This window comes from Escherichia sp. TC-EC600-tetX4, from assembly GCF_019356055.1.
Classification (GTDB): Bacteria; Pseudomonadota; Gammaproteobacteria; order Enterobacterales; family Enterobacteriaceae.
Map to the genome: position 1 here is coordinate 4488948 of NZ_CP079924.1, position 111240 is coordinate 4600187.

General features: G+C 51.5%; 93 protein-coding genes, 7 tRNA genes, 3 rRNA genes and 4 pseudogenes (1 of these 107 cut by a window edge). 45 read left to right on the forward strand and 62 right to left on the reverse strand.

The genetic code is table 11. From position 1 onward, the window contains the following. A protein-coding gene (cyaA, locus tag KXD89_RS21720; RefSeq protein ID WP_000281668.1) for a class I adenylate cyclase crosses the window boundary here: on the reverse strand, window positions 1-2481 show its 5' portion. Its footprint begins 66 nt before the window's first position; only the first 2481 of its 2547 coding nucleotides appear in the window; it begins with the start codon at window positions 2479-2481; its stop codon lies off the left edge, out of view. A gap of 386 nt (window positions 2482-2867) precedes the next feature. Here cyaA and hemC point away from each other — a divergent pair, with 386 nt between their 5' ends. The 5 genes from hemC (at window position 2868) to aslA (ending at window position 9282) form a co-directional block, all read left to right on the forward strand. Further along, window positions 2868-3809, forward strand: coding sequence for a hydroxymethylbilane synthase (hemC, locus tag KXD89_RS21725; RefSeq protein WP_001338644.1), 942 nt, complete (start codon window positions 2868-2870; stop codon window positions 3807-3809). Next, on the forward strand, window positions 3806-4546 hold the full coding sequence (hemD, locus tag KXD89_RS21730; protein WP_000026046.1) for a uroporphyrinogen-III synthase: 741 nt from the start codon (window positions 3806-3808) through the stop codon (window positions 4544-4546). The genes hemC and hemD overlap by 4 nt, the downstream gene beginning before the upstream one ends. Window positions 4547-4567: 21 nt before the next feature. Next, a complete protein-coding gene (gene hemX, locus KXD89_RS21735) occupies window positions 4568-5749 on the forward strand; it encodes a uroporphyrinogen-III C-methyltransferase (RefSeq protein WP_000138997.1) in 1182 nt (393 codons plus the stop codon). A gap of 2 nt (window positions 5750-5751) precedes the next feature. Further along, a complete protein-coding gene (gene hemY, locus KXD89_RS21740; protein ID WP_000921791.1) occupies window positions 5752-6948 on the forward strand; it encodes a protoheme IX biogenesis protein HemY in 1197 nt (398 codons plus the stop codon). A 678-nt stretch (window positions 6949-7626) separates the two neighbouring features. Continuing rightward, window positions 7627-9282: an arylsulfatase AslA gene (gene aslA, locus KXD89_RS21745; RefSeq protein ID WP_000395863.1), complete on the forward strand. Its 1656-nt coding sequence runs from the start codon at window positions 7627-7629 to the stop codon at window positions 9280-9282. 158 nt (window positions 9283-9440) lie between these two features. Here aslA and KXD89_RS21750 read toward each other — a convergent pair whose 3' ends face one another. The 21 genes from KXD89_RS21750 to trxA all read right to left on the reverse strand — a co-directional run bounded on the left by KXD89_RS21750 (window position 9441) and on the right by trxA (window position 27873). Beyond that, window positions 9441-10676 carry an anaerobic sulfatase maturase gene (locus KXD89_RS21750; RefSeq protein ID WP_000941517.1) on the reverse strand — a complete coding sequence of 412 codons (1236 nt, stop codon included), beginning with the start codon at window positions 10674-10676 and terminating at the stop codon, window positions 9441-9443. A gap of 146 nt (window positions 10677-10822) precedes the next feature. Beyond that, window positions 10823-10899 (reverse strand) — tRNA-Pro (locus KXD89_RS21755). 42 nt (window positions 10900-10941) lie between these two features. Then, a tRNA-Leu gene (locus KXD89_RS21760) sits at window positions 10942-11028 on the reverse strand. Between the two features lie 20 nt (window positions 11029-11048). Further along, a tRNA-His gene (locus KXD89_RS21765) sits at window positions 11049-11124 on the reverse strand. Between the two features lie 58 nt (window positions 11125-11182). Next, window positions 11183-11259 (reverse strand) — tRNA-Arg (locus KXD89_RS21770). 102 nt (window positions 11260-11361) lie between these two features. After that, on the reverse strand, window positions 11362-12747 hold the full coding sequence (locus KXD89_RS21775) for an amino acid permease (protein WP_000774731.1): 1386 nt from the start codon (window positions 12745-12747) through the stop codon (window positions 11362-11364). 190 nt (window positions 12748-12937) lie between these two features. Beyond that, on the reverse strand, window positions 12938-13678 hold the full coding sequence (gene wecG, locus KXD89_RS21780) for a lipopolysaccharide N-acetylmannosaminouronosyltransferase (protein ID WP_001064040.1): 741 nt from the start codon (window positions 13676-13678) through the stop codon (window positions 12938-12940). A 2-nt stretch (window positions 13679-13680) separates the two neighbouring features. Beyond that, on the reverse strand, window positions 13681-15033 hold the full coding sequence (wzyE, locus tag KXD89_RS21785; protein WP_000055129.1) for an ECA oligosaccharide polymerase: 1353 nt from the start codon (window positions 15031-15033) through the stop codon (window positions 13681-13683). Further along, window positions 15030-16109, reverse strand: coding sequence for a TDP-N-acetylfucosamine:lipid II N-acetylfucosaminyltransferase (gene rffT / locus KXD89_RS21790; protein ID WP_000217234.1), 1080 nt, complete (start codon window positions 16107-16109; stop codon window positions 15030-15032). The genes wzyE and rffT overlap by 4 nt, the downstream gene beginning before the upstream one ends. Further along, window positions 16106-17356: a lipid III flippase WzxE gene (gene wzxE, locus KXD89_RS21795; protein WP_072647350.1), complete on the reverse strand. Its 1251-nt coding sequence runs from the start codon at window positions 17354-17356 to the stop codon at window positions 16106-16108. Before wzxE ends, rffT begins: the two co-directional genes overlap by 4 nt. A 1-nt stretch (window position 17357) precedes the next feature. Further along, window positions 17358-18488 carry a dTDP-4-amino-4,6-dideoxygalactose transaminase gene (rffA, locus tag KXD89_RS21800; protein WP_000612043.1) on the reverse strand — a complete coding sequence of 377 codons (1131 nt, stop codon included), beginning with the start codon at window positions 18486-18488 and terminating at the stop codon, window positions 17358-17360. Window positions 18489-18492: 4 nt separating this feature from the next. Beyond that, on the reverse strand, window positions 18493-19167 hold the full coding sequence (gene rffC / locus KXD89_RS21805) for a dTDP-4-amino-4,6-dideoxy-D-galactose acyltransferase (protein ID WP_001145183.1): 675 nt from the start codon (window positions 19165-19167) through the stop codon (window positions 18493-18495). Then, window positions 19145-20026: a glucose-1-phosphate thymidylyltransferase RfbA gene (rfbA, locus tag KXD89_RS21810; protein WP_000676056.1), complete on the reverse strand. Its 882-nt coding sequence runs from the start codon at window positions 20024-20026 to the stop codon at window positions 19145-19147. The genes rffC and rfbA overlap by 23 nt, the downstream gene beginning before the upstream one ends. An 18-nt stretch (window positions 20027-20044) precedes the next feature. After that, window positions 20045-21112: a dTDP-glucose 4,6-dehydratase gene (rffG, locus tag KXD89_RS21815; RefSeq protein WP_001226601.1), complete on the reverse strand. Its 1068-nt coding sequence runs from the start codon at window positions 21110-21112 to the stop codon at window positions 20045-20047. Further along, the gene (gene wecC, locus KXD89_RS21820) at window positions 21112-22374 is read right to left on the reverse strand and encodes a UDP-N-acetyl-D-mannosamine dehydrogenase (protein ID WP_000006621.1); all 1263 of its coding nucleotides are present in this window, start codon (window positions 22372-22374) and stop codon (window positions 21112-21114) included. Before wecC ends, rffG begins: the two co-directional genes overlap by 1 nt. Continuing rightward, complete coding sequence (gene wecB / locus KXD89_RS21825; protein ID WP_001340422.1) at window positions 22371-23501, reverse strand: non-hydrolyzing UDP-N-acetylglucosamine 2-epimerase; 1131 nt, start codon at window positions 23499-23501, stop codon at window positions 22371-22373. The genes wecC and wecB overlap by 4 nt, the downstream gene beginning before the upstream one ends. Before the next feature lie 55 nt (window positions 23502-23556). Beyond that, entirely contained in the window at window positions 23557-24603 is a 1047-nt protein-coding gene (wzzE, locus tag KXD89_RS21830; RefSeq protein WP_001295256.1) for an ECA polysaccharide chain length modulation protein, read from the reverse strand. Window positions 24604-24614: 11 nt separating this feature from the next. Beyond that, on the reverse strand, window positions 24615-25718 hold the full coding sequence (gene wecA, locus KXD89_RS21835; protein ID WP_001050960.1) for a UDP-N-acetylglucosamine--undecaprenyl-phosphate N-acetylglucosaminephosphotransferase: 1104 nt from the start codon (window positions 25716-25718) through the stop codon (window positions 24615-24617). 239 nt (window positions 25719-25957) lie between these two features. Further along, entirely contained in the window at window positions 25958-27217 is a 1260-nt protein-coding gene (gene rho, locus KXD89_RS21840) for a transcription termination factor Rho (protein ID WP_001054527.1), read from the reverse strand. An 84-nt stretch (window positions 27218-27301) separates the two neighbouring features. Beyond that, a complete protein-coding gene (gene rhoL, locus KXD89_RS21845; RefSeq protein ID WP_001295255.1) occupies window positions 27302-27403 on the reverse strand; it encodes a rho operon leader peptide RhoL in 102 nt (33 codons plus the stop codon). A gap of 140 nt (window positions 27404-27543) precedes the next feature. Beyond that, a complete protein-coding gene (gene trxA / locus KXD89_RS21850; protein WP_001280776.1) occupies window positions 27544-27873 on the reverse strand; it encodes a thioredoxin TrxA in 330 nt (109 codons plus the stop codon). 130 nt (window positions 27874-28003) lie between these two features. Between trxA and rhlB the strand changes: the two are divergent. From rhlB to gppA, 4 genes and pseudogenes are all read left to right on the forward strand, one after another. Then, a pseudogene (rhlB, locus tag KXD89_RS21855) lies at window positions 28004-29071 on the forward strand (ATP-dependent RNA helicase RhlB); the annotation flags it as partial. Between the two features lie 90 nt (window positions 29072-29161). Beyond that, window positions 29162-30390, forward strand: a protein-coding gene (locus KXD89_RS21860; RefSeq protein ID WP_088895425.1) for an IS3-like element IS2 family transposase whose coding sequence is annotated in 2 segments (ribosomal slippage) — window positions 29162-29477 and window positions 29477-30390 — 1230 coding nt in all. Because the reading frame shifts where the segments join, the coding sequence is not laid out codon by codon here. Continuing rightward, window positions 30378-30605, forward strand: a pseudogene (locus KXD89_RS21865) (ATP-dependent RNA helicase RhlB); the annotation flags it as partial. The gene KXD89_RS21860 and the pseudogene KXD89_RS21865, both read left to right, overlap by 13 nt. Before the next feature lie 135 nt (window positions 30606-30740). Beyond that, window positions 30741-32225 carry a guanosine-5'-triphosphate,3'-diphosphate diphosphatase gene (gene gppA / locus KXD89_RS21870; RefSeq protein ID WP_001295254.1) on the forward strand — a complete coding sequence of 495 codons (1485 nt, stop codon included), beginning with the start codon at window positions 30741-30743 and terminating at the stop codon, window positions 32223-32225. Between the two features lie 46 nt (window positions 32226-32271). Here gppA and rep read toward each other — a convergent pair whose 3' ends face one another. Continuing rightward, the gene (gene rep, locus KXD89_RS21875) at window positions 32272-34293 is read right to left on the reverse strand and encodes a DNA helicase Rep (protein WP_001238899.1); all 2022 of its coding nucleotides are present in this window, start codon (window positions 34291-34293) and stop codon (window positions 32272-32274) included. A 216-nt stretch (window positions 34294-34509) separates the two neighbouring features. On the opposite strand from rep, the pseudogene KXD89_RS21880 reads away from it, so the two are divergent. Then, window positions 34510-34958: pseudogene (locus tag KXD89_RS21880) on the forward strand (type II toxin-antitoxin system PemK/MazF family toxin). A gap of 198 nt (window positions 34959-35156) precedes the next feature. Next, complete coding sequence (ppiC, locus tag KXD89_RS21885; protein ID WP_001140251.1) at window positions 35157-35438, forward strand: peptidylprolyl isomerase PpiC; 282 nt, start codon at window positions 35157-35159, stop codon at window positions 35436-35438. Window positions 35439-35524: 86 nt separating this feature from the next. Here ppiC and ilvC read toward each other — a convergent pair whose 3' ends face one another. After that, window positions 35525-37000, reverse strand: coding sequence for a ketol-acid reductoisomerase (ilvC, locus tag KXD89_RS21890; RefSeq protein WP_000024939.1), 1476 nt, complete (start codon window positions 36998-37000; stop codon window positions 35525-35527). Window positions 37001-37149: 149 nt separating this feature from the next. On the opposite strand from ilvC, the gene ilvY reads away from it, so the two are divergent. Next, window positions 37150-38043: an HTH-type transcriptional activator IlvY gene (gene ilvY, locus KXD89_RS21895; RefSeq protein ID WP_000365791.1), complete on the forward strand. Its 894-nt coding sequence runs from the start codon at window positions 37150-37152 to the stop codon at window positions 38041-38043. Window positions 38044-38094: 51 nt separating this feature from the next. Here the strand turns inward: ilvY and ilvA are convergent, their stop codons facing one another. The 7 genes and pseudogenes from ilvA to ilvL form a co-directional block, all read right to left on the reverse strand. Further along, window positions 38095-39639, reverse strand: coding sequence for a threonine ammonia-lyase, biosynthetic (ilvA, locus tag KXD89_RS21900; RefSeq protein ID WP_000785596.1), 1545 nt, complete (start codon window positions 39637-39639; stop codon window positions 38095-38097). Window positions 39640-39641: 2 nt separating this feature from the next. Further along, entirely contained in the window at window positions 39642-41492 is a 1851-nt protein-coding gene (gene ilvD / locus KXD89_RS21905; RefSeq protein ID WP_001127399.1) for a dihydroxy-acid dehydratase, read from the reverse strand. Between the two features lie 64 nt (window positions 41493-41556). Then, window positions 41557-42486, reverse strand: a complete 930-nt coding sequence (gene ilvE, locus KXD89_RS21910; RefSeq protein ID WP_000208520.1) for a branched-chain-amino-acid transaminase — start codon at window positions 42484-42486, stop codon at window positions 41557-41559. 19 nt (window positions 42487-42505) lie between these two features. After that, window positions 42506-42769 carry an acetolactate synthase 2 small subunit gene (gene ilvM / locus KXD89_RS21915; RefSeq protein ID WP_000983255.1) on the reverse strand — a complete coding sequence of 88 codons (264 nt, stop codon included), beginning with the start codon at window positions 42767-42769 and terminating at the stop codon, window positions 42506-42508. Then, window positions 42766-44410, reverse strand: a pseudogene (gene ilvG / locus KXD89_RS21920) (acetolactate synthase 2 catalytic subunit). Before ilvG ends, ilvM begins: the two are co-directional and overlap by 4 nt. 2 nt (window positions 44411-44412) lie before the next feature. Next, on the reverse strand, window positions 44413-44463 hold the full coding sequence (gene ilvX, locus KXD89_RS21925) for a peptide IlvX (protein WP_001387183.1): 51 nt from the start codon (window positions 44461-44463) through the stop codon (window positions 44413-44415). Window positions 44464-44549: 86 nt separating this feature from the next. Then, the gene (gene ilvL / locus KXD89_RS21930; RefSeq protein WP_001311244.1) at window positions 44550-44648 is read right to left on the reverse strand and encodes an ilv operon leader peptide; all 99 of its coding nucleotides are present in this window, start codon (window positions 44646-44648) and stop codon (window positions 44550-44552) included. Window positions 44649-45000: 352 nt separating this feature from the next. On the opposite strand from ilvL, the gene KXD89_RS21935 reads away from it, so the two are divergent. Then, the gene (locus tag KXD89_RS21935; protein ID WP_000058964.1) at window positions 45001-46521 is read left to right on the forward strand and encodes a YifB family Mg chelatase-like AAA ATPase; all 1521 of its coding nucleotides are present in this window, start codon (window positions 45001-45003) and stop codon (window positions 46519-46521) included. Window positions 46522-46545: 24 nt separating this feature from the next. On the opposite strand, the gene maoP is transcribed toward KXD89_RS21935, so the two are convergent. Then, the gene (gene maoP / locus KXD89_RS21940; RefSeq protein ID WP_000841001.1) at window positions 46546-46884 is read right to left on the reverse strand and encodes a macrodomain Ori organization protein MaoP; all 339 of its coding nucleotides are present in this window, start codon (window positions 46882-46884) and stop codon (window positions 46546-46548) included. A gap of 118 nt (window positions 46885-47002) precedes the next feature. On the opposite strand from maoP, the gene hdfR reads away from it, so the two are divergent. Then, complete coding sequence (gene hdfR, locus KXD89_RS21945) at window positions 47003-47842, forward strand: HTH-type transcriptional regulator HdfR (protein WP_000379245.1); 840 nt, start codon at window positions 47003-47005, stop codon at window positions 47840-47842. Window positions 47843-47937: 95 nt separating this feature from the next. On the opposite strand, the gene KXD89_RS21950 is transcribed toward hdfR, so the two are convergent. The 6 genes from KXD89_RS21950 to KXD89_RS21975 form a co-directional block, all read right to left on the reverse strand. After that, window positions 47938-48013 (reverse strand) — tRNA-Trp (locus tag KXD89_RS21950). A gap of 8 nt (window positions 48014-48021) precedes the next feature. Beyond that, a tRNA-Asp gene (locus KXD89_RS21955) sits at window positions 48022-48098 on the reverse strand. Window positions 48099-48152: 54 nt separating this feature from the next. Next, window positions 48153-48268, reverse strand: a 5S ribosomal RNA gene (gene rrf, locus KXD89_RS21960). 94 nt (window positions 48269-48362) lie between these two features. Continuing rightward, window positions 48363-51266: ribosomal RNA gene (locus KXD89_RS21965) — 23S ribosomal RNA — on the reverse strand. Between the two features lie 193 nt (window positions 51267-51459). Beyond that, a tRNA-Glu gene (locus KXD89_RS21970) sits at window positions 51460-51535 on the reverse strand. An 85-nt stretch (window positions 51536-51620) separates the two neighbouring features. Beyond that, window positions 51621-53162, reverse strand: a 16S ribosomal RNA gene (locus KXD89_RS21975). Together the 16S, 23S and 5S rRNA genes with 3 tRNA genes alongside form the textbook arrangement of a ribosomal RNA operon. Before the next feature lie 480 nt (window positions 53163-53642). Here KXD89_RS21975 and KXD89_RS21980 point away from each other — a divergent pair. Continuing rightward, window positions 53643-54335, forward strand: coding sequence for a FadR/GntR family transcriptional regulator (locus KXD89_RS21980; protein ID WP_001131164.1), 693 nt, complete (start codon window positions 53643-53645; stop codon window positions 54333-54335). Window positions 54336-54357: 22 nt separating this feature from the next. Next, window positions 54358-55785 carry a multidrug transporter subunit MdtD gene (gene mdtD / locus KXD89_RS21985; protein WP_072647307.1) on the forward strand — a complete coding sequence of 476 codons (1428 nt, stop codon included), beginning with the start codon at window positions 54358-54360 and terminating at the stop codon, window positions 55783-55785. On the opposite strand, the gene rbsR is transcribed toward mdtD, so the two are convergent. From rbsR to kup, 7 genes are all read right to left on the reverse strand, one after another. Next, a complete protein-coding gene (gene rbsR / locus KXD89_RS21990) occupies window positions 55751-56743 on the reverse strand; it encodes a ribose operon transcriptional repressor RbsR (protein WP_000224470.1) in 993 nt (330 codons plus the stop codon). The genes mdtD and rbsR overlap by 35 nt on opposite strands. 3 nt (window positions 56744-56746) lie before the next feature. Next, the gene (rbsK, locus tag KXD89_RS21995) at window positions 56747-57676 is read right to left on the reverse strand and encodes a ribokinase (RefSeq protein WP_001300603.1); all 930 of its coding nucleotides are present in this window, start codon (window positions 57674-57676) and stop codon (window positions 56747-56749) included. A gap of 125 nt (window positions 57677-57801) precedes the next feature. Continuing rightward, window positions 57802-58692, reverse strand: a complete 891-nt coding sequence (rbsB, locus tag KXD89_RS22000) for a ribose ABC transporter substrate-binding protein RbsB (RefSeq protein WP_001056271.1) — start codon at window positions 58690-58692, stop codon at window positions 57802-57804. A 24-nt stretch (window positions 58693-58716) separates the two neighbouring features. Further along, window positions 58717-59682, reverse strand: coding sequence for a ribose ABC transporter permease (gene rbsC, locus KXD89_RS22005; RefSeq protein ID WP_000211858.1), 966 nt, complete (start codon window positions 59680-59682; stop codon window positions 58717-58719). Between the two features lie 4 nt (window positions 59683-59686). Further along, window positions 59687-61192, reverse strand: a complete 1506-nt coding sequence (gene rbsA, locus KXD89_RS22010) for a ribose ABC transporter ATP-binding protein RbsA (protein ID WP_000387770.1) — start codon at window positions 61190-61192, stop codon at window positions 59687-59689. A gap of 7 nt (window positions 61193-61199) precedes the next feature. Continuing rightward, on the reverse strand, window positions 61200-61619 hold the full coding sequence (rbsD, locus tag KXD89_RS22015; RefSeq protein ID WP_001301979.1) for a D-ribose pyranase: 420 nt from the start codon (window positions 61617-61619) through the stop codon (window positions 61200-61202). 166 nt (window positions 61620-61785) lie between these two features. Beyond that, the gene (gene kup, locus KXD89_RS22020; protein WP_072647306.1) at window positions 61786-63654 is read right to left on the reverse strand and encodes a low affinity potassium transporter Kup; all 1869 of its coding nucleotides are present in this window, start codon (window positions 63652-63654) and stop codon (window positions 61786-61788) included. Window positions 63655-63876: 222 nt separating this feature from the next. Between kup and ravA the strand changes: the two genes are divergently transcribed. Beyond that, on the forward strand, window positions 63877-65373 hold the full coding sequence (gene ravA, locus KXD89_RS22025) for an ATPase RavA (RefSeq protein WP_001299914.1): 1497 nt from the start codon (window positions 63877-63879) through the stop codon (window positions 65371-65373). Next, window positions 65367-66818, forward strand: coding sequence for an ATPase RavA stimulator ViaA (gene viaA / locus KXD89_RS22030; protein ID WP_000956642.1), 1452 nt, complete (start codon window positions 65367-65369; stop codon window positions 66816-66818). The genes ravA and viaA overlap by 7 nt, the downstream gene beginning before the upstream one ends. 4 nt (window positions 66819-66822) lie before the next feature. On the opposite strand, the gene asnA is transcribed toward viaA, so the two are convergent. Next, window positions 66823-67815, reverse strand: a complete 993-nt coding sequence (gene asnA / locus KXD89_RS22035) for an aspartate--ammonia ligase (protein WP_000845104.1) — start codon at window positions 67813-67815, stop codon at window positions 66823-66825. Between the two features lie 151 nt (window positions 67816-67966). On the opposite strand from asnA, the gene asnC reads away from it, so the two are divergent. The 26 genes from asnC (at window position 67967) to KXD89_RS22165 (ending at window position 96299) form a co-directional block, all read left to right on the forward strand. Then, a complete protein-coding gene (gene asnC, locus KXD89_RS22040; RefSeq protein WP_000432970.1) occupies window positions 67967-68425 on the forward strand; it encodes a transcriptional regulator AsnC in 459 nt (152 codons plus the stop codon). A gap of 89 nt (window positions 68426-68514) precedes the next feature. Next, window positions 68515-68958, forward strand: coding sequence for an FMN-binding protein MioC (gene mioC, locus KXD89_RS22045; protein WP_000763724.1), 444 nt, complete (start codon window positions 68515-68517; stop codon window positions 68956-68958). 378 nt (window positions 68959-69336) lie between these two features. After that, the gene (gene mnmG / locus KXD89_RS22050; RefSeq protein WP_000499788.1) at window positions 69337-71226 is read left to right on the forward strand and encodes a tRNA uridine-5-carboxymethylaminomethyl(34) synthesis enzyme MnmG; all 1890 of its coding nucleotides are present in this window, start codon (window positions 69337-69339) and stop codon (window positions 71224-71226) included. A 63-nt stretch (window positions 71227-71289) separates the two neighbouring features. After that, a complete protein-coding gene (gene rsmG / locus KXD89_RS22055) occupies window positions 71290-71913 on the forward strand; it encodes a 16S rRNA (guanine(527)-N(7))-methyltransferase RsmG (RefSeq protein ID WP_000932839.1) in 624 nt (207 codons plus the stop codon). Between the two features lie 616 nt (window positions 71914-72529). After that, entirely contained in the window at window positions 72530-72910 is a 381-nt protein-coding gene (gene atpI / locus KXD89_RS22060; protein ID WP_000116695.1) for a F0F1 ATP synthase subunit I, read from the forward strand. A gap of 8 nt (window positions 72911-72918) precedes the next feature. Then, the gene (gene atpB / locus KXD89_RS22065; protein ID WP_000135625.1) at window positions 72919-73734 is read left to right on the forward strand and encodes a F0F1 ATP synthase subunit A; all 816 of its coding nucleotides are present in this window, start codon (window positions 72919-72921) and stop codon (window positions 73732-73734) included. Window positions 73735-73780: 46 nt separating this feature from the next. Continuing rightward, complete coding sequence (atpE, locus tag KXD89_RS22070) at window positions 73781-74020, forward strand: F0F1 ATP synthase subunit C (protein ID WP_000429386.1); 240 nt, start codon at window positions 73781-73783, stop codon at window positions 74018-74020. A gap of 61 nt (window positions 74021-74081) precedes the next feature. Further along, window positions 74082-74552, forward strand: coding sequence for a F0F1 ATP synthase subunit B (gene atpF / locus KXD89_RS22075; RefSeq protein WP_001052219.1), 471 nt, complete (start codon window positions 74082-74084; stop codon window positions 74550-74552). Window positions 74553-74566: 14 nt separating this feature from the next. Then, window positions 74567-75100 (forward strand): F0F1 ATP synthase subunit delta, encoded by a 534-nt coding sequence (gene atpH, locus KXD89_RS22080; protein ID WP_001288587.1) that lies wholly within the window; start codon window positions 74567-74569, stop codon window positions 75098-75100. 12 nt (window positions 75101-75112) lie between these two features. Continuing rightward, the gene (gene atpA, locus KXD89_RS22085; protein ID WP_001176745.1) at window positions 75113-76654 is read left to right on the forward strand and encodes a F0F1 ATP synthase subunit alpha; all 1542 of its coding nucleotides are present in this window, start codon (window positions 75113-75115) and stop codon (window positions 76652-76654) included. Window positions 76655-76704: 50 nt separating this feature from the next. Beyond that, window positions 76705-77568 (forward strand): F0F1 ATP synthase subunit gamma, encoded by an 864-nt coding sequence (gene atpG / locus KXD89_RS22090; protein WP_000896498.1) that lies wholly within the window; start codon window positions 76705-76707, stop codon window positions 77566-77568. A gap of 26 nt (window positions 77569-77594) precedes the next feature. Continuing rightward, window positions 77595-78977 carry a F0F1 ATP synthase subunit beta gene (gene atpD, locus KXD89_RS22095; RefSeq protein WP_000190506.1) on the forward strand — a complete coding sequence of 461 codons (1383 nt, stop codon included), beginning with the start codon at window positions 77595-77597 and terminating at the stop codon, window positions 78975-78977. Between the two features lie 20 nt (window positions 78978-78997). Beyond that, on the forward strand, window positions 78998-79417 hold the full coding sequence (locus KXD89_RS22100) for a F0F1 ATP synthase subunit epsilon (RefSeq protein ID WP_001251965.1): 420 nt from the start codon (window positions 78998-79000) through the stop codon (window positions 79415-79417). Between the two features lie 352 nt (window positions 79418-79769). Then, the gene (gene glmU, locus KXD89_RS22105; RefSeq protein ID WP_000933736.1) at window positions 79770-81140 is read left to right on the forward strand and encodes a bifunctional UDP-N-acetylglucosamine diphosphorylase/glucosamine-1-phosphate N-acetyltransferase GlmU; all 1371 of its coding nucleotides are present in this window, start codon (window positions 79770-79772) and stop codon (window positions 81138-81140) included. Window positions 81141-81301: 161 nt separating this feature from the next. Then, window positions 81302-83131 (forward strand): glutamine--fructose-6-phosphate transaminase (isomerizing), encoded by a 1830-nt coding sequence (glmS, locus tag KXD89_RS22110; protein ID WP_000334099.1) that lies wholly within the window; start codon window positions 81302-81304, stop codon window positions 83129-83131. Between the two features lie 313 nt (window positions 83132-83444). After that, on the forward strand, window positions 83445-84485 hold the full coding sequence (pstS, locus tag KXD89_RS22115) for a phosphate ABC transporter substrate-binding protein PstS (RefSeq protein ID WP_000867146.1): 1041 nt from the start codon (window positions 83445-83447) through the stop codon (window positions 84483-84485). Window positions 84486-84571: 86 nt separating this feature from the next. Beyond that, complete coding sequence (gene pstC / locus KXD89_RS22120) at window positions 84572-85531, forward strand: phosphate ABC transporter permease PstC (RefSeq protein ID WP_000741620.1); 960 nt, start codon at window positions 84572-84574, stop codon at window positions 85529-85531. Next, window positions 85531-86421 (forward strand): phosphate ABC transporter permease PstA, encoded by an 891-nt coding sequence (gene pstA / locus KXD89_RS22125; protein ID WP_001251998.1) that lies wholly within the window; start codon window positions 85531-85533, stop codon window positions 86419-86421. The genes pstC and pstA overlap by 1 nt, the downstream gene beginning before the upstream one ends. Before the next feature lie 182 nt (window positions 86422-86603). Continuing rightward, window positions 86604-87377: a phosphate ABC transporter ATP-binding protein PstB gene (pstB, locus tag KXD89_RS22130; RefSeq protein ID WP_000063125.1), complete on the forward strand. Its 774-nt coding sequence runs from the start codon at window positions 86604-86606 to the stop codon at window positions 87375-87377. Window positions 87378-87391: 14 nt separating this feature from the next. Further along, window positions 87392-88117 (forward strand): phosphate signaling complex protein PhoU, encoded by a 726-nt coding sequence (phoU, locus tag KXD89_RS22135; RefSeq protein WP_000377786.1) that lies wholly within the window; start codon window positions 87392-87394, stop codon window positions 88115-88117. A gap of 285 nt (window positions 88118-88402) precedes the next feature. Further along, window positions 88403-89239 (forward strand): transcriptional antiterminator BglG, encoded by an 837-nt coding sequence (bglG, locus tag KXD89_RS22140; protein WP_001295251.1) that lies wholly within the window; start codon window positions 88403-88405, stop codon window positions 89237-89239. A gap of 133 nt (window positions 89240-89372) precedes the next feature. Beyond that, on the forward strand, window positions 89373-91250 hold the full coding sequence (gene bglF, locus KXD89_RS22145; protein WP_000137296.1) for a PTS beta-glucoside transporter subunit IIABC: 1878 nt from the start codon (window positions 89373-89375) through the stop codon (window positions 91248-91250). A gap of 18 nt (window positions 91251-91268) precedes the next feature. Beyond that, a complete protein-coding gene (gene bglB, locus KXD89_RS22150) occupies window positions 91269-92681 on the forward strand; it encodes a 6-phospho-beta-glucosidase BglB (RefSeq protein ID WP_000643228.1) in 1413 nt (470 codons plus the stop codon). Window positions 92682-92749: 68 nt separating this feature from the next. Beyond that, window positions 92750-94366: a carbohydrate-specific porin BglH gene (gene bglH / locus KXD89_RS22155; protein ID WP_000489881.1), complete on the forward strand. Its 1617-nt coding sequence runs from the start codon at window positions 92750-92752 to the stop codon at window positions 94364-94366. Between the two features lie 26 nt (window positions 94367-94392). Further along, window positions 94393-95562, forward strand: coding sequence for an esterase (locus KXD89_RS22160; RefSeq protein WP_001336377.1), 1170 nt, complete (start codon window positions 94393-94395; stop codon window positions 95560-95562). 14 nt (window positions 95563-95576) lie between these two features. Further along, window positions 95577-96299 (forward strand): glucosamine-6-phosphate deaminase, encoded by a 723-nt coding sequence (locus tag KXD89_RS22165; RefSeq protein WP_000766900.1) that lies wholly within the window; start codon window positions 95577-95579, stop codon window positions 96297-96299. 61 nt (window positions 96300-96360) lie between these two features. On the opposite strand, the gene cbrC is transcribed toward KXD89_RS22165, so the two are convergent. From cbrC to yieH, 3 genes are all read right to left on the reverse strand, one after another. Beyond that, window positions 96361-96948 (reverse strand): PF03691 family colicin E2 tolerance protein CbrC, encoded by a 588-nt coding sequence (cbrC, locus tag KXD89_RS22170; RefSeq protein WP_000193072.1) that lies wholly within the window; start codon window positions 96946-96948, stop codon window positions 96361-96363. Window positions 96949-96996: 48 nt separating this feature from the next. After that, on the reverse strand, window positions 96997-97464 hold the full coding sequence (locus KXD89_RS22175; protein ID WP_000116777.1) for a protein CbrB: 468 nt from the start codon (window positions 97462-97464) through the stop codon (window positions 96997-96999). Between the two features lie 66 nt (window positions 97465-97530). Then, entirely contained in the window at window positions 97531-98196 is a 666-nt protein-coding gene (yieH, locus tag KXD89_RS22180; RefSeq protein WP_000086486.1) for a 6-phosphogluconate phosphatase, read from the reverse strand. Window positions 98197-98360: 164 nt separating this feature from the next. Here yieH and adeP point away from each other — a divergent pair, with 164 nt between their 5' ends. Then, window positions 98361-99698 (forward strand): adenine permease AdeP, encoded by a 1338-nt coding sequence (gene adeP, locus KXD89_RS22185; RefSeq protein ID WP_000019348.1) that lies wholly within the window; start codon window positions 98361-98363, stop codon window positions 99696-99698. A gap of 53 nt (window positions 99699-99751) precedes the next feature. Here adeP and yieF read toward each other — a convergent pair whose 3' ends face one another. The 13 genes from yieF to KXD89_RS22250 form a co-directional block, all read right to left on the reverse strand. Then, the gene (gene yieF / locus KXD89_RS22190; RefSeq protein ID WP_001291268.1) at window positions 99752-100318 is read right to left on the reverse strand and encodes a class I chromate reductase YieF; all 567 of its coding nucleotides are present in this window, start codon (window positions 100316-100318) and stop codon (window positions 99752-99754) included. 21 nt (window positions 100319-100339) lie between these two features. After that, window positions 100340-101089 (reverse strand): 4'-phosphopantetheinyl transferase superfamily protein, encoded by a 750-nt coding sequence (locus tag KXD89_RS22195; protein WP_001296581.1) that lies wholly within the window; start codon window positions 101087-101089, stop codon window positions 100340-100342. Between the two features lie 156 nt (window positions 101090-101245). Further along, the gene (gene yidZ / locus KXD89_RS22200; RefSeq protein WP_001311238.1) at window positions 101246-102205 is read right to left on the reverse strand and encodes an HTH-type transcriptional regulator YidZ; all 960 of its coding nucleotides are present in this window, start codon (window positions 102203-102205) and stop codon (window positions 101246-101248) included. Next, entirely contained in the window at window positions 102180-103355 is a 1176-nt protein-coding gene (gene mdtL / locus KXD89_RS22205; protein WP_000085982.1) for a multidrug efflux MFS transporter MdtL, read from the reverse strand. The genes yidZ and mdtL overlap by 26 nt, the downstream gene beginning before the upstream one ends. A gap of 131 nt (window positions 103356-103486) precedes the next feature. Then, complete coding sequence (gene tnaB, locus KXD89_RS22210) at window positions 103487-104734, reverse strand: low affinity tryptophan permease TnaB (RefSeq protein ID WP_000131925.1); 1248 nt, start codon at window positions 104732-104734, stop codon at window positions 103487-103489. Between the two features lie 90 nt (window positions 104735-104824). Beyond that, a complete protein-coding gene (gene tnaA / locus KXD89_RS22215) occupies window positions 104825-106240 on the reverse strand; it encodes a tryptophanase (RefSeq protein ID WP_001295247.1) in 1416 nt (471 codons plus the stop codon). A gap of 220 nt (window positions 106241-106460) precedes the next feature. Continuing rightward, window positions 106461-106535: a tryptophanase leader peptide gene (gene tnaC / locus KXD89_RS22220; RefSeq protein WP_001364348.1), complete on the reverse strand. Its 75-nt coding sequence runs from the start codon at window positions 106533-106535 to the stop codon at window positions 106461-106463. Between the two features lie 242 nt (window positions 106536-106777). After that, on the reverse strand, window positions 106778-108142 hold the full coding sequence (mnmE, locus tag KXD89_RS22225) for a tRNA uridine-5-carboxymethylaminomethyl(34) synthesis GTPase MnmE (RefSeq protein WP_001282346.1): 1365 nt from the start codon (window positions 108140-108142) through the stop codon (window positions 106778-106780). A gap of 105 nt (window positions 108143-108247) precedes the next feature. After that, complete coding sequence (gene yidC, locus KXD89_RS22230) at window positions 108248-109894, reverse strand: membrane protein insertase YidC (RefSeq protein WP_000378250.1); 1647 nt, start codon at window positions 109892-109894, stop codon at window positions 108248-108250. A 2-nt stretch (window positions 109895-109896) separates the two neighbouring features. Continuing rightward, window positions 109897-110154 carry a membrane protein insertion efficiency factor YidD gene (gene yidD, locus KXD89_RS22235; RefSeq protein WP_001307474.1) on the reverse strand — a complete coding sequence of 86 codons (258 nt, stop codon included), beginning with the start codon at window positions 110152-110154 and terminating at the stop codon, window positions 109897-109899. Next, window positions 110118-110477, reverse strand: coding sequence for a ribonuclease P protein component (gene rnpA / locus KXD89_RS22240; RefSeq protein WP_000239730.1), 360 nt, complete (start codon window positions 110475-110477; stop codon window positions 110118-110120). Before rnpA ends, yidD begins: the two co-directional genes overlap by 37 nt. 16 nt (window positions 110478-110493) lie before the next feature. Then, entirely contained in the window at window positions 110494-110634 is a 141-nt protein-coding gene (gene rpmH, locus KXD89_RS22245) for a 50S ribosomal protein L34 (protein WP_000831330.1), read from the reverse strand. A gap of 229 nt (window positions 110635-110863) precedes the next feature. Continuing rightward, the gene (locus tag KXD89_RS22250) at window positions 110864-110944 is read right to left on the reverse strand and encodes a protein YsdD (protein ID WP_120795392.1); all 81 of its coding nucleotides are present in this window, start codon (window positions 110942-110944) and stop codon (window positions 110864-110866) included. Between the last annotated feature and the right edge of the window lie 296 nt (window positions 110945-111240).

The window sequence follows — 111240 nt, forward strand, 5'->3', positions numbered from 1 at the left end:
AGATTTTGTGCGGAACGGAATCACCTGTTCACGACCATCAACCTTCACAATCTGATAGAACTGCGGCAGGTTGAAGTTGATGAAGCTTGAGCCGTAGGTAAAACGGTCATGCGATGACGAGTAGAAGCGACTGACGTCACGTACCAGCTCCTCTTTGCTGCCTTCGCAGTGGTGATATACCTCAACCCGGTTGCTTTCGTCGAGAATGTAGATATTAAAGCCATTCTCGTCTTGCGTTTCTTCGAAAAAGAACTGGATGATCCCTTCGCTGGCAAAGCCGTCCACCACCGCCGGTAATTTGACGTGATTGGTTTCAACCTGCACTGACAGGCCGTGCAGTTTGTTATGCGAAATCGCGCCATAAAACTCGATGGCGTTTTCCAGTTTCTGTACCGATACATTCAGGCGTTCGAAGAACAACCCCCAGGTTTGACCAGAAACGCGCAGCGCCTTGAAACGCCCGGTTTCCTGGCGGGTGCTGGAAAGACGCAATTCAATACACTCAGAAACCAGTTGCTGCACGCGAGTACGAATTAAGCCGCGCAGATGCTGGCTATAACAGAAGACTTCCACGCTATCTGGCGGTGCGGCGTCCTGATGCATTTTGCCGAGAATAGTTTTCAGGGCTTCGATCATCGATTGCTCGCCGTTGAAGTGCAGCGTACGCACTTCGTTCCACGAGTTGCGGTACAGCAGGTCAACGCTACCTACCAGGCAATTTTGATTCTCGCCAAAGCTGAAGACATCCAGCTTACGGAAATCGAAATGCACCACCTGATTGCGGAACGCCGCTGTCGGGTCATATTCCAGGTTAACGATAATCGCCAGATGGCGGATCTCACACGGGCTGTAGAGCGCCTTCGGTGTCGGTGCAGGTAAGCGCAGCGGGAAATGGTGCGACACGTCGGCGACCATCTCCTGCAACTTAGGCAAATCGACAATGCCGTTACCTTTAATATACAAACGGGTGCGCGAGGTCAGCAGGCCGTTAAACCATGCCCACGCCACCAGTTTATTCAGGTAACGGTTATATTCCAGCGGCTGATGGCTGATGATCGACTCAATATTTGGCGCGCGGTTATACAGATACCAACCTGAACGGTTAGCCCGGCCCGGCGGCACATAAATAAAGGTCAGATTCGGTTCCGAGAGATCGGGTGAAATCTGCGGGTTTACCAGCGTCACTTTACCTGGTAATGCTTCAAACGCGGCATACAGCTTACGCGTCAGCACGCCGATATCCTGCGGACTGGCGGAGACGCTAAGGTTATTGCGACGCGCAAAGCGGATCAGATTACGGTAGCTCTGCATCATCGCGTCGAGCAACTCGTTGTGCGCCTCACGCACCTGATCAATCTTCCAGTTAGCGCGGTTATCGAGCATTGCCAGACGAGCTTCGTCCCAACCCCACTCGCTCACTAACTGGCTCAACACTGCGCGACGCCAGCCTACGCAGGCGCGTTCACGGCTGAGCTTTTCGCACACTTTTAAATAGAAGCAGCGACGTACTAAATCCAGACGGGTAAAATCTTCAATCGCCGTCAGGTATTCAGTAACACGCTCCAGCATCATGCAGTATGGATCGAGACCAAACGATACAATCTCGCCGTCGTGCAAACGCTGTTTGATATCTTTCGCCAGCAGACGTGGGTTCGGGTATTCCCAGGAATAGGCTTCCAGCAGCAGTGTTTTCAGTACCGCTTTGTATGGGGAATCGATACTCTTGTAGAGCTGCCAAAGGCTGGCACCAAAGTACTCTTCAGCAGAAAGCGAGCTTAAGCCACCGAGATCCAGCCATTCATTTGGCGTCAGCACGCCCTGCGCGTAAAGCGTCATCACATAGTCGTCGTAATGCTCTTCTTCGTCGCACGGCACCATATTCCACAGAATACGCTTACCGGCGAGACGCACGGCGGTACGATAAAATTCGTCAAGCAGCAGTATATGCTGGGTGGAGCCACAATCTTCGCCCCCCAGGCTGCCGCTTTCATTATGACGGAAGCGGTTTTCATCAATCAGGAAGAAGCTGACTTCCACACCCAGCGAGGCGGCCCAGTTTTCCAGCAGGCTACATTTACGTTGTAGCAATTGGCGCTCTTCGCTATCGAGCCAGGATTGATGACAGACCCAGATATCCAGGTCAGAGGAACAACTTTGCCCTACGGACGAGGTGCTGCCCATGGTGTATACACCAGTAATTGGAAGCTCACCTTTCGGCGGATCCTGTACTGACATTCCACGATACAGTTCAAGCTCGTTCAGGTAGTGGCGTTGAGTTTCATCAGGCGTGTAAAGGCAAATGCCTTTGGGAACGTTACCATCAAGGTAACCCGGCATTAGCGGATGGTGATAGTGCAACAATGTCGGCAGTAGACTGTAGACCTGTTGGAATGCAGGCCCCATAGCAGCAAGCGCGCGATCCACACGCAATTGATTTATGGCATCCAGTCTCTGTTTCAGAGTCTCAATATAGAGGTACAAGACGTATCGCCTGATTTGCTACCCGTCATGACTGTGATTCCGCCAACATCAACGGTAACACGCGGCATTCGGGATATTTCGTATGTCAAAGGTAACCGTTACCACTTTTCGCGCCTGGTTTTTTTAGTTTCACGACGAAAAAATGGTCTAAAACGTGATCAATTTAACACCTTGCTGATTGACCGTAAAGAAAGATGCGCTACATACAAGTGTAGCACCGTTTATTCTCTGTAAATTCCTTATTACAACGGCGTGAAACGCCTGTCAGGATCCACTGCCAGACCTCATTTTACGGTTTGCGCAGGCGTCTACGTTTCACCACAACACTGACATCACTCTGGCAAGGATGTTAGGATGGACCACGGATGATAATGACGGTAACAAGCATGTTAGACAATGTTTTAAGAATTGCCACACGCCAAAGCCCACTTGCACTCTGGCAGGCACACTATGTCAAAGACAAGTTGATGGCGAGCCATCCGGGCCTGGTCGTTGAACTGGTACCGATGGTGACGCGCGGCGATGTGATTCTTGATACGCCGCTGGCGAAAGTAGGCGGAAAAGGCTTATTTGTAAAAGAGCTGGAAGTCGCGCTCCTCGAAAATCGCGCCGATATCGCCGTACACTCAATGAAAGATGTGCCGGTTGAATTCCCGCAAGGTCTGGGACTGGTCACTATTTGTGAGCGTGAAGATCCTCGCGATGCCTTTGTGTCCAATAACTATGACAGTCTGGATGCGTTACCGGCAGGCAGTATCGTCGGGACGTCCAGTTTACGTCGCCAGTGCCAACTGGCTGAACGCCGTCCGGATCTGATTATCCGCTCCCTGCGCGGCAACGTCGGCACTCGCCTGAGCAAACTGGATAACGGCGAATACGATGCCATCATTCTTGCCGTAGCCGGACTAAAACGTTTAGGTCTGGAGTCACGTATTCGCGCCGCGTTGCCACCCGAGATTTCTCTTCCGGCGGTAGGACAAGGTGCGGTGGGTATTGAATGCCGCCTTGATGATTCACGCACTCGCGAGCTGCTTGCCGCGCTGAATCACCACGAAACTGCACTGCGCGTTACCGCAGAACGCGCCATGAATACCCGTCTCGAAGGCGGATGTCAGGTGCCAATTGGTAGCTACGCCGAGCTTATTGATGGCGAAATCTGGCTGCGTGCGCTGGTCGGCGCGCCGGACGGTTCGCAGATTATTCGCGGTGAACGCCGCGGTGCGCCGCAAGATGCCGAACAAATGGGGATTTCGCTGGCAGAAGAGCTACTGAATAACGGCGCGCGCGAGATCCTCGCTGAAGTCTATAACGGAGACGCCCCGGCATGAGTATCCTTGTCACCCGCCCGTCTCCCGCTGGAGAAGAGTTAGTGAGCCGTCTGCGCACACTGGGGCAGGTGGCCTGGCATTTTCCGCTGATTGAGTTTTCTCCGGGTCAACAATTACCGCAACTTGCTGATCAACTGGCAGCGCTGGGGGAGAGCGATCTGTTGTTTGCCCTCTCGCAACACGCGGTTGCTTTTGCCCAATCACAGCTGCATCAGCAAGATCGTAAATGGCCCCGACTACCTGATTATTTCGCCATTGGACGCACCACCGCACTGGCACTACATACCGTAAGTGGACAGAAGATTCTCTACCCGCAGGATCGGGAAATCAGCGAAGTCTTGCTACAATTACCTGAATTACAAAATATTGCGGGCAAACGTGCGCTGATATTACGTGGCAATGGTGGTCGTGAGCTAATTGGGGATACCCTGACGGCGCGCGGTGCTGAGGTCACTTTTTGTGAATGTTATCAACGATGCGCAATCCATTACGATGGTGCAGAAGAAGCGATGCGCTGGCAAGCCCGCGAGGTGACGATGGTCGTTGTTACCAGCGGTGAAATGTTGCAGCAACTCTGGTCGCTGATCCCACAATGGTATCGTGAGCACTGGTTACTACACTGTCGACTATTGGTCGTCAGTGAGCGTTTGGCGAAACTCGCCCGGGAACTGGGCTGGCAAGACATTAAGGTCGCCGATAACGCTGACAACGATGCGCTTTTACGGGCATTACAATAACTCTCATAACAGGAAGCCATAATGACGGAACAAGAAAAAACCTCCGCCGTGGTTGAAGAGACCAGGGAGGCCGTGGACACCACGTCACAACCTGTCGCAACAGAAAAAAAGAGTAAGAACAATACCGCATTGATTCTCAGCGCGGTGGCTATCGCTATTGCTCTGGCGGCGGGCATCGGTTTGTATGGCTGGGGTAAACAACAGGCCGTCAATCAGACCGCCACCAGCGATGCCCTGGCTAACCAACTGACGGCATTGCAAAAAGCCCAGGAGAGCCAAAAAGCCGAGCTGGAAGGCATTATTAAGCAACAAGCTGCACAACTTAAGCAGGCGAATCGTCAGCAAGAAACGCTGGCAAAACAGTTGGATGAAGTCCAACAAAAGGTCGCCACCATTTCCGGCAGCGATGCTAAAACCTGGCTGCTGGCTCAGGCCGATTTTCTGGTGAAACTCGCCGGACGGAAGCTGTGGAGCGATCAGGACGTCACGACCGCTGCAGCGTTGCTGAAAAGTGCAGACGCCAGCCTGGCGGATATGAATGACCCGAGTCTGATTACCGTTCGTCGGGCAATTACCGATGATATCGCCAGCCTTTCTGCAGTATCGCAGGTGGATTATGACGGCATCATCCTTAAGCTTAATCAGCTTTCAAATCAGGTAGATAACCTGCGTCTGGCCGATAATGACAGCGATGGTTCGCCGATGGATTCAGACGGTGAAGAGCTTTCCAGTTCCATCAGCGAATGGCGTATCAATCTGCAAAAAAGCTGGCAGAACTTTATGGACAACTTCATTACGATTCGCCGTCGTGATGACACCGCCGTACCGCTGTTAGCGCCAAATCAGGATATCTATCTGCGCGAAAATATTCGCTCTCGCCTGCTGGTCGCAGCACAAGCTGTACCGCGTCACCAGGAAGAGACTTATCGCCAGGCGCTGGAGAACGTCTCCACCTGGGTACGTGCTTACTACGATACTGATGATGCCACCACCAAAGCGTTCCTCGACGAGGTGGACCAGTTAAGCCAGCAAAATATCTCGATGGATCTTCCGGAAACCCTGCAAAGCCAGGCGATGCTGGAAAAACTGATGCAGACTCGCGTGCGTAACCTGCTGGCACAACCGGCAGCGGGGACAACGGAAGCTAAACCTGCACCTGCACCGCAAGCTGATACTCCGGCAGCCGCGCCGCAAGGAGAATAACCATGCTAAAAGTGTTATTGCTCTTTGTGTTGCTGATTGCGGGGATCGTGGTTGGCCCGATGATTGCCGGCCATCAGGGTTATGTGCTGATCCAGACCGACAACTACAATATCGAAACCAGCGTCACGGGCCTGGCGATCATATTGATTCTGGCGATGGTAGTGCTGTTTGCCATTGAGTGGCTACTGCGGCGGATCTTCCGCACTGGCGCGCACACCCGTGGGTGGTTTGTCGGACGTAAGCGTCGCCGTGCACGTAAGCAGACCGAACAGGCGCTGCTGAAACTGGCGGAAGGCGATTATCAGCAAGTTGAAAAGCTGATGGCGAAAAATGCCGATCACGCGGAACAACCGGTGGTGAACTATCTACTGGCTGCCGAAGCCGCGCAACAACGTGGTGATGAAGCACGCGCCAACCAACATCTGGAACGCGCAGCGGAGCTGGCCGGCAACGACACCATTCCGGTAGAAATCACCCGCGTACGTCTGCAACTGGCCCGTAATGAAAACCATGCTGCACGCCACGGCGTGGATAAGCTGCTGGAAGTTACGCCACGCCATCCGGAAGTATTACGTCTGGCGGAACAGGCGTATATCCGCACAGGTGCATGGAGTTCGCTGCTGGATATTATCCCATCAATGGCGAAAGCCCATGTTGGTGATGAAGAACATCGTGCAATGCTGGAACAACAGGCATGGATTGGCCTGATGGATCAGGCGCGTGCCGATAACGGTAGCGAAGGTTTGCGTAACTGGTGGAAAAACCAAAGCCGGAAAACGCGTCATCAGGTAGCGTTGCAGGTGGCAATGGCGGAACATCTTATTGAATGTGACGATCATGATACTGCCCAGCAAATTATCATCGATGGCCTGAAACGCCAGTACGACGATCGCCTACTGCTGCCGATTCCTCGACTGAAAACAAACAATCCGGAACAGCTGGAAAAAGTGCTGCGCCAGCAAATCAAAAACGTCGGCGATCGCCCGCTGTTGTGGAGCACACTGGGCCAGTCACTGATGAAGCACGGAGAATGGCAGGAAGCATCGCTCGCCTTCCGCGCAGCGCTGAAACAACGTCCGGACGCCTACGATTACGCATGGCTTGCCGACGCGCTGGACAGACTGCACAAGCCGGAAGAAGCTGCAGCTATGCGTCGCGACGGTTTGATGTTAACGTTGCAGAATAACCCGCCACAGTAGTTCCTTCTCACCCGGAGGCAAGCACCTCCGGGGCCTTCCTGATACATAAAAAAACGCCTGCTCTTATTACGGAGCAGGCGTTAAAACAGGTCTGTATGACAACAAGTGGGTGCTTCACTCAACGTTGTGTCCATGGTGTCTGATGAGGCATAAGCGACATCTGTCAGTGGACGATAAGCACCGTAAACGGCTCTGCGTCATTCCGGAGTTTATGAGGCACTAAGGCGAACATAAGAGATGGAATGAGCATCTACTCGTTTATTATGCCACAGAGAATCGGGAAATAACATCCCTTAACACTTGTTATGAGATAATTCTGTAATCCTCTTTGCTTCCTGAGTAATAACTTCCTGAGTGAATATTTAACCTGAGCTTGATCCTACACATACTTATTATGAATGATAAAATTCATTCAATTAATAACACATATATTAATTGCCGTTAAAACTAAAAACAGCATCAATAATCAACGCGATATAATAAACCTGCCTTACATATCAACTGCGCCAGAGGTAGGATTGAAAACGCTCTCCTGATTTTCCAATTCATTTTCTGGATAAATAAATAATTTATTTTTGTCACTATTATTTATGTAATCATCCTGTCAGGGAGAGGGATCTCAATTATCAATGCTTAATTACGTCATCATTTTGATGACATGAAACCGGAGCATTTTGCATGGAATTTTCGTTTTCACCCAAACGTCTTGTTGTTGCTGTCGCCGCCGCTCTTCCTCTCATGGCCAGCGCAGCAGATACCCCGTCAACTGCCACCGCACGCAAAGGCTTTGCCGGATACGATCACCCAAACCAGTATCTGGTTAAACCGGCGACCACTATTGCCGACAATATGATGCCAGTAATGCAGCATCCGGCGCAGGATAAAGAAACCCAGCAGAAGCTGGCAGAACTTGAGAAAAAAACCGGTAAGAAACCGAATGTGGTTGTTTTCTTGCTGGACGATGTGGGCTGGATGGACGTCGGTTTTAACGGTGGCGGCGTGGCGGTGGGTAACCCTACACCAGATATCGACGCCGTTGCCAGCCAGGGGCTGATTTTAACTTCGGCGTATTCTCAACCAAGCTCTTCCCCAACCCGCGCCACCATTCTCACCGGACAATACTCCATCCACCACGGCATTCTGATGCCGCCAATGTACGGGCAACCGGGCGGGCTGCAAGGGTTAACCACGCTGCCGCAGTTGCTGCACGATCAGGGCTACGTCACTCAGGCCATCGGAAAATGGCATATGGGGGAAAACAAAGAGTCGCAGCCGCAGAACGTTGGCTTTGATGATTTCCGTGGCTTTAACTCGGTGTCTGATATGTACACCGAATGGCGCGACGTTCACGTCAATCCGGAAGTGGCCCTGAGTCCGGACCGTTCTGAATACATCAAGCAATTACCGTTCAGCAAAGATGACGTTCATGCGGTGCGCGGCGGCGAACAACAGGCCATTGCCGACATTACGCCGAAATATATGGAAGATCTGGATCAACGCTGGATGGACTATGGCGTTAAGTTCCTCGACAAGATGGCGAAGAGCGATAAACCATTCTTCCTCTACTACGGCACTCGTGGCTGCCACTTCGATAACTACCCAAATGCGAAATATGCGGGTAGCTCTCCGGCACGCACCTCGTATGGCGACTGCATGGTGGAGATGAACGATGTGTTCGCTAATCTGTATAAAACACTGGAGAAAAACGGTCAGCTTGATAACACGCTGATCGTCTTTACCTCCGATAACGGACCGGAAGCCGAAGTACCGCCGCACGGACGCACCCCGTTCCGTGGTGCGAAAGGTTCGACCTGGGAAGGCGGCGTTCGCGTACCGACTTTCGTTTACTGGAAAGGGATGATCCAACCGCGTAAATCTGACGGTATTGTCGATCTGGCAGATCTCTTCCCTACCGCGCTGGATCTGGCAGGGCATCCTGGAGCGAAAGTGGCGAATTTAGTGCCGAAAACCACCTTTATCGATGGTGTGGACCAGACATCCTTCTTCCTGGGAACAAATGGTCAGTCTAACCGTAAGGCCGAGCACTACTTCCTCAACGGTAAACTCGCTGCTGTGCGTATGGATGAGTTCAAGTATCACGTCCTGATTCAGCAACCTTACGCTTATACCCAGAGCGGATATCAGGGTGGATTCACCGGCACAGTAATGCAAACGGCGGGATCGTCGGTGTTTAACCTCTACACCGATCCGCAGGAAAGCGACTCCATCGGCGTGCGCCATATTCCGATGGGTGTACCGCTACAGACCGAAATGCACGCGTATATGGAGATCCTGAAAAAATATCCACCACGCGCGCAGATTAAATCTGACTAAGCCGGCGCTATCGCTGAGATCTGCCTTTGCCGGATGCGATGCTGACGCATCTTATCCAGCCTACAGAACGCTGCAATTTATTGAATTTGCACGATCATGTAGGCCGGATAAGGCGTTTACGCCGCATCCGGCAATCAACCGCAGGCGGCCGCCGATTTCTACTTACTCACCACCAGCAAATGCGCATGCATAATGTCGCTGGCCGGGCGACCGTGCGCCAGCAAATCAGCCATTGCTTTAAGATATGGCGGTAGATGGCGGAAATAACGCTGATACCCGGCACACAAATAATTCAGTCCCGGTTTGCCGCTGGCATCGAGCATGAAGCGGTGTTTCGGGCAGCCTCCCCAGCACGCTTTTAACACGTTACAACTGCGACACTGCGCCGGTAACTGCTTAAATTTATCTTCACCAAACGCCTGCTGTTGCGGGGAATCGATCATTTCTGCAATTGTTTGCTGGTGCATATTCCCCAGCCGATATTGCGGATAAACATAGTGATCACAGGCGTAAACGTCGCCGTTGTGCTCAACAATCACCGAGCGCCCACAGGTTGGCTGATGATGGCAAACCGCACCCGGCGCACCGACAAAATTGGCAAACGCCCATTCGATATTCATCACGAAAATCTTGCCGACGTCGCGTTTGATCCAGTGGTCGAATATCGCCACCAGAAACTCACCGAACTCCTCGGGGCGCACCGACCATTCCGTTAGCTCACCCTGAATATCACCAGGCGCATGTAACTTAAGTCCATCGCGGGCAGTTGTTTCATCAGCCAGGCGCTCGACCACCGGAATAAACTGGATGAATTCGACTCCCGCATCGCACAAAAAATCATATACCTGCAACGGTTGCTGCGCGCTGGTGCGATTAACGCAGACCAGCACGTTATAGTCGACATGATGTTTTTGCAGGAGCGTCAGGGCACGCATCACCAGCTTATGCGTGGGTCTGCCACCTTTAGTCACGCGATATTGATTGTGGATCTCAGGCGGGCCATCCAGCGATAAACCAACAAGAAAATGATGCTCCGCGAGAAACGCGCACCATTCGTCATCCAGCAGCACGCCGTTAGTCTGGAAGCTGTTACTTATCTTCCTGCCAGCACCATATTTCGCCTGTAGCGCTACGGCACGGCGGTAAAACGCCAGCCCGAGTAGCGTTGGTTCGCCGCCCTGCCAGGTAAAAGCCACTTCGTTTTGCGGTTCGCTGGCAGCGATATAGTGACGGACATACGCTTCCAGCGTGTCATCGTCCATATGCGTGACTGGCTTTTCGCGGTAAAGGGATTGTTTTTCGAGATAAAAACAGTAGTCACAGTTCAGATTACAATCGGAACCGCTCGGTTTCGCCATCACATGAAAAGCACGCGTTGGAACCTGTTGCAGCATGGTCGCTCCTTGCCTGAAGTCATCCTTCAATACGTTAAGGGCGAAATCATACCGTGGGGCAATGAGTTATTACGGGCGTTTATTGCGAAGGGAGGGTGACGAAATGCACAGAAAACAAAAAACCCCGCCGAAGCGGGGTTCAAAATTGGTCGGCGAGAGAGGATTCGAACCTCCGACCCACTGGTCCCAAACCAGTTGCGCTACCAAGCTGCGCTACTCGCCGAAATACTGCTTTTTGAATTTTTAGTTCAATTCTTTAAAGTCGTGGTGCGAGGGGGGGGACTTGAACCCCCACGTCCGTAAGGACACTAACACCTGAAGCTAGCGCGTCTACCAATTCCGCCACCTTCGCATTGTCACAACTTCTAATAATGGGGTGGCTAATGGGATTCGAACCCACGACAACTGGAATCACAATCCAGGGCTCTACCAACTGAGCTATAGCCACCACTACAAATCTTGTTACGCGGTATTACTACCACCGCAGCTCAAGCGCCGGGACTAAATGGCGCGCCCGACAGGATTCGAACCTGAGACCTCTGCCTCCGGAGGGCAGCGCTCTATCCAGCTGAGCTACGGGCGCTTAGCGCCGTTGCGGGGGTGGATAATACGGACTTCCCACCCCTCTGTCTAGTCCCTTTTTAAATAAATTGCGCGTTTGGTTACGGTTTGTGCGTTTTGCTGCTTATTCCTCCAGTTTATGCGCTTTCCCGTGGCGATTAAGGCCAAAAACTTTATAAATCGCCGTCACCGCCAGCATAAAGATGATGCCAACAAACAGCGACATACGCGTATCTTCATTAAAGTACATGCCGATCAAAACGCAAATCAGGAATGCCATTGTTACGTAATTGGCCCACGGGAACAGGATTGAGCGGAACGGATGGCTGGCAATCGCCGCTTTATGTGCACGCCGAAAACGCAGCTGGCTTATCAATATCACAAACCATGGCACCATCCCCGGAAGCACGCTGGCACTGTAGACGTAGACAAACACACGCTGCGGATTGGGAATGATGTAGTTCAGGCATGAGCCAATTAGCAGAATAGCAATAGATACTGCCACACCCGCAACCGGTACGCCGTGACGGGAAACTTTCGCCATTGCCGCCGGTAACTGACGGTTTTTCGCCAGTGCGTAGAGCATACGTCCGCAACTGTACATGCCGCTGTTACAGCCAGAGAGCGCAGCCGTCAGCACCACAAAGTTGATAATGCCCGCCGCTGCGGTAATACCGATTTTGGCAAAAGTCAGTACGAACGGGCTGCCGTTGCTGCCTATTTCATTCCACGGGAAGATGGTGACGATAACGAAAATCGCGCCTACGTAGAAAATCAGGATCCGCCACAGCACCTTGCCTACGGCACTGCGCAGCGTCACCTGCGGATTCTTCGCTTCACCGGCAGTAATGCCAATCAGCTCCACGCCCTGGTAGGACGCCACCACAATACACAGAGCGGTCAGGAACCCTTTCCAGCCACCCGCAAAGAAACCGCCATGCTCTGTGAGATTGCTAAAACCAATCGACTGCCCGCCATTGCCAAAGCCAAAGAAAATCACGCCCAGGCCAATGACAATCATCACGATAATCGTGGTGACTTTGATCATCGCGAACCAGAACTCGATTTCGCCGTACAACCGCACCGCCGCCAGATTCGCCAACGCCACCAGCGCCACTGCGATCAATGCGGGTATCCACTGCGCCATCTCCGGGAACCAGAACTGGACATAAACGCCAATGGCGGTGATTTCAGAGATCCCCACCGCCATCCACATAAACCAGTAAGACCAGGCGGTGAGATAGCCAAAGAACGGGCTCATATAACGATGCGCATAAACGGCGAACGAACCGGTAACCGGTTCGAGGAACAACATTTCGCCCATTGAACGCATGATGAAAAAGACGAACAGCCCGGCGATGATATAGGCCAACAATACGGATGGCCCGGCCCATTTCAGGGTACTGGCGGCCCCCATAAACAGGCCGACGCCAATGGTGCCCCCCAGGGCGATGAGTTCGATATGTCGAGCTTCCAGCCCACGCTGTAGCTCTGGTTTGTTATCTGCCATAAATCCTCGTGTTGTGTTTGCATGCTTTCCGGTGTTACCGGTTATCGTTATGGGTACATCGAGTGTTGCAAATGTTTTCGTAATTCAGGAGAAATGGCAAATAAAGCATTAAAAATTTGAATGCTTTGTGTAATAAAAAAGCAGACAGGCGACGGAGTGACCACTCCGTCGCTTTACAAAGAGAGGAAAATCATAGGTTGCCGGTGTAGTGCCAGCGTAAATAACGCAGCAAACGAAGCTGACGCTTAATGCGGCTCGGCTGCGAAAGCAGGCGGTAGAGCCACTCCAGCCCCAGCGTTTGCCAGATTTTCGGTGCGCGTTTTACGTGACCGGTGAAAACATCGTAAGTCCCGCCAACGCCCATATACAGCGCATCTGGATGTACCAGACGGCAGTCGCGCATGATGATCTCCTGCTTTGGCGATCCCATCGCAACGGTGACGATTTGCGCACCGCTGGCATGAATGCGTTCAAACAGCGCCTGACGCTGCTCGGGTTTAAAATAACCATCCTGACTGCCAACGATATTCACATTCCACTGGTTGCGCAGTTTAGCTTCAGTTTGCGCCAGCACTTCAGGTTTACCGCCCACAAGAAATACCGGCGTCCCTTCTTTGCCTGCGCGCGCCATCAGCTCTTCCCAGAGATCGGCACCGGCAACGCGGGAAACCTGCGCCTGCGGGTACTTTTTACGTACTGAACGTACAACGCTGATGCCATCCGCATATTTAAATTCGGCAGCGTTAATTAACTCCCTGACCTCGGCGTTATCTTCAATAGTCAGCATTTTTTCAGCATTAATGGCAACCAGCGTTCCCTGCTTAAGCTGCCCGTCAGCAAACAGATAATCGAGGGCGTGCTGCATATCACGCCAACCAATCAACTGTAAGCCACGCAGCGTATAGGTTGGTGCCGTGGTGTTGTTATTCATTGTTATCCTTCAACCTGCGTCCGGAGCGATGATTTTGTACGTTTATGAATGAGTCCGGCGCTTTCAAAAAGCCAGTACAACAGTTTTGCGATCATCAGACATGCGCCGAAGACCACGATAAAAAAGACCACGCGTGAGACAAACGAATCCAGCCCTTCACGCGCCAGCACGATCATATTGAAGATCGCCCCAAAGCAGAAACTGTGCAATATCGCAGCTTTATAGCGATTAGGCTCGCGGTTGCCCAGCTCATACAGCCAGTCGAACCATTTGATGATCAGACCAACCACGATCGCCCCGAGCGGGATGAACAACGCGCCGCCCATCACCACCAGTGAGCCTATAAGCGTAGGCGAGATCGCCAGTCCGGAGTGGTTATTCAGCACTTCCCAGGTAAAGTAGTTGGCTGAGTTCAGCACCATACTCGGGCGACCCGGCCACAGCCAGGAAGGGATAAAGACATAGAAATCGCGGACAATTGGAGCCAGGCCCTGGAAGTCGATGTTGTCGTAGTTCTGCAACAGCAACGCCAGATTCTCCCACGGCGAGAAGGTGTCGCGAGTGAGATAGAGAAACGTATAGAACGCTTCATCGCCGCTCACATTCATTCCATAGCGTTTTAGTGCCAGCCAGAACATGCCAACAATCCCCAGCACGCCCGCCGCCGCCAGCATCCACAACGAAATCCAGCCGCGAATAATGCCAATAAACAGGAAGATAGCGAATGCGATGATGATATTGGCGCGAGTGCCGCCGACAATCATATAAGTCAGCAAGCCAAAGGCGACCGTGCTGACGAGGAAAAACAGCCACGCTTTGCTGTCCTGGCGCAGAAAGTAGACCACCAGCATCGCCGGGATGAAAAAGTAAAAGAAGCGTTTTAACGCCACGCCGGAGACTTCACTGGAAAAGATCTGACTGTAGGAGTTAAGCCGGAACAGCAAAAAGCCGTTGTGCATGAAGAAGATGCCGACGCTTACCAGCGCGATACCCATCAGGATCACCCACGTAAGATTGGTCTCCACGCGGTTCATGGTAAACAGCGGACGGCGCGGTACATCAGCAACGCGTTTGCGTAGGCGGGTTTTGTAGGTGACATAGTAAACCGCGTAGAAGCAGCCCGCAGAAAGCAACGCCTGCAACAAGATTTCTGGCGGCGCGACACCAACATCAAAGCGAAATACCAGCACGCTGGTCAGCGGGAAGCCGAAGAAAAAGGTGAGCAAAAACAGCAATGAAAAGAAGACATTGAAGTTAAAGCGCACACGGCGAAACTCAAACCAGGTCAGCGTGGCAATAAACAGCGTGCAGAGCAGCCAGACAACAAACAGGCCACTGAATTGCAGCAGACTCATGCGACCTCCCTGGCGGCAATCGCCAACGCCCGCTGCCAGCCTTGTAGATAGTTAGGGCTAAAGAAGGCAATGGTGTTTTTATCCACCGACGCCAACTGGCGCTGCGCTTCACGCACAATATCCTCGTTGAGATCGTCGGTAGTAAACAGCACCGGCAAATGTTGTTCCGTCATATCCTGCCAGAACGGATTTTCCCGGTTAAGCACACAAGGAATGCCCGCCTGAATCAGTAAGCACAGCGTACCAATGCCCTGCTGGCGGGCAAAAATAAAGTAACCAAGATCGCACTGACGAAGTAGCGCCAGATAGGCGTCAAATTCCAGTTTTTCGCTCAGAATTTGTAGATTTTCTTCGCTGAATAACTCCAGCCCCGCCTGACGAACTTCCTCAATGTACGCTTCGTTATTAGGCGGATATCCCATCGGCACCACCACTTTTACCGTATCGCCAAATTGCTGATGAACGGCGCGCAAGGCAGCAATATGCTCATTGCTGCGGTCGCCGGAGTTCCCCACCAGAATGGTCATTTTCCCTTCACGTTGCCGATCGTTCGCCATCGTATTGAGCGAAGGGTCCATCCGCGTCGGGAAGAACAGCAGTTCGCCCCGCACCTTTGGGTGCGTTTTGGCAAAAAAGCTCAAATCGCCGCGGGTGGCAAATACACAGCCGACTCGCTTTTGCGCCAGGCGACGTAGTGGGTAAAAAAGCTTATATCTCAAGCCACTGGAAAGCTCATACAGGTCTGCCCCCCAGATATGCCAGAAAAACTGGCTGGGCTTAATGCCACCACTCAGCAGAGCCAGCCACAGTGTGGGATTGAACTGACCGTGGAAGAAAAAACGCTGCTGACGGTTAGCTTTTGCTTTCGCGATGACCGCTTCCGCCAGCGATTTTTTCCCAGGGAAAAATTGCACAGAAAGCGCCGGACAGCTATCACTTAAGCCGTCGTCCTTGCCAACAACCATAAACTCGCGCGCGTGCTCGCTCGTCGCGGCCAGCGCGTCATTGAAAAACCGCAAAACGGTTCGGTTATGGTGAGGGATATCCGATCCCAGTACGTGAATCAGTACAGTCATGCCCGCCTACGCCAGAGTAAAAACACGCCACAACAAAGAGAAAAATAGACGATATAAGTTGCCATATATGCCTGCGCCGCGCCCAGTGCACCATGCGCAGGGATTAGCCAGTGGGCAAATACCATCAATAAAGTGAACTGGCTGACTTCCGCCAGAATATAAAACCGCAGTGACGCTTTGGCGATCACCAGATAACCAAAGACATAAGCGCCCACTTTTAACACATCACCCACTAACTGCCAGGCAAAGAGATCGCGCATAGCGGTAAATTTATTCGACAACAGCAGCCAGATAGCAAAATCACGCAGCAGCCAGACGGTAAAACTCGCCGCCGCCACTGCCGATAAGACGAATTTCAGCGATTTAACCACTTCCCGGGTGATATCGCGCTTTTCCGTTAGCCGCGACAACGTGGGCAGCAAATATACGCTGAACGATGCCGTAATAAATTGCAGGTAGGCATCGGAAATACTGCTCACCCCTTGCCAGATCCCCACCTCATCCCAGCTATACTGCGCCGCCAGCAGTTTACGCATCATGATGTAAGCAACAGGCAAGGTCACCGACGTAATCAACGCCATGAGCGTAAATTTGCTCAACTGCCCTGCCAGACCGTTATCCCAGCTGGGTTTCAGATAGCTTAACGGGATGACACCACGTTTGATCAACATGATGGCGGCAGGAATTACCACCAGCGCGGGAATCAGCGCCAGACCCAGCAACGCCCCTTCATAACCGCCCAAACGGTAACTGACGTAGTACGCGAGAACGCCAATCAAGCTGCCGACAATCAGCGATAACGCATTACCTGCGGCATCGCGAAAGCCTTTCATCAGCGCCAGTAACAGGTTGCCCCAGGCGATCCCCATTTGCACCAGCGCCACTAAACGCACCAGCCCCTGATAGTCGGTATTACCAAACAATCCCTGGCTGATTGGCGCAGCTGCCAGCACAAAAACCAGCGCCATCAGCGTAGAGAAACCAAGTACCATCGCTGATGAAGTGCCGACCACGCGGCGCAGCTGTTGCGGATTATCATGGTACTGGGCAACGTATTTGGTTACACCGTTAAAGATGCCAGCCCCGGCAAGCACGCCGAGCACGGTAATCAACTGGCGGAAATTTGCCGCCAGCCCAAGCCCCGCCGGACCAAATGACACCGCCAGCAACTTACCGACCAGTAACCCGGCACCAATCTTGACCAGTGTACTGGCCGCCGTCCACAAGGACGCTTTTGCCAACGACATATCAGGAAAAGTAGTTCAACAAAGTCGCAATTACCGTACGCTGATTGACGGGCGACAGGTTGTAGAACAGCGGCAGGCGCAGCAGGCGCTCGCTCTCTTTGGTGGTGTAGCGATCTTCACCGTGGAACTCACCAAAGTGTTCCCCCGCAGGGCAACCGTGCAGCGGAATGTAATGAAACACCGCCATGATTTCCGCTTCTTTCAGAAAGTTAATCAACGCGCTCCGGTCATCAATATCCCGCAGTTTAATGTAGAACATATGCGCGTTCTGCACGCAGCCATCGGGAATCGACGGCAGCTCGATACGCCCGGCTTTCGCCAGAGGCGCTAACGCATCGTAGTAGTTTTGCCACAGCGCCAGACGTTGCTGGTTGATACGATCCGCTGCTTCCAGTTGCGCCCACAGGTATGCAGCTTGCAGATCGGACATCAAATAGCTGGAGCCAATATCGCGCCAGGTATATTTATCGACCTGACCACGGAAGAACTGGCTGCGGTTAGTGCCCTTTTCACGGATGATCTCGGCTCGTTCGATTAACGCTTTATCGTTAATCAGCGTCGCGCCGCCTTCACCGCCCGCCGTGTAGTTTTTGGTTTCATGGAAGCTAAAGCAGCCAATATGACCAATGGTTCCCAGTGCACGCCCTTTGTAAGTGGACATCACGCCCTGAGCGGCATCTTCTACCACAAACAAATTATGCTTTTTCGCCAACGCCATAATGGTGTCCATTTCGCAGGCCACACCCGCGTAATGGACCGGCACGATAACGCGCGTTTTGTCGGTGATCGCCGCTTCAATCAGCGTTTCGTCGATGTTCATGGTGTCCGGGCGAACATCCACAAAAACGATTTTTGCGCCACGCAGCACAAAGGCATTGGCGGTGGAGACAAAGGTGTAGCTCGGCATGATCACTTCATCGCCAGGCTGGATATCGAGCAGCAGCGCCGCCATCTCCAGCGAAGCGGTGCAGGACGGCGTCAGTAACACTTTGGCGCTGCCAAAACGTTGCTCCAGCCACTGCTGGCAGCGACGGGTAAAACCGCCATCGCCACACAGTTTGCCGCTACCCATTGCCGACTGCATATAGTCGAGTTCGGTTCCCACCACCGGCGGTGCGTTAAATGGAATCATGTGATCACCTGTATAACCAGTACGCGGTGCTTTCTACATTCGCACCACTTTGTATGTATCGTTTAAGCGCGGCGGTGTTGCCCATTTGGGTCGCCACCCGCAAAGTTGTTTTACCGCGAGCATACGCCCAGTTTAGCGCCGTTTGCATCAGCTCAGCACCTGCACCGCGTCCAGCCAGCAGGCCAATTCGCGCATCTGTCGCATTGAGTTCCCGTAAAGAGACATAGCCGCGAATATCGCCGGACGCCGCACGTAAAATCAGACATTGATGATCAAAGGTGCCGCGCACGGCATTTTCAATCCACTGTGCATAAAAGCGACTGCTGGCGTCAGGCGCATACCACGGCGCACGAAAACGGCTTTGCGCAAATGCGGCGCTGGCTAACTGACGTAATGCGGGAATATCGGTCTCTTGTGCCACTACAGCACCGCTATCACTGGCATTGTTCACTGGTAGCGCCAAATCAACTTCACCTTCTACCAGGGAGAATCCCAGCTGTTGCAGGGCATCCAGTTCACCCGTATTTGATGCCGCAATTTTGGCCTGCACCCGTGACCACGGCGCTAACGCGTCTGGCGTCAGGAGCGGTGCTTCAGACGTAATGCGCACGATGGCGCTGTTAACACCAAAGAAGGCGTTTTCCCAGGTTAGTGGCTCAATACTGGCGCGGACGGGCACGAAGTAACTCCAGCAGATATTGGCCGTAGCCAGTTTTCGCTAATGAACTGGCAGCACGCTTCACACCCTCGTCATCGAGCCAGCCGTTACGCCAGGCAATCTCTTCCAGGCAGGCAATCTTAAAGCCCTGGCGTTTTTCCACCGTCTGTACAAAGGTGCTGGCTTCAATCAGGCTGTCGTGAGTGCCGGTATCCAGCCAGGCAAATCCGCGCCCGAGCAGTTCAACGGTCAGGTTGCCCGCCTCGAGGTACATCTGGTTGATGGAGGTAATCTCCAGTTCACCACGCTCCGACGGCTTCACCTGCTTTGCGTACTCCACGACTTTACTGTCGTAGAAATAAAGCCCGGTCACCGCCCAGTTTGACTTCGGCTGTTTTGGCTTTTCTTCCAGCGAGATAGCGCGGAAATTGTCGTCAAACTCCACCACGCCAAAGCGTTCCGGGTCCATCACCTGATAGCCAAAAACCGTCGCCCCTTCGGTGCGCGCCGCAACATGACGCAGCTTCGGACTGAAGCCCTGACCGAAGAAGATGTTATCGCCCAGCACCAGACAAGAAGGTTCACCATTAAGGAAGGTTTCACCGATGATAAAGGCCTGCGCCAGACCGTCCGGGCTGGGCTGTTCGGCATATTCCAGCTGGATACCGAACTCACTACCATCGCCCAGCAGGCGCTGGAAATAACCTTTATCTTCCGGCGTAGTGATGATGAGAATTTCGCGGATACCGGCCAGCATCAGCACCGACAGCGGATAGTAAATCATTGGCTTATCGTAAATCGGCAACAGTTGCTTCGATACGCCGCGCGTAATCGGATGCAATCGGGTGCCGGAACCGCCCGCCAGGATAATACCTTTCATGTTTGCCTCCGCTGAAAATTAGCCTTTCAGACCTAAACGCTCGCCCTGATAGCTGCCGTCCTGCACCTGCTTCCACCAGCTTTCATTAGCCAGATACCACTGAACCGTTTTACGCATTCCACTTTCAAAGGTTTCCTGCGGCAGCCAGCCAAGTTCACGGGCAATTTTCGAAGCATCAATGGCATAACGCAGATCATGCCCCGGACGGTCAGCGACAAAGGTGATCAGGTCACGATAGTGCGCCACGCCGTGCGGCTTGTTCGGAGCCAGTTCTTCCAGCAGCTCGCAAATGGTTTCCACAACATCGAGATTCTTACGCTCGTTGTGACCACCAATATTATAGGTTTCACCGACTTTCCCGGTGGTCGCCACGCAATACAGCGCGCGGGCGTGATCTTCCACATACAGCCAGTCACGGATTTGCTGCCCGTTGCCATATACCGGCAGCGATTTACCCGCCAGCGCGTTGAGGATCATCAGCGGGATCAGTTTTTCCGGAAAGTGGTAAGGGCCGTAGTTATTCGAGCAGTTGGTGATAAGCGTCGGCAGACCATAGGTCCGCAGCCAGGCGCGCACCAGATGGTCGCTGCTGGCTTTTGACGCGGAATAAGGGCTGCTCGGCGCATACGGCGTGGTTTCGGTGAAGAAATCATCCGTCGAGTGCAGGTCACCATATACTTCGTCAGTGGAGATATGATGAAAACGGAACGCTGATTTTTTATCTTCCGTCAGCGCATTCCAGTAAGCCCGCGCCGCTTCAAGCAATGTATAAGTCCCGACAATGTTGGTTTCAATAAACGCTGCCGGGCCGTCAATAGAACGGTCAACATGGCTTTCGGCTGCCAGATGCATGACACAGTCTGGCTGATGCTCAGTGAATACGCGTGCCAGTTCTGCCCGATCGCAGATATCAACTTTCTCAAAGGCAAAGCGCTCGCTTTGCGCGACCGGTGCCAGCGACATCAGGTTTCCGGCGTAGGTCAGCTTATCGACCACTACCACCGCGTCGCTCGTTTCGTTGATGATATAACGCACCAGCGCCGAGCCAATAAACCCGGCACCACCTGTTATCAGAATTTTTCTCATCAGCGCCAGACTCCTTTGGCATCGACGACATACTGCTGATGGACATTGTCGCCATTGATAACTTTGAACTGACTATGATCGACCAGCATCACCAGCACGTCTGCCGTTGCCAGCGCCTCGTCAAGCTGCGCCAGAGTACAAAGCCCGGTCAGTTTTTTCGGCAACTGGTGGATGTTAGGCTCAACAACCAGAGTTTCGCCGCTATGCCACTGGGCGATCAGTTCAGCGATTTCCATCGCCGGGCTTTCGCGCAGGTCATCAATATTCGGTTTAAACGCCAGACCAAAGCAGGCGATTTTCAGTTCACTGGCGCGTTTATCGGTAGCCGCCAGGCAATCAGCCACCGCCGCTTTCACCTGATCGATAACCCAGAACGGTTTGTGATCGTTCACTTCGCGCGCGGTACGGATAAGCCGCGCCTGCTGGGGGTTCTGTGCCACGATAAACCACGGATCAACAGCAATGCAGTGACCGCCCACGCCAGGGCCAGGCTGAAGAATATTAACGCGAGGGTGACGATTCGCCAGGCGAATCAGTTCCCAGACGTTAATCCCCTGATCGGCACAAATCAGCGACAATTCATTAGCAAAAGCGATATTCACATCGCGGAAGCTGTTTTCGGTGAGCTTACACATTTCCGCCGTCCGCGAGTTAGTGACGACACACTCACCTTCGAGGAAAATTTTGTACAGTTCGCTGGCGCGGGCCGAACAAACCGGCGTCATACCACCAATCACGCGATCGTTTTTAATCAGCTCGACCATTACCTGTCCTGGTAACACGCGTTCCGGGCAGTAAGCAATGTTGACGTCCGCCTGCTCGCCCACCTGCTGCGGGAAAGTGAGATCCGGACGCATCTCTGCTAACCATTCTGCCATCTTCTCGGTTGACCCCACCGGCGAGGTGGATTCAAGGATCACCAGCGCGCCTTTTTTCAGCACTGGCGCAATGGAGCGAGCAGCCGATTCAACGTAGGTCATATCTGGCTCATGATCGCCCTTAAACGGCGTGGGTACAGCAATCAGCCAGGCATCCGCTTCAACTGGCGTCGTGCTCGCTCGTAAAAAACCGCCTTCTACGGCAGTTTTTACTACACTCGCCAAATCAGGTTCGACGATATGGATTTCGCCACGATTGATGGTATCAACCGCATGTTGGTTGATATCGACACCAATTACCTGTTTTTGCCGTGAGGCAAACGCTGCTGCCGTTGGCAGCCCGATATAACCCAGTCCGATAACAGAAATGGTCGCAAAACTCATAGTGATATCCGATTATTTTTTAACGCTTCCAGAATGCGAGAGCATGCCTGACCATCACCATACGGGTTATGGGCGCGGCTCATAGCTTGATATTCGTTTTCGTCTTTTAAAAGACGCGTCACTTCCTCGACAATTCGCTGCTTATCCGTGCCTACCAGACGCACCGTACCCGCCGTCACCGCTTCCGGACGCTCAGTGGTATCGCGCATCACCAGCACAGGTTTCCCCAGCGAAGGCGCTTCTTCCTGAATGCCGCCTGAGTCGGTCAAAATCAGCCAGGCGTGGTTCATCAGCCAGACAAACGGTAAATACTCCTGGGGATCGATCAGAATGACATTTTTCACATGCCCCAGAATGCGATTGACCGGTTCTCTGACGTTCGGGTTGAGATGCACCGGATAGACAATCTGGATGTCCTGGTGCGTGGTGGCGATGTCTGCCAGCGCGTGGCAGATTTCTTCAAAGCCACGACCGAAACTCTCACGCCTGTGACCGGTCACCAGAATCATCTTTTTATCGGGGTCGATAAACGGGTAATTTGCCGCCAGTTCTGAACGCAGCTTGTCGCTGCTCATCACCTGGTCACGCACCCATAACAGTGCATCAATGACTGTATTACCGGTAATGAAGATTCGGCTATCCGCAACGTTTTCACGCAGCAAGTTTTGCCGGGAAGTTTCGGTTGGAGAGAAGTGATACATCGCCAGATGCCCGGTCAATGTACGGTTAGCCTCTTCCGGCCACGGCGAATAGAGATCGCCCGTGCGCAGACCAGCCTCAACGTGACCAACAGGAATACGCTGATAAAACGCCGCCAGGCTGGTTGCCAGCGTCGTCGTCGTATCGCCGTGAACCAGCACGACGTCTGGTTTGAACTCGGCAAGAATAGGTTTTAGCCCTTCCAGAATCCGACAGGTTATCTCTGTCAGGCCCTGTCCTGGCTGCATTATGTTGAGATCGTAGTCAGGTACAATGGAAAAGAGTTTCAGCACCTGATCGAGCATCTCCCGATGCTGCGCAGTGACGCAAACTTTAGCCTCAAAAAAAGGATCTTTTGCCAACGCATGCACCAACGGCGCCATCTTGATGGCTTCCGGGCGCGTACCAAATACAGTCAGTACTTTCACATCGATTCTCTTCGAATAAGCGGCGAGCGCCTTTGCGCTCACCGCAGCAGTGTTGCTATTTCGAGCAACGGCGGGTTAATGCGACACCAGCCCCGATCAGCCCCCCGACAATGCCCCACATAATCATCAGGAAGGCACGACGTGGGCTATCGCGTTTTACCGGTTCTTCCGGCGTACGCAAATAGCGATAGGTCTGAAAACGCGGATCCAGGGTTGGACCAACATTCAGGGTGTTTAACATGGCCCGATTCTGATCATAGTCGAGATCAAAGGCCGGACCGACGGCCTGTAAATTTTCCAGTCGAGCCTGAAGCATTGGACGCCCAAGCAGGAACATTTCTGAATCAGGTAATTCCTCGGCAGGTACATCTGTCGCACTGCGCGAAATATTATGCTGCTCAGCAATTTTCAGCGCCTGCTCAATGCTGTTCATCCGGCGGTCGTAGATGGCTTTCGCCACCTCTTCCTGACGCTTCACCTGAGCTTTCATCTGGATGGTACGCGCCGCCCATGCGCCTTTCAGCTCATCATTCAGATGGCTGGCTGCACGCTGGCTGGCAAAAGCAACATACTGACGTAACAGGTTATTAGCGTCAGGCGCGGTTTCGGCAATAAGCTTCACGCTGTCATTGACCGCGCGGGTAAAGTCTCCGGGGATAAACTGGATGTTGTTAATCATTTCATCCAGCAACGCCGCATCGGCTTTGCTGTTGCCCACCATCCGCTGTTTGTAATAGTCGGTTTGCAGCCAGAACTCTCTGCGGGTATCCCACGAGGCCAGTTGCATAACAAACTCTTTATAGGCTTCGTCCATGACCGATGGTTGGTCGGCAGAAGCCATGTTTGAACGGACATCCAGGTTACGCAAAAATTGCTGCTGCGAGTAATATCCCCCCAGCATATTCACCGTTGGACGATCGGTAATCGCCGTCGAGCTCCACTCCTGACGAGCAAAAAACGTATACGCCAGCGCGATTAACGCAAACGCCAGCCCCATGCCAATAATCCATAGCTTCCCAGCCCACAAGGTACGAAACAACCCACGAATATCCAGTTCATTTTCAGCGTCTTCGGCCGGTTTCCCAGGCATTGGTTGTGTCATCACATCCTCATTTATTTGGTTAAATTGGGGCTGCCACCACGATTTCTACGCAGTCTGCGTTTTACGCGCTTAATAAAGCGAGCAACTTTCCAGGCACGCTTAATGCAATATCCATAGAGGAAGAATGCTAGCAAAAAGAGCACCAGCATGACCCACTCCGGGACAAAATGAGAATATTCTGCCAGCACGCCAATGGAAGCGAGCAGTGCTGCGGCAAGGGTAATCAGCACAAACGCCTGACGGGAAGTAAACCCGGCACGCATGATCAAATGGTGAATATGCTGACGGTCAGGAGAGAATGGGCTCATGCCTTTACGCAGGCGACGGTACATAATCGCCACCATATCCATTAGCGGAATGGCGATTATCCACAAAGCGGTAACCGGGCTGATGGGATGGGTTTTGCCCTGGGTCGTTTCGAGCAGGATCCAGATAACGGTAAAACCAATCAGCGTACTGCCCGCATCACCCATAAAGACTTTGTAGCGGCGACCCAGGATACCAAGGTTAAGCATGATGTATGGCAGGATGGCGGCGATCATCGCAAAGCACCAGATTGCGAGGCTGGTTTGCCCGTCGAACCACAAAATCATACCGATTGCTGCAAACGAGACGCAGGACAACCCGCCCAGCAAGCCATCAATGCCATCAACCATGTTGAACGCATTAATGGCCGCCCAGACGGCAAATAGCGTCAGGAAGTAACCAAACGGTCCGAGCACCATCTCCCAGGAGCCAAAGATATAACCCAGGCTACTGAGATAAAGCTTGCCGAACACCATCATAACAATGCCAACAGCGGCCTGTATGGTGGCACGGATTTTTACGCTGATATCAAAACGGTCATCCAGCGCGCCAATGAAAACAAGCACACCGGCACAAGCGAGATAGAGAGATGCATGCGGAATATAGTAATCGACAATTCCGAACGTGAAGCAAATCCCTGCGTAAACCGAAATCCCCCCAACGAGAGGTATCAATCCCTGGTGACGTTTGCGGAAGTTTGGTTTATCCACTAAACCGACTTTTTTTGCCACCTTACGGGCAAAAAACAGAAACAGTGTCGTGAATAAAAAAATACTGATGAGATCAGTACTCACTGTCAGTAAATTCACAATGCATGCTCTCAGAGAAAATTATTAGCAGAAGTATAACCACGAAGACCTTTATTCAGAAGGGAAAGTCCGTTCCAAACCCACCAGTCCTGTGCAAAAATTAACCATTTGATATGCAAATTGCATAACATGCCAGCAAATTCCAGGAATTTTCCTAACATCGCCAGCGCGGCATTAAGATTACAGATATAAAAGCAAAACGCCACGTAAACACGTGGCGTTTTTGGCATAAGACAAATTTATGAGCGTTTCATCATTTCGAAGAAATCGTCATTGGTCTTGGTCATTGCCAGTTTATTAATGAGGAATTCCATTGCATCGATTTCGCCCATCGGGTGAATGATTTTGCGCAGGATCCACATTTTCTGCAGTTCTTCCTGAGTCGTGAGCAGCTCTTCTTTACGGGTACCAGAACGGTTGTAGTCGATAGCCGGGAAGACGCGTTTTTCAGCGATCTTACGAGAGAGGTGCAGTTCCATGTTGCCTGTACCTTTAAACTCTTCGTAGATAACTTCGTCCATTTTAGAACCGGTATCGATAAGCGCCGTCGCGATAATGGTCAGGCTGCCGCCCTCTTCCACGTTACGCGCCGCACCAAAGAAGCGTTTCGGACGATGCAGGGCGTTGGCATCCACACCACCGGTCAACACTTTACCTGACGCCGGAACAACGGTGTTGTAAGCGCGCGCCAGACGAGTGATGGAGTCGAGCAGAATGATAACGTCTTTCTTGTGCTCAACCAGGCGTTTGGCCTTCTCGATCACCATTTCCGCAACCTGAACGTGGCGAGATGCGGGTTCGTCAAAGGTAGAAGCAACAACTTCACCTTTTACCAGACGCTGCATCTCGGTTACTTCTTCCGGACGTTCGTCGATCAGCAGAACCATCAGCACACAATCCGGGTGGTTGTAAGCAATGCTCTGAGCAATGTTCTGCAGCAGCATGGTTTTACCGGCTTTCGGCGGTGCCACAATCAGACCACGCTGACCACGACCGATAGGTGATGCCAGATCCAGTACGCGAGCAGTTAAATCTTCAGTAGAACCGTTACCACGTTCCATACGCAGACGAGAGTTTGCGTGCAGCGGGGTTAAGTTCTCAAAGAGGATTTTGTTGCGGGCGTTTTCAGGTTTGTCGAAGTTAACTTCGTTAACTTTCAGCAGCGCAAAATAGCGTTCACCTTCTTTCGGCGGGCGAATCTTACCAGAGATGGTATCACCAGTGCGGAGGTTGAAACGGCGGATTTGGCTAGGGGAAACGTAGATGTCATCAGGACCGGCGAGGTAGGAGCTGTCTGCGGAACGGAGGAAACCAAATCCATCCTGCAATATCTCCAGTACGCCATCACCAAAGATATCTTCGCCACTCTTTGCGTGCTGCTTCAGGATGGCAAAAATAATGTCCTGCTTACGCATACGAGCCAGGTTTTCCAGCCCCATATTTTCGCCGAGAGTGATCAGCTCAGAAACCGGCGTATTCTTTAATTCGGTAAGATTCATAGTGGTGTGAGTTCTTAAACTTGGGGTAAATCTCGAACTTAATGTTGTGAATGGTATGGCAGGATCATCCATGCCTGTTTACGGTCATCGACTCATGTCTTTTCGCTGCCTGGTCACAGGAGAGTACGCAGAACTGAAACGACAAGACGGATTGAGTGACGAGCCAGAAATCTGTTCACTTCGCATTTAAGATAAAACGGGAAGCGTTGGAAATTACAAGATTCAAACTTAATAAGGTATGTTTAATACGAAGTCAACACTAAGTTAGCATGACTCACGCCGGGCGTCCAGTTTTTAGCGACGGGGCACCCGAACATGAAATTCCCTTACGCCAGGTTAGCGTCGAGGAACTCTTTCAACTGACCTTTAGACAGTGCACCCACTTTGGTTGCCGCCACTTCACCGTTTTTGAACAGCAGCAGAGTCGGGATACCACGGATGCCATATTTCGGCGCAGTGCCAGGGTTTTGATCGATGTTCAGTTTTGCAACGGTCAGTTTGCCCTGATATTCGTCAGCGATTTCATCCAGAATCGGGGCGATCATTTTGCACGGACCGCACCACTCTGCCCAGAAATCGACGAGGATCGCCCCGTCCGCTTTGAGTACATCCGTGTCAAAACTGTCGTCAGTCAGGTGAATAATTTTATCGCTCATATATAACTCCACAGGAATAAGCCTGGCGTGTTGGTTTCGTTGTTGGTGTAACATTAACCAACTAAAGGTTGACTTTATTTCACCGGATACGCTTTCGTAAAGCAATAGTAAGCTGATATTCTACCACACTATGAGCAAAACACATTTAACAGAACAGAAGTTTTCCGACTTCGCCCTGCATCCGAAGGTTGTAGAAGCCCTTGAAAAAAAAGGGTTTCATAACTGTACGCCCATTCAGGCACTGGCCCTTCCGCTGACGCTGGCGGGTCGTGACGTAGCCGGGCAGGCGCAAACCGGTACCGGGAAAACGATGGCGTTTCTTACGTCAACGTTTCATTATCTTCTCTCTCATCCTGCGATTGCCGATCGCAAGGTGAATCAGCCGCGTGCCTTAATTATGGCACCGACGCGTGAACTTGCCGTGCAGATCCATGCCGACGCAGAACCGCTGGCGGAAGCTACTGGCCTGAAGCTGGGTCTGGCTTACGGTGGTGATGGCTACGACAAACAGCTGAAAGTGCTGGAAAGCGGCGTTGACATTCTGATTGGCACCACGGGGCGTTTAATTGACTACGCCAAGCAGAACCACATTAACCTCGGTGCCATTCAGGTGGTGGTACTGGACGAAGCCGATCGCATGTACGATCTGGGCTTTATTAAAGATATCCGCTGGCTGTTCCGCCGTATGCCGCCTGCAAACCAGCGCCTCAACATGCTGTTCTCCGCCACGCTTTCGTACCGGGTACGTGAACTGGCGTTCGAGCAGATGAACAATGCCGAATATATTGAAGTGGAACCGGAACAGAAAACGGGCCACCGTATTAAAGAAGAGCTTTTCTACCCTTCTAACGAAGAAAAAATGCGTTTGCTGCAAACGCTGATCGAAGAAGAGTGGCCAGACAGAGCGATTATTTTCGCCAACACCAAACACCGTTGTGAAGAGATCTGGGGCCACCTGGCAGCAGATGGTCATCGTGTCGGTTTATTGACAGGCGATGTCGCGCAGAAAAAACGTCTGCGTATTCTTGATGAATTTACCCGTGGCGATCTGGATATTCTGGTTGCCACCGACGTTGCCGCGCGTGGTTTGCATATTCCGGCAGTGACGCACGTCTTTAACTACGATTTACCCGATGACTGTGAAGATTACGTTCACCGTATTGGTCGTACAGGTCGCGCAGGCGCAAGCGGTCACTCTAGACTGGCCCCCTGAATCTCCAGACAACCAATATCACTTAAATAAGTGATAGTCTTAATACTAGTTTTTAGACTAGTCATTGGAGAACAGATGATTGATGTCTTAGGGCCGGAGAAACGCAGACGGCGTACCACACAGGAAAAGATCGCAATTGTTCAGCAGAGCTTTGAACCGGGGATGACGGTCTCCCTCGTTGCCCGGCAACATGGTGTAGCAGCCAGCCAGTTATTTCTCTGGCGTAAGCAATACCAGGAAGGAAGTCTTACTGCTGTCGCCGCCGGAGAACAGGTTGTTCCTGCCTCTGAACTTGCTGCCGCCATGAAGCAGATTAAAGAACTCCAGCGCCTGCTCGGCAAGAAAACGATGGAAAATGAACTCCTCAAAGAAGCCGTTGAATATGGACGGGCAAAAAAGTGGATAGCGCACGCGCCCTTATTGCCCGGGGATGGGGAGTAAGCTTAGTCAGCCGTTGTCTCCGGGTGTCGCGTGCGCAGTTGCACGTCATTCTCAGACGAACCGATGACTGGATGGATGGCCGCCGCAGTCGTCACACTGATGATACGGATGTGCTTCTCCGTATACACCATGTTATCGGAGAGCTGCCAACGTATGGTTATCGTCGGGTATGGGCGCTGCTTCGCAGACAGGCAGAACTTGATGGTATGCCTGCGATCAATGCCAAACGTGTTTACCGGATCATGCGCCAGAATGCGCTGTTGCTTGAGCGAAAACCTGCTGTACCGCCATCGAAACGGGCACATACAGGCAGAGTGGCCGTGAAAGAAAGCAATCAGCGATGGTGCTCTGACGGGTTCGAGTTCTGCTGTGATAACGGAGAGAGACTGCGTGTCACGTTCGCGCTGGACTGCTGTGATCGTGAGGCACTGCACTGGGCGGTCACTACCGGCGGCTTCAACAGTGAAACAGTACAGGACGTCATGCTGGGAGCGGTGGAACGCCGCTTCGGCAACGATCTTCCGTCGTCTCCAGTGGAGTGGCTGACGGATAATGGTTCATGCTACCGGGCTAATGAAACACGCCAGTTCGCCCGGATGTTGGGACTTGAACCGAAGAACACGGCGGTGCGGAGTCCGGAGAGTAACGGAATAGCAGAGAGCTTCGTGAAAACGATAAAGCGTGACTACATCAGTATCATGCCCAAACCAGACGGGTTAACGGCAGCAAAGAACCTTGCAGAGGCGTTCGAGCATTATAACGAATGGCATCCGCATAGTGCGCTGGGTTATCGCTCGCCACGGGAATATCTGCGGCAGCGGGCTTGTAATGGGTTAAGTGATAACAGATGTCTGGAAATATAGGGGCAAATCCACACTCTATCAGCCTGGCGTGTGAAGAGTATGCATTGAATTTGCCTGCTATTGAGACCTATATTGGTCACTCAATTCCGGTAAGCAAATACAATCCGGACGCATTGATGACCGATCTGCCAAAACCGCTGCGCCTCACGCGCCCGCGCACAGGCAATGGTCCGCGTCGTACTGGCGCTCCGCGTAATCGTCGTCGTTCAGGTTAAATAAAAAATGTCATACTCAAAATCATTCAAACTGTATCAAGATGGCAAGAGAATGAATCCCGATGAGCTTACTGTAGTAAGTGATTCAGGTGAAAGAATGCAGCCAACACAGAGACAGATTGAAGGATGAAGAGTATGGGTTCCACCTCGTCGCTGTATGCAGCCATTGATCTCGGTTCGAATAGTTTTCATATGCTGGTTGTGCGCGAGGTGGCTGGAAGCATCCAGACGCTGACGCGAATAAAACGCAAAGTGCGTCTGGCTGCTGGCCTGAATAGCGAAAATGCCCTCTCCAATGAAGCAATGGAGCGCGGTTGGCAATGTTTGCGCCTGTTTGCTGAACGTCTGCAAGATATTCCTCCCTCGCAAATTCGCGTTGTCGCTACGGCGACGTTACGCCTTGCCGTCAATGCGGGTGATTTTATTGCCAAAGCGCAGGAAATTCTCGGTTGTCCGGTACAGGTGATCAGCGGTGAAGAGGAAGCACGTCTGATTTATCAGGGCGTTGCTCACACCACTGGTGGTGCCGATCAGCGCCTGGTGGTGGATATAGGCGGAGCCAGTACTGAACTGGTAACCGGCACGGGTGCACAAACCACCTCGTTGTTCAGCCTGTCGATGGGCTGCGTCACCTGGCTGGAACGCTATTTTGCCGATCGTAATCTGGGGCAGGAAAATTTTGATGCTGCAGAAAAAGCGGCACGCGAAGTGTTACGTCCGGTTGCCGATGAATTACGGTATCACGGCTGGAAAGTGTGCGTTGGTGCTTCCGGCACCGTGCAGGCGTTACAGGAAATCATGATGGCACAGGGGATGGATGAACGCATTACCCTGGAAAAGTTGCAGCAATTGAAACAGCGAGCCATTCATTGCGGTCGGCTGGAGGAACTGGAGATTGACGGGCTGACGCTGGAACGTGCGTTAGTGTTCCCGAGTGGTCTGGCGATCCTGATCGCCATTTTTACCGAACTGAATATTCAGTGTATGACCCTGGCGGGCGGTGCGCTGCGTGAAGGCCTGGTCTACGGCATGTTGCATCTGGCCGTCGAGCAGGATATTCGCAGCCGTACGCTGCGTAATATTCAACGCCGCTTTATGATCGATATTGATCAGGCACAGCGCGTAGCCAAAGTTGCGGCTAACTTCTTCGATCAGGTGGAAAACGAATGGCATCTTGAAGCAATAAGCCGCGATTTGCTCATCAGCGCCTGTCAGCTTCATGAAATCGGCCTGAGCGTTGACTTCAAACAAGCGCCGCAACACGCTGCTTATCTGGTGCGTAATCTGGATCTTCCCGGTTTTACCCCCGCACAGAAAAAATTGCTGGCGACGCTACTGCTCAACCAGACTAATCCGGTCGATCTCTCATCGCTGCATCAGCAAAATGCCGTACCGCCGCGCGTCGCAGAACAACTCTGCCGTTTACTACGCCTGGCCATCATTTTTGCCAGCCGTCGCCGTGACGATCTCGTGCCAGAGATGACATTACAGGCTAACCATGAACTGTTGACCTTGACGCTTCCGCAAGGTTGGCTAACCCAACATCCGCTGGGTAAAGAGATTATTGCTCAGGAAAGCCAGTGGCAGAGCTATGTCCACTGGCCGCTGGAAGTGCATTAATGAGTAAGTGCCGGATGCGATGCTGACGCATCTTTTCCGGCCTTGATTATTTCCCTCGTTTTGCCGCCATCATCGCTTTCAGATTCGCCAGATGGCTTTGCCCTTTCTGCATCCGTTCTTCGGCGCTGACCACTTTGCGCTCCTGTTCCCAAATCAGATCATCCTGCGGCAGCTCCAGCAAAAAGCGGCTCGGCTCCGGGCGCACCAGTTCGCCGTACTGACGGCGTTCTTTACACAGCGTAAAGGTCAATTCCTTCTGGGCGCGGGTAATGCCGACATAGGCCAGCCGCCGCTCCTCATCGATATTATCTTCATCGATGCTGCTCTGGTGCGGCAAAAACCCTTCTTCCATACCGACCATGTAGACATAAGGAAACTCCAGCCCTTTCGACGCGTGGAGAGTCATCAGTTGCACCTGATCCAGCTCTTCTTCACTCTCACCACGCTCCATCATGTCGCGCAAAGTAAAGCGCGTCACCACCTGGGTGAGCGTCATCGGCTCATCCAGTTCACTGCCTTCCAGCATCTCCGTCATCCAGCTAAACAGTTGGTTGACGTTCTTCATGCGCATTTCGGCGGCTTTCGGGCTGGGCGATGTTTCGTACAGCCAGGATTCATAATCCATGCCATGGATCAGATCACGCACCGCGGCAATCGGCTCCCGCTCCGCCAGACGCTGGATTTCTGCCAACCAGTGAGTGAAGCGGGTCAATGCTTCATAACCACGTCCGCTAAGCGTCTGACTCAGGCCCATATCAAAGCTGGCGGTAAACATGCTTTTATTGCGCGTCATCGCCCACTCACCCAGCTTTTTCAGCGTAGCCGGGCCAATCTCTCGCTTCGGCGTGTTAACGATACGCAGAAATGCGCTGTCATCGTCCGGGTTAGTCAGCACGCGCAGATAAGCCAGCAAGTCCTTGATTTCAGGACGAGAGAAAAACGACGTACCACCAGATATTTTGTACGGGATGCGGTTTTGCATCAGGAATTTTTCAAACACCCGCGACTGATGGTTACCGCGATAAAGAATGGCGTAATCTTTGTACTGCGTTTTATTGACGAAGTGATGGGCGATCAGCTCGCCAGTAACGCGCTCAGCCTCATGTTCTTCGTTATTCGCGCTTAATACTTTTAGCTCCGCGCCATAACCCAGTTCGGAGAACAGACGCTTTTCAAAGACGTGCGGGTTATTGGCGATCAGGATGTTCGCCGCTTTCAGAATACGCCCGGAAGAGCGATAGTTCTGCTCAAGCTTAATCACCTTCAGCGCCGGAAAATCCTGACTCAGCAGCACCAGGTTTTGCGGACGTGCACCGCGCCAGGAGTAGATCGACTGGTCATCGTCACCCACCACGGTAAAGCGCGCGCGGCTGCCCACCAGCAGTTTCACCAGCTCATACTGGCTGGTGTTGGTGTCCTGATACTCATCCACCAGCAGATAGCGAATTTTGTTCTGCCAGCGCTTGCGGACTTCTTCATTGCGTTGCAGCAGCAACGTCGGCAATAAAATCAGATCATCGAAGTCGAGAACGTTACAGGCTTTCAGGTGTGCATCATACAGCCCATAACAATGGGCAAAAATACGGTCCCGCTCGCCAATCGCACTTGCTGCCGCCTGGGACGGTGTTTTGAGATCATTCTTCCAGTTAGAGATGGTCGAAATCAGTTGTTGCAGGAGAACTTTGTCATCTTCAATCAGCCCCTCGGTCAACTCTTTAAGCAAAGCAAGCTGATCGGTATCGTCAAACAACGAGAAGTTCGCTTTCATCCCAAGCGCCGCATACTCGCGTTTGATGATATCCAGCCCCAACGTATGGAAAGTGGAGATCATCAGCCCACGCGCCTCTTTGCGCCCCAGCGTCTGCCCTACACGCTCTTTCATCTCGCGCGCTGCTTTATTAGTAAAGGTCACCGCCGCAATGTGCCGCGCCTGATAACCGCAACCGCGGATCAGATGGGCGATTTTATTGGTGATAACACGAGTTTTACCGGAACCCGCGCCCGCCAGCACCAGGCAGGGGCCGGTAACGAATTCGACAGCTTGTTGTTGGCCGGGGTTTAGACGCATAGGTGTATTGCTCAATCTTCGAACGGGGGGAGGATTGTAGCAGAATCGCATTTGAATGTGACCGCGTGTAAGCCGCTAACCGGTTGGCTGCGGATGTTTAAATCAGAGAGAGAAGACCGAAATCGGAGTTCATCGTGAATCCATTAGACTTAGAAAATATCGGGTCGTAACGTTGTGTTATTACTTTTTCAGAGTTTACTAAGGAGAGGTTTACTCGTGGCGATTAATTTCAGCCCTAAGGTTGGTGAAATACTGGAATGCAACTTTGGTAACTATCCTGTTAGCCAAAATGGACCGTTCAGCACGACGTATTACGATGGCCGCATTCCTCCTGAAATGATAAAAAACAGGTTAGTTGTCGTGCTCAACGGAAAAATTAATGGCAACGCATGCATCGTCGTTCCATTATCAACCACTCGCGACCAGACAAGTTAAAACGTGGAATGCATGTTGAAATAGCCAGTAATGTTATCAATGACCTGCAATTCTTTGATCAGCAGATTCGTTGGGCCAAAGCCGACCTGGTACAACAAGTCAGTCGAAACAGATTAAACAGAGCAAGGACTTACAGAGGGTATCTTAATCAATGTTTGCCACATGAGTTGGTTGCAGACATACAGAGGGCGGTCATCAAGTCAATCAATGCCATATCGCTCATAAATTGACAATAAAATAACCATCCCCGATAATGACTTTGTAGCCCATAGAGGCCCTAAGTTTTCTCCCCTTGAGGGACCTGCGAAGCCCGGATTTTCCGGGCTTTTGCCATATATGTACCAGCCACTCCCTGACTGACAATTACGTTAGCATCTGCGGATCATGCTAAAATCGCCGCCTGACAATTATTCACTCAAGGCACGATCATGGCAAAAACAGCAGCAGCACTGCATATCCTTGTAAAAGAAGAGAAACTGGCTCTGGATCTTCTCGAGCAGATTAAGAACGGGGCCGATTTCGGCAAGCTGGCGAAGAAACACTCCATTTGCCCATCAGGCAAACGCGGCGGTGATTTAGGTGAATTCCGCCAGGGTCAGATGGTTCCGGCGTTCGATAAAGTGGTTTTCTCTTGTCCGGTACTGGAGCCGACCGGCCCGCTGCACACCCAGTTCGGATATCACATCATTAAGGTGCTGTACCGCAACTAATAGCAAGGCCTTCTCCAGGAGAAGGCCTTGAGTGTTTTCTCCCTCTCCCTGTGGGAGAGGGTCGGGGTGAGGGCATCAGCGCGCACTTAACCCGCAACAGCAATACGTTTCATATCTGTCATATAGCCGCGCAGTTTCTTACCTACCTGCTCAATCGCATGGCTGCGAATCGCTTCGTTCACATCACGCAGTTGCCCGTTATCTACCGCGCCTTCCGGAATAGCTTTACCCAGGTCGCCCGGTTGCAGCTCTGCCATAAACGGTTTCAGCAACGGCACACAAGCGTAAGAGAACAGATAGTTACCGTACTCAGCGGTATCAGAGATAACCACGTTCATTTCGTACAGACGCTTACGGGCGATGGTGTTGGCAATCAGCGGCAGCTCGTGCAGTGATTCATAATATGCAGACTCTTCAATGATGCCGGAATCGACCATGGTTTCGAACGCCAGTTCAACGCCCGCTTTCACCATCGCAATCATCAGTACGCCTTTATCGAAGTACTCCTGCTCGCCGATTTTGCCTTCATACTGCGGCGCGGTTTCAAACGCGGTTTTGCCGGTCTCTTCACGCCAGGTCAGCAGTTTCTTATCATCGTTGGCCCAGTCCGCCATCATACCGGAAGAGAATTCGCCGGAGATGATGTCGTCCATATGTTTCTGGAACAGGGGTGCCATGATCTCTTTCAGCTGTTCAGAAAGCGCATAAGCACGCAGTTTCGCCGGGTTAGAGAGACGGTCCATCATCAGGGTGATGCCGCCCTGTTTCAGTGCTTCGGTGATGGTTTCCCAACCGAACTGAATCAGTTTTTCTGCGTATGCTGGATCGGTACCTTCTTCCACCAGCTTGTCGAAGCACAGCAGAGAGCCAGCCTGCAACATACCGCACAGGATGGTTTGCTCGCCCATCAGGTCAGATTTCACTTCCGCAACGAAGGACGATTCCAGCACACCCGCACGGTGACCACCGGTTGCAGCCGCCCAGGCTTTGGCAATCGCCATGCCTTCGCCTTTCGGATCGTTTTCCGGGTGAACGGCAATCAGCGTCGGTACGCCGAACCCACGTTTGTACTCTTCACGCACTTCGGTGCCTGGGCATTTCGGCGCAACCATCACTACGGTGATATCTTTACGGATCTGCTCGCCCACTTCGACGATGTTGAAACCGTGCGAGTAGCCCAGCGCCGCGCCGTCTTTCATCAGTGGCTGTACGGTGCGCACTACATCAGAGTGCTGCTTGTCCGGCGTCAGGTTAATCACCAGATCCGCCTGTGGGATCAGTTCTTCGTAAGTACCCACTTTAAAACCATTTTCGGTCGCTTTACGCCAGGACGCGCGCTTCTCGGCAATCGCTTCTTTACGCAGAGCGTAGGAGATATCGAGACCAGAATCACGCATGTTCAGGCCCTGGTTCAGACCCTGTGCGCCACAGCCGACGATGACTACTTTTTTACCCTGAAGGTAGCTCGCGCCATCGGCGAATTCATCGCGGCCCATAAAGCGACATTTGCCCAGCTGTGCCAGCTGCTGGCGCAGATTCAGTGTATTGAAGTAGTTAGCCATGGTGATTCCTCGTGATGTTGTGCTTCTTATTGTTCGGTTCGCGTTTGCGAGATTGAATTCACTATATGACAGGAAATTTATTGCGGAAATTGATATATTCACAACGTCACATTGCAATTTTTGCAACGTCAACATCGAGGGCTGTCCCTGTGGATTTACGCGATCTGAAAACCTTCCTGCATCTGGCGGAAAGCCGCCATTTTGGCCGCAGCGCGCGGGCGATGCACGTTAGCCCATCCACGCTCTCACGGCAGATTCAGCGCCTGGAAGAAGATCTCGGTCAGCCGCTGTTTGTGCGCGATAACCGCACGGTGACGCTGACTGAAGCGGGCGAAGAGCTGCGCGTTTTCGCCCAGCAAACGCTGTTGCAGTATCAGCAGTTGCGCCACACCATCGATCAGCAAGGGCCGTCGCTCTCTGGCGAATTACATATCTTCTGCTCGGTGACCGCTGCCTACAGCCATCTGCCGCCGATTCTGGATCGCTTCCGCGCGGAACACCCGTCGGTGGAGATTAAACTTACTACTGGTGATGCGGCAGATGCGATGGAAAAGGTGGTCACTGGTGAAGCGGATCTGGCGATTGCGGGTAAACCGGAAACCTTGCCCGGCGCAGTGGCGTTTTCGATGCTGGAGAATCTGGCAGTAGTGCTGATTGCCCCCGCGCTGCCCTGCCCGGTGCGTAATCAGGTGTCGGTAGAGAAGCCGGACTGGTCAACGGTGCCGTTTATTATGGCCGATCAGGGGCCGGTACGCCGCCGCATTGAACTGTGGTTTCGACGCAATAAAATCAGTAACCCGATGATTTACGCCACGGTTGGCGGGCATGAAGCGATGGTATCGATGGTGGCACTCGGCTGTGGCGTGGCATTGTTGCCGGAAGTGGTGCTGGAAAACAGCCCCGAACCGGTGCGTAACCGCGTGATGATTTTAGAGCGCAGCGATGAGAAAACGCCGTTTGAGCTGGGCGTGTGTGCGCAGAAAAAGCGGCTACATGAGCCGCTAATTGAGGCATTCTGGAAGATTTTGCCGAACCACAAATGACGTTGTCGCGCGGGTAGGCCTGATAAGCGAAGCGCTATCAGGCATTTTTCCCTAACCCGCCAAAAAGAACCTGAACGCCGGGTTATTGGTTTCGTCGTGGCAATCGTAGCCCAGCTCATTCAGCCGGGTTTCGAAATCCGGTTCATGGTCGCCAAGTTCGAACGCCGCCAGTACGCGCCCGTAGTCGGTGCCATGGCTGCGATAGTGGAACAAAGAAATGTTCCAGTACGTACCCAGCGTGTTGAGGAAGCGCAGCAGCGCGCCCGGTGATTCCGGGAATTCGAAGCTGTAGAGGCGTTCCTGCAACGGATGCGATGGACGTCCGCCGACCATATAGCGCACGTGTAGCTTCGCCATTTCGTCGTCGGAGAGATCAACCACGCTGTAGCCGCCGTCGTTGAGCATCTGCAAAATTTCTTTGCGCTCTTCGAGGCCGCGGCTCAGGCGCACACCGACAAAGATGCAGGCGTTTTTGGCATCGGCAAAACGGTAGTTGAACTCGGTGACCGAACGCCCGCCAAGCAGTTGGCAGAATTTGAGGAAGCTGCCTTTTTCTTCCGGAATGGTCACCGCCAACAACGCTTCACGCTGTTCGCCCAGTTCGCAGCGTTCTGAGACGTAGCGCAGGCCGTGGAAGTTCACGTTGGCACCGGAAAGAATATGCGCCAGCCGTTCGCCGCGAATGTTGTGCAGGGCGATATATTTTTTCATTCCCGCCAGCGCCAGCGCGCCAGAGGGTTCCGCCACCGCGCGCACATCTTCGAATAAATCCTTCATCGCCGCACAGATCGCATCGCTATCGACGGTGATGATGTCGTCGAGATACTCCTGGCATAAACGGAAGGTTTCGTCACCGATGCGTTTTACCGCTACGCCTTCAGCAAATAGCCCTACGCGCGGCAGATCAACCGGATGACCCGCATCCAGCGCTGCTTTCAGGCAGGCGGAGTCTTCCGCTTCTACGGCGATCACTTTGATTTGCGGCATCAGTTGTTTGATCAGCACCGCCACGCCAGCAGCCAGACCGCCGCCGCCGACTGGCACAAATACGCGGTCGAGATGGGCGTCCTGCTGGAGCAGTTCCAGCGCCAGCGTGCCTTGCCCGGCAATCACCATCGGATGGTCGAACGGCGGCACCCAGGTGAACCCCTGCTGCTGTGACAGTTCGATCGCTTTGGCTTTCGCTTCATCAAAGTTCGCGCCGTGGAGCAGCACTTCGCCGCCGAAGCCGCGCACCGCGTCGACTTTGATGTCGGCGGTGGCGGTTGGCATAACGATCAGGGCCTTCACGCCTAACCGCGCAGAAGAAAACGCGACGCCCTGCGCGTGGTTACCCGCAGAAGCAGTGATCACGCCGTGCGCTTTCTGTTCTTCCGTCAGGCCCGCCATCATGGCGTATGCGCCGCGCAGCTTAAAGCTGTGCACTGGCTGGCGATCTTCGCGCTTCACCAGAATGACGTTATCAAGACGCGACGACAGTTTTTCCATTTTTTGTAGCGGCGTAACCTGCGCCGCCTCGTAAACCGGCGCGCGCAGCACTGCTCTTAAATATTCGGCACCTTCCGGAGCACCGGACAGGGGTTGCGAGTCAGCCATTATTAACCCCCCAGTTTCGATTTATCGCGCACCGCGCCTTTGTCGGCGCTGGTTGCCAGGCTGGCATAAGCACGCAGGGCAAAGGAGACCTGACGTTCACGATTTTTCGGCGTCCAGGCTTTGTCACCTCGAGCGTCCTGCGCTTCACGACGCGCCGCCAGTTCGGCATCGCTTACCTGTAACTGAATACCACGGTTCGGGATGTCGATAGCGATCAGGTCACCATCTTCAATCAGGCCAATGCTGCCGCCGCTTGCCGCTTCCGGTGAGACGTGGCCGATGGAAAGACCAGAGGTGCCACCAGAGAAACGACCGTCGGTGATCAGCGCACAGGCTTTGCCGAGACCCATTGATTTCAGGAAGCTGGTTGGGTAGAGCATTTCCTGCATCCCCGGACCGCCTTTCGGGCCTTCATAGCGAATTACTACCACATCTCCGGCGACAACTTTACCGCCGAGAATCGCTTCTACCGCATCGTCCTGGCTTTCGTACACTTTCGCCGGGCCGGTGAATTTGAGGATGCTGTCATCGACGCCTGCCGTTTTCACGATGCAGCCGTTTTCCGCAAAGTTACCGTAGAGCACCGCCAGGCCGCCGTCTTTGCTGTAGGCGTGTTCCAGCGAGCGGATACAGCCATTGGCGCGATCGTCGTCCAGCGTATCCCAACGGCAATCTTGCGAGAATGCCTGTGTGGTACGAATGCCTGCAGGACCTGCGCGGAACATATTTTTTACCGCGTCATCCTGGGTCAGCATAACGTCGTATTGTTCCAGCGTTTGCGGCAACGTCAGGCCAAGTACGTTTTTCACATCACGGTTCAGTAACCCCGCGCGATCCAGTTCGCCGAGAATACCGATAACACCACCAGCACGGTGAACATCTTCCATATGGTATTTCTGGGTGCTCGGCGCAACTTTACACAGCTGTGGAACCTTGCGGGAAAGCTTATCGATATCACTCATGGTGAAGTCGATTTCCGCTTCCTGCGCCGCCGCCAGCAGGTGAAGTACGGTGTTAGTCGATCCACCCATCGCGATATCCAGCGTCATGGCGTTTTCAAACGCCGCCTTACTGGCGATATTACGCGGCAGTGCACTTTCGTCGTTTTGCTCGTAATAACGTTTGGTCAATTCAACAATGCGTTTACCAGCATTAAGGAACAGCTGCTTACGGTCGGCGTGGGTTGCCAGCAGCGAGCCGTTGCCCGGCTGCGACAGGCCCAGCGCTTCGGTCAGGCAGTTCATTGAGTTAGCGGTAAACATCCCGGAGCAGGAACCGCAGGTCGGACACGCGGAACGTTCAACCTGATCGCTCTGGGAGTCAGATACTTTCGGGTCTGCGCCCTGGATCATCGCATCAACCAGATCGAGCTTGATGATCTGATCGGAAAGTTTGGTTTTCCCGGCCTCCATCGGGCCGCCGGAAACAAAGATCACCGGAATATTCAGGCGCAGGGAAGCCATCAGCATCCCCGGGGTGATTTTGTCGCAGTTAGAGATGCAGACCATGGCGTCGGCGCAGTGGGCGTTGACCATATACTCAACGGAATCAGCGATCAGTTCGCGAGATGGCAGTGAATAAAGCATCCCCCCGTGGCCCATGGCAATCCCATCATCCACCGCAATGGTGTTGAACTCTTTGGCAACGCCGCCAGCCGCTTCAATTTGTTCGGCGACCAGTTTACCGAGATCGCGCAGATGGACGTGACCCGGTACAAATTGGGTGAACGAGTTCACAACCGCGATAATCGGCTTACCGAAATCGGCGTCGGTCATTCCGGTGGCGCGCCACAGCGCACGAGCACCCGCCATATTACGACCATGAGTGGTGGTGGCGGAACGGTACTTAGGCATACTTTATTTACTCCCAGTGTCTGTCTCGTAAATGGGACGGTGCGTGCCGTCCCATTTTTTGTATTTATTGATTAACTTGATCTAACCAGCCCCATTTATCTTCGGTTTCGCCAGTGAAGAGGCCGAAGAAGGCTTGCTGAATGCGTTTGGTAACCGGGCCACAACGGCCTTCGCCAACCTGAATACCGTCTACGCTGCGCACTGGCGTGATTTCTGCCGCCGTACCGGACATAAACACTTCATCCGCCAGGTACAGGGATTCGCGCGACAGCACCTGCTCACGTACTTCAATTCCCAGCTCTTTCGCCAGTTTGATGATGGCATCACGGGTAATACCCGGCAGCGCGGAGGAGGTGAACGGTGGGGTGAACAGCACACCATCTTTCACTTCAAACAGGTTTTCGCCTGCGCCTTCAGAGATATAACCGTTCACATCCAGCGCGATACCTTCCTGATAACCGTGGCGGCGCGCTTCGCTACCCACCAGCAGGGAAGAGAGGTAGTTACCACCGGCTTTTGCCGCCGTCGGGATGGTGTTTGGTGCTGCGCGGTTCCAGGAGGAAACCATCGCATCGATCCCCTGCTCCAGCGCTTCTGCGCCCAGATACGCTCCCCACGGGAAAGCAGCGATAATCACGTCGGTTGAGTATCCCGCTGGCGGGTTTACTCCCATGCCAACATCACCGACGAAGATCAGCGGACGGATATAGGCGCTGGTGAGATTGTTTTTGCGGATCACGTCACGACAAGCTTCCATCAGCTCATCAATGCTCTGCGAAACCGGGAAGCGATAGATTTTGGCGGAGTCATGCAGACGCTGCATATGCTCACGATGGCGGAATACAACCGGTCCTTTGTGCGAGTCGTAGCAACGGATGCCTTCAAAAACCGAAGTGCCATAGTGCAGCGCGTGCGACATCACATGCACCTTCGCGTCTTCCCAGCGAACCATCTCCCCATTGAACCAAATGTAATCAGCTTTCTTCGTGGTCATTTTTATATTCCTTTTGCGCTCAGGCGCGGATTTGTTGTGATGTGGTTGTGCTCTGGCAGATGGCAACGTGTGCGACGTCCACCAGTTTATTTAACTGACTAAACAGTAAGTCGACCGACCGTGGGCTGGCAACGGTCAATTCGATATTTATATTTTGTGCATCGCTGGCGGCGGCCATATTCATTGAGCAGACGTGGAAACCACGATGACGCACCACGCGTAAAACACGTTCTAAGGTTTCTGGATTGAAGCGAGCCGATACATTGACCTGATGTTGCATCATGATAATTTCTCCAACATTTCTGAATTACTGGCGCCAGGCGGCACCAGCGGCCAGACGTTCTCAAGTTCGTCGATTGAGACATGAAGCAGGTATGGCCCATCACTGTTCAGCATGGTGTCGAGTGCCGCTTCAACCTGGTCTTTCCGGGTGATGTGTTGGCCATGGATGCCGAAGGCGCTGGCTAACATGAGGAAATCGGGGTTATCAGTAAGGGTGGTTTCGCTGTATCGTTCCTGAAAAAACAGTTGCTGCCATTGTCGAACCATCCCTAACCGTTGGTTATCGAGTAAGACGATTTTCAACGGTAACTGCTTGCGTTTTACGGTGCCCAGCTCTTGCACATTCATCATGAAAGAGCCGTCACCGGAGATACAGACAACGGTATCGTTCGGTCGCGCGACTTGTGCGCCAACCGCCGCCGGTAAACCAAAACCCATGGTACCTAAACCGCTGGAGGTGATGAAATTTTCCGGGCGAGTGTGGGCGATGTGCTGCGCAGCCCACATCTGGTGCTGCCCCACATCTGTGGTCACGACGCAATCCGCAGGTTTACGATCCGACAGTTGTTTTAACAACAACGGCGCGTAGATAGCGTCACCGGGATGGTCGTAACGCCAGGAATGTTCATCACGCAGCTGCGCGCAGTGTTGCTGCCAGTCATTGATTTAACGGCTGCTGTAATGCTGGTAACAGAGCATTTAAATCACCTTGTAATGCCACATGTGCCTGACGCAGCTTGTTCATTTCTGCCGGGTCGATATCCATATGGATAACACTGGCGTGTGGCGCGAAGGTGTTCAGTTTGCCGGTCACCCGGTCATCAAAACGTGCGCCCACGGCGATCAGCAGGTCACACTCCTGCACCGCGAAGTTTGCCGCTTTGGTGCCGTGCATCCCCAGCATGCCCAGATAGTACGGATAATCTGCTTCTACTGCGCCCAGCCCTTTCAGCGTACAGGTGGCAGGCATTTTTGTGGCAGCGAGAAATTCACGCAAAGCCGGAACTGCCTGCGCCATACCCACGCCACCGCCAACGTACAGCATCGGTTTTTGCGCTTTTGCCAGCATCTGGCGCGCTTGCTCAACTTCGGCATGTGGGAAAGTCACTTCGTTTTCAACGGTGGTGAACCACGGTTCCAGGTCACCGCTGGCTAACTGGATATCTTTTGGGATATCGACCAGAACCGGACCAGGACGACCTGAGCAGGCAACGTCGAATGCTTCAGCCATGATGCGCGGCAACTCTTCCAGCGACTGCACCAGAAAGCTGTGCTTGGTACAGGCTAACGACAATCCCAGGACATCCACTTCCTGAAATGCGTCAGTGCCGATAAACGGTGCGGACACTTGACCGGTGATGGCAACAACAGGGATGGAATCTAACAGTGCGTCCGCAAGCCCGGTTATCAGGTTGGTTGCGCCCGGACCAGACGTGGCGATACATACGCCAGTTTTGCCGGTAGCACGAGCATAACCGATAGCCGCCATTGCCGCACCCTGCTCATGTCGGCATAGCAAGTGCTCCACGCCGCCGTCATACAATGCATCGTAAACCGGCATAATTGCGCCACCCGGATAACCGAAAACGGTGTTCACACCCTGTGCCCGCAACGCATGTACCACCCACTGTGCGCCATTCATAGTTAGTTCCCCGTCCTGAATCTTGAGAAACAGAATTTTGTGCTGTTATTCATTGTCTGCTCCTCGGTTATGTTTTTAAGGTCAAAAAAAACCCCCGGACCTTTCGGTGCGGGGGTCTTAGTTCGTTAAGGCTTGATCTCTAAGCCTTTCCTCGTCCAAGTGCAGCCCCGCACGGTGGGATAATAATCACCACCACGCTAATCACGACCAGGCTAATCACTCGTAGAAGGGCTGTCATTTTGTCTTTTCTTGCATCTTGTTCGAAGGAATGCCTAAAGAGTTACCATAGGTTTTGTAAATAGTACAAGATATTTTTTGGCCGATTTTTATGATGCGTTTAATAATTTCAATATAAATTGTTGTTTTTTAAAAATAAAATAGTGAGTGAAAAAAATTCAATTTCAGTATGAATGTTGTTCCCTTCCTCGTAGTTCATCCTTTGTCCGCTGCATTTTTGCGAGCATCATTCCACCGCCAGAACAACTCAACTTCACTTGCACAAATAAACAGGAATCAGCCACTAAAATTCACGAATTAGCGGGCTACAGCAGCGATATCTTATGCACATAATGGTGACTCAAGGAGGGCTTATGTCACTGTCAATTGTTCATACCCGCGCAGCCCTGGGAGTAAATGCGCCCCCGATCACTGTTGAGGTACATATCAGTAAAGGTCTACCCGGCTTAACGATGGTGGGCTTACCAGAAACAACGGTAAAAGAAGCTCGCGATCGCGTGCGCAGCGCCATTATCAATAGCGGATATGAATATCCGGCGAAAAAAATCACCATCAACCTGGCTCCAGCTGATCTGCCAAAAGAAGGGGGACGATATGATTTACCTATCGCCATTGCGTTGCTGGCGGCCTCAGAACAGCTTACAGCCAATAAGTTAGATGAATATGAATTAGTCGGAGAACTGGCGCTTACAGGCGCTCTGCGTGGCGTTCCCGGCGCAATCTCCAGTGCAACTGAAGCTATTAAGTCGGGCAGAAAAATTATCGTCGCGAAAGATAACGAAGATGAAGTGGGGCTAATTAACGGTGAAGGATGCCTGATAGCCGATCATCTGCAAGCTGTCTGTGCGTTTCTGGAAGGTAAGCACGCTCTCGAACGCCCGAAACCAACTGATGCAGTATCCCGGGCGCTACAACATGATCTCAGTGATGTTATCGGTCAGGAACAAGGAAAGCGAGGACTGGAAATTACCGCTGCTGGCGGGCACAACCTTTTACTGATTGGGCCGCCGGGAACAGGTAAAACAATGCTCGCCAGCCGTATTAATGGCCTGTTGCCAGATTTAAGCAATGAAGAGGCACTGGAGAGTGCTGCGATATTAAGTCTGGTAAATGCTGAATCAGTACAAAAACAATGGCGGCAGCGCCCGTTCCGCTCACCTCATCACAGTGCATCGTTAACTGCGATGGTAGGCGGTGGCGCAATTCCAGGGCCCGGTGAAATTTCGCTGGCGCATAACGGCGTGCTTTTTCTTGATGAGCTACCTGAATTTGAACGGCGTACACTGGATGCCTTGCGAGAGCCGATTGAATCCGGGCAGATCCATCTTTCACGCACACGAGCAAAAATAACCTATCCAGCCCGTTTCCAGCTTGTTGCGGCGATGAATCCCAGCCCTACCGGACATTATCAGGGAAACCATAACCGCTGCACGCCAGAACAGACATTACGTTATCTCAACCGGCTCTCGGGGCCCTTTCTCGACCGCTTCGATCTCTCACTGGAGATCCCATTACCACCCCCCGGCATTTTGAGTAAAACGGTAGTGCCGGGAGAAAGCAGCGCCACCGTTAAACAACGCGTAATGGCCGCCAGAGAGCGCCAATTTAAGCGGCAGAATAAACTGAATGCCTGGCTGGATAGTCCGGAAATACGCCAATTCTGCAAACTTGAGAGCGAAGATGCGATGTGGTTGGAAGGAACACTGATCCATCTGGGGTTATCGATTCGTGCCTGGCAGCGGTTATTGAAAGTTGCACGAACCATTGCTGATATTGATCAGTCTGACATTATCACACGTCAGCATTTGCAGGAGGCAGTTAGCTATCGAGCGATTGACCGTTTGCTCATCCATCTGCAGAAACTACTGACATAAAAAAAGGGCATTTCGCCCTTTTTATTAATCGTCAGAATCGGTGTAGTCTTCAGCACCTTCAACCTGCGGTTTACCGCCGGAAAGGGTGTGAAAACGTTTTGGACGCTTAATACGCGTCATATACTTGGACCACACGCGTTCTGCTTCTGTCACTGGCTCACGTTCGCCACGGCATACTGCTACGAAGAGTTTCTCTTCCTCGGTAACCGGCTCGCGTTTGCCAAGATCCAACTCATTGAAGGCATAACCATGACGCTCAAGCAGTTGTGCCTCTTTGATGGTGAAATCACCATGACGAGAGAATCCACGTGGATAATGTTTATTGTCGAAATATCGATTAGTCGTCGTAAAGCTTTCCGCCATCCTGCACGCTCCTAATTCTTTGACCGAGCTAGTTATGGCGCGGAGTATTAGTTACGCTTGACAGAGTGTAAAACAAAACATTTAAATCATAACGACAAATAATTTTGCGGAGAGCACTGTGGATACGGAATTGTTAAAAACTTTCCTGGAAGTTAGCCGAACGCGTCACTTTGGTCGAGCGGCTGAATCGCTCTATCTGACCCAGTCAGCAGTGAGCTTTCGAATCAGACAACTGGAAAATCAACTGGGTGTGAACCTTTTCACCCGCCACAGAAACAATATCCGTTTAACCGCTGCCGGTGAAAAACTACTGCCTTATGCAGAAACGCTCATGAGCACCTGGCAGGCCGCCCGTAAGGAGGTGGCGCATACCTCACGACATAACGAGTTTTCTATCGGTGCCAGCGCCTCGTTGTGGGAATGTATGCTTAATCAGTGGCTGGGACGCTTGTATCAAAATCAGGATGCCCATACAGGCTTACAGTTCGAAGCGCGAATTGCCCAACGGCAGTCTCTGGTAAAACAGCTGCATGAACGCCAGCTTGATCTTCTTATTACCACTGAAGCGCCCAAAATGGACGAATTTAGTAGTCAGTTGCTGGGATATTTCACTTTAGCGCTTTATACCAGTGCCCCTTCAAAACTAAAGGGAGATCTTAATTATCTGCGACTTGAGTGGGGGCCAGATTTTCAACAGCATGAGGCAGGTTTGATCGGTGCTGACGAAGTGCCCATTCTGACAACCAGTTCTGCTGAACTGGCACAGCAACAGATTGCGATGCTTAATGGTTGCACCTGGCTACCCGTCAGCTGGGCGCGTAAAAAAGGCGGCCTGCATACCGTTGTCGATAGCACAACACTTTCACGGCCGCTTTATGCCATATGGCTGCAAAATAGCGATAAAAATGCGTTGATTCGCGATCTTTTGAAAATTAACGTGCTGGATGAAGTGTATTAATATGAATGGCTGGCAAGGATGCCGGTAGAAGGATTTACTTCGGAGAGGGTTATTTCAGATAAAAAAAATCCTTAGCTTTCGCTAAGGATGATTTCTGGCAGGGGCGGAGAGACTCGAACTCCCAACACCCGGTTTTGGAGACCGGTGCTCTACCAATTGAACTACGCCCCTAATTAGGGTGGCGGAACGGACGGGACTCGAACCCGCGACCCCCTGCGTGACAGGCAGGTATTCTAACCGACTGAACTACCGCTCCACCGAATTCTTTTACAACCACCGGTTTTATGACCGGCTTACTGCTTAATTTGATGCCTGGCAGTTCCCTACTCTCGCATGGGGAGACCCCACACTACCATCGGCGCTACGGCGTTTCACTTCTGAGTTCGGCATGGGGTCAGGTGGGACCACCGCGCTACGGCCGCCAGGCAAATTCTGTTTCATCAGACCGCTTCTGCGTTCTGATTTAATCTGTATCAGGCTGAAAATCTTCTCTCATCCGCCAAAACATCTTCGGCGTTGTAAGGTTAAGCCTCACGGTTCATTAGTACCGGTTAGCTCAACGCATCGCTGCGCTTACACACCCGGCCTATCAACGTCGTCGTCTTCAACGTTCCTTCAGGACTCTCAAGGAGTCAGGGAGAACTCATCTCGGGGCAAGTTTCGTGCTTAGATGCTTTCAGCACTTATCTCTTCCGCATTTAGCTACCGGGCAGTGCCATTGGCATGACAACCCGAACACCAGTGATGCGTCCACTCCGGTCCTCTCGTACTAGGAGCAGCCCCCCTCAGTTCTCCAGCGCCCACGGCAGATAGGGACCGAACTGTCTCACGACGTTCTAAACCCAGCTCGCGTACCACTTTAAATGGCGAACAGCCATACCCTTGGGACCTACTTCAGCCCCAGGATGTGATGAGCCGACATCGAGGTGCCAAACACCGCCGTCGATATGAACTCTTGGGCGGTATCAGCCTGTTATCCCCGGAGTACCTTTTATCCGTTGAGCGATGGCCCTTCCATTCAGAACCACCGGATCACTATGACCTGCTTTCGCACCTGCTCGCGCCGTCACGCTCGCAGTCAAGCTGGCTTATGCCATTGCACTAACCTCCTGATGTCCGACCAGGATTAGCCAACCTTCGTGCTCCTCCGTTACTCTTTAGGAGGAGACCGCCCCAGTCAAACTACCCACCAGACACTGTCCGCAACCCGGATTACGGGTCAACGTTAGAACATCAAACATTAAAGGGTGGTATTTCAAGGTCGGCTCCATGCAGACTGGCGTCCACACTTCAAAGCCTCCCACCTATCCTACACATCAAGGCTCAATGTTCAGTGTCAAGCTATAGTAAAGGTTCACGGGGTCTTTCCGTCTTGCCGCGGGTACACTGCATCTTCACAGCGAGTTCAATTTCACTGAGTCTCGGGTGGAGACAGCCTGGCCATCATTACGCCATTCGTGCAGGTCGGAACTTACCCGACAAGGAATTTCGCTACCTTAGGACCGTTATAGTTACGGCCGCCGTTTACCGGGGCTTCGATCAAGAGCTTCGCTTGCGCTAACCCCATCAATTAACCTTCCGGCACCGGGCAGGCGTCACACCGTATACGTCCACTTTCGTGTTTGCACAGTGCTGTGTTTTTAATAAACAGTTGCAGCCAGCTGGTATCTTCGACTGATTTCAGCTCCATCCGCGAGGGACCTCACCTACATATCAGCGTGCCTTCTCCCGAAGTTACGGCACCATTTTGCCTAGTTCCTTCACCCGAGTTCTCTCAAGCGCCTTGGTATTCTCTACCTGACCACCTGTGTCGGTTTGGGGTACGATTTGATGTTACCTGATGCTTAGAGGCTTTTCCTGGAAGCAGGGCATTTGTTGCTTCAGCACCGTAGTGCCTCGTCATCACGCCTCAGCCTTGATTTTCCGGATTTGCCTGGAAAACCAGCCTACACGCTTAAACCGGGACAACCGTCGCCCGGCCAACATAGCCTTCTCCGTCCCCCCTTCGCAGTAACACCAAGTACAGGAATATTAACCTGTTTCCCATCGACTACGCCTTTCGGCCTCGCCTTAGGGGTCGACTCACCCTGCCCCGATTAACGTTGGACAGGAACCCTTGGTCTTCCGGCGAGCGGGCTTTTCACCCGCTTTATCGTTACTTATGTCAGCATTCGCACTTCTGATACCTCCAGCATGCCTCACAGCACACCTTCGCAGGCTTACAGAACGCTCCCCTACCCAACAACGCATAAGCGTCGCTGCCGCAGCTTCGGTGCATGGTTTAGCCCCGTTACATCTTCCGCGCAGGCCGACTCGACCAGTGAGCTATTACGCTTTCTTTAAATGATGGCTGCTTCTAAGCCAACATCCTGGCTGTCTGGGCCTTCCCACATCGTTTCCCACTTAACCATGACTTTGGGACCTTAGCTGGCGGTCTGGGTTGTTTCCCTCTTCACGACGGACGTTAGCACCCGCCGTGTGTCTCCCGTGATAACATTCTCCGGTATTCGCAGTTTGCATCGGGTTGGTAAGTCGGGATGACCCCCTTGCCGAAACAGTGCTCTACCCCCGGAGATGAATTCACGAGGCGCTACCTAAATAGCTTTCGGGGAGAACCAGCTATCTCCCGGTTTGATTGGCCTTTCACCCCCAGCCACAAGTCATCCGCTAATTTTTCAACATTAGTCGGTTCGGTCCTCCAGTTAGTGTTACCCAACCTTCAACCTGCCCATGGCTAGATCACCGGGTTTCGGGTCTATACCCTGCAACTTAACGCCCAGTTAAGACTCGGTTTCCCTTCGGCTCCCCTATTCGGTTAACCTTGCTACAGAATATAAGTCGCTGACCCATTATACAAAAGGTACGCAGTCACACGCCTAAGCGTGCTCCCACTGCTTGTACGTACACGGTTTCAGGTTCTTTTTCACTCCCCTCGCCGGGGTTCTTTTCGCCTTTCCCTCACGGTACTGGTTCACTATCGGTCAGTCAGGAGTATTTAGCCTTGGAGGATGGTCCCCCCATATTCAGACAGGATACCACGTGTCCCGCCCTACTCATCGAGCTCACAGCATGTGCATTTTTGTGTACGGGGCTGTCACCCTGTATCGCGCGCCTTTCCAGACGCTTCCACTAACACACACACTGATTCAGGCTCTGGGCTGCTCCCCGTTCGCTCGCCGCTACTGGGGGAATCTCGGTTGATTTCTTTTCCTCGGGGTACTTAGATGTTTCAGTTCCCCCGGTTCGCCTCATTAACCTATGGATTCAGTTAATGATAGTGTGTCGAAACACACTGGGTTTCCCCATTCGGAAATCGCCGGTTATAACGGTTCATATCACCTTACCGACGCTTATCGCAGATTAGCACGTCCTTCATCGCCTCTGACTGCCAGGGCATCCACCGTGTACGCTTAGTCGCTTAACCTCACAACCCGAAGATGTTTCTTTCGATTCATCATCGTGTTGCGAAAATTTGAGAGACTCACGAACAACTTTCGTTGTTCAGTGTTTCAATTTTCAGCTTGATCCAGATTTTTAAAGAGCAAATATCTCAAACATCACCCGAAGATGAGTTTTGAGATATTAAGGCAGGTGACTTTCACTCACAAACCAGCAAGTGGCGTCCCCTAGGGGATTCGAACCCCTGTTACCGCCGTGAAAGGGCGGTGTCCTGGGCCTCTAGACGAAGGGGACGTATCAGTCTGCTTCGCAAGACGCCTTGCTTTTCACTTTCTATCAGACAATCTGTGTGAGCACTGCAAAGAACGCTTCTTTAAGGTAAGGAGGTGATCCAACCGCAGGTTCCCCTACGGTTACCTTGTTACGACTTCACCCCAGTCATGAATCACAAAGTGGTAAGCGCCCTCCCGAAGGTTAAGCTACCTACTTCTTTTGCAACCCACTCCCATGGTGTGACGGGCGGTGTGTACAAGGCCCGGGAACGTATTCACCGTGGCATTCTGATCCACGATTACTAGCGATTCCGACTTCATGGAGTCGAGTTGCAGACTCCAATCCGGACTACGACGCACTTTATGAGGTCCGCTTGCTCTCGCGAGGTCGCTTCTCTTTGTATGCGCCATTGTAGCACGTGTGTAGCCCTGGTCGTAAGGGCCATGATGACTTGACGTCATCCCCACCTTCCTCCAGTTTATCACTGGCAGTCTCCTTTGAGTTCCCGGCCGGACCGCTGGCAACAAAGGATAAGGGTTGCGCTCGTTGCGGGACTTAACCCAACATTTCACAACACGAGCTGACGACAGCCATGCAGCACCTGTCTCACGGTTCCCGAAGGCACATTCTCATCTCTGAAAACTTCCGTGGATGTCAAGACCAGGTAAGGTTCTTCGCGTTGCATCGAATTAAACCACATGCTCCACCGCTTGTGCGGGCCCCCGTCAATTCATTTGAGTTTTAACCTTGCGGCCGTACTCCCCAGGCGGTCGACTTAACGCGTTAGCTCCGGAAGCCACGCCTCAAGGGCACAACCTCCAAGTCGACATCGTTTACGGCGTGGACTACCAGGGTATCTAATCCTGTTTGCTCCCCACGCTTTCGCACCTGAGCGTCAGTCTTCGTCCAGGGGGCCGCCTTCGCCACCGGTATTCCTCCAGATCTCTACGCATTTCACCGCTACACCTGGAATTCTACCCCCCTCTACGAGACTCAAGCTTGCCAGTATCAGATGCAGTTCCCAGGTTGAGCCCGGGGATTTCACATCTGACTTAACAAACCGCCTGCGTGCGCTTTACGCCCAGTAATTCCGATTAACGCTTGCACCCTCCGTATTACCGCGGCTGCTGGCACGGAGTTAGCCGGTGCTTCTTCTGCGGGTAACGTCAATGAGCAAAGGTATTAACTTTACTCCCTTCCTCCCCGCTGAAAGTACTTTACAACCCGAAGGCCTTCTTCATACACGCGGCATGGCTGCATCAGGCTTGCGCCCATTGTGCAATATTCCCCACTGCTGCCTCCCGTAGGAGTCTGGACCGTGTCTCAGTTCCAGTGTGGCTGGTCATCCTCTCAGACCAGCTAGGGATCGTCGCCTAGGTGAGCCGTTACCCCACCTACTAGCTAATCCCATCTGGGCACATCTGATGGCAAGAGGCCCGAAGGTCCCCCTCTTTGGTCTTGCGACGTTATGCGGTATTAGCTACCGTTTCCAGTAGTTATCCCCCTCCATCAGGCAGTTTCCCAGACATTACTCACCCGTCCGCCACTCGTCAGCGAAACAGCAAGCTGTTTCCTGTTACCGTTCGACTTGCATGTGTTAGGCCTGCCGCCAGCGTTCAATCTGAGCCATGATCAAACTCTTCAATTTAAAAGTTTGATGCTCAAAGAATTAAACTTCGTAATGAATTACGTGTTCACTCTTGAGACTTGGTATTCATTTTTCGTCTTGCGACGTTAAGAATCCGTATCTTCGAGTGCCCACACAGATTGTCTGATAAATTGTTAAAGAGCAGTGCCGCTTTGCTTTTTCTCAGCGGCGCGGGGTGTGCATAATACGCTTTCCCGCTACAGAGTCAAGCATTTATTTTTGCTTTCTCTGCCGGAGTTCTCAGGAGAACCCCGCTGACCCGGCGGCGTGTTTGCCGTTGTTCCGTGTCAGTGGTGGCGCATTATAGGGAGTTATTCCGGCCTGACAAGAGGAAATTTAAAATAATTTTCTGACCGCGCATTTTTTCAGCAAAAGCCCCGTTAATGTGCCATAAAACAAGCAATTTGCCGTTTTTGCAACCGTAATCACACTTCCTGGTGGCATACTAAGGAGGAATAAAAAGAAAAAGGAAGATAAGTAATGCCTTTAAGCGCACAACAGTTAGCTGCACAGAAAAACCTTTCGTATGTTCTGGCTGAGAAGCTGGCGCAACGGATCTTAAAAGGTGAATATGAACCCGGCACCATTTTGCCCGGTGAGATTGAGCTGGGCGAGCAATTTGGAGTGAGTCGTACAGCGGTACGCGAAGCGGTCAAAACGTTAACGGCAAAAGGGATGGTTTTACCGCGACCGCGAATTGGTACTCGGGTCATGCCACAATCGAACTGGAATTTTCTTGATCAGGAATTGCTTACCTGGTGGATGACAGAAGAGAACTTTCATCAGGTCATCGATCACTTTCTGGTTATGCGTATCTGTCTGGAGCCGCAAGCCTGCCTACTGGCAGCAACGGTTGGCACCGCGGAACAGAAAGCGCATCTCAATACGTTAATGGCCGAAATGGCGGCATTAAAAGAGAACTTTCGCCGTGAACGCTGGATCGAAGTCGATATGGCCTGGCATGAGCATATCTATGAAATGAGCGCCAATCCGTTTTTGACCTCATTCGCCTCGCTATTCCATTCGGTTTATCACACTTACTTCACGTCAATTACCAGCGACACAGTGATAAAGCTGGATCTGCATCAGGCGATTGTCGATGCGATTATCCAAAGCGATGGCGACGCGGCATTTAAAGCTTGTCAGGCGCTGCTACGCTCACCTGATAAGTGATAACCCGATAACAGGACATTGAATGAGCGATAAAAAGAAGCGCAGTATGGCGGGTTTGCCGTGGATCGCGGCGATGGCCTTCTTCATGCAGGCACTTGATGCCACTATTCTTAATACCGCCTTACCCGCAATCGCTCATAGCCTTAATCGTTCTCCTCTCGCGATGCAATCAGCCATCATCAGTTATACGCTGACGGTGGCGATGCTTATTCCGGTAAGCGGATGGCTAGCCGATCGCTTCGGTACGCGTCGCATTTTTACCCTTGCCGTGAGTCTGTTCACATTGGGTTCTCTGGCCTGCGCACTTTCTAATTCGCTACCACAGCTGGTTGTCTTCCGGGTTATTCAGGGGATAGGCGGCGCAATGATGATGCCTGTTGCTCGGCTGGCCTTACTGCGCGCTTATCCTCGTAATGAACTTCTTCCAGTATTGAATTTTGTCGCCATGCCGGGTCTGGTGGGGCCAATTTTAGGCCCCGTTCTTGGCGGCGTGCTGGTCACCTGGGCAACCTGGCACTGGATATTTTTAATCAATATCCCCATAGGTATTGCGGGCCTTCTTTACGCGCGCAAACATATGCCCAATTTCACCACCGCACGACGCAGATTCGATATCACTGGCTTTTTGCTGTTTGGCCTCAGCCTTGTTCTCTTCTCAAGCGGAATAGAGCTATTCGGGGAAAAGATTGTCGCCAGCTGGATTGCCTTGACGGTAATTGTCACCAGCATCGGGTTACTGCTTCTCTATATTCTCCATGCACGACGCACGCCAAACCCATTAATTTCATTAGATTTATTTAAAACCCGCACTTTCTCGATCGGTATCGTAGGCAATATTGCAACCCGTCTGGGGACCGGCTGTGTACCGTTCCTTATGCCATTGATGTTACAGGTAGGATTTGGTTATCAGGCGTTTATTGCTGGCTGTATGATGGCACCGACAGCGTTAGGTTCCATTATTGCAAAATCGATGGTTACCCAAGTCTTACGTCGTCTGGGCTATCGCCATACGTTAGTGGGGATCACGGTGATTATTGGGCTAATGATCGCTCAGTTCTCTTTGCAATCACCAGCAATGGCTATATGGATGCTGATCTTGCCGTTGTTTATATTAGGGATGACTATGTCGACGCAGTTTACCGCGATGAATACCATCACACTTGCCGATCTGACCGATGACAATGCCAGCAGCGGTAACAGTGTTCTGGCGGTCACGCAGCAACTGTCGATTAGTTTAGGCGTTGCTGTAAGTGCGGCCGTCCTTCGCGTTTATGAAGGAATGGAAGGCACAACGACTGTCGAACAATTCCACTATACGTTTATCACAATGGGCATTATTACTGTTGCTTCAGCAGCAATGTTCATGCTTCTGAAAACAACCGATGGTAATAATTTGATCAAAAGACAGCGTAAATCTAAGCCGAACCGCGTTCCATCAGAATCGGAGTAAGTTGTAATCGTTGTTGCTGAAGGGTCGGCTGGGTTATCCGATGGATGAGTACATCAATCGCCAGCTCCCCCAGTTCATCTTTCGGTTGGTGGATAGTGGTTAATGGTGGCGTCATAAAGCTTGCCAGTTCGATATCGTCATAGCCAATCACCGCGATATCCTGCGGAACCTGTAACTCTGCCTGATATAACGCCTGGTAAACGCCAACAGCCATAGCGTCATTTCCGGTAAAGACGGCCTGAGGACGCAGCGGATGTGATAGCAGTTGGCGCATAGCGTCAAACCCGCCGTTAAATTCAAAATCACCAGTGACTTCATAGCCATCAGGAATGTTGAGACCCGCACGTTTCATCGCCGCCCGATAACCTTCCAACCGCAGGCGCGCCGGAGTTTTATCCAGCGGGCCGGTAATACAGGCGATACGGGTATGACCTTTATCGATCAGATATTGCGTTGCTAAGTCTCCGCCCAGCAACGAGTTATCCTGAATAAGATCGCTGTCGCCATCGAACGGAGCCCAGTCCATCATCACAGTAGGCACTGTCGGATAACGTTGCATGATTTCACGCGAAGGTTGATGCGTTTCGGTGCACAGTAACAGCAAGCCATCAACGCGTTTTTGCATCAGCGTTTCCAGATTGCGATTCATCCGCTGTTCATCGCCTTCGGTATTGCAAAGGACGAGACTATAACCGCGTTCGAAGCAGCTGCGTTCAACGCCACGCACCAGTTCTGAATAGAAAGGATTGGTACTGGCAGTGATCAACATGCCAATGGTATGTGTTTGATTGAGTTTGAGGCTACGCGCCAGAGCTGATGGCGCGTAATTGAGTTCTTTAATCGCCGCTTCAACTTTGGCGGTAATCGCTTCACTGACGAAGCGATCTTTATTGATAACGTGAGAAACTGTTGAGGTAGAAACGCCCGCCAGGCGGGCAACATCTTTCATTGTAGCCAAGCGTCACCTCTGCCTGTCTAAAAATGCGTCGATCTCTTCACGCCACGGTACGGAAGGTTGTGCGCCTTTACGTGTTACGGCAATCGCAGCGGCAGCATGGGCAAAACGAATCGCCTCTGGCAATGGTTTTTCTTCCAGCAATGCCGTGATTAACGCACCGTTAAAGGTATCTCCGGCAGCAATGGTATCGACAGCCTGCACCCGGAATCCAGGAACGCGCTGACCTTCACCATTCACGCTAGCCCATACACCACGACTTCCTAAAGTAATCAGTACAGTACGGATACCTTTTTCATGCAGTACCTGCGCCGCCTTCGCTGCATCTTCATCATTTTCAACACGAATACCGGTGAGCTTTTCTGCTTCCGTTTCGTTTGGCGTAATAATGTCCACCAGCGCCAGCAGTTCGTCAGGAAGTTCGCGAGCCGGAGCCGGGTTAAGCGCAACGATAGTCTTATTTTGATGGGCGATTTTCGCCGCTGCCATCACACTTTCGAGTGGTGATTCCAGCTGCATTAATAATGCTGACGCGTTGGCAATACGCTCACGTTGCGCTTCCACCAGCGCCGGGGAAAGGGCAGCATTAGCGCCGGCATGAATACCGATGACATTCTCACCTTCGCCATTAACAAAAATCAGCGCCACACCTGTTGATTCGCCTTTGATCACGCTGACCGGAGTAATATCAATGTTATCAGTGGCAAGCTGCTGGCGAACGCTCTCACCAATGCTGTCATCACCCGTACAGGCAATAAACGCGATATTCGCACCGCTACGCCCAGCAGCCACAGCCTGATTCGCGCCTTTGCCGCCAAATGCAACCTGATAGTGGTTACCGGTTACGGTTTCGCCTGGAGTAGGAAAAGATTGAAGATTAAGAATGTGGTCAGCATTAATGCTGCCAAGAACAACGAGGCTGCCTGCGTTTTGCATATTCGGGATGTCCATAAAATGCGCCACCGTGTTAGGGTGGCGCGTGCCCTGCTTTTCTTTATATTACACGTTCATCTGTCGATGACGTATTTATGTCACCATCAGGTCATACAACCTGATTAAAACTACTGCTTAACAACCAGTTTCAGATCAACCGGATACTTAGCCTGAACTTTCTCGCCTTTCAGCACTTTATCTGCGGTTTCGACGCCTTTCGCGCCAATCTGATCGGGTAGCTGAGCGATAGTCGCTGCTAGTTTGCCATCATTCACCGCTTTTTCGCCATCCGGTGTACCGTCAAATCCGACGACCATCACATCCGATTTACCGGCAGTTTGCAGTGCGCGCAGCGCGCCCAGCGCCATTTCATCATTCTGCGCGAATACAGCCTGAACATCCGGATGAGCGGTCAACAGGTTCTGCATTACGTTCAAACCTTTAATGCGATCAAAATCTGCTGGCTGGCTGGCAAGAACATTAAACTTGTGAGCAGCAACGGCCTGCTGGAAGCCTTCGCCACGTTCACGGGCTGCGGATGTACCAGCAATGCCTTGCAGCTCGATAACTTTGGCACCTTCACCCGCTTTCTTCGCGATGTAATCACCAGCGATTTTGCCGCCCAGTACGTTATCAGAAGCAATGTGGCTCACCACTTCACCTTTCGTTGCCTGGCGGTCAAGAGTGATAACCGGGATGTTCGCCTGGTTAGCCATCTTCACAGCATTACCCACTGCGTCGGAGTCGGTCGGGTTAATCAGCAGAATTTTTGTGCCGCGAACGGTTAAGTCCTGCACGTTCGCCAGCTCTTTCGCCGGGTTGTTCTGGGAGTCCAGCACCACCAGGTTATAGCCAAGTTTATCCGCCTCTTTCTGCGCGCCATCTTTCAGCGATACAAAGAACGGGTTGTTAAGCGTGGAGACCACCAGCGCGATGGTGTCTTTTGCCATCGCATTCGCACTGACGGTGGCGCTTAGCGCAACAGCGGAAACCAGGGTAGCCAGTTTTTTCATGTTCATATTCAAGATGTCCTGTAGTCGTTATTACTGCTTTTTGTTGTCTACCAGCACCGCCAGCAAAATCACCACCGCTTTGACGATCATCTGGTAATAGGAGGAAACACCTAACAAATTCAATCCATTATTAAGGAAGCCAAGAATTAATGCGCCGATCAACGTCCCAACAATGCGACCTTTTCCGCCCGCCAGACTCGTACCGCCCAGAACCACCGCAGCAATAGCATCCAGCTCATAGCCAGTCCCCGCCGTGGGTTGTGCGGAGGAGAGACGCGCCACTTCAATGATCCCGGCCAGCGATGCCAGCAGACCACAAAGAGAATAGACGATGATTTTGATTTTATTGACGTTGATACCAGAAAGACGCGTTGCCGCTTCGTTGCCGCCCAGCGCGTAGATGTAACGCCCCAGACGCGTGTGATGCAGCATGTACCAGGCCGCGAGGAAGACAATCCCCATGATCCAGACTGGCGTCGGTACGCCCAGCGGACGACCAATACCAAACCAGCCAAACAGATCGGCGTTCTCAGTAAAGCCGGTATTCACTGGGCTACCGTTGGTATAAACCATGGTCACGCCGCGCAGTAAAAGCATCATAACCAGCGTAGCGATAAACGCCTGGACGCGACCTTTCGCTACAATCACCCCGGTTACCGCACCAATTGCGGCACCTAACGCGAGAGCAGCAGCGACAGCCACCAGCGCATTGACTTCAATGCCGACGATAGATGCAGCAACTGCGCCGGTCAGCGCCAACAGAGAACCTACCGATAAGTCGATGCCCGACGTCAGGATCACCAGCGTCATCCCGACCGCCATAATGGCGTTCACTGAGGTTTGCTGGAGAATATTGAATAAGTTATTGATGGTGAAAAAGTTCGGGCTTAACGTCGAGACAATCGCGATCAGCACCAGCAGAGCGATAAGCGATTTCTGCTCCATCAGCCACGCTTTCGTGAAATAACGGCGACCAGAGACAGTCTGGGTTGTCATTTTTTTACTCCTGATTCACGCGATTAAGCTTGCCCACAGCGGCAGCCATTAACACTTCCTGGGTGGCCTGCTCACGAGTAAATTCCCCGCTGAGATGCCCTTCATGCATGACGATGATGCGATCGCTCATGCCTAATACTTCTGGCATCTCCGATGACACCAGAATGATGCTCAAGCCATCGGCTTTGAACTGGTTAATCAGTTGATAGATCTCTTTTTTCGCGCCGACATCTACGCCACGGGTAGGTTCATCAAGGATCAACACTTTGGGGCGTGTCATCAGACCGCGGGCAATCGCCACTTTTTGCTGATTGCCACCGGAAAGCAGACCAATTGCCTGTTCCATCGACGGAGTTTTCACATTAAACAGACGAATGAAATCACTCACAGCCTGCTGTTCATCGGCATGCTTCAAACTGCCGCCAGCGCGGCTGAAGTAGCGCAGCGCTGTCAGCGACATGTTCTCTTTTACTGACATGCCCAACACTAAACCGTCACGTTTACGGTCTTCGGAGATATACACAATGCCGTTTGCCAGGCCATCCTGCGGTGAACGGGTAACGACTTCATGCCCATCCAGGGTGACGTAACCGCTGGTGCGCGGTAGTGCGCCGTAGAGCACTTTCATCAGTTCGGTACGACCTGCGCCCATCAAACCAGAGACGCCAAGAATTTCGCCTTTGCGTAAAGTAAAAGAGACATCGTTAACGCCAGGTCCGCAGAGATTATCGACTTTCAGGCGGATATCTCCCGGCGCTTTGTCCAGGTGCGGATATTGATCTTCCAGCTTGCGACCCACCATCATCTCAATCAGCGAATCTTCGGTCAGTGATGCCACTTCGCGCTCAGCAATAAATTGCCCATCACGAAAAACGGTAACGTCATCGCAAATCTCGAAGATTTCTTTCATGCGGTGGGAGATATAGACAATACCGCGGCCTTGCGATTTCAGCTCGCGGATGACGCGGAACAGGGATTCGGTTTCGGTATCGGTCAGCGCATCGGTCGGTTCATCCATAATGATGACTTTCGACTCAAAGCTCAGCACTTTGGCGATTTCAACCATTTGCTGGTCACCGATGGAAAGATCGCCCACCAGCTTGTCGCTTTTAAAGCGCAGGTTAAGTTTAGCCAGCAATTTATCCGCTTCGGCATACATGGTTTTCCAGTCAATTTTGCCAAAGCGATTAACAAACTCACGACCGAGGAAAATGTTTTCGGCAATGGTCAACTGCGGGATCAGGTTCAGTTCCTGATGGATAATCCCAATCCCGGCTTCCTGGGAAGATTTTGGCCCGGTAAATGTCGTTTCTTTCCCCAGCCATAAAAGCGTACCGGCATCGCGAGTATAGATGCCAGTAAGCACTTTCATCATGGTGGATTTACCCGCGCCGTTTTCGCCCACCAGCGCCATCACGCGGCCCGGATAGACATTTAACGCTGCGCCCGAGAGGGCTTTTACGCCCGGGAAGGCTTTATCGATGCCTTTAAGCTGAAGTAATGCTTCCATGACGGCCTCAGAACGTCACGCCAGCACAGAGAATGATATTCGCATACGGAGAACATTCTCCGCTGCGAATTACCGCCTGACTTTCTGCGGTTTGTTGTTTGAATTGTTCATGCGTGGTGTAACGAATTTCAATGGTATTTCCCTGGTGTTTTTGCAGCTGCTCAAGGTGAGTGAGCAACGTTTCGTGGAGTTGCGGATTATGGTGTTTGATCTCTTCCGCGATAATGGCCGCCTCGACCTGCATTTCATTTGTGACGACGCCCAGCACCTGCATAAAAGAAGGTACACCCTGGGTTAATGCCATATCGATACGCGTTGTACTTTTGGGGATGGGTAAACCAGCATCACACACCACCAGCGTATCGGTATGTCCCAGACGGGAGATCACCGATGAAATATCAGAATTAAGAACGGTGCCTTTTTTCATTTTTTTCTCCATCAGCGAAACGTTTCGCTGACCCACAGTTTAATCCTGACTGAGTTGGGAAAACCATCGTGACGTTACGGAAATGTGATCAACCTCGAAACGTTTTACATGGTGATTAACCATGAAAACAAAAACGCCCCCTTATGAAGAAAGGAGGCGTCTGGCGTTAGATTTCGACCTGAGTACCCAGTTCGATAACCCTGTTTGGCGGGATTTCAAATTGATCTGGTGCACGCAGCGCATTACGTTGCAGCAGCAAGTACAGCTTGCCGCGCAGACGCAAATACCACGGGCGTTTGCCGAGGATCAACGACTCATGCGACATAAAGAAGGAGGTTTCCATCATCCGGCAACTTAATCCTTCCAGACCGCAGCGGTGGAAAACTTCTTCTACGTTTGGCGTTTCTCGCCAACCATAACTTGCCACCACGCGCCAGAAAGTGGGCGACAGTTGTTCAATCTGTACCCGACGGACGTTATGGACATATGGAGCGTCTTCGGTGCGCAGAGTTAACAGAATCACCCGCTCATACAATACCTTGTTATGTTTAAGGTTATGCATCAGCGCAAAGGGAATGACGTTGATTGCACGCGACATATACACCGCGGTCCCGGGCACGCGAACAGGCGGTGATTTCTCCAGCGAAGCAATCATCGCTTCCAGAGAGTTACCATGTTCATGCATCCGCCGCAGCAAGCGGAAACGCTCGCTCTTCCAGGTGGTCATCACGATAAACATCACAGTACCGAGGCTCAATGGCAACCAGCCGCCGGAGAGCAGTTTATCGAGGTTAGCGGTGAACAATGGAATATCGACACAAAGGAAAGCAATCAGGATCAGCGCAACAAAATACTTATTCCAGTGCCAGTTCTGACGTGCCACGGTAGTCGAGAGAATAGACGTCAGCACCATGGTTCCGGTCACCGCAATCCCGTACGCCGCCGCCAGGTTGCTGGAGTGCTCAAAGCTGACAATCACAATCACGACCGCGACATAGAGCATCCAGTTCACAAACGGAATATAGATTTGCCCTGACTCCATTTCGGAGGTGTGAATAATGCGCATCGGCGACAAATATCCCAGACGTACCGCCTGACGCGTCAATGAGAAGACGCCAGAGATAACCGCCTGCGAGGCAATTACCGTCGCCAGTGCGGCGATGATCAGCAGCGGGATCAGCGCCCAGTCCGGTGCCAACAGGAAGAACGGGTTCTTAATCGCTTCCGGGTTCTTTAACAACAGCGCTCCCTGACCGAAGTAATTAAGGGTCAAGGAAGGTAATACGACGGTGAACCACGCCAGGCGAATAGGGAACTTACCAAAGTGCCCCATATCAGCATACAGCGCCTCGACCCCCGTAATCGACAACACCACTGCCCCTAATGCAATAAAAGAAACCGTTTTGTATTCAAGGAAGAAATGCACCGCCCACATTGGATTCAGCGCATGCAGCACTTCCGGGTTAGCAATAATGCTACGTAACCCCAGTCCTGCCAGAATCAAAAACCAGGTCAGCATGATCGGCGCAAACAGCTTACCGACCATAGCCGTGCCATGTTTTTGAATCATAAATAATAAAGTGAGAACGATAATTGAGAGGGGAACTATCCAGGTATCCAGCTGCGGGGCGACGATTTCCAGACCTTCAATGGCTGACATCACCGAAATAGCGGGTGTTATGACGACTTCACCATAGAAAAAGCTGCCGCCGATTAGCCCCATAATCACCAGCATTGATGTGGTTCGCGCCGACGTATTACGCCCGGCAAGCGACATCAACGTCAGGATCCCCCCCTCACCGGCGTTATCTGCCCGCATCACGAAGGTGAGATATTTAATGGAAACCACAAAGATTAGCAGCCAGAAGATCAGCGATAAAAAGCCAAACACGGCATCGCGTTCAACGCCAAAACCAAACTGGCCGGACAAACATTCACGAAGTGTATATAACGGGCTGGTACCAATATCGCCGTAGACAACTCCAATCGCCGCGAGGGTAATCGCGGGCAATGATTGCTTATTATCAGTGCTCATAGACTAGTCTTTCGTTGAAATATGAAATGTGTGCTTAGTCCCTTGGCCCACAAAAAAGCGCACAGTATGCACGATTAACGGCAAAATCGTACTCCTAAATGCGGCCACATTAACCTGGCTCAAAGAAAAATACCCCCCCTTTGAGACTATTTTAGCCACCAGCAAGAAACGTCTATACTCGCAATTTACGCAGAACTTTTGACGAAAGGACGCCACTTCATTATGGCTCACCCTCATTTATTAGCGGAAAGAATTTCCCGCCTGAGCAGTTCGTTGGAAAAGGGGCTTTATGAACGTAGCCACGCCATCCGCTTGTGTTTATTAGCGGCATTAAGTGGTGAAAGTGTGTTCCTCCTTGGCCCGCCAGGTATTGCCAAAAGTTTGATCGCCCGGCGCTTAAAATTCGCCTTTCAGAATGCCCGCGCGTTTGAATATCTGATGACCCGCTTCTCCACGCCGGAAGAAGTTTTTGGTCCCCTTTCTATTCAGGCGCTAAAAGATGAAGGGCGCTATGAACGTTTAACCAGCGGTTACCTGCCGGAAGCAGAAATTGTCTTTCTGGATGAGATCTGGAAAGCGGGCCCGGCAATTCTTAATACCTTGCTCACCGCCATTAACGAGCGCCAGTTCCGCAACGGTGCACACGTAGAAAAAATCCCGATGCGTCTGCTGGTGGCGGCCTCCAACGAGCTGCCGGAAGCAGACAGCAGTCTGGAAGCGTTATATGACCGCATGCTGATTCGTCTGTGGTTAGATAAAGTGCAGGATAAAGCGAATTTCCGCTCCATGCTGACCAGTCAACAGGATGAAAACGACAATCCGGTTCCTGATGCCTTGCAGGTCACAGATGAAGAATATGAACGCTGGCAGAAAGAGATTGGTGAAATTACGCTGCCCGATCATGTATTTGAGCTGATTTTTATGCTGCGCCAGCAACTGGATAAATTACCGGATGCGCCTTATGTCTCGGATCGTCGCTGGAAAAAAGCGATCCGATTATTGCAGGCCAGCGCCTTTTTTAGCGGTCGCAGTGCTGTTGCCCCGGTAGATCTCATTTTGCTGAAAGATTGCCTGTGGTATGACGCGCAAAGCCTGAATTTGATACAACAACAAATTGATGTATTGATGACCGGTCACGCCTGGCAACAGCAAGGGATGTTGACTCGCCTTGGCGCGATTGTGCAACGTCACCTGCAACTCCAGCAGCAACAAAGCGATAAAACAGCCTTAACGGTAATTCGTCTGGGCGGCATTTTCAGCCGTCGTCAGCAGTATCAACTTCCTGTTAACGTTACTGCTTCCACTCTGACTCTACTGCTGCAAAAACCGTTAAAACTGCATGATATGGAAGTGGTTCATATCTCCTTTGAGCGTAGCGCGCTGGAACAGTGGCTGAGCAAAGGTGGTGAAATTCGCGGTAAACTGAACGGTATCGGCTTTGCCCAGAAACTGAATCTGGAAGTTGATAGCGCCCAACATCTTGTCGTTCGCGATGTAAGTTTACAAGGCAGTACGCTGGCACTTCCCGGTTCATCGGCTGAAGGTCTGCCTGGTGAAATAAAACAACAACTGGAAGAGCTTGAAAGCGACTGGCGCAAGCAACACGCTTTATTCAGCGAACAGCAAAAATGTCTGTTTATCCCTGGCGACTGGTTAGGTCGCATTGAAGCCAGCCTACAGGATGTCGGTGCACAGATTCGCCAGGCACAACAATGCTAACGCTGGATACGCTTAATGTGATGCTGGCCGTCAGCGAAGAGGGATTGATCGAAGAGATGATCATCGCACTGCTGGCCTCACCGCAGCTGGCGGTCTTCTTTGAAAAATTCCCACGCCTGAAGGCGGCAATCACTGATGATGTTCCCCGCTGGCGTGAAGCGCTGCGCAGTCGGCTGAAAGATGCCCGAGTCCCGCCGGAACTCACCGAAGAGGTGATGTGCTATCAGCAAAGCCAGCTCCTCTCCACGCCACAGTTTATTGTGCAGCTACCACAGATCCTGGACTTACTGCATCGTCTGAATTCTCCATGGGCAGAACAAGCCCGACAGTTGGTTGATGCTAACAGCACGATCACTTCAGCGTTACACACGCTTTTTCTCCAGCGTTGGCGTTTAAGTCTGATCGTGCAAGCAACGACGTTAAATCAACAGCTATTAGAAGAAGAACGCGAACAACTGTTGAGTGAAGTTCAGGAACGCATGACGCTGAGCGGACAACTTGAACCGATTCTCGCAGATAACAATACTGCAGCTGGTCGTCTGTGGGATATGAGCGCCGGTCAGCTTAAACGTGGCGACTATCAGTTGATTGTGAAATACGGTGAATTTCTTAACGAACAGCCGGAACTGAAACGCCTGGCAGAGCAGCTGGGGCGTTCTCGGGAAGCCAAATCAATACCGCGCAACGATGCGCAGATGGAAACCTTCCGCACCATGGTGCGCGAACCGGCGACGGTTCCTGAGCAGGTTGATGGTCTGCAACAAAGCGATGATATTTTACGTCTCCTGCCGCCAGAACTGGCGACACTAGGGATAACGGAACTGGAGTATGAGTTTTACCGTCGGCTGGTGGAAAAACAGTTGCTCACCTATCGCCTGCACGGTGAGTCGTGGCGTGAAAAAGTGATCGAACGTCCGGTGGTACATAAAGATTACGATGAACAGCCGCGCGGGCCGTTTATTGTCTGTGTGGATACTTCCGGCTCAATGGGCGGCTTTAATGAACAGTGTGCGAAAGCGTTCTGCCTGGCCTTGATGCGCATTGCTCTCGCAGAAAACCGGCGCTGCTATATTATGCTATTTTCCACCGAGATCGTCCGTTATGAGCTTTCAGGCCCACAAGGCATCGAACAAGCAATCCGTTTTTTAAGCCAGCAGTTTCGTGGCGGCACCGATCTTGCCAGTTGTTTTCGCGCCATTATGGAACGCTTGCAAAGCAGGGAATGGTTTGATGCCGATGCGGTGGTGATTTCTGATTTTATCGCTCAGCGGTTGCCTGACGACGTGACGAGTAAAGTGAAAGAGCTGCAGCGGGTACATCAGCATCGCTTTCATGCCGTGGCGATGTCGGCACACGGCAAACCCGGCATCATGCGCATTTTCGATCATATCTGGCGCTTTGATACCGGGATGCGAAGCCGCCTGCTCAGACGCTGGCGGCGATAAATTATTACAGCAGAGAAGGGACGCTCTCGCGAACAGCAGCTGGCCATACTCCACACTGAACCTGGCCGATATGCGGCAGTTGCAGCAGCAGCATAGTCAAACGAGACTGGCCGATACCGCCGCCGATGGTCTGCGGCATTTCACCGCGCAGCAGCGCCTGATGCCACTCCAGCTCCAGGCGATCTTCGTCACCGGTCAGCGCCAGTTGATGCTTCAGCGTGTCGGCATCTACACGGATCCCCATGGAGGAAAGCTCAAACGCATCTTCCAGTACCGGGTTCCACACCAGAATATCGCCGTTCAGACCCGCATGGCCCAGCTCTGACGGGGTGCTCCAGTCATCATAATCCGGTGCGCGCACGTCGTGGCGATGACCATCGCTCAGCTTGCCGCCAATCCCGACAAGGAATACCGCGCCAAGATCTTTCGCTATCGCCCGCTCACGCCCTTTGGCATCAAGATCCGGATAACGAGACAGTAACTCCTGGCTGTGTACGAAGTGGATCTGATCCGGCAGGAACGGTGCCAGGCCAAACTCTTCGCTAACCGCAGCTTCGGTTGCTTTAATTCCCGCCCAGATCGCCTCTACCGTGCTTTTCAGAGTCGAGAATTGACGCTCACCGTCGCCCATTACGCGTTCCCAGTCCCACTGGTCAACATAGACCGAGTGCAACGGAGAAAGACGGTCTTCATCGGGGCGAAGGGCTTTCATGTGCGTGTACAGCCCTTCGCCCGCGCTGAAGTCGTGTTGCCCTAAGGTCTGACGTTTCCACTTCGCCAGTGAATGAACCACTTCGAACTGGGCATCAGGCAGAGCTTTCACTTTTACCTGCACCGCTTTTTCACAGCCCGACAAGTTATCCTGCGTGCCATCCCCCACACGGCTAAGAATCGGCGCCTGGACTTCGATCAGCCCCAGACGTTCTTCCAGTTGACGAGAAAAGTGAGATTTCACGAAGCTAATTTGACGTTGTTTGGCAATGTAAGCGGTTTTCATTTTTTATACTCCTGCGTCCTGTTGCTTATGATTAAGCAACAAAAACCGACACACATGCAATAATCATTCAATAAAAAGCCTAACTCACTTTTGATTCATTAAAAAAGAAGGCTAAAATAGAATGAATCATCAATCCGCATAAGAAAATCCTATGGAAAATTATCTGATCGACAATCTGGACCGTGGCATCCTGGAAGCATTAATGGGCAATGCGCGCACCGCTTACGCCGAACTGGCGAAACAATTTGGCGTCAGTCCGGGGACGATTCACGTTCGAGTAGAGAAAATGAAGCAGGCGGGGATCATTACCGGGGCGCGTATTGATGTCAGCCCGAAGCAGCTCGGTTATGACGTAGGCTGCTTTATCGGCATTATATTAAAGAGCGCCAAAGACTACCCTTCCGCGCTGGCAAAGCTGGAAAGCCTTGATGAAGTCACTGAAGCCTATTACACAACCGGCCACTACAGCATCTTTATAAAAGTGATGTGCCGTTCGATCGACGCTCTCCAGCATGTACTTATCAACAAGATCCAAACAATTGATGAAATTCAGTCCACCGAGACATTGATCGTCCTGCAAAACCCGATCATGCGTACCATCAAGCCCTGATCGGCTTTTTTAATCCCATACTTTTCCACAGGTAGATCCCAACGCGTTCACAGCGTACAATACGCCACTCTTAATAAAGGTGGCGGTTTATGGCAGATATCACTCTTATCAGCGGCAGCACCCTCGGCGGTGCCGAATATGTAGCAGAACACCTGGCTGAAAAGCTGGAAGAGGCGGGTTTTACCACCGAAACGCTGCACGGTCCGCTGTTAGAAGATTTACCTGCCTCAGGGATCTGGCTGGTTATCAGCTCCACCCACGGTGCCGGAGATATTCCGGACAACCTTTCTCCTTTCTATGAAGCATTGCAGGAACAGAAGCCCGATCTTTCTGCAGTCCGCTTTGGCGCAATCGGTATTGGCAGTCGTGAATATGACACCTTTTGTGGGGCTATCGATAAACTCGAGGCAGAACTCAAAAATTCCGGTGCAAAACAGACAGGCGAAACACTGAAGATCAACATTCTTGATCACGACATTCCGGAAGATCCGGCAGAAGAATGGCTGGGATCGTGGGTTAATTTACTCAAATAAGTATACAGATCGTGCGATCTACTGTGGATAACTCTGTCAGGAAGCTTGGATCAACCGGTAGTTATCCAAAGAACAACTGTTGTTCAGTTTTTGAGTTGTGTATAACCCCTCATTCTGATCCCAGCTTATACGGTCCAGGATCACCGATCATTCACAGTTAATGATCCTTTCCAGGTTGTTGATCTTAAAAGCCGGATCCTTGTTATCCACAGGGCAGTGCGATCCTAATAAGAGATCACAATAGAACAGATCTCTAAATAAATAGATCTTCTTTTTAATACCCAGGATCCCAGGTCTTTCTCAAGCCGACAAAGTTGAGTAGAATCCACGGCCCGGGCTTCAATCCATTTTCATACCGCGTTATGCGAGGCAATCACCATGTTTTATCCGGATCCTTTTGACGTCATCATCATTGGCGGGGGTCATGCAGGCACCGAGGCCGCGATGGCCGCGGCGCGTATGGGTCAACAGACTCTGCTTTTGACACACAATATCGACACTCTGGGGCAGATGAGCTGCAACCCGGCGATCGGCGGTATTGGGAAGGGACATCTGGTAAAAGAAGTGGATGCACTCGGCGGTCTGATGGCGAAAGCGATCGATCAGGCGGGTATCCAGTTTAGGATACTAAACGCAAGCAAAGGACCGGCGGTTCGCGCTACCCGAGCTCAGGCGGATCGTGTGCTCTACCGTCAGGCGGTACGTACGGCGCTGGAGAACCAACCGAACCTGATGATCTTCCAGCAGGCGGTTGAAGATCTTATTGTCGAAAACGATCGCGTGGTCGGTGCTGTTACCCAAATGGGACTGAAGTTCCGTGCCAAAGCCGTCGTGCTCACCGTTGGGACGTTCCTCGACGGTAAAATTCATATCGGTCTGGATAATTACAGCGGTGGCCGTGCTGGTGATCCGCCGTCCATTCCGCTTTCTCGCCGTTTGCGTGAACTGCCGCTGCGCGTTGGTCGTCTGAAAACCGGGACACCACCGCGTATTGATGCTCGAACCATCGACTTTAGCGTACTGGCGCAACAGCATGGCGATAACCCAATGCCGGTATTCTCGTTTATGGGCAATGCGTCCCAGCATCCCCAGCAGGTGCCGTGTTATATCACTCATACCAACGAGAAAACCCATGATGTGATCCGCAGTAACCTCGATCGTAGCCCAATGTACGCAGGGGTGATCGAAGGTGTCGGCCCACGCTACTGCCCGTCGATCGAAGACAAAGTCATGCGCTTCGCCGACAGAAATCAGCATCAGATCTTCCTTGAACCGGAAGGACTGACCTCTAATGAAATTTATCCGAACGGTATCTCCACCAGCCTGCCGTTCGATGTGCAGATGCAAATCGTCCGCTCTATGCAGGGGATGGAAAACGCGAAGATCGTGCGTCCGGGTTATGCCATTGAGTATGACTTCTTCGATCCTCGCGACCTGAAACCGACGCTGGAGAGCAAGTTTATCCAGGGGCTGTTCTTTGCTGGTCAGATTAACGGCACTACCGGTTACGAAGAAGCCGCTGCGCAAGGTTTGCTGGCCGGTCTTAACGCTGCCCGTCTGTCTGCTGACAAAGAAGGTTGGGCTCCGGCACGTTCTCAGGCGTATCTCGGCGTACTAGTTGATGACCTGTGCACTTTAGGAACCAAAGAACCGTATCGTATGTTTACTTCGCGCGCAGAATATCGTCTGATGCTACGCGAAGATAATGCGGATCTGCGTTTGACTGAAATCGGTCGTGAACTGGGCCTGGTGGATGACGAACGTTGGGCGCGCTTTAACGAGAAACTTGAGAATATCGAGCGTGAGCGTCAGCGTCTGAAATCGACCTGGGTAACCCCGTCGGCGGAAGCTGCAGCCGAAGTGAATGCTCACCTGACTGCGCCGCTTTCCCGTGAAGCCAGTGGTGAAGATCTGCTGCGTCGTCCGGAAATGACTTATGAAAAATTAACCACGCTGACGCCGTTTGCCCCTGCGTTGACAGACGAACAGGCGGCGGAACAGGTTGAGATTCAGGTTAAATACGAAGGTTATATCGCGCGCCAGCAAGATGAGATCGAAAAGCAGCTGCGTAACGAGAACACCCTGCTACCCGCGACACTGGATTACCGCCAGGTATCCGGTCTTTCTAACGAAGTGATCGCCAAACTTAACGATCACAAACCAGCCTCTATCGGCCAAGCTTCGCGTATTTCTGGCGTCACGCCTGCGGCCATCTCCATTCTGCTGGTGTGGCTGAAAAAACAGGGTATGCTGCGTCGTAGCGCATAACGCATTAAAAATGCCTGGTAAGCACCCGCTTACCAGGCAACGCATCAAGAACAGGTAATCACCGTGCTCAACAAACTCTCCTTACTGCTGAAAGACGCAGGTATTTCGCTTACCGATCACCAGAAAAACCAGCTTATTGCCTACGTGAATATGCTGCATAAATGGAACAAAGCGTACAACCTGACTTCGGTCCGCGATCCTAATGAGATGCTGGTACGCCATATTCTCGATAGCATTGTGGTGGCACCGTATCTGCAAGGTGAACGGTTTATCGATGTCGGCACCGGACCAGGACTGCCAGGCATTCCACTCTCTATCGTGCGTCCTGAAGCCCATTTCACTCTGTTGGATAGCCTTGGTAAACGCGTGCGTTTCCTTCGTCAGGTGCAACATGAGCTTAAACTGGAGAATATTGAACCAGTACAGAGCAGGGTAGAAGAGTTTCCTTCAGAGCCGCCATTTGATGGCGTAATTAGCCGCGCTTTTGCCTCTCTGAACGATATGGTGAGCTGGTGCCACCATCTTCCTGGTGAGCAAGGCCGTTTCTACGCGCTGAAAGGGCAAATGCCGGAAGATGAAATCGCTTTGTTGCCCGAAGAATATCAGGTCGAATCAGTGGTTAAACTTCAGGTTCCAGCCCTGGATGGCGAACGTCATCTGGTGGTGATTAAAGCAAATAAAATTTAATTTTTATCAAAAAAATCATAAAAAATTGACCGGTTAGACTGTTAACAACAACCAGGTTTTCTACTGATATAACTGGTTACATTTAACGCCACGTTCACTCTTTTGCATCAACAAAATAACGTGGCTTTTTTTGGTAAGCAGAAAATAAGTCATTAGTGAAAATATCAGTCTGCTAAAAATCGGCGCTAAGAACCATCATTGGCTGTTAAAACATTATTAAAAATGTCAATGGGTGGTTTTTGTTGTGTAAATGTCATTTATTAAAACAGTATCTGTTTTTAGACTGAAATATCATAAACTTGCAAAGGCATCATTTGCCAAGTAAATAAATATGCTGTGCGCGAACATGCGCAATATGTGATCTGAAGCACGCTTTATCACCAGTGTTTACGCGTTATTTACAGTTTTTCATGATCGAACAGGGTTAGCAGAAAAGTCGCAATTGTATGCACTGGAAAAATATTTAAACATTTATTCACCTTTTGGCTACTTATTGTTTGAAATCACGGGGGCGCACCGTATAATTTGACCGCTTTTTGATGCTTGACTCTAAGCCTTAAAGAAAGTTTTATACGACACGCGGCATACCTCGAAGGGAGCAGGAGTGAAAAACGTGATGTCTGTGTCGCTCGTGAGTCGAAACGTTGCTCGGAAGCTTCTGCTCGTTCAGTTACTGGTGGTGATAGCAAGTGGATTGCTGTTCAGCCTCAAAGACCCCTTCTGGGGCGTCTCTGCAATAAGCGGGGGCCTGGCAGTCTTTCTGCCTAACGTTTTGTTTATGATATTTGCCTGGCGTCACCAGGCGCATACACCAGCGAAAGGCCGGGTGGCCTGGACATTCGCATTTGGCGAAGCTTTCAAAGTTCTGGCGATGTTGGTGTTACTGGTGGTGGCGTTGGCGGTTTTAAAGGCGGTATTCTTGCCGCTGATCGTTACGTGGGTTTTGGTGCTGGTGGTTCAGATACTGGCACCGGCTGTAATTAACAACAAAGGGTAAAAGGCATCATGGCTTCAGAAAATATGACGCCGCAGGATTACATAGGACACCACCTGAATAACCTTCAGCTGGACCTGCGTACATTCTCGCTGGTGGATCCACAAAACCCCCCAGCCACCTTCTGGACAATCAATATTGACTCCATGTTCTTCTCGGTGGTGCTGGGTCTGTTGTTCCTGGTTTTATTCCGTAGCGTAGCCAAAAAGGCGACCAGCGGTGTGCCAGGTAAGTTTCAGACCGCGATTGAGCTGGTGATCGGCTTTGTTAATGGTAGCGTGAAAGACATGTACCATGGCAAAAGCAAGCTGATTGCTCCGCTGGCCCTGACGATCTTCGTCTGGGTATTCCTGATGAACCTGATGGATTTACTGCCTATCGACCTGCTGCCGTACATTGCTGAACATGTACTGGGTCTGCCTGCACTGCGTGTGGTTCCGTCTGCGGACGTGAACGTAACGCTGTCTATGGCACTGGGCGTATTTATCCTGATTCTGTTCTACAGCATCAAAATGAAAGGCATCGGCGGCTTCACGAAAGAGTTGACGCTGCAGCCGTTCAATCACTGGGCGTTCATTCCTGTCAACTTAATCCTTGAAGGGGTAAGCCTGCTGTCCAAACCAGTTTCACTCGGTTTGCGACTGTTCGGTAACATGTATGCCGGTGAGCTGATTTTCATTCTGATTGCTGGTCTGTTGCCGTGGTGGTCACAGTGGATCCTGAATGTGCCGTGGGCCATTTTCCACATCCTGATCATTACGCTGCAAGCCTTCATCTTCATGGTTCTGACGATCGTCTATCTGTCGATGGCGTCTGAAGAACATTAATTTACCAACACTACTACGTTTTAACTGAAACAAACTGGAGACTGTCATGGAAAACCTGAATATGGATCTGCTGTACATGGCTGCCGCTGTGATGATGGGTCTGGCGGCAATCGGTGCTGCGATCGGTATCGGCATCCTCGGGGGTAAATTCCTGGAAGGCGCAGCGCGTCAACCTGATCTGATTCCTCTGCTGCGTACTCAGTTCTTTATCGTTATGGGTCTGGTGGATGCTATCCCGATGATCGCTGTAGGTCTGGGTCTGTACGTGATGTTCGCTGTCGCGTAGTAAGCGTTGCTTTTATTTAAAGAGCAATATCAGAACGTTAACTAAATAGAGGCATTGTGCTGTGAATCTTAACGCAACAATCCTCGGCCAGGCCATCGCGTTTGTCCTGTTCGTTCTGTTCTGCATGAAGTACGTATGGCCGCCATTAATGGCAGCCATCGAAAAACGTCAAAAAGAAATTGCTGACGGCCTTGCTTCCGCAGAACGAGCACATAAGGACCTTGACCTTGCAAAGGCCAGCGCGACCGACCAGCTGAAAAAAGCGAAAGCGGAAGCCCAGGTAATCATCGAGCAGGCGAACAAACGCCGCTCGCAGATTCTGGACGAAGCGAAAGCTGAGGCAGAACAGGAACGTACTAAAATCGTGGCCCAGGCGCAGGCGGAAATTGAAGCCGAGCGTAAACGTGCCCGTGAAGAGCTGCGTAAGCAAGTTGCTATCCTGGCTGTTGCTGGCGCCGAGAAGATCATCGAACGTTCCGTGGATGAAGCTGCTAACAGCGACATCGTGGATAAACTTGTCGCTGAACTGTAAGGAGGGAGGGGCTGATGTCTGAATTTATTACGGTAGCTCGCCCCTACGCCAAAGCAGCTTTTGACTTTGCCGTCGAACACCAAAGTGTAGAACGCTGGCAGGACATGCTGGCGTTTGCCGCCGAGGTAACCAAAAACGAACAAATGGCAGAGCTTCTCTCTGGCGCGCTTGCGCCAGAAACGCTCGCCGAGTCGTTTATCGCAGTTTGTGGTGAGCAACTGGACGAAAACGGTCAGAACCTGATTCGGGTTATGGCTGAAAATGGTCGTCTTAACGCGCTCCCGGATGTTCTGGAGCAGTTTATTCACCTGCGTGCCGTGAGTGAGGCTACCGCTGAGGTAGACGTCATTTCCGCTGCCGCACTGAGTGAACAACAGCTCGCGAAAATTTCTGCTGCGATGGAAAAACGTCTGTCACGCAAAGTTAAGCTGAATTGCAAAATCGATAAGTCTGTAATGGCAGGCGTTATCATCCGAGCGGGTGATATGGTCATTGATGGCAGCGTACGCGGTCGTCTTGAGCGCCTTGCAGACGTCTTGCAGTCTTAAGGGGACTGGAGCATGCAACTGAATTCCACCGAAATCAGCGAACTGATCAAGCAGCGCATTGCTCAGTTCAATGTTGTGAGTGAAGCTCACAACGAAGGTACTATTGTTTCTGTAAGTGACGGTGTTATCCGCATTCACGGCCTGGCCGATTGTATGCAGGGTGAAATGATCTCCCTGCCGGGTAACCGTTACGCTATCGCACTGAACCTCGAGCGCGACTCTGTAGGTGCGGTTGTTATGGGTCCGTACGCTGACCTTGCCGAAGGCATGAAAGTTAAGTGTACTGGCCGTATCCTGGAAGTTCCGGTTGGCCGTGGCCTGCTGGGCCGTGTGGTTAACACTCTGGGTGCACCAATCGACGGTAAAGGTCCGCTGGATCACGACGGCTTCTCTGCTGTAGAAGCAATCGCTCCGGGCGTTATCGAACGTCAGTCCGTAGATCAGCCGGTACAGACCGGTTATAAAGCCGTTGACTCCATGATCCCAATCGGTCGTGGTCAGCGTGAATTGATCATCGGTGACCGTCAGACAGGTAAAACCGCACTGGCTATCGATGCCATCATCAACCAGCGCGATTCCGGTATCAAATGTATCTATGTCGCTATCGGCCAGAAAGCGTCCACCATTTCTAACGTGGTACGTAAACTGGAAGAGCACGGCGCACTGGCTAACACCATCGTTGTGGTAGCAACCGCGTCTGAATCCGCTGCACTGCAATACCTGGCACCGTATGCCGGTTGCGCAATGGGCGAATACTTCCGTGACCGCGGTGAAGATGCGCTGATCATTTACGATGACCTGTCTAAACAGGCTGTTGCTTACCGTCAGATCTCCCTGCTGCTCCGTCGTCCGCCAGGACGTGAAGCATTCCCGGGCGACGTTTTCTACCTCCACTCTCGTCTGCTGGAGCGTGCTGCACGTGTTAACGCCGAATACGTTGAAGCCTTCACCAAAGGTGAAGTGAAAGGGAAAACCGGTTCTCTGACCGCACTGCCGATTATCGAAACTCAGGCGGGTGACGTTTCTGCGTTCGTTCCGACCAACGTAATCTCCATTACCGATGGTCAGATCTTCCTGGAAACCAACCTGTTCAACGCCGGTATTCGTCCTGCGGTTAACCCGGGTATTTCCGTATCCCGTGTTGGTGGTGCAGCACAGACCAAGATCATGAAAAAACTGTCCGGTGGTATCCGTACCGCTCTGGCACAGTATCGTGAACTGGCAGCGTTCTCTCAGTTTGCATCCGACCTTGACGATGCAACACGTAAGCAGCTTGACCACGGTCAGAAAGTGACCGAACTGCTGAAACAGAAACAGTATGCGCCGATGTCCGTTGCGCAGCAGTCTCTGGTTCTGTTCGCAGCAGAACGTGGTTACCTGGCGGATGTTGAACTGTCGAAAATTGGCAGCTTCGAAGCCGCTCTGCTGGCTTACGTCGACCGTGATCACGCTCCGTTGATGCAAGAGATCAACCAGACCGGTGGCTACAACGACGAAATCGAAGGCAAGCTGAAAGGCATCCTCGATTCCTTCAAAGCAACCCAATCCTGGTAACGTCTGGCGGCTTGCCTTAGGGCAGGCCGCAAGGCATTGAGGAGAAGCTCATGGCCGGCGCAAAAGAGATACGTAGTAAGATCGCAAGCGTCCAGAACACGCAAAAGATCACTAAAGCGATGGAGATGGTCGCCGCTTCCAAAATGCGTAAATCGCAGGATCGCATGGCGGCCAGCCGTCCTTATGCAGAAACCATGCGCAAAGTGATTGGTCACCTTGCACACGGTAATCTGGAATATAAGCACCCTTACCTGGAAGACCGCGACGTTAAACGCGTGGGCTACCTGGTGGTGTCGACCGACCGTGGTTTGTGCGGTGGTTTGAACATTAACCTGTTCAAAAAACTGCTGGCGGAAATGAAGACCTGGACCGACAAAGGCGTTCAATGCGACCTCGCAATGATCGGCTCGAAAGGCGTGTCGTTCTTCAACTCCGTGGGCGGCAATGTTGTTGCCCAGGTCACCGGCATGGGGGATAACCCTTCCCTGTCCGAACTGATCGGTCCGGTAAAAGTGATGTTGCAGGCCTACGACGAAGGCCGTCTGGACAAGCTTTACATTGTCAGCAACAAATTTATTAACACCATGTCTCAGGTTCCGACCATCAGCCAGCTGCTGCCGTTACCGGCATCAGATGATGATGATCTGAAACATAAATCCTGGGATTACCTGTACGAACCCGATCCGAAGGCGTTGCTGGATACCCTGCTGCGTCGTTATGTCGAATCTCAGGTTTATCAGGGCGTGGTTGAAAACCTGGCCAGCGAGCAGGCCGCCCGTATGGTGGCGATGAAAGCCGCGACCGACAATGGCGGCAGCCTGATTAAAGAGCTGCAGTTGGTATACAACAAAGCTCGTCAGGCCAGCATTACTCAGGAACTCACCGAGATCGTCTCGGGGGCCGCCGCGGTTTAAACAGGTTATTTCGTAGAGGATTTAAGATGGCTACTGGAAAGATTGTCCAGGTAATCGGCGCCGTAGTTGACGTCGAATTCCCTCAGGATGCCGTACCGCGCGTGTACGATGCTCTTGAGGTGCAAAATGGTAATGAGCGTCTGGTGCTGGAAGTTCAGCAGCAGCTCGGCGGCGGTATCGTACGTACCATCGCAATGGGTTCCTCCGACGGTCTGCGTCGCGGTCTGGATGTAAAAGACCTCGAACACCCGATTGAAGTCCCGGTAGGTAAAGCGACTCTGGGCCGTATCATGAACGTACTGGGTGAACCGGTCGACATGAAAGGCGAGATCGGTGAAGAAGAGCGTTGGGCGATTCACCGCGCAGCACCTTCCTACGAAGAGCTGTCAAACTCTCAGGAACTGCTGGAAACCGGTATCAAAGTTATCGACCTGATGTGTCCGTTCGCTAAGGGCGGTAAAGTTGGTCTGTTCGGTGGTGCGGGTGTAGGTAAAACCGTAAACATGATGGAGCTCATTCGTAACATCGCGATCGAGCACTCCGGTTACTCTGTGTTTGCGGGCGTAGGTGAACGTACTCGTGAGGGTAACGACTTCTACCACGAAATGACCGACTCCAACGTTATCGACAAAGTATCCCTGGTGTATGGCCAGATGAACGAGCCGCCGGGAAACCGTCTGCGCGTTGCTCTGACCGGTCTGACCATGGCTGAGAAATTCCGTGACGAAGGTCGTGACGTTCTGCTGTTCGTTGACAACATCTATCGTTACACCCTGGCCGGTACGGAAGTATCCGCACTGCTGGGCCGTATGCCTTCAGCGGTAGGTTATCAGCCGACCCTGGCGGAAGAGATGGGCGTTCTGCAGGAACGTATCACCTCCACCAAAACTGGTTCTATCACCTCCGTACAGGCAGTATACGTACCTGCGGATGACTTGACTGACCCGTCTCCGGCAACCACCTTTGCGCACCTTGACGCAACCGTGGTACTGAGCCGTCAGATCGCGTCTCTGGGTATCTACCCGGCCGTTGACCCGCTGGACTCCACCAGCCGTCAGCTGGACCCGCTGGTGGTTGGTCAGGAACACTACGACACCGCGCGTGGCGTTCAGTCCATCCTGCAACGTTATCAGGAACTGAAAGACATCATCGCCATCCTGGGTATGGATGAACTGTCTGAAGAAGACAAACTGGTGGTAGCGCGTGCTCGTAAGATCCAGCGCTTCCTGTCCCAGCCGTTCTTCGTGGCAGAAGTATTCACCGGTTCTCCGGGTAAATACGTCTCCCTGAAAGACACCATCCGTGGCTTTAAAGGCATCATGGAAGGCGAATACGATCACCTGCCGGAGCAGGCGTTCTACATGGTCGGTTCCATCGAAGAAGCTGTGGAAAAAGCCAAAAAACTTTAACGCCTTAATCGGAGGGTGATATGGCAATGACTTACCACCTGGACGTCGTCAGCGCAGAGCAACAAATGTTCTCTGGTCTGGTCGAGAAAATCCAGGTAACGGGTAGCGAAGGTGAACTGGGGATCTACCCTGGCCACGCACCGCTGCTCACCGCCATTAAGCCTGGTATGATTCGCATCGTGAAACAGCACGGTCACGAAGAGTTTATCTATCTGTCTGGCGGCATTCTTGAAGTGCAGCCTGGCAACGTGACCGTTCTGGCCGACACCGCAATTCGCGGCCAGGATCTCGACGAAGCGCGAGCCATGGAAGCGAAACGTAAGGCTGAAGAGCACATTAGCAGCTCTCACGGCGACGTAGATTACGCTCAGGCGTCTGCGGAACTGGCCAAAGCGATCGCGCAGCTGCGCGTTATCGAGTTGACCAAAAAAGCGATGTAACACCGGCTTGAAAAGCACAAAAGCCAGTCTGGAAACAGGCTGGCTTTTTTTTGCGCGTGTGACCCGTCCTGAATAGCGTTCACATAGATCCTGCTGATATAAAACCCCCCTGTTTTCCTGTTTATTCATTGATCGAAATAAGAGCAAAAACATCCACCTGACGCTTAAATTAAGGTACTGCCTTAATTTTCTGCAGACAAAAGGCGTGACGATGGTCGAAAATGGCGCTTTCGTCAGCGGGGATAATCCGTTATTGAACAATTTATCCTCTGTCCATTTCACGATGAAAAAAATGTAGTTTTTTCAAGGTGAAGCGGTTTAAATTCGTTCTCAAATTACAGTCAGGACGCGTATGTTGAATAATGCTATGAGCGTAGTGATCCTTGCCGCAGGCAAAGGCACGCGCATGTATTCCGATCTTCCGAAAGTGCTGCATACCCTTGCCGGGAAAGCGATGGTTCAGCATGTCATTGATGCTGCGAATGAATTAGGCGCAGCGCACGTTCACCTGGTGTACGGTCACGGCGGCGATCTGCTAAAACAGGCGCTGAAAGACGACAACCTTAACTGGGTGCTTCAGGCAGAGCAGCTGGGTACGGGTCATGCAATGCAGCAGGCCGCACCTTTCTTTGCCGATGATGAAGACATTTTAATGCTCTACGGCGACGTGCCGCTGATCTCTGTCGAAACACTCCAGCGTCTGCGTGATGCTAAACCGCAGGGTGGCATTGGTCTGCTGACGGTGAAACTGGATGATCCGACCGGTTATGGACGTATCACCCGTGAAAACGGCAAAGTTACCGGCATTGTTGAGCACAAAGATGCCACCGACGAGCAGCGTCAGATTCAGGAGATCAACACCGGCATTCTGATTGCCAACGGCGCAGATATGAAACGCTGGCTGGCGAAGCTGACCAACAATAATGCTCAGGGCGAATACTACATCACCGACATTATTGCGCTGGCGTATCAGGAAGGGCGTGAAATCGTCGCCGTTCATCCGCAACGTTTAAGCGAAGTAGAAGGCGTGAATAACCGCCTGCAACTCTCCCGTCTGGAGCGTGTTTATCAGTCCGAACAGGCTGAAAAACTGCTGTTAGCAGGCGTTATGCTGCGCGATCCAGCGCGTTTTGATCTGCGTGGTACGCTAACTCACGGGCGCGATGTTGAAATTGATACTAACGTTATCATCGAGGGCAACGTGACTCTCGGTCATCGCGTGAAAATTGGCACCGGTTGCGTGATTAAAAACAGCGTGATTGGCGATGATTGCGAAATCAGTCCGTATACCGTTGTGGAAGATGCGAATCTGGCAGCGGCCTGTACCATTGGCCCGTTTGCCCGTTTGCGTCCTGGTGCTGAGTTGCTGGAAGGTGCTCACGTCGGTAACTTCGTTGAGATGAAAAAAGCGCGTCTGGGTAAAGGCTCGAAAGCTGGTCATCTGACTTACCTGGGCGATGCGGAAATTGGCGATAACGTTAACATCGGCGCGGGAACCATTACCTGCAACTACGATGGTGCGAATAAATTTAAGACCATTATCGGCGACGATGTGTTTGTTGGTTCCGACACTCAGCTGGTGGCCCCGGTAACAGTAGGCAAAGGCGCGACCATTGCTGCGGGTACAACTGTGACGCGTAATGTCGGCGAAAATGCATTAGCTATCAGCCGTGTGCCGCAGACTCAGAAAGAAGGCTGGCGTCGTCCGGTAAAGAAAAAGTGATTCTGGCCGGCTAACCCGGTCACATGGGATGAGGAGATAACATAATCTCCCTCCCACAAGCAGTAACTATAAAAATAACCCCACTCTCTACAAGGCTCGGGGCGCCCGAAAAAACGGGCATACAGGTTGACCGACAACGATATAAATCGGAATCAAAAACTATGTGTGGAATTGTTGGCGCGATCGCGCAACGTGATGTAGCAGAAATCCTTCTTGAAGGTTTACGTCGTCTGGAATACCGCGGATATGACTCTGCCGGTCTGGCCGTTGTTGATGCAGAAGGTCATATGACCCGCCTGCGTCGCCTCGGTAAAGTCCAGATGCTGGCACAGGCAGCGGAAGAACATCCTCTGCATGGCGGCACTGGTATTGCTCACACTCGCTGGGCGACCCACGGTGAACCTTCAGAAGTGAATGCGCATCCGCATGTTTCTGAACACATTGTGGTGGTGCATAACGGCATCATCGAAAACCATGAACCGCTGCGTGAAGAGCTAAAAGCGCGTGGCTATACCTTCGTTTCTGAAACCGACACCGAAGTGATTGCCCATCTGGTGAACTGGGAGCTGAAACAAGGCGGGACTCTGCGTGAGGCCGTTCTGCGTGCTATCCCGCAGCTGCGTGGTGCGTACGGTACAGTGATCATGGACTCCCGTCACCCGGATACCCTGCTGGCGGCACGTTCTGGTAGTCCGCTGGTGATTGGCCTGGGGATGGGCGAAAACTTTATCGCTTCTGACCAGCTGGCGCTGTTGCCGGTGACCCGTCGCTTTATCTTCCTTGAAGAGGGCGATATTGCGGAAATCACTCGCCGTTCGGTAAACATCTTCGATAAAACTGGCGCGGAAGTAAAACGTCAGGATATCGAATCCAATCTGCAATATGACGCGGGCGATAAAGGCATTTACCGTCACTACATGCAGAAAGAGATCTACGAACAGCCGAACGCGATCAAAAACACCCTTACCGGACGCATCAGCCACGGTCAGGTTGATTTAAGCGAGCTGGGACCGAACGCCGACGAACTGCTGTCGAAGGTTGAGCATATTCAGATCCTCGCCTGTGGTACTTCTTATAACTCCGGTATGGTTTCCCGCTACTGGTTTGAATCGCTAGCAGGTATTCCGTGCGACGTCGAAATCGCCTCTGAATTCCGCTATCGCAAATCTGCCGTGCGTCGTAACAGCCTGATGATCACCTTGTCACAGTCTGGCGAAACCGCGGATACCCTGGCTGGCCTGCGTCTGTCGAAAGAGCTGGGTTACCTTGGTTCACTGGCAATCTGTAACGTTCCGGGTTCTTCTCTGGTGCGCGAATCCGATCTGGCGCTAATGACCAACGCGGGTACAGAAATCGGCGTGGCATCCACTAAAGCATTCACCACTCAGTTAACTGTGCTGTTGATGCTGGTGGCGAAGCTGTCTCGCCTGAAAGGTCTGGATGCCTCCATTGAACATGACATCGTGCATGGTCTGCAGGCGCTGCCGAGCCGTATTGAGCAGATGCTGTCTCAGGACAAACGCATTGAAGCGCTGGCAGAAGATTTCTCTGACAAACATCACGCGCTGTTCCTGGGCCGTGGCGATCAGTACCCAATCGCGCTGGAAGGCGCATTGAAGTTGAAAGAGATCTCTTACATTCACGCTGAAGCCTACGCTGCTGGCGAACTGAAACACGGTCCGCTGGCGCTAATTGATGCCGATATGCCGGTTATTGTTGTTGCACCGAACAACGAATTGCTGGAAAAACTGAAATCCAACATTGAAGAAGTTCGCGCGCGTGGCGGTCAGTTGTATGTCTTCGCCGATCAGGATGCGGGTTTTGTAAGTAGCGATAACATGCACATCATCGAGATGCCGCATGTGGAAGAGGTGATTGCACCGATCTTCTACACCGTTCCGCTGCAGCTGCTGGCTTACCATGTCGCGCTGATCAAAGGCACCGACGTTGACCAGCCGCGTAACCTGGCAAAATCGGTTACGGTTGAGTAATAAATGGATGCCCTGCGTAAGCGGGGCATTTTTCTTCCTGTTATGTTTTTAATCAAACATCCTGCCAACTCCATGTGACAAACCGTCATCTTCGGCTACTTTTTCTCTGTCACAGAATGAAAATTTTTCTGTCATCTCTTCGTTATTAATGTTTGTAATTGACTGAATATCAACGCTTATTTAAATCAGACTGAAGACTTTATCTCTCTGTCATAAAACTGTCATATTCCTTACATATAACTGTCACCTGTTTGTCCTATTTTGCTTCTCGTAGCCAACAAACAATGCTTTATGAATCCTCCCAGGAGACATTATGAAAGTTATGCGTACCACCGTCGCAACTGTTGTCGCCGCGACCTTATCGATGAGTGCTTTCTCTGTGTTTGCAGAAGCAAGCCTGACAGGTGCAGGTGCAACCTTCCCTGCGCCGGTGTATGCCAAATGGGCTGACACTTACCAGAAAGAAACCGGTAATAAAGTTAACTACCAGGGTATCGGTTCTTCCGGTGGCGTAAAACAGATTATCGCTAATACCGTTGATTTTGGTGCCTCTGACGCGCCGCTGTCTGACGAAAAACTGGCTCAGGAAGGTCTGTTCCAGTTCCCGACCGTGATTGGCGGCGTGGTGCTGGCGGTTAACATTCCAGGGCTGAAGTCTGGCGAACTGGTGCTGGATGGTAAAACCCTCGGCGACATCTACCTGGGCAAAATCAAGAAGTGGGATGATGAAGCCATCGCCAAACTGAATCCGGGTCTGAAACTGCCTTCACAAAACATTGCTGTAGTACGCCGCGCAGATGGCTCCGGGACTTCCTTCGTCTTCACCAGCTACCTGGCGAAAGTGAACGAAGAGTGGAAAAACAACGTTGGTACTGGCTCTACCGTAAAATGGCCGATCGGTCTGGGCGGTAAAGGTAACGACGGTATCGCCGCGTTCGTTCAGCGTCTGCCGGGTGCAATTGGTTATGTTGAATATGCTTACGCGAAGCAGAACAACCTGGCGTACACCAAACTGATCTCCGCTGATGGTAAACCGGTTAGTCCGACCGAAGAAAACTTCGCTAATGCAGCAAAAGGTGCAGACTGGAGCAAAACCTTCGCTCAGGATCTGACCAACCAGAAAGGCGAAGATGCATGGCCTATTACCTCTACCACGTTCATTCTGATCCACAAAGATCAGAAGAAACCAGAACAAGGCACAGAAGTGCTGAAATTCTTCGACTGGGCGTACAAAACCGGGGCTAAACAGGCGAACGACCTGGATTACGCCAGCCTGCCGGATAGTGTAGTTGAACAGGTTCGCGCTGCGTGGAAGACCAATATTAAAGACAGTAGCGGTAAGCCGCTGTACTAATAAAACTCCAGGCCGGGTACGGTGTTTTACGCCGCATCCGGCATTACAAAATGACTTTGTAAACGCGTTTAACTGAAGAGTAACTTATGGCTGCAACCAAGCCTGCTTTTAACCCACCGGGTAAAAAGGGCGACATAATTTTCAGCGTGCTGGTAAAACTGGCGGCGCTGATTGTGCTATTGATGTTGGGTGGCATTATTGTCTCTCTGATCATCTCCTCCTGGCCGAGCATTCAGAAATTTGGTCTGGCTTTCCTATGGACCAAAGAGTGGGATGCACCGAACGATATCTACGGGGCGCTGGTGCCGATCTACGGTACGTTGGTGACTTCGTTTATCGCGCTGCTGATCGCCGTCCCGGTGAGTTTCGGTATCGCCCTGTTCCTGACTGAGCTTGCGCCTGGCTGGCTGAAACGCCCGCTGGGTATCGCCATTGAGCTGCTGGCAGCCATTCCAAGTATCGTTTACGGCATGTGGGGCCTGTTTATCTTTGCGCCGCTGTTCGCCGTTTACTTTCAGGAGCCGGTCGGCAATATCATGTCGAATATCCCGATTGTTGGCGCGCTGTTCTCTGGCCCCGCATTTGGTATCGGTATCCTCGCGGCAGGCGTGATCCTCGCCATCATGATTATTCCGTACATTGCGGCGGTAATGCGTGATGTGTTCGAACAAACCCCGGTGATGATGAAAGAGTCGGCCTACGGTATTGGCTGCACCACCTGGGAAGTTATCTGGCGTATCGTTCTTCCGTTCACCAAAAATGGTGTTATCGGCGGCATCATGCTGGGGCTGGGCCGCGCGCTCGGTGAAACCATGGCGGTGACCTTTATCATCGGTAACACCTACCAGCTCGACAGCGCCTCGCTGTATATGCCGGGCAACAGTATCACCTCTGCGCTGGCGAACGAATTTGCGGAAGCGGAATCCGGTCTGCACGTTGCCGCACTGATGGAACTGGGCCTGATCCTGTTTGTGATTACCTTCATCGTCCTCGCCGCATCGAAGTTTATGATTATGCGCCTGGCTAAGAATGAGGGGGCACGCTAATGGCTATGGTTGAAATGCAAACCACTGCGGCGCTGGCTGAATCTCGCCGCAAAATGCAGGCGCGTCGCCGCCTCAAAAACCGTATTGCGCTGACGCTCTCGATGGCGACGATGGCCTTCGGCCTGTTCTGGCTGATCTGGATTTTAATGTCCACCATCACTCGCGGTATCGACGGTATGTCGCTGGCGCTGTTCACTGAAATGACGCCGCCGCCCAATACGGAAGGTGGTGGTCTGGCGAACGCTCTGGCGGGTAGCGGGCTGTTAATTTTGTGGGCCACGGTATTCGGTACGCCGCTGGGCATTATGGCGGGGATTTATCTGGCGGAATATGGTCGTAAATCCTGGCTGGCAGAAGTGATTCGCTTCATTAACGACATTCTGCTCTCTGCGCCGTCGATTGTGGTTGGTCTGTTTGTTTACACCATTGTGGTGGCGCAGATGGAGCACTTCTCCGGCTGGGCGGGCGTGATTGCCCTGGCGTTGTTGCAGGTGCCGATTGTTATCCGCACCACCGAGAACATGCTGAAACTGGTGCCGTACAGCCTGCGTGAAGCGGCTTATGCGCTGGGTACACCGAAGTGGAAGATGATCTCTGCGATTACGCTGAAAGCGTCGGTGTCCGGGATTATGACCGGTATCCTGCTGGCGATTGCCCGTATTGCTGGTGAAACCGCGCCGCTGCTGTTTACCGCGCTCTCCAACCAGTTCTGGAGCACGGACATGATGCAGCCGATCGCCAACCTGCCGGTGACGATCTTTAAGTTTGCGATGAGCCCGTTTGCGGAATGGCAGCAATTGGCCTGGGCCGGGGTATTGATCATTACCCTGTGCGTACTGCTGCTGAACATTCTGGCGCGCGTTGTTTTTGCGAAGAATAAACACGGTTGATATTGCTGACACGGTTTTCCCCTCACCCTAACCCTCTCCCCAGAGGGGCGAGGGGACCGACCGAGCGCCTTTTTGACTCTGTACACGGTTAACACTTTGCCGGATGCGGCGTGAACGCCTGATCCGGCCTACGGTAAGCCTGATTAGCGAAGTGCATCAGGCACGATGAGGAAAAGATTGCAATGAGTATGGTTGAAACTGCCCCGAGTAAAATTCAGGTTCGTAATTTGAACTTCTACTACGGCAAATTCCATGCCCTGAAAAACATCAACCTGGATATCGCTAAAAACCAGGTAACGGCGTTTATCGGGCCGTCCGGCTGCGGTAAATCGACGCTGCTGCGTACCTTCAACAAAATGTTTGAACTGTACCCGGAGCAGCGTGCGGAAGGTGAAATTCTGCTTGATGGCGACAACATCCTGACCAACTCTCAGGATATCGCACTGCTGCGTGCGAAAGTGGGCATGGTGTTCCAGAAACCGACGCCGTTTCCGATGTCCATCTACGACAACATCGCTTTTGGCGTTCGTCTGTTTGAGAAGCTCTCCCGTGCCGACATGGACGAGCGCGTGCAGTGGGCATTGACCAAAGCCGCATTGTGGAACGAAACCAAAGATAAATTGCACCAGAGCGGTTACTCTCTCTCTGGTGGTCAGCAACAGCGTCTGTGTATTGCGCGTGGTATCGCCATTCGCCCGGAAGTGCTGCTGCTCGACGAACCGTGTTCGGCGCTCGACCCTATCTCTACCGGGCGTATTGAAGAGCTGATCACCGAACTGAAGCAGGATTACACCGTGGTGATCGTCACCCACAACATGCAGCAGGCTGCGCGTTGTTCCGACCACACGGCGTTTATGTACCTGGGCGAATTGATTGAGTTCAGCAACACGGACGATCTGTTCACCAAGCCAGCGAAGAAACAAACAGAAGACTACATCACCGGTCGTTACGGTTGATTCAGGAGTGCGTTATGGACAGTCTCAATCTTAATAAACATATTTCCGGCCAGTTCAACGCCGAACTGGAAAGTATCCGCACGCAGGTGATGACCATGGGCGGCATGGTGGAGCAGCAGCTTTCTGATGCAATCACCGCGATGCATAACCAGGACAGCGATCTGGCGAAGCGCGTCATCGAAGGCGACAAGAACGTCAACATGATGGAAGTGGCGATCGATGAAGCCTGCGTGCGCATTATCGCCAAACGTCAGCCGACGGCGAGCGACCTGCGACTGGTTATGGTGATCAGTAAAACCATTGCCGAGCTGGAGCGTATTGGCGACGTGGCGGACAAAATCTGCCGTACTGCGCTGGAGAAATTCTCCCAGCAGCATCAGCCGTTGCTGGTAAGTCTGGAGTCGCTGGGCCGTCATACCATCCAGATGCTGCACGACGTGCTGGACGCGTTCGCGCGGATGGACATTGACGAAGCGGTACGTATTTATCGTGAAGATAAAAAAGTCGATCAGGAATACGAAGGTATTGTTCGTCAACTGATGACCTACATGATGGAAGATTCGCGTACCATTCCGAGCGTACTTACTGCGCTGTTCTGCGCGCGTTCTATCGAACGTATTGGCGACCGCTGCCAGAATATTTGTGAGTTTATCTTCTACTACGTGAAGGGGCAGGATTTCCGTCACGTCGGTGGCGATGAGCTGGATAAACTGCTGGCGGGGAAAGATAGCGACAAATAATTCACCAGACAAATCCCAATAACTTAATTATTGGGATTTGTTATATATAACTTTATAAATTCCTAAAATTACACAAAGTTAATAACTGCGAGCATGGTCATATTTTTATCAATAGCGCATTGCTATTTTCTCTGCACGCAATTAAATTAATTTCCGAACCTGGATGTTCGTTATAAAAACCATTAATAAATGACTGGATTGTTACTGCATTCGCAGGCAAAACCTGACATAACCAGAGAATACTGGTGAAGTCGGGTTTTTTTGTTTATAAAAAAGGTCCTTGCTATGAACATGCAAATCACCAAAATTCTCAACAATAATGTTGTGGTGGTTATTGATGATCAACAGCGGGAAAAAGTCGTCATGGGGCGCGGAATTGGCTTTCAAAAACGCGCTGGCGAAAGAATTAACTCAAGTGGAATAGAAAAAGAGTATGCCTTGAGCAGTCATGAACTGAACGGGCGATTAAGCGAACTCTTAAGTCATATTCCTCTTGAGGTGATGGCAACCTGTGATCGTATTATCTCTTTAGCGCAGGAGCGCTTGGGAAAATTACAGGACAGTATTTATATCTCGCTAACTGACCATTGCCAGTTTGCGATTAAACGCTTTCAGCAAAACGTGTTGCTGCCCAACCCGTTGCTGTGGGATATCCAGCGGCTTTACCCGAAAGAGTTCCAGCTAGGGGAAGAAGCGTTAACCATTATTGATAAACGGTTGGGCGTGCAGTTACCGAAAGATGAAGTGGGCTTTATTGCCATGCATCTGGTCAGTGCCCAAATGAGCGGAAATATGGAGGATGTTGCAGGTGTCACGCAGTTAATGCGCGAAATGCTGCAATTAATAAAATTTCAGTTCAGCCTTAATTACCAGGAAGAAAGCTTGAGTTATCAGCGACTGGTTACACATCTGAAGTTTTTATCCTGGCGTATTCTTGAACATGCTTCAATTAACGATAGTGATGAATCATTACAACAAGCAGTAAAACAAAATTACCCGCAAGCATGGCAATGTGCGGAACGGATCGCCATTTTTATTGGTTTGCAGTATCAACGTAAAATTTCACCCGCAGAGATTATGTTTTTAGCCATAAATATAGAGCGCGTGCGCAAAGAACACTGAAATATTATTACTGAGTAAAGGATTGTTACCGCACTAAGCGGGCAAAACCTGAAAAAAATTGCTTGATTCACGTCAGGCCGTTTTTTTCAGGTTTTTTTTTGGAGTTTTGCCGCAAAGCGGTAGAGGGCAAGTTATGACGGAGTTAGCCAGAAAAATAGTCGCAGGAGTCGGGGGCGCAGATAACATTGTGAGTCTGATGCATTGCGCAACGCGATTACGTTTTAAATTAAAGGATGAAAGCAAAGCGCAAGCAGAGGTACTGAAAAAGACCCCCGGTATTATTATGGTGGTGGAAAGCGGTGGCCAGTTTCAGGTGGTCATAGGTAACCATGTGGCCGATGTCTTCCTGGCGGTTAACAGTGTGGCAGGCCTTGACGAAAAAGCGCAACAGGCACCGGAAAATGATGATAAAGGTAATCTGCTAAACCGCTTTGTTTATGTTATTTCAGGTATTTTTACGCCTCTGATCGGTTTGATGGCGGCAACCGGGATCTTGAAAGGTATGCTGGCTCTGGCGCTCACTTTTCAGTGGACGACCGAACAAAGTGGTACTTATTTAATTTTATTCAGCGCCAGTGATGCCTTGTTTTGGTTCTTCCCGATAATCCTGGGATACACCGCGGGGAAACGCTTCGGCGGTAATCCATTTACTGCCATGGTGATTGGTGGAGCGTTAGTGCATCCATTAATTCTGACTGCTTTCGAGAACGGGCAAAAAGCGGATGCGCTGGGGCTGGATTTCCTGGGTATTCCGGTCACATTGTTGAATTACTCGTCATCGGTTATTCCCATTATTTTTTCTGCCTGGTTGTGCAGCATTCTGGAACGCCGACTTAATGCGTGGTTACCGTCGGCAATCAAAAATTTCTTCACACCATTGCTATGTCTGATGGTTATCACACCCGTCACCTTTCTGCTGGTGGGGCCGCTATCAACCTGGATAAGCGAACTGATTGCCGCCGGTTATCTCTGGCTTTATCAGGCGGTTCCTGCATTTGCGGGCGCGGTAATGGGCGGCTTCTGGCAAATCTTCGTCATGTTCGGACTGCACTGGGGCCTGGTGCCGCTGTGTATCAATAACTTCACCGTGCTGGGCTACGACACCATGATCCCGCTGTTAATGCCCGCCATTATGGCGCAGGTCGGGGCGGCGCTCGGCGTCTTCCTCTGCGAACGCGATGCGCAGAAAAAAGTGGTGGCGGGATCAGCGGCGTTGACGAGTCTGTTTGGTATCACCGAACCAGCGGTATATGGCGTCAACCTGCCGCGTAAGTACCCCTTTGTTATCGCCTGTATCAGTGGGGCTTTGGGGGCCACCATTATTGGCTACGCGCAAACGAAAGTCTACTCCTTTGGTTTGCCAAGTATTTTCACCTTCATGCAAACCATCCCGTCAACGGGAATTGATTTCACCGTCTGGGCCAGCGTTATTGGCGGTGTCATTGCCATCGGTTGCGCATTTGTCGGTACGGTGATGCTTCATTTCATCACCGCTAAACGTCAGCCAGCGCAGGGTGCCCCGCAAGAGAAAACACCAGAGGTTATTACACCACCTGAGCAGGGCGGTATCTGTTCACCGATGACGGGAGAGATTGTGCCGCTCATTCACGTCGCTGATACCACGTTTGCCAGTGGCCTGTTGGGTAAAGGTATTGCCATTCTGCCCTCGGTTGGTGAAGTGCGTTCTCCGGTTGCGGGTCGAATTGCTTCGTTGTTCGCCACATTACACGCCATTGGCATTGAGTCAGATGATGGTGTGGAGATCCTGATTCATGTCGGTATCGACACCGTAAAACTGGACGGCAAATTCTTTTCCGCTCACGTCAACGTGGGTGACAAGGTCAATACAGGCGATCGGCTGATTTCTTTTGATATCCCTGCTATTCGCGAGGCCGGATTTGATCTGACGACGCCGGTATTAATCAGTAATAGCGATGATTTTACGGACGTATTACCCCACGGCACGGCGCAGATAAGCGCAGGTGAACCGCTGTTATCCATCATTCGCTAACGATAAAAGGAGTTAATTATGAAAGCATTTCCAGAAACATTTCTTTGGGGTGGCGCAACAGCTGCCAATCAGGTGGAAGGTGCCTGGCAGGAAGATGGCAAAGGGATCTCGACCTCAGATTTACAGCCTCATGGCGTAATGGGAAAAATGGAACCGCGCATCCTGGGGAAAGAGAATATCAAAGATGTCGCCATCGATTTTTATCACCGTTACCCGGAAGATATCGCGTTATTTGCCGAGATGGGCTTCACCTGTCTGCGTATTTCCATTGCCTGGGCGCGAATTTTCCCTCAGGGCGACGAAGTCGAACCGAATGAAGCGGGGTTAGCGTTTTACGATCGGCTGTTTGATGAAATGGCGCAGGCGGGGATCAAGCCGCTGGTAACGTTATCCCATTACGAAATGCCATATGGGCTGGTGAAAAACTACGGCGGTTGGGCTAATCGAGCGGTCATCGATCACTTCGAGCATTACGCCCGCACGGTCTTTACTCGCTACCAACATAAAGTGGCGTTATGGCTGACGTTTAATGAAATCAACATGTCGTTACACGCGCCATTCACGGGCGTGGGGCTGGCAGAAGAGAGTGGCGAGGCGGAAGTTTATCAGGCTATCCACCATCAACTGGTTGCCAGTGCGCGGGCAGTTAAAGCCTGTCATAGCCTGCTCCCCGAAGCGAAAATCGGCAATATGCTTCTCGGTGGGCTGGTTTACCCCCTCACCTGCCAGCCACAGGATATGTTGCAGGCCATGGAAGAGAACCGGCGCTGGATGTTCTTTGGTGATGTTCAGGCGCGTGGCCAGTATCCCGGCTATATGCAGCGTTTCTTCCGCGACCACAATATCACCATTGAGATGACTGAAAGTGACGCAGAAGATTTAAAACATACCGTCGATTTCATCTCTTTTAGTTATTACATGACTGGTTGTGTTTCCCACGACGAAAGCATTAATAAAAATGCGCAGGGCAACATACTGAATATGATCCCCAATCCGCATCTGAAAAGTTCAGAGTGGGGGTGGCAAATTGATCCGGTTGGATTACGGGTTCTGTTAAATACGCTTTGGGATCGTTATCAAAAACCGTTATTTATTGTCGAGAACGGATTAGGCGCAAAAGACAGCGTTGAAGCGGATGGTTCGATACAGGACGATTATCGAATTGCCTATTTAAACGATCACCTGGTACAGGTAAATGAAGCGATTGCCGATGGTGTGGATATTATGGGGTACACCAGTTGGGGGCCAATTGATTTAGTCAGTGCATCTCATTCACAAATGTCTAAGCGCTACGGCTTTATTTATGTGGATCGTGATGATAATGGCGAAGGAAGCCTCACAAGAACACGCAAGAAAAGCTTCGGATGGTATGCAGAGGTGATCAAGACGCGGGGGCTGTCATTAAAAAAAATAACCATTAAAGCACCTTAATTATCGTCGCATTCAGAACAGTCTGGATGCGATGCGTTAATTCTTTCTTTGCACCATAAAGGGATATTATGTTTAGACGAAATCTTATTACCTCTGCCATCTTATTAATGGCACCGTTAGCCTTTTCTGCACAATCATTGGCTGAATCATTAACGGTGGAACAACGCCTTGAGTTATTAGAAAAGGCGTTAAGAGAAACGCAAAGCGAACTCAAAAAGTATAAAGATGAAGAGAAGAAAAAGTATACGCCAGCGACGGTGAATCGTAGCGTAAGTACGAATGATCAAGGGTATGCCGCCAATCCGTTCCCGACCAGTAGTGCCGCAAAACCTGATGCTGTACTGGTCAAAAATGAAGAGAAAAATGCCAGTGAGACAGGCTCGATTTATTCTTCCATGACTCTGAAAGATTTCAGTAAATTTGTGAAAGATGAAATTGGCTTTAGTTACAACGGCTATTACCGTTCTGGTTGGGGGACCGCCTCTCATGGTTCACCTAAATCATGGGCGATTGGTTCTCTGGGCCGCTTTGGTAACGAATACTCCGGCTGGTTTGATTTGCAGTTAAAACAACGTGTCTACAACGAAAACGGCAAACGGGTTGATGCCGTTGTGATGATGGATGGTAACGTTGGTCAGCAGTACTCTACCGGCTGGTTTGGCGATAACGCCGGTGGCGAGAACTATATGCAGTTCTCCGATATGTACGTTACCACCAAAGGTTTCCTGCCCTTTGCGCCAGAGGCTGATTTCTGGGTGGGTAAACACGGTGCGCCGAAAATTGAAATCCAGATGCTTGACTGGAAAACGCAGCGTACTGATGCCGCAGCGGGTGTAGGTCTGGAAAACTGGAAAGTCGGTCCGGGTAAAATTGATATCGCGCTGGTTCGCGAAGATGTCGATGATTACGATCGCAGCCTGCAAAACAAACAGCAGATTAATACCAATACCATTGATTTACGCTATAAAGATATCCCGTTATGGGATAAAGCCACCTTAATGGTAAGTGGTCGTTATGTCACGGCAAACGAAAGCGCATCGGAAAAAGATAATCAGGATAATAACGGGTATTATGACTGGAAAGATACCTGGATGTTTGGCACATCTTTAACGCAGAAATTTGATAAAGGTGGCTTCAACGAATTCTCCTTCCTGGTCGCGAATAACTCTATCGCCAGTAACTTTGGCCGTTATGCTGGCGCAAGTCCATTTACCACCTTTAATGGTCGTTATTATGGTGATCACACCGGCGGAACAGCGGTACGTCTGACTTCGCAGGGCGAAGCCTATATTGGCGATCATTTCATTGTAGCTAACGCGATTGTTTACTCCTTCGGTAACGATATATATAGCTACGAAACAGGCGCCCACTCTGATTTCGAATCTATTCGTGCGGTTGTTCGCCCGGCCTATATTTGGGACCAATATAACCAGACAGGTGTTGAACTGGGCTATTTCACCCAGCAAAACAAAGATGCGAATAGTAATAAATTTAATGAGTCTGGTTATAAAACCACGCTCTTCCATACCTTTAAAGTCAATACCAGTATGTTGACCTCGCGTCCGGAAATTCGTTTCTACGCCACGTATATCAAAGCCCTGGAAAACGAACTGGATGGCTTCACCTTTGAAGACAATAAAGACGACCAGTTTGCTGTCGGTGCCCAGGCTGAAATCTGGTGGTAATGGAACTTAATGAAAGGAATATTACGATGAATATAAAAATTGCTGCTTTAACGCTGGCTATTGCCAGCGGTATTTCTGCTCAGTGGGCCATAGCAGCGGATATGCCAGCCAGCCCGGCACCCACTATCCCGGTGAAACAGTATGTGACTCAGGTCAATGCCGATAACAGCGTGACCTTTCGCTACTTTGCCCCTGGGGCAAAAAATGTCTCTGTAGTGGTGGGTGTTCCGGTTCCGGACAATATTCACCCGATGACCAAAGACGAAGCAGGAGTCTGGTCGTGGCGCACACCTATCCTGAAAGGCAACCTGTACGAGTATTTTTTCAATGTTGATGGTGTACGCAGCATTGATACAGGCACCGCAATGACTAATCCTCAGCGCCAGGTTAACTCCAGTATGATTCTGGTGCCAGGCAGTTATCTGGATACGCGTTCTGTTGCGCATGGTGATTTGATCGCCATAACTTACCACTCCAACGCATTGCAATCTGAACGTCAGATGTATGTCTGGACCCCGCCAGGATACACCGGCATGGGCGAGCCTTTGCCAGTGCTCTATTTCTATCACGGCTTTGGTGATACCGGACGTTCCGCTATCGATCAGGGGCGTATCCCGCAAATCATGGATAACCTGCTTGCTGAAGGGAAAATTAAACCGATGCTGGTGGTGATCCCGGATACAGAAACCGATGCGAAGGGCATTATTCCCGAAGATTTCGTGCCTCAGGAAAGACGTAAAGTCTTTTATCCGCTGAATGCTAAAGCGGCAGATCGCGAACTGATGAACGATATTATCCCGCTGATTAGCAAGCGTTTTAATGTCCGTAAAGATGCCGATGGCCGCGCGCTGGCAGGGCTTTCACAAGGCGGGTACCAGGCGCTGGTTTCCGGAATGAATCATCTGGAAAGCTTTGGCTGGCTGGCCACATTCAGTGGTGTTACCACGACAACCGTACCGGATGAAGGTGTCGCGGCCCGACTGAACGATCCGGCAGCTATCAACCAGCAACTACGTAATTTTACTGTGGTTGTGGGGGATAAAGATGTCGTAACCGGCAAGGATATCGCCGGGCTGAAAACTGAGCTTGAGCAGAAAAAAATTAACTTTGATTACCAGGAATATCCGGGTCTGAACCATGAAATGGATGTCTGGCGACCAGCCTATGCAGCCTTTGTACAGAAATTATTTAAATAAAATAAGGCATTAAGATGAAATTAATCATTACCGAAGATTACCAGGAAATGAGCCGTGTCGCGGCACACCATCTGCTTGGTTATATGTCGAAGACGCGTCGTGTTAACCTGGCAATTACCGCCGGTAGCACGCCCAAAGGCATGTATGAATACCTCACCACCCTGGTTAAAGGTAAGCCCTGGTACGATAACTGCTATTTCTATAATTTTGATGAAATTCCATTTCGCGGCAAAGAGGGAGAAGGCGTAACGATTACCAATCTGCGTAATCTGTTTTTCACCCCTGCGGGGATCAAAGAAGAGAATATCCAGAAGCTCACTATTGATAACTACCGCGAGCATGATCAGAAACTGGCGCGTGAAGGCGGACTGGATTTGGTGGTGCTGGGATTAGGTGCAGATGGTCATTTTTGTGGCAATTTGCCGAATACGACCCATTTCCATGAGCAAACCGTGGAGTTCCCGATCCAGGGAGAGATGGTTGATATTGTGGCGCATGGCGAGTTGGGCGGCGACTTTTCGTTAGTGCCTGACAGCTACGTGACGATGGGGCCGAAAAGCATCATGGCGGCGAAAAACTTGCTGATAATTGTCAGCGGCGCGGGTAAAGCGCAGGCACTGAAAAATGTTCTGCAAGGTCCGGTTACCGAAGATGTTCCAGCTTCCGTGTTGCAGCTGCATCCTTCGCTGATGGTAATCGCTGATAAAGCCGCTGCCGCAGAATTAGCACTCGGTTAAGCTTAAGAAATAAGGCCGGATGTGTGAATTACGCTCCGGCCTGTTCTCATTATTTAAATAACTACGAAAAATCACCCCACAGTCTCAGCTTGCCGCAGTGGAGACAGCGGAAGAGATAACCCTGACAATGACCACCCTTTTGCAGGCATTTAGCTAGATCAGAATTTCTAATACCGAAATTCTCACAATCTTCTTCAAGGTTGGCAAATTCATCGAGGCGATCTTTTATATCATTCCAGCCCACATAGCCGATAAAAACACAGAAATCGCCACAATGCGCGAGCCAGAATTCCTGCTGCCATCCATGATAACCTGGCGTGCGTTCAACCAACTCTTTCAGCATTTCATCAGGATATGTGTTCTTAATACCGGCAAATTCGTCCTCTTCATCATACTCAAATTCAACACCTTCTATGCTGGCATCATCCTGAAAACTACCTGCAAACTTTTCAGCAGCAGAACCGTCCGCAATACACCACGGACAGAGATGTTCAACTTCATCAACGCAATAAAAGGGACCCGAGTAATAAACTGACGTCTGTTGTTCACAGCAATCGCACTCTACGGTTTTATCCTGTTCAAATGCGCCTGTTTCCAGTGGCTTGGGATGATATTTGAATTGGGGTAACGGCCTGATATTTTGAGTCATAGAAACATCCTGTCTGCTTTTGAGTAGCCCAAAGATAAAGTATCCCGCTTAACTTAAAGAGTCTGTTTCAGGACATGAAATATCCAATCCGGGTAGACGGGTAATGATTCTGCTCATCACCACACCTGCCAGCAATGCAGGAATGATGCGGACAACGAGACTGTCACCAGAAAGAATGTTTTCAAACAACTCCGAGGAAGCCATGCCCTTAATATGTACAATAACTGCACAATAGATCTCGGTGATAACGACGCCACCTATGCCACCAGCCAGACAACGATAACGTTTCTGTGACCCGATCTTTTCCGGCAGACAGGCAACCATTACACCGGTTAACAACGCAGGAATAGCTCCCGTAGTTATCGACAATAAGAGAAAAATTGGATGTATTATCACCCAAAGAACCAGCGGTTCTTTTGCGAAGAATATGTAGAGGACAAGAAACAGAACACCAATTAACGGTCCTAAAACTGCAAAATAAAGTCCGTGATGTATTACCCGACGTGAAACAGACATATCAAACTCCCTTTACTTACCTTTGAGCGCCAATTTAAGCGGGGTAAGTGAAGGGAGTGTGAAGAACTATGCCGTAATATCCCAACCACGCGCTTTCCACAGTTCAGGTAACTGCGAAAGATGGGTAAAGGTGGTGACTTTCGGGTGAACGATCGGCTTATTGTGCGGGTCGGCGCAGAAGTAGAACACTTCCATACCTGCGTCGATACCAGATTGTGCACCGGCAACTGAGTCATCAACCAGAATGCAGTTTTCTACATTTACATTCATCGCTTTTGCCGCATGGAACATTAACGCCGGGTCTGGCTTCCAGCGCTGAATATCGTAGCCGCTGAACAGTTTATCCGGGAAGTAGTGCAACATATTCAGCTTGCCCATAGAATGCTGCATTTTGTTATTTGGGCCGTTAGATACCACACACATTGGCGCAGTGATCGCTGACAGGAGCGCTCCAGCCCCTTCGATGGCTTCCAGTTCTGAATCGAACAGCCGAGCGACTTCTGCACGGTAAACGTGTTCAGCTTCTGTTTTCGCTAACGTAACACCATGTTCAAGGGAAACAATATCGATAATTTCGTACAGTTTTACACCTTTGAAACGTTTGAATACCTCTTCAGGATCGAGCGTAATACCAAATTCCTGAAACATCGTTACATATGCGCGAGAGCAAATGACTTCACTGTCGACCAGCGTACCGTCGCAGTCGAAAAATACCGCTTCTATCCGGGACATGCCTTTCCTTTTTAATCAGTTTAACGTTTTCGTAGAGCCGATTTGCGCAACGCAATCGTTGCCGTATAAGTAAATCCAATAAAAAAGTCTCTCACAAACGCGCCTATTGTCGCATTTTGGTATACGATAGCGACGGATTTTCCCTCCTTGTTCGGAAATAGATAATGAGTCATCAACATACCACCCAGACTTCTGGTCAGGGGATGCTGGAACGCGTGTTTAAACTGCGCGAACATGGCACGACGGCACGGACCGAAGTGATCGCCGGTTTTACCACCTTCCTGACGATGGTTTACATCGTTTTTGTTAACCCGCAAATTCTTGGCGTTGCTGGCATGGATACCAGCGCCGTCTTCGTCACTACCTGTCTGATCGCTGCATTCGGCAGTATTATGATGGGACTGTTTGCTAACCTGCCAGTTGCACTGGCACCCGCTATGGGCCTGAATGCGTTCTTCGCTTTTGTCGTTGTACAGGCGATGGGCTTGCCGTGGCAGGTCGGGATGGGCGCAATCTTCTGGGGCGCGATAGGTCTGCTGTTACTGACGATTTTCCGCGTTCGCTACTGGATGATAGCCAACATTCCGGTGAGTCTGCGTGTGGGTATTACCAGCGGTATCGGTCTGTTCATTGGCATGATGGGGCTGAAAAACGCAGGTGTGATTGTCGCTAACCCGGAAACGCTGGTGAGCATCGGTAATCTGACTTCTCACAGCGTACTTCTGGGTATCCTCGGCTTCTTCATCATTGCTATTCTGGCCTCGCGCAACATTCACGCAGCGGTGCTGGTTTCTATCGTGGTGACGACGCTGCTGGGCTGGATGCTGGGTGATGTGCACTACAATGGCATCGTTTCTGCGCCGCCGAGCGTAATGACAGTTGTGGGTCATGTAGATTTAGCCGGGTCGTTTAACCTCGGGCTGGCAGGGGTGATTTTCTCTTTCATGTTGGTCAACTTGTTTGACTCCTCCGGTACGCTGATTGGCGTGACCGATAAAGCAGGTCTGGCGGATGAGAAGGGGAAATTCCCGCGCATGAAGCAGGCGCTGTATGTCGACAGTATCTCTTCCGTGACCGGTTCGTTTATCGGTACTTCTTCCGTTACGGCTTATATTGAGTCCTCTTCCGGCGTATCGGTTGGCGGTCGTACCGGTCTGACGGCAGTGGTTGTTGGTCTGCTGTTCCTGCTGGTTATCTTTCTGTCGCCGCTGGCGGGGATGGTGCCAGGCTACGCTGCAGCTGGTGCGCTGATTTACGTTGGCGTGCTGATGACTTCCAGTCTGGCACGCGTGAACTGGCAGGATCTTACTGAATCTGTTCCGGCGTTTATTACCGCCGTGATGATGCCGTTCAGCTTCTCGATTACCGAAGGTATCGCGCTGGGCTTTATCTCCTACTGCGTGATGAAAATCGGTACCGGACGTCTGCGTGATCTAAGCCCGTGCGTAATCATCGTTGCGCTGCTGTTTATCCTGAAGATTGTCTTTATCGACGCTCACTAAAATCGATAGCGCGTTAAAAACCCGCCATGCATGATTGCTGGCGGGTTTTTTATTTAGATCTTAACTCGCTGAATAAACTCACCAAATGCGGTCAATTGCCCGGTCAGGTGGTCCAGCGTACCCTGATCAATCACTTCTCCGGTTTGCGGATCAACTTTGTTCTGAATCACGCCGCCCATAAATTCCGGCTTGTTCATCACCATTGCATCGAGGAAAACCAGAATCTGGCGCAGGTGATACTGACAGCGCGCGCCGCCAATCACGCCCATTGAGCTGGTCTGAATCAATACCGGTTTACCGGCCAGCGGTTGATCCGGCAGGCGGGAAAGCCAGTCGATGGCATTTTTCAGCCCACCCGGTACCGAGTAGTTATATTCCGGCGTGACGATCACCACACCGTCAGCCTGACGGATCTGTTCCGCCAGAGCTTCAACCGTTGCTGGAAAACCTTCTTCCTGCTGTACGTCAGCGTCATACAAGGGAATGTCGGCAATGGATGGTAACGCATTGACTTCCATGCTCGCCGGAGCAATTTTCGGCAGGGTACGTGCAACCATGCCATTAAATGAGCCTTTGCGCAGGCTCCCCAGTAACGTAACCACCTGCAATTTTTCAGACATGATGACTCCTGTGGTTGTCTATCAATTTGGCGAAAAAGCCTTCACGGTAGAGAGTTGGGCAAAACGCATCATCCGGCTGGTAGGATTGTTGGCGCGGCTGTGAATATCCGGCAGGCTTTTCCAGCCGTGTTTGCCATCTAACTCCCAGACACTGAGCTTTTCAATCGTGGGCGTGACCGCCACGGACCACACCAGCACGTCTTCCGCGTCGCATAACGCTTCTACATGATTTACATGAGCACATTTCAGGCGTCCGGCAATGGGCAGCAGCTGCAGATCGCGCGGATCGTCATTCAAAACATCACCGGTTAGTTTTAGCACGCTTCGGCGCAGCGTGATGAGCTGCGCCCGCGCTTCGTTAGGATCGTTTTGTTTACTGATCCATAGCGATTCATTGCTGGAAAAGGTGTGGTTATCGGGCGCGTGTGGGCTATGAAACCCGCGCGTCGCACGCTGTAGTTCCATATCGAGGCCACATTCACCTTCGGTTGTTAACGCCACGCCAACCATATTCCCGGCATAGGAAATGGAAAACGAAGGCAAATTTTTATCACTGAAAACCGGTTTACCTTTCGGCAGGGTGACGATTTCCGGCAATTCGCCAATGCCATACAGCATGAACATCAGTTCTGCGAGTAAACCTCTGGACGCCAGAAAACGGCTTTGACGATGAGGGGGAATGTTTCGGGCTTCTTGATGACACTGGGAGGGGAGACGAACAGAAATCAGATGTCCTTCCGTTAAAATCCCTCGGGCAAAGTGAGTCGCCATTTTTCGCTCCATGCTTAATGGTCCATTATGAATACAAGAGTAATCATTTACTGGAATGATGGACAGACTAAAGCGGCTAAAAGTTCGATTCAGACAAGCTTATTACAACTTTTTTACATTTTATTGTGAAATTGGGTCGCGTTTCATACGATTCGGTTATGCCATCGACGCGTAAAGGTTTTTAATGGTTTCCCGTAACCAGACGATCTTCGGATTATGGCTGTTCCGTTTATGCCACAGCAGGGTAAAAGGAACTTCCAGCTTTTTTTGCTGGCTTTCGTCAAACGGGAGAGGAAGAGCAACCAACGGCAGTTGATGGAGTTGATTGTAGTACTGACAGTAGCGCGGCGCGGTCGCCAGTAGCAGATTGTCGGGTTGCGCTGCCATAAACAGTGACTGCTCGAATTCCGGCAGGCTCATAGCAATCGTGCGTTCGCGTCCCAGCTCCTGTAACACATTGTCCAGCGCCCAGGTATCGCTCTGTTCCCAGCAAATGCTGATATGCGGATAACGTAAGAAGGTGTCCAGATTCCACGTTTGATGCAGTGCCGGATGATCTTTGCGTAACCAGACGCAGGGCACATCACTAAACAGCACTTCATAATCAATGGCTAACGGTAGCGAGCTTAACAGCTCCCGCGAGCGAGGATGGCTTTCGCGACCGGAAAAACCGATATCCACTTCACCACGAGTAATGGCATCTAAGGAATCGTAATCCCAGTTACGTAATTTGATGGTCGCCTGCGGGTAACGTTGGTAGATCTGTTTCGACAGCGCATTAAGCATGATCATCATCAGCGGTGATTCCGCCGCCAGCTCAAACTTCAGGCCGCGCGGTGTCTGGTGGTGCGGTTTATCCAGCAGCAGGTTGCTCATTTGCATCCACTCCGCCAGATTTTGCTCCATGCTGACCATCAGCGGTGTGGGCGACAGACCCAGCGGTGAGTTCACAAAGAGCGGGTCGTCAAACCACGCTCTTAACTTTGCCAGCGACTTACTCACCGCCGAAGGTGTCACGTTTATCCGCTTCGCCGCTTTGGTTACGCTGCGCTCCTGCATCAGCAGTTGCAGACAAAGCAGCAGATTGAGATCAAGCGTGGTGATGGATTTCTTCATGAGCGGCAACGGGGCGTCCAGGCGCGACGAACATAATCAGCAACAGGCTCACTATGCTACAGGCAATCAGAATCCCGATCAGCATATTCCATGCGCCGATACCAACCACCGCTGCCAGCCAAATCCACAGTGACGAACCGCAAACCTGCGCAATACCTAAGGTCGAGCTGGCTACGCCCGCGCGTAATGAAAACGGCCCTAACGCCTGACTCATCGCCACACCAAAACCTACCGAGAAACCGGCGCAAATCAGCGTGATACCAAACAGAGAAACCGCATGGGAAGGTGAAACGGCAAGAGTGATCCCCGCCGCCAGGAATAACACCTGCGAGGTGATCATCAACGTACGTGGCTTAAAAATTCCCAGCGCAAATGGCGTGGAGAATGAAACGGTCATGCTGACGCCAGCGGTCAGCGCCATAATGGTGGCGTATTCACCGCGCTCAAACCCCATGATTTCCATCAGCAATACCGGTGACGTGTTGACGAAAGTGAGGATCACCGAAACGCTGAGGGTGGTGATAACAACACGGCTGAGGAAAAAACGGTTAAGCAGCGACTCGCTATTTTCTCGTGGTTTATCCGAAGCTGCGGGGGCCGCTGGGCGCGTTTCTTTTAAAATAAACAAAGACAACATCAGTACCGCGATGCCCATCATTGCCATCGCCCAGAACAGACTCTGCCACGGGAATTTAAGCATAATCAGATGTCCGAGCACTGGCGCTAACACCGGAATGATGCAGGTAATACCGTTGAGTAATGACAGCACTTTAGCCCGACGTCGATCATCCAGCGTGTCGCGCAAAATAGCGAACGCCACTACGTAACAACAGCCTGCGCCCAACCCCTGTAGAAATCGGCCTGCAAGAAATAACGTGCTGGTTTCAGCCAGTGAACAGAACACCGAGGCAATAATAAATAGCGCCGCGCCGGGTATGGCGACCGGCTTTCTCCCTGAACGATCGGCCACTTTACCGGCAAATAACATCGCAGCTGCCATCCCCGCCAGATATACGGAGAACGCAATATGCAACTGCGCTTCGCTGGCATTGAGATCGGCGGCGATGCGCGGTAAACCAACGAGGTACATATCAATCCCGGCGGGATAAAGTAAAACCAGGGCAAAACTACAAATCAAAAAGCGGGACATGGGCTAAAGCGTCCTGATAGTAAGGTGACGCAAAGCATACGTGGTGAAGGAGGATCAGGCGAGTTGCCATTTGGACATAAGTGATTTCCTGAGAGGCAAGAAGCCAGCGAATGGCTGGCTTCTTGAAGGATTTAGCCAAATTTAGGTAACACGTTAAAGACGTTGCCGAACCAGCACAAAATCACGGTTATACCAAAGAGAATGACAATCGCCGGAATAAGATTGCCGCCCCAGACCGTGAACATCTGATTGGGAAACTTCTTGCGAGCTTTGATTGCAAGCACTGCGGGAATAATGACCGCCCAGATGGTGGCGCACAGCCCGGCACCGCCGATCCCGTAAATAAAGCCGTTCGGGAAGATCAGATACAACAACGCAGGTGGCAGGAAGGTTAACAGCACGGTTTTGAAACGCCCGCCGTGGGAGTTATCAATCTTAAACAGGTCCGCCAGATAATCGAACAACCCCAGCGTGACACCAAAGAACGAACTGGCAACAGCTAAGTTAGAGAACACCAGCAGGCAAAACTCGATAATGCCGTGCTGTTTGGTGCCGAGGAACGATTTCACCAGCGAATCAACGTTGCCGCCTGAGGAGATAATCGCCTTAAAGCTTTCTCGCGGAATATTCCCCATGGTGCAATAGAGCCAGAAGAGATAAATCACCAGCGCCAGCAGCGAACCAAATACCACGCTTTTGATTAACTTATCTTTGCGTTTTCCATAGCAAATAATCAGGCTGGGAATATTGCCGTGGAAACCAAATGACGCCAGACACACCGGCAAAGCCATAAAGATATACGGGAAGTAAGACGTTCCCGCAGTGGAGCTGGTGGCGTCGCGCAGAATGGAGTAATCGACCTGGAAGAAAAAAGAACCAAACACGATCACAAAGGAGATAATCTTCAGCCCGAGGAACAATGAGGTAATACGACTGGCGGCTAACGAACTTAACCACAATACGCTGGCAACGAAAATGGCTGTGCAGATCCCGACAATACGTGGATTAGCGTGATAACCCAAATTCATTGATATCGTTTCACTAATGATCGCACCATTAGCAGAGATATAGGCATAAGTGAGGATATAGAGAACGAAGGCAACGGTAATACCGCTGATAATGTTCCAGGTGTTACCGATTAAATCTTTGGTGATGGTGTTAAAACTGGAGCCGACGGGATAATTTAAATTTGCTTCTAATAACAATAACCCGGAATGAAGCATTGAAAACCAGGCAATGATAAGGATAAAGGCACCCCAGAAAAACCAGGCACCGGCAAGATCAACAGGTAAAGCAAACATACCTCCACCAATTACTGTACCTGCTATAACCATAACACCCCAAAATGCAGAGTGCTTTTTTTCAGCTTGATCAGTCATGATGCCACCTTTAGAGGAAGGCTATTTTTGTTATTGAGAATGTAGGGTAAGAGAGTGGCTAACATCCTTATAGCCACTCTGTAGTATTAATTAAACTTCTTTAAGTTTTGCGGTGAAGTGACGCAATACTTTCGGTTCGTACGTAAAGGTTAATCCTTTAATATTCGCCGCGTTCTCTTTCACATGTTTAAAGGCTTCAATAATGAAGTCCATATGTGTTTGAGTATATGTTGCGCGCGGAATGGTTAAACGCAGCAGTTCAGCCGGGCATGGCAGTTGTTTACCGGTTTTCGGATCGCGGCCTAACAGGAAAGAGCCAATTTCTACCGCACGGATACCGGCGACTTTATACAGCTCGCAGGCCAGCGCCTGTGCCGGGAACTGGTCTGCCGGGATATGCGGCAACAGTTTACCGGCATCAACGAATGCCGCGTGACCGCCCGCCTGCTGGCAGACAACGCCAATCTCTTCCAGACCATCGACCAGATACTGTACCTGCGCGATACGATAAGCCAGCCAGTCGAGATTCATGCCGTCATACAGACCTACCGCCAGACGCTCCATCGCGCCGCCTTCCAGGCCGCCATATGTCGGGAAGCCTTCCTGCACCACGCAAAGGGTTCTGCACTCGGTGTACACATCAAAGAAGCTGTCGTCTTTCATGCACAGCAGGCCGCCCATCGGCACCATCGCATCTTTCTTGGCGGACATCGCCAGCATATCGGCATATTTGTAGGTTTCGCGGGTGATCTGCTCGATGGTCCAGTCTTTGTATTCTGCTTCACGCTGCTTGATGAAATAGGCGTTTTCAGCAAAGCGCGCGGAGTCCATTACCACCGGAATATCGTATTTCTTCGCGATGCTGTACATCGCTTTTAAGTTTGCCAGTGAAACCGGCTGACCACCTGCAGAGTTACTGGTGATGGTTGCAACGATATACGGCACGTTATTCGGACCAACTTCTTCAATACCGCGTTCTAATCCCTCAAGGTCAAAGTTGCCTTTAAAGTCGTAACGCACGCCCGTATCGAAGGCTTCTTTGATATAGACGTTACGCACGGTACAGCCGTTGATCTGGCTATGGCCCTGCGTGGTATCAAAGAAATAGTTAGAGAACGCCACCATTTTGCTGCGATCCAGGCCTTTTTCCTGCTCGCGTTTTTTAATCAGTACCGGAATATAGATTTGCTCTGCGCCACGGCCCTGGTGAGTCGGAATGGTGTATTGATAACCAAAGATATTTTTCACTGACTCGGCTAACGCATAGTAGCTACGACTGCCGCTGTAGGCTTCGTCGCCGCGCATCATCGCAGCCTGCATGCTCTGCGTCACCGCCCCGGTGCCGCTGTCGGTCAGTAAATCGATAAAAACATCTTCGCTATCCAGCAGGAACGGGTTCATACCGGATTTAATAATTGCCTCTTCACGATAAGCGCGAGTGGTACGTTTTACTGGCTCAATAACACGAATGCGGAACGGTTCAGGGAGATGTTTAAAGTTTTCCATTACATAATCCTTCATTTATTTTAATTACAGTGATCCCTGTGAATATTACATCTGCTATACCGATTAATTCGCCAGATATATATGCAAGCACCATCATTTACTAAAACAAGTAAATAAACGAGAGATGACCTTTGCAAAAGGCAAAATTAAGATATAGCAAACAAATAGATCACATTGAATCTAATCGGTTTGGCTCTGGTGATGGCTACAGAAGGGCAAATCAAGGGCGGTGATCGACAATTTTGTTGTCAATATTGAACCATTTTGAGGTCACACATATATGTAAGATATTCATAATGCACTTATCCTCGCAAGACACGAGGCTACATTATTACACTCAGAGTTTTTGTCTATTCTGAAATTGTTTAAATGTGAATCGAATCACAATCGTTCGGGGAGCAATATTAAATGCTTTTTTTAAAGATTATAAATTACGTAAGAATTTTAATGTTTAAAAAAAGGGTTGAGGAATAACAGGAGTGGTAACAATGAAGCGAAGCCGCATCTGACAGTCAGAATGCGGCTTCGTAAGCGCGGTTACTTACCAATACAGAAGCTGGAGAAAATCCGCCCCAGCAGGTCGTCTGAAGTAAATTCCCCGGTGATTTCGCTTAAGTTCTGCTGTGCCAGACGCAACTCTTCCGCCAGCAGTTCACCTGCCCAGGCTCCCAACAGTTGCGCTTTGCCCTGTTGTAGATGTTCCGCTGCCTGTTCCAGCGCCTGTAGGTGGCGACGACGCGCCAGGAAGCCGCCTTCCATGTTGGTGTCAAAGCCCATGCTCTGTTTGAGATGGTTACGCAGCACGTCCACGCCTTCACCAGTCCTTGCCGAGAGACGAATTAACGCGTGACCGTTCACTTCACTCATTCCCAGCGTTTCGCCGGTGATATCGGCTTTATTGCGCACCACGGTGATCGGCAGTTTCGCTGGCAGACGGGCAATAAATTCCGGCCAGATCTCTGCCGGATCCACGGCGTCTGTTGTGGTGCCATCGACCATAAACAGCACGCGGTCGGCCTGTTCAATTTCCTGCCACGCGCGCTCGATACCAATACGTTCTACTTCGTCACTGGCTTCACGTAGCCCGGCGGTATCGATGATATGCAGCGGCATTCCGTCAATGTGGATATGCTCACGCAGCACGTCACGCGTAGTTCCGGCGATATCGGTTACGATTGCCGCTTCACGCCCCGCCAGCGCGTTTAACAGGCTCGATTTACCGGCGTTAGGACGTCCGGCAATCACCACTTTCATCCCTTCGCGCAACAAACTACCCTGACGTGCTTCAGCACGCACTGCATCAAGATCGGCAATAACGTCATTGAGCTGGGCTTCAATTTTTCCGTCGGAGAGGAAATCGATCTCTTCATCGGGGAAATCAATTGCCGCTTCGACGTAAATGCGCAAGTGGGTGAGGGCTTCTACCAGATGATTAACCCGTGCGGAGAATGCGCCTTGCAGCGAGTTAAGTGCCGAACGGGCCGCCTGTTCCGAACTGGCGTCGATAAGATCGGCAATCGCCTCGGCCTGGGCTAAGTCAAGTTTATCGTTAAGAAACGCGCGTTCGGAAAACTCACCAGGGCGAGCAATCCGCAGGCCGGGAATGGTCAGAATGCGTTTTAACAGCAGGTCGAGGATCACCGGACCGCCATGACCTTGCAGTTCCAGCACATCTTCGCCGGTGAACGAGTTCGGGCCAGGGAACCATAGCGCAATCCCCTGATCGAGCACGCTGCCGTCGGCGTCTTTAAACGGAAGATAATCGGCGTAGCGCGGCTTAGGCAGTTTACCCAGCACGGTTTCGGCAACTTCACGGGCTTTGAAGCCGGAGATGCGCAGGATGCCAACGCCGCCACGTCCCGGAGGCGTGGCCTGGGCTACGATAGTGTCATTATCGCTCATGATGTTCCTGTTGCTTTGTGTGGCGGATGCGCGGTGCTTATCCGCCCTACGAAAAGAAAAAAGGCGGTCAACTGACCGCCCTTATTTTAGCGAAAACTCACCGAATCAGGATTTTTTCTTCTCGCGGCTATGCAGGCCACGTTTTTCCAGACCACGGTAAATCAGCTGCTGCTGAATAATGGTTACCAGGTTGCTGACGATATAGTACAGCACCAGACCTGACGGGAACCACAGGAAGAACACGGTGAAGATGACCGGCATAAAGGTCATGATCTTCTGCTGCATCGGGTCGGTCACTGTGGTCGGCGACATCTTCTGAATGAAGAACATCGTTACGCCCATCAGGATCGGCAGGATGTAGTACGGGTCCTGTGCCGACAGGTCGTGGATCCACAGTGCAAACGGTGCCTGACGCAGTTCAACGGAACCCATCAGCATGTAGTACAACGCCAGGAAGATTGGCATCTGGATCAGCAGCGGGAAGCAGCCGCCCAGCGGGTTAACCTTCTCAGCTTTGTACAGCGCCATCATTTCCTGGCTGATACGCTGTTTGTCATCGCCCAGACGCTCACGCATTGCCTGAATCTTCGGCTGCAACATACGCATCTTCGCCATGGAGGTGTACTGCGCTTTGGTCAGCGGGTACATGATGCCACGAACGATAAAGGTGATGATGATAATGGAGAAGCCCCAGTTACCCACAAAGCTATGGATCCATTTCAGCAGTTTGAACAGCGGCTGAGAGATGAACCACAACCAACCGTAATCAACGGTCAGATCCAGGTGCGGAGCAACAGCTGCCATTTTGTCCTGGATTTCCGGGCCAACCCACAGGGTGCTGTTCATCGCGCCAGTCTGACCAGGCTGAACCAGTACCGGCTGAGATTTATAGCCGATAGCGGCGATGCCGTTACCCAGATTAGCGGTATAGAAGTTGTTGGTACCGTCGTTATGCGGGATCCACGCCGTCGCGAAATACTGTTGCAGCATCGCCACCCAACCACCTTTCGAAGAGATGTTCAGGTTTTCGTTATCGGCAATGGTATCGAACTTGTATTTCTCATACTTCTCGTCAGGCGTGGAGTACGCCGCGCCACGGAAGGTGTGCAGTGCGAAGTTGCTGCTTCCGGTATCGAGATGCGGTGGCAGAGTGATGGATTGCTTCAACTGACCAAACGAGGAGATTTCCAGCGGTTTCTCGCCAGCGTTCTGCACGTTGTAGTTGACGTTGACAGCGTAATCACCACGTTTCAGGACAAACGTTTTGGTAAACGTGTTGCCTGCCGCGTCGGTATACGTCATCGGCACCTGCAGTTCGTTTTGACCTTCAGCCAGCACATAAGCGTCTTTTTCAACGTTATACAGCGGACGCGGGCCGTTAGCCGGGTTATCCGGGCCATCACGACCGGTCAGACCGCTCTGTGCCTGATAAATAAACTGCGGTGAAGTTTCCAACAGCTGGAACGGCTGGGTAGAGTTCAGCTCTTTCGGGTAAGCAGGCAGCAGAGCTTGCTCAACATCACCACCACGGGTGTTGATGGTCAGATCAAGCACGTCGGTCTTAACCGAGATCAGTTTCCCCTGGCCACTGGCCGGTACGCCCTGGTCGGCGGCGCTACCCGCTGCGGTGGTCGTTGTCTGCGTGGTCTGTTGGGCCTGAGGTTGCGGGTTTTTATCCTGCTCCCAGGCTTGCCAGATCATGAAAGACACGAACAGCAAAGCGATGACTAAAAGATTGCGTTGCGAATCCATCGTTAGTGTTCTCTGGTATCAAATGGTCCGGGCGGGACGGGATCGTCACCACCAGGGTGTAAAGGGTGGCATTTTAATACGCGTTTCACCGTCAACCAACTGCCTTTTATCACTCCAAACCTGCGCAATGCCTCAATTCCGTAGCTTGAACAGGTTGGAGTGAAACGACAATGCGGCCCGAGTAGCGGACTAATCAGGCGTTGATAGACCCGAATGAGGGCTATCAGGACCCGCGAGCCAGGCGACAGTGGCGGCGCCATAATTTTTCCAACGCTTCCGAGAGAGCACGGTTATCGAGGTCGGCAACCCCTTTTTTCGCCACCACCACGAAATCCATAGCCGGGAGTTCATGTTGGCGCAGACGGAAGCTTTCACGCGTCAGACGTTTAATCCGATTGCGTTCATGGGCGCGTCGAACGTTTTTCTTGGCGACTGTAAGACCGATACGGGGATGCCCCAGCGAATTCAGGCGGCCGAGAATGGTAATTTGCGGCGTGCCAGCCCGTTGTGGCTGCTGGAAGACGAATGTGAATTGACTGGGAGTTAACAAGCGTAACTCCCTGGGAAATGCGAGCTTAACCACTCAGGGGTTAGCTTTATTACTTAGAAACGGTCAGACGAGCGCGGCCTTTAGCACGACGACGTGCCAGAACCTGACGACCATTTTTAGTAGCCATACGAGCACGGAAGCCGTGAGAACGGTTGCGCTTCAGTACAGACGGTTGAAAAGTGCGTTTCATGGCGATTTCTACCTAAACTTGAATAAATTCAATGGCTTTATTGGATATCCGCCGAAAAATGAAACGATGGACACCGAAGCCATGGGTGATTAAAGAGGCCGGATTGTAATAATTGTACACTCCGGAGTCAATTCTCTTTCCTTATTTACCGCGCTTTTCCGCACCTTTTCGCAGGGAAAATGTACGACCTCACACCAGTGGAAACCAGCATGGCGCGCCGGGTGGAGGATTATACGGGCTGATGGGTAAAGCGCAAGGATCGTCCTGGATCTTTATTAGATCGATTAAGCCAATTTTTGTCTATGGTCATTAAATTTTCCAATATGCGGCGTAAATCGTGCCCGCCTCGCGGCAGGATCGTTTACACTTAGCGAGTTCTGGAAAGTCCTGTGGATAAATCGGGAAAATCTGTGAGAAACAGAAGATCTCTTGCGCAGTTTAGGCTATGATCCGCGGTCCCGATCGTTTTGCAGGATCTTGATCGGGCATATAACCGCAGACAGCGGTTCGTGCGTCACCCTCAAGCAGGGTCTTTTCGACGTACGTCAACAATCATGAATGTTTCAGCCTTAGTCATTATCGACTTTTGTTCGAGTGGAGTCCGCC

Bases quoted from the DNA above. Each gene is read 5' to 3' on its own strand.
- hemC (WP_001338644.1), top strand. From the start codon at position 2,868: ATGTTAGACAATGTTTTAAGAATTGCCACACGCCAAAGCCCACTTGCA.
- hemD (WP_000026046.1), top strand. From the start codon at position 3,806: ATGAGTATCCTTGTCACCCGCCCGTCTCCCGCTGGAGAAGAGTTAGTG.
- hemX (WP_000138997.1), top strand. From the start codon at position 4,568: ATGACGGAACAAGAAAAAACCTCCGCCGTGGTTGAAGAGACCAGGGAG.
- hemY (WP_000921791.1), top strand. From the start codon at position 5,752: ATGCTAAAAGTGTTATTGCTCTTTGTGTTGCTGATTGCGGGGATCGTG.
- aslA (WP_000395863.1), top strand. From the start codon at position 7,627: ATGGAATTTTCGTTTTCACCCAAACGTCTTGTTGTTGCTGTCGCCGCC.
- KXD89_RS21750 (WP_000941517.1), bottom strand. From the start codon at position 10,676: ATGCTGCAACAGGTTCCAACGCGTGCTTTTCATGTGATGGCGAAACCG.
- KXD89_RS21775 (WP_000774731.1), bottom strand. From the start codon at position 12,747: ATGGCAGATAACAAACCAGAGCTACAGCGTGGGCTGGAAGCTCGACAT.
- wecG (WP_001064040.1), bottom strand. From the start codon at position 13,678: ATGAATAACAACACCACGGCACCAACCTATACGCTGCGTGGCTTACAG.
- wzyE (WP_000055129.1), bottom strand. From the start codon at position 15,033: ATGAGTCTGCTGCAATTCAGTGGCCTGTTTGTTGTCTGGCTGCTCTGC.
- rffT (WP_000217234.1), bottom strand. From the start codon at position 16,109: ATGACTGTACTGATTCACGTACTGGGATCGGATATCCCTCACCATAAC.
- wzxE (WP_072647350.1), bottom strand. From the start codon at position 17,356: ATGTCGTTGGCAAAAGCGTCCTTGTGGACGGCGGCCAGTACACTGGTC.
- rffA (WP_000612043.1), bottom strand. From the start codon at position 18,488: ATGATTCCATTTAACGCACCGCCGGTGGTGGGAACCGAACTCGACTAT.
- rfbA (WP_000676056.1), bottom strand. From the start codon at position 20,026: ATGAAAGGTATTATCCTGGCGGGCGGTTCCGGCACCCGATTGCATCCG.
- rffG (WP_001226601.1), bottom strand. From the start codon at position 21,112: ATGAGAAAAATTCTGATAACAGGTGGTGCCGGGTTTATTGGCTCGGCG.
- wecC (WP_000006621.1), bottom strand. From the start codon at position 22,374: ATGAGTTTTGCGACCATTTCTGTTATCGGACTGGGTTATATCGGGCTG.
- wzzE (WP_001295256.1), bottom strand. From the start codon at position 24,603: ATGACACAACCAATGCCTGGGAAACCGGCCGAAGACGCTGAAAATGAA.
- rho (WP_001054527.1), bottom strand. From the start codon at position 27,217: ATGAATCTTACCGAATTAAAGAATACGCCGGTTTCTGAGCTGATCACT.
- rhoL (WP_001295255.1), bottom strand. From the start codon at position 27,403: ATGCGAAGTGAACAGATTTCTGGCTCGTCACTCAATCCGTCTTGTCGT.
- trxA (WP_001280776.1), bottom strand. From the start codon at position 27,873: ATGAGCGATAAAATTATTCACCTGACTGACGACAGTTTTGACACGGAT.
- gppA (WP_001295254.1), top strand. From the start codon at position 30,741: ATGGGTTCCACCTCGTCGCTGTATGCAGCCATTGATCTCGGTTCGAAT.
- rep (WP_001238899.1), bottom strand. From the start codon at position 34,293: ATGCGTCTAAACCCCGGCCAACAACAAGCTGTCGAATTCGTTACCGGC.
- ppiC (WP_001140251.1), top strand. From the start codon at position 35,157: ATGGCAAAAACAGCAGCAGCACTGCATATCCTTGTAAAAGAAGAGAAA.
- ilvC (WP_000024939.1), bottom strand. From the start codon at position 37,000: ATGGCTAACTACTTCAATACACTGAATCTGCGCCAGCAGCTGGCACAG.
- ilvA (WP_000785596.1), bottom strand. From the start codon at position 39,639: ATGGCTGACTCGCAACCCCTGTCCGGTGCTCCGGAAGGTGCCGAATAT.
- ilvD (WP_001127399.1), bottom strand. From the start codon at position 41,492: ATGCCTAAGTACCGTTCCGCCACCACCACTCATGGTCGTAATATGGCG.
- ilvE (WP_000208520.1), bottom strand. From the start codon at position 42,486: ATGACCACGAAGAAAGCTGATTACATTTGGTTCAATGGGGAGATGGTT.
- ilvM (WP_000983255.1), bottom strand. From the start codon at position 42,769: ATGATGCAACATCAGGTCAATGTATCGGCTCGCTTCAATCCAGAAACC.
- ilvL (WP_001311244.1), bottom strand. From the start codon at position 44,648: ATGACAGCCCTTCTACGAGTGATTAGCCTGGTCGTGATTAGCGTGGTG.
- KXD89_RS21935 (WP_000058964.1), top strand. From the start codon at position 45,001: ATGTCACTGTCAATTGTTCATACCCGCGCAGCCCTGGGAGTAAATGCG.
- maoP (WP_000841001.1), bottom strand. From the start codon at position 46,884: ATGGCGGAAAGCTTTACGACGACTAATCGATATTTCGACAATAAACAT.
- KXD89_RS21980 (WP_001131164.1), top strand. From the start codon at position 53,643: ATGCCTTTAAGCGCACAACAGTTAGCTGCACAGAAAAACCTTTCGTAT.
- mdtD (WP_072647307.1), top strand. From the start codon at position 54,358: ATGAGCGATAAAAAGAAGCGCAGTATGGCGGGTTTGCCGTGGATCGCG.
- rbsK (WP_001300603.1), bottom strand. From the start codon at position 57,676: ATGCAAAACGCAGGCAGCCTCGTTGTTCTTGGCAGCATTAATGCTGAC.
- rbsB (WP_001056271.1), bottom strand. From the start codon at position 58,692: ATGAACATGAAAAAACTGGCTACCCTGGTTTCCGCTGTTGCGCTAAGC.
- rbsC (WP_000211858.1), bottom strand. From the start codon at position 59,682: ATGACAACCCAGACTGTCTCTGGTCGCCGTTATTTCACGAAAGCGTGG.
- rbsA (WP_000387770.1), bottom strand. From the start codon at position 61,192: ATGGAAGCATTACTTCAGCTTAAAGGCATCGATAAAGCCTTCCCGGGC.
- rbsD (WP_001301979.1), bottom strand. From the start codon at position 61,619: ATGAAAAAAGGCACCGTTCTTAATTCTGATATTTCATCGGTGATCTCC.
- kup (WP_072647306.1), bottom strand. From the start codon at position 63,654: ATGAGCACTGATAATAAGCAATCATTGCCCGCGATTACCCTCGCGGCG.
- ravA (WP_001299914.1), top strand. From the start codon at position 63,877: ATGGCTCACCCTCATTTATTAGCGGAAAGAATTTCCCGCCTGAGCAGT.
- viaA (WP_000956642.1), top strand. From the start codon at position 65,367: ATGCTAACGCTGGATACGCTTAATGTGATGCTGGCCGTCAGCGAAGAG.
- asnA (WP_000845104.1), bottom strand. From the start codon at position 67,815: ATGAAAACCGCTTACATTGCCAAACAACGTCAAATTAGCTTCGTGAAA.
- asnC (WP_000432970.1), top strand. From the start codon at position 67,967: ATGGAAAATTATCTGATCGACAATCTGGACCGTGGCATCCTGGAAGCA.
- mioC (WP_000763724.1), top strand. From the start codon at position 68,515: ATGGCAGATATCACTCTTATCAGCGGCAGCACCCTCGGCGGTGCCGAA.
- mnmG (WP_000499788.1), top strand. From the start codon at position 69,337: ATGTTTTATCCGGATCCTTTTGACGTCATCATCATTGGCGGGGGTCAT.
- atpI (WP_000116695.1), top strand. From the start codon at position 72,530: ATGTCTGTGTCGCTCGTGAGTCGAAACGTTGCTCGGAAGCTTCTGCTC.
- atpB (WP_000135625.1), top strand. From the start codon at position 72,919: ATGGCTTCAGAAAATATGACGCCGCAGGATTACATAGGACACCACCTG.
- atpE (WP_000429386.1), top strand. From the start codon at position 73,781: ATGGAAAACCTGAATATGGATCTGCTGTACATGGCTGCCGCTGTGATG.
- atpH (WP_001288587.1), top strand. From the start codon at position 74,567: ATGTCTGAATTTATTACGGTAGCTCGCCCCTACGCCAAAGCAGCTTTT.
- atpA (WP_001176745.1), top strand. From the start codon at position 75,113: ATGCAACTGAATTCCACCGAAATCAGCGAACTGATCAAGCAGCGCATT.
- atpG (WP_000896498.1), top strand. From the start codon at position 76,705: ATGGCCGGCGCAAAAGAGATACGTAGTAAGATCGCAAGCGTCCAGAAC.
- atpD (WP_000190506.1), top strand. From the start codon at position 77,595: ATGGCTACTGGAAAGATTGTCCAGGTAATCGGCGCCGTAGTTGACGTC.
- KXD89_RS22100 (WP_001251965.1), top strand. From the start codon at position 78,998: ATGGCAATGACTTACCACCTGGACGTCGTCAGCGCAGAGCAACAAATG.
- glmU (WP_000933736.1), top strand. From the start codon at position 79,770: ATGTTGAATAATGCTATGAGCGTAGTGATCCTTGCCGCAGGCAAAGGC.
- glmS (WP_000334099.1), top strand. From the start codon at position 81,302: ATGTGTGGAATTGTTGGCGCGATCGCGCAACGTGATGTAGCAGAAATC.
- pstS (WP_000867146.1), top strand. From the start codon at position 83,445: ATGAAAGTTATGCGTACCACCGTCGCAACTGTTGTCGCCGCGACCTTA.
- pstC (WP_000741620.1), top strand. From the start codon at position 84,572: ATGGCTGCAACCAAGCCTGCTTTTAACCCACCGGGTAAAAAGGGCGAC.
- pstA (WP_001251998.1), top strand. From the start codon at position 85,531: ATGGCTATGGTTGAAATGCAAACCACTGCGGCGCTGGCTGAATCTCGC.
- pstB (WP_000063125.1), top strand. From the start codon at position 86,604: ATGAGTATGGTTGAAACTGCCCCGAGTAAAATTCAGGTTCGTAATTTG.
- phoU (WP_000377786.1), top strand. From the start codon at position 87,392: ATGGACAGTCTCAATCTTAATAAACATATTTCCGGCCAGTTCAACGCC.
- bglG (WP_001295251.1), top strand. From the start codon at position 88,403: ATGAACATGCAAATCACCAAAATTCTCAACAATAATGTTGTGGTGGTT.
- bglF (WP_000137296.1), top strand. From the start codon at position 89,373: ATGACGGAGTTAGCCAGAAAAATAGTCGCAGGAGTCGGGGGCGCAGAT.
- bglB (WP_000643228.1), top strand. From the start codon at position 91,269: ATGAAAGCATTTCCAGAAACATTTCTTTGGGGTGGCGCAACAGCTGCC.
- bglH (WP_000489881.1), top strand. From the start codon at position 92,750: ATGTTTAGACGAAATCTTATTACCTCTGCCATCTTATTAATGGCACCG.
- KXD89_RS22160 (WP_001336377.1), top strand. From the start codon at position 94,393: ATGAATATAAAAATTGCTGCTTTAACGCTGGCTATTGCCAGCGGTATT.
- KXD89_RS22165 (WP_000766900.1), top strand. From the start codon at position 95,577: ATGAAATTAATCATTACCGAAGATTACCAGGAAATGAGCCGTGTCGCG.
- cbrC (WP_000193072.1), bottom strand. From the start codon at position 96,948: ATGACTCAAAATATCAGGCCGTTACCCCAATTCAAATATCATCCCAAG.
- KXD89_RS22175 (WP_000116777.1), bottom strand. From the start codon at position 97,464: ATGTCTGTTTCACGTCGGGTAATACATCACGGACTTTATTTTGCAGTT.
- yieH (WP_000086486.1), bottom strand. From the start codon at position 98,196: ATGTCCCGGATAGAAGCGGTATTTTTCGACTGCGACGGTACGCTGGTC.
- adeP (WP_000019348.1), top strand. From the start codon at position 98,361: ATGAGTCATCAACATACCACCCAGACTTCTGGTCAGGGGATGCTGGAA.
- yieF (WP_001291268.1), bottom strand. From the start codon at position 100,318: ATGTCTGAAAAATTGCAGGTGGTTACGTTACTGGGGAGCCTGCGCAAA.
- KXD89_RS22195 (WP_001296581.1), bottom strand. From the start codon at position 101,089: ATGGCGACTCACTTTGCCCGAGGGATTTTAACGGAAGGACATCTGATT.
- yidZ (WP_001311238.1), bottom strand. From the start codon at position 102,205: ATGAAGAAATCCATCACCACGCTTGATCTCAATCTGCTGCTTTGTCTG.
- mdtL (WP_000085982.1), bottom strand. From the start codon at position 103,355: ATGTCCCGCTTTTTGATTTGTAGTTTTGCCCTGGTTTTACTTTATCCC.
- tnaB (WP_000131925.1), bottom strand. From the start codon at position 104,734: ATGACTGATCAAGCTGAAAAAAAGCACTCTGCATTTTGGGGTGTTATG.
- tnaA (WP_001295247.1), bottom strand. From the start codon at position 106,240: ATGGAAAACTTTAAACATCTCCCTGAACCGTTCCGCATTCGTGTTATT.
- mnmE (WP_001282346.1), bottom strand. From the start codon at position 108,142: ATGAGCGATAATGACACTATCGTAGCCCAGGCCACGCCTCCGGGACGT.
- yidC (WP_000378250.1), bottom strand. From the start codon at position 109,894: ATGGATTCGCAACGCAATCTTTTAGTCATCGCTTTGCTGTTCGTGTCT.
- yidD (WP_001307474.1), bottom strand. From the start codon at position 110,154: ATGGCGCCGCCACTGTCGCCTGGCTCGCGGGTCCTGATAGCCCTCATT.
- rpmH (WP_000831330.1), bottom strand. From the start codon at position 110,634: ATGAAACGCACTTTTCAACCGTCTGTACTGAAGCGCAACCGTTCTCAC.
- KXD89_RS22250 (WP_120795392.1), bottom strand. From the start codon at position 110,944: ATGACCATAGACAAAAATTGGCTTAATCGATCTAATAAAGATCCAGGA.